This window comes from Ensifer sp. Root954, from assembly GCF_001429005.1.
GTDB classification, from domain to species: domain Bacteria; phylum Pseudomonadota; class Alphaproteobacteria; order Rhizobiales; family Rhizobiaceae; genus Ensifer; species Ensifer adhaerens.
In genome coordinates, this window is record NZ_LMJM01000001.1 from 138,709 (window position 1) to 254,051 (window position 115,343).

Below are 115,343 nucleotides of genomic sequence, written 5' to 3' on the forward strand. Positions count from 1 at the left end.
GTTCACCTGCAGGCCGTCGACGGCGAAGACGCCGCCGGTTGTCAAACCGTTTGGCTGCCTGATCTCGAACAGCGCTGCGCCGAGCATTACTTCGCCGAGGTCGTATTTGAAGCCGATTTCCTTCTGCTTGCTGACAACAGGGGGGAATATCTGGTTGCTGTTCAGAGCGTTGGACGGCGGCGTCGGTCCCTCGGTTAGGGCTTCCACGTAGTTGCCGTAGACAGAGAAGCTGTCGGTGACGTTTACGAGTGCCGCGACGGCAGGGCTGAACCGGCCTTCCTCGTAATAGTAGGTCTGTTGACCGAGCGGCACGGCGCCGGGACGCGTATTGTACCCTCGTACTCGCATTTCCTGATAGCGCCCGCCGACCGTCAGCTGGAAACGGTCTTCGGCAAAGGAAAGCGTATCGGAGATCGCGACGCTGGTCGCGAGCAGGTCCGAAAACGCATGCAGGTCGTTCGAGCGCGGAAGCCCGCCCGTATTGACCCAATCGCTCGGCACATAGATCGGATTGTAGATGTTGGTCATGTAGCTTCTGAAGCCGAGCCTGCCCGGATGGAAGTAGCCGCGGTTGTTCTCGTTGAGCGCTCGGCTCACAGAAACGCTGAGCTGATGACCGACGGGTCCGGTATCGAACTCCGAGCGGAGACCAACCTCACCCGAGACCCCCTGGATCTCCTGCGGATTGTAGCCGAACTCGGCCAGCGCATCGCCATTGGGATTTTGAATGGTGTAGGACGTGCTCAGGAAGTCCTCGCGGTAGCGGCTGATGCCGCCGGCGGCGTAAACAGTGGTGTTCTCCAGCACGTCGAACTCGACGCGGCCAGCGACCATGTTGTGTTCGCTGTCATGGTATTCGAACGGGTTGGACGTGTTGATCCGGCCGTCCGGCGCTTCCGGGATCTTGATGCCTGGCGCTGCAGCATTGAACAGCGAGGCCGGAGCATTGATGTTCTGCTTGGAGTGGTTGAGATCGAGCGAGGCGCGCACCCGATCGCCGCGATAGTCAAGGCCGAGCGACAGCACGCCGATCTCGTTTTCGTTGTGGTCAAGCGCCGTGTCGCCGCCACGATAGGAACCGTTGAAACGGACGCCCCATTCGCCCTCGGGCCCGAAACGGCGACCGACATCGAGGTGCGACCACAGTTGCGAGTCCGACATATAGGTGGTCGTCAGTCGCGTCAGCGGCTCGTCGGTGGCGCGCTTGGGTACCAGATTGATGGTCCCGCCGACGCGGCCGACGCCGCCGTTGACCAGCGCGCTCGGGCCTTTCAGGACCTCGACGCGCTCGATACCCTCAAGGGGGCTGCGGCGCGGGTTGGTGATGTAGAAGAGGCCGTCATAGGCCGTATCCAGATTGGTGACCGAGAAGCCGCGAATGAAGAACGAATCACGCTCGCTGAACGCCGGCGCATCCATGCGTACCGAGGGATCGTTGAGGGTGACATCGGCGACCGTTCGCGCCTGCTGATCGCGGATCAGCTTATCCGTGTAGCTGGTGACGCTGAACGGGGTTTCCTTGACAGGACGGTTGCCGAGCGCGCCAAGCCGCGCACCGGTCGCCATCTGACCGCCCGCATAGGGAGCTGACGGCTGGCCGATGGTGCCGGTCTCAGGCGGCTGACCGCCCGCTTGCCCGACGGCCACGATGGGGGCCAGCTGCGTCGCGCCGCCCGAACTGCGTTCAGCCTGGGCCGGGCTTTCGACCCGGTTGGTCTTGCGTGCCTCCTGGGCCGACGCCGCCACGGCGGACATTGCCAGCAGCGACACGCCCGCCAGCACGACTTTGGCTCGCCGACGCGAAACCGAATTGAACCTGCCCCTTGCCATTCTCTTACCCCTGTAACTTCGATTAAGGTGAATTCCGTATCCGCCACGGTCGCCGGCCGAACCCAGCCGCCGCTCAGAACGCGACGCACGCGCCTTGCCCGTTGAACAACGGTGCAGGGCGAGCCCCGGACATTGCGTTCAGTTGCGGCTATTTCGACCGACAGACGGGTCTCGTGCGCAGCAGCTCGCTTCGGCAAAGCGGGTGCGTAACGGGCCCTTCGGTCACGGCGCGTTCGGTTGCGCCCATGCAGACTGGCTGCCAGACAAAGTGTCGGCGATCGCGGGTCATCCCACGCTTGGGAGCACTCTCAAAACTGGACGACATTGCGAACATCGACATTGAAACATCAACTATAACAACAGCATAAAACTTGAATTTCTAAGTCAAGTCTGCGCACGTATAGTCGGATTCGGTCGGGCGTCCACGCTTTTTGTGCGTGAATTCAGCGGTTAACGGTAAACCGGGCGTTGTTTGCCAGATGTGGAAAGACAGGCAAATCGGGGCGTAGCGGGCCGTCAGCCCGCGTCCGGCGCAGGACAGCCTCAGCCTCGCGCCTGCGCTACGATAGGTTTGCCGCGTCATGCAAAGATCGGCGGGAAAAGGATGTCTCAATCGAGCGACACCCACGTCACCCAAGGGCTTGCCCTGTCGGCCGCAGCGGCTCGTTCGCGTGTCAGGCCCGGAAGCGGTCGAAAGCGGTCAAGCGCTTGATCGGCGGATCGGCTTCCTTCCAGCGATAGATCTCCGAGCGGAGGTAGCCGAGTTCGTCTTCAAGTGCGGTTTCGGCGACTTCGACCCACCAGGATTTCGGACGGCCGTCGCTTCCGTCAGACCAGCGGTAGCCGCGAGCTTTCAGATGATCCTTCATGTCGAAGGGGCTGTTTTCCGCAAAAATGCGGACGCGCGATCGCTGGCTCGCCTCGTAGAGTTCGGCAAAGGGCGTGCTGCCGGAGCCGCTATCCTTGGCAAGGACTTCGAGCAGAGCGAAACAGTCGTCGACCGCCCGGTGGCCGTCGTGGAAGTAACCGGCCTGCCCGATCAGATAGCCGAGCTTGGTGCCTTCGAAGCCGCGGGAAGACCAATCGATCTCGGAGACGGAACAGGCCCATGCCTTTCCTGCAAAAACGGGCGAGAAGGCCTCGCAGAAGGGACGGTCGAAGCCGGCATTGTGGGCGATGACAAGGTCCGCCTTTTCCATCAGCGTCCGCACTTCGTCGAGGTCGATCGTCTTTCCCGCGACCATCTCGTTGGTGATGCCGGTAAGACGAGTGATTTCCGCAGGGATCGGATTGGACGGCTGGCGCAAGCCGCCGAAAACGCCAGTCACGTCTCCCAGGTTTCCCTTCTCATCGAAGGTAAAGGCGATCAGGCCGATCTCGATGATCTCATCCTTGCGATGGTTGAGCCCTGTGGTTTCGGTATCGAGAATGACGCCATGCAGGGGGAAGCCGGGACGCGCAACAGGCACCACAGCGCGCGGCACAAGCCGCTGCAACAGGCGATAGCGACCCGTGGCCTGAAGGTGGCGGACCATATCGTCCTCGGTCAGCGATGCCCGCTTGACCGCCGGTCCACCGCCCGCCTTTTTGGAAGTTGCCTCGTCCGAAACAAAGAGGTCGAACTGCTGCGTCATTCGGTTGTCCCGCAAATTAACGACTCACACGTCTGTGTTCCAGAATAGCGGCTAACAGGCATGCTTCCCAGCAAATGGGGAAGAATGATGGGGACGACCGCTTGCGCAAAGCCCGAGGGCCGGCAGGGCTAATCACGAAAACCGTGCCTGCCCGAGCCGACACGGCGCGCCAGATGGGGAGAATCGCCCCTTGAAAAGCCTTCGGCGGCATCTGCCGCCCTGTCCTCGCAAAAGCAGAACAGGAACGGCAGTGCCGCAGCGGACATCGCTGAAGGATGAATATCCCAGGCAAAATCACTAAATCTGCACGTGTGTGGCAAGAAGGTTACAGCCACACATATGCGAACCAGCAATAGATAATATTTATCACTTGCTGAGCTCTGTTGGTGGCAACGGAGCGACGGCAATCGGGGGACAATCCAGACGAAGGAAGCGTGTGACGAAGGCCTTGCCTTCTCGCCACGCACGCTTGCGTTTGGCATTCGTGGTGGGGCACTTTTTCGATGACGTATTCCTGTCGTGACTCTGGGCGAGAAATCGTTGCAACACGAAATTCTTCTCCCGTCGCGCTCCCGGTGGCCCGCCGCATGCGCCCGGCAGGTCTGCCCCGTTGGAGCAAGGCGATCGCCACGTGGTTTGCGACGTTCCTCCTTGCGCTACTGGTGGCCGGCAACGCCTACGCCCTCTCAAATGCTTGCAACGAAATCAACGCCAATTGGTCGAATGTTTCGCGCGGCGTGCCAAGCGCATGGTTCGATGGCTTCTATGGCTCGTTCGAGCAGGGGGAAGAACTCTCCTATACGGCCACCACGACGAACAGCAGCGCTTTGGAAAAGAGTGGCGGCTACGCCGGAGCATCGTTTGGGGTTTCGAAAGGCGGCGGCTACGACATAACGGTCGTTGAGCACACGATCGGCACGACCGAGCCGAACGATTTCACGCGATCGGGCACCATCGCGCTTGACCCGGGGCAGACATATTGGATCTACGTCATGGGTGGCGCCGAAGGTGGCGTCGCAACGGCTACGGTCACGTGCCGCTCGACGCTGTTGCCGCCCACCGTCACGTCGATCTCGCCTGCATCCGGCCTGACATTGGACACGACCGCCGTCACAATCAGCGGCACCGATTTTACCGGGACGACAGGTGTCACCTTCGGCGGGACCGCTGCCACGTCCGTCGTCGTCGTCAGCGCCACGCAGATAACCGCCGTCGCGCCGACGCATGCGGCTGGTGCAGTCGATGTCGTCATCACCAACCCGGCCGGGACAGGGACGCTTCCGGGAGGTTTCACCTATAACGCGCCATCGATTGACGCGACGCTCAGCCTCCTCTCCCCGAGCGCGGGGACGCTTTCGCCTTCGTTCTCTTCAACGACGACCAACTATTCCATCAATGTTCCAAACAGCGTCTCGTCGCTGTCCCTGACCCCAACGACCATCGACAGCGGAGCGACTGTCTCCGTCAACGGCGCTCCGGTCGCAAGCGGCTCGCCTTCGGGCGCAATCAGCCTGGCCGTGGGAATGAACTCCATCTCCGTGACCGTTACCGCGCAGGATCGATCCACTCAGAAGACCTATTCGGTTGCCGTCACGCGCGGTGCACCGCTGTCGCTTGCCCCGCCAGCCGGCACTTTGGCCCAGGGCACCGTCGGGGCATCCTACGACCTGGATTTCGTCGCCTCCGGAGGACTGTCGCCCCGGACCTATTCCCTTGCGGCGGGCGCACTTCCAGCCGGGTTGACCCTCTCATCGGCCGGTGCGCTCTCGGGTACACCGACGGCGGCCAATACCTTCAACTTTTCGATCGCGGCCACGGATGGCCATAACGATACCATCACTGCGGCGTACACCCTTGAAATAGTGGCGCCGACGATTGCGCTTTTGCCTGCGACCTTGCCTGCAGCAACGGTCGCCACCGCCTATAGCCAGACGATCACCGCAACGGGCGGATCCGGCCCCTACAGCTACACGGTGCAATCTGGCTCACTTCCGGCGGGACTGACCTTGGCGAGCAACGGGACACTCTCCGGCACGCCGACGGCTGGAGGAAGTTTCGCGTTCACGGTCGTGGCGACCGACGCGTTCGGCAGCACCGGCGCGCTGGCCTACACCCTCACCGTCAACGCTCCGACGATCGCCATATCTCCGGCAAGCCTTCCAGGCGGCAATATCGGCGCGGCCTACAGCCAGACCATTCTGGCCAGCGGTGGAACAGCGCCGTATAGCTTTAACGTCAAGGTTGGCGCATTGCCGGCGGGGGTGACGCTTGCCACAGACGGCACCTTGTCCGGCACGCCAACGGCGATCGGCACTTCCAACGTCACCATTGAGGTCACCGACAGTTCCACCGGCGCCGGCCCCTATACCAGCACCCGGACCTACACACTGTTGATCGGGGCACCGGCGATCACGCTCTCGCCTGCGACCTTGCCAGCCATATCGATCGGTGCTGCCTACAATCAGGCGATCGTGGCGACCGGCGGAACCGGACCGTACAGCTATACGATGTCTTCAGGCACAGCCCCGCCGGGGATCGCATTGTCGGGCGACGGAACATTATCCGGGACGGCAACAGGCAGCGGAAGCTACTCGTTCACCGTCAAGGCGACCGACGCTCTCGGCAGCATCGGCACTCAGGCCTACACGGTCACGGTTGGCGCACCGACGATCACCTTTTCACCGGCAAGCCTTGCCGCCGGTGAAATAGGTGTCGCCTACAATCAGCCGGTGACGGCAACCGGCGGAACAGCACCGTACACCTTGTCCATCGTGTCAGGCACGTTGCCGGCCGGCATCACCCTGGCCGCAGACAGTACCCTTTCCGGCACGCCGACAGCGAGCGGAACCTTCAACGTTACAATTCGCGCCACCGACAGCTCCAGCGGAACCGGCGCGCCCTTTTTCGCCGATAAAGCCTATACGCTGGTGGTTGGCACGCCCACGATCACACTCTCGCCTGCGACGCTGCCCTCCGCGTCGACAGGCACCGCCTATAGCCAGACGTTGATCGCCAGCGGCGGCGTCAGCCCTTACGGATTTTCCGTCAGCTCAGGCGCGTTGCCCGCAGGCCTCAACCTTGCCGCCGACGGGACGCTCTCCGGCACGCCGGCTGCGAGCGGGAACGCCACGTTCGACATCCAGGCAACCGACGCCCTCGGCAGAACCGGGGCGCAGAGCTACACATTGGCCGTCAACGCCCCGACGATCACGGTAGCGCCTTCGGGCCTCGCCGCAGGAACGGTCGGCACCGCCTACAGCCAAACGATCTCTGCCAGCGGCGGTGCAGCACCCTACTCCTATTCGGTGACTGCAGGCACACTTCCGGCGGGCCTCAGCATCGCGGCCGACGGCACCTTGTCCGGAACCCCGACTGCGGCCGGCAGCTCCAACTTCACCGTCACCGCCACGGATGCATATGGCACAAGCGGCTCATCGACATATGCCCTGACAATCAAGGTTGCACCACTGGCTTTGTCGTTCGTGCCAGCGGCCGGTGCCTTGCCGGCAGCCATGGCCGGCGAGAACTACAGCGTCGGCATAGCGGCAAACGGCGGTATCGGCGCGCTGCTCTACGACATCAGCGGCGGCAGCCTGCCCAAGGGAATGATCCTGAACGTCTCTACCGGCGCGCTGACGGGGCCGCTCGACGCAGACGCGACAATCGGCGAACACCGGTTCACGATCAGGGCGACGGACACGGCCGGCAACAGCGGCACGGCGTCCTATTCCATCACGGTCGAGGCGCGCGAGGTGACAGCGCCCGACAGGACAGTCACCGTTCCCCCCGGCTCTTCGCCGCCGAATGTCTATCTGAACGCTGGCGCGACCGGCGGCCCCTTCACCTCGGCCGCCGTCGCGTTCGTCCAGCCGCCGAACGCGGGAAGGGCTGAGATCATCGAAGGTGAACTTGCGGCCGCCGGCAGCTTCACACCGGTCGGATACTATCTGAAATTCACCCCGAACCCTGCCTTCTCAGGAACCGCCATTGTCGGCTACAGACTGTCGAGCGCCAGCGGCGCGTCGAACGTCGCCAGCGTTTCCTATCGCATCGGTTTTGATCCTCTTCATGTCGCCGATGAAGTCGACCGTCTTGTCCGTGGTTTCGTCGAAACCCGACAGAACCTCATCTCCTCGACCCTGAAGGTGCCGGGTCTGCTCGATCGGCGGAGAAACGCGACGAGCAGCGATCCCGTCACGACCCGCGTGTCGCCGTCGGCCGACGGCATTACGCTTGGTTTTGCCACCAGCCTTTCGCAGATCGAAGCGGCCCGCAAAACCGCCGAAGGCGCCGAAACGCAGGCCAATCCGATGCTCTCGCCTTTCGACGTCTGGATCGACGGCACGTTCCTGATGCACAAGCGCGATCAGAACGACGGCCGATGGGGCAATTTCGGAATGTTCTCGGCGGGGGCCGACTACCTCATCAACGAAAAGGCACTCGTCGGTCTATCCTTCCATTTCGACCGCATGAGCGACCCGACTGAGGAGGATGCCGAGCTGACCGGCAACGGTTGGCTCGCCGGCCCCTACGCCTCGTTCGAGATCGGCAAGGGCGTGTTCCTCGACACGAGCCTGCTCTATGGCGGTTCTTGGAACGACATCGACACGGCGTTCTTCGACGGCTCGTTCGACACAACGCGCTGGCTGTGGGACACCAAGCTGCAGGGACAATGGCTGATCGATGAGGACACGATCCTCACACCGAAACTCAGGGCGGTCTTCTTCAATGAAAAGGTCGATGACTATAGCGTCTCGAACGGCGCCGGCGGGACCGTATCCCTCGACGGCTTTACCGAGCAGCAATGGCGCTTCAGCGCCGGTGCGGAAATCGAGCGCAGCTACGAGCTAGAAAATGGCTTGACGCTAACGCCACGAATGGGCGCCAGTGTCGGCTTTGCCGCACTCGACAACAGCGGTGCTTTCGGCACGTTGTCGGCGGGCATCGATCTCTCCAACGACATCAATTGGAATCTGGACGCGGCTCTGCTTTTCAACATCGAGGAAGATGGCGAACGGGACGCTGGCGGCAGAGTGGGGATCAGCGTGCGCTTCTAACGGTGCCTTCGAATGAAGCGGCCGGCGCCGACCGTCCGCCGCATTTTCAGAGCATGCACGGCTTCCTGGGAAAAACAAAAACGATCGGGGCGGTTTGCCGCCGCCCCGATCTTAGATTTGTTTGGTGCTTGCGCTACGGCTGGGTCTAAGCCGCGCGGCTCCAGCCTTCGCGGGCTGCAGCACCTTCCAGCTTGAACTTCGCCAGCATCGTGCGCAACTGACGGCTCTCTTCGGCGAGCGTGCCGCTGGCGGCTGTCGTCTCTTCCACCATCGCCGCGTTCTGCTGGGTCATCTGGTCCATGTGGTTGACGGAGGTGTTGATCTCCTGCAGCGCGGTCGCCTGCTCGCGCGCGGCCGTCGCGATCGTGTTGACGTGGCCGCTGACATTGTTGACCAGCGTCTCGATCTCCAGCAGCGCCTCGCCGGTCGAGCGCACCAGCGCCACGCCGTTTTCGACTTCCGACGCCGAGCTGTGGATCAGCGTCTTGATTTCCTTGGCGGCGTTGGCCGAGCGTTGCGCCAACTCGCGCACTTCCTGGGCGACGACGGCAAAACCGCGGCCGGCTTCGCCCGCGCGTGCCGCTTCGACGCCGGCATTGAGCGCCAGCAGGTTCGTCTGGAAGGCGATTTCGTCGATGACCGAGATGATCTGGTTGATGCGGTTGGACGAACCCTCGATGCGGCCCATGGCATCGACGGCGCTGCGCACGATCGCGCCGGAACGACCGGCACTCTCCTTGGTGGCGCGCACCATCTCATGCGCCTCATTCGCCCGCTCCGAGGCGGTGCGCACGGTCGAGGTGATTTCGTCGAGCGCCGCTGCGGTTTCCTCAAGCGCTGCCGCCTGCTGTTCCGTGCGCTTCGACAGATCATTGGCAGCCGAGCTCAGTTCGGCGGAGTTGTCGTTGATGGTGCTGGCCGCGGTGCGCACGTTCTGCATGGTCGAGCGCAGCGTCACCATCGTCTGGTTGACGTTCGTCTGCAGCTCGGCGAAGGCACCGTGGAATTCGCCGCGCATGTTCTGCGTCAGGTCGGCGTCGGCAAGCGCCGCAATCACGCGGCGGACTTCGGTGACGGTCTGGTCGACGCTGGAGACGAGCTCGTTGACGCTCGATGCGAAGCGGTTGAGGTCGTCGTTTTCATAGTCCTTGTTGATGCGGCCGGTGAAATCGCCGGCAACGGCAGAGGCGACGACGACGCTGATGTTGGACTGCAGGTCGCTGCTGCGCGCATGCAGTGCCGCTTCCTGCGCCTTCATCGCGCGCATGGCGATGCCGTTCTTGCGGAAGACTTCCACGGCGCGGGCCATCTCGCCGATCTCGTCCTGGCGGGAAACGTCCGTCGCATCTCCATCCAGTTTTCCGTCGGCAAGTTCGCTCATGGTCGAGGTCAGGTCACGGACCGGCATGACGATGCCGCGGCGGGCAACGACGAGGCTGACGCCGACGCCGAAGAGCACGCAGGCCGCGGCGGCCGCGGCGAGGATTGTCATGGCGACGGACGAGGAATTCAGCGCCTCTTCACGAGCGGCGGAAAGCGCTTCGCCGGAATAAGTGCTGTAGGTCTTGACTGTTGCCGTCACGGTCTTTTGCGCTTCGAGCGCCTTGTCGAGTGCGGCCTTGACGGCACCGGCATCTCCGCCCTTCTCGGCGGCGACGGCGACCATGGCACGGATCTCGTCGAAGTAGCTGTTGAGCGTGAGGCGAATGTCATTCAGCAGCTTGTCTTCGGCATCGTCGGCGACCGCCTCGATCTTGGTCAGGCGGCCGAGCATTTCGGTCGCACGTTTTTCGGTTTCCGCGCCGAAGGCGGCGGCGTTCTCCGGGGCGGCGGCGAGCTGATAGGTCATGCGGCTGATGGCGATGATGTCGACGCGCAGGTCCATTGCCTCGCGCGCTGCTTCCTCACGCGCGCCGACATCGACGATCGTCGCACCGAGCGAGGAAAGACCACGCGCACCGGCAAGCGCGATCAGAATGGAGGATATGCCCATGACCACGACCACAAGGCCGACCTTGGTCAAAATCGAAAGGTTCTTGAACGTCACTGCCGTGACTCCTGTGATGTCGCGATCGCGCTGATGGGAGGGGACATGGTCAGCCAAACCGGCGGGAGGAGGACCGGATGTTTGCGGCCCCGCAAGGGGAGGAACTGGGGCGCGCACTGACCAATAAGTACTTAGTAATTTCGAATTTAAATTCGGGTTAAAAAAGCGATCGCGTCTTTTCGCATATGCAGCAATAGTTGTTGTGCATATGCCGGAACGAAAAACGGGCGGACGATCGCTCGCCCGCCCGCAGACCACCGCAGCAGTCTTGGGAGATTTCAGTCTTTCCGGCCTATGACCGGCCGTATCCACCGCCGGTCGGCGTCACGACGGTAAAGGCTTCGCCAGCTTCGAGAACCGTATGGGCGCAGCCCGACAGTTCCTCCGTCCGGCCGTCATTGCGGCGCACGAGGTTGCGGCCGAGTTCACCCGGGCTGCCGCCCTTGATGCCGAAGGGTGCGACGCGGCGATGGCCGGAGAGGATCGCGAAGTCGAGCGTTTCCCGCGCCCGGATCGTGCGCTTCGTGCCGTTTCCGGCGTGCCACTGGCCGCGACCACCGGAACCGACGCGAATGTGGAAGTCTTCGAGCACCACCGGGAAGCGGGTTTCGAGGATTTCCGGATCGGTGAGCCGCGAGTTGGTCATGTGCGTATGAACCGCATCGGCACCGTTGTAGCCGGGACCCGCCGGCGCACCGGAGCAGATCGTCTCGTAATACTGATAATTGTCGTTGCCGAAGGTCAGGTTGTTCATCGTCCCTTGCGCGCCGGCCTGGCTCTGGACCGCGCCGAACAGGCAGTTCGTCACGGCCTGGCTGACCTCGACGTTGCCGGCAACGACGGCCGCCGGATAGCGCGGCGTCAGCATCGTACCCTCGGGGATGACGATGTGGATCGGCCGCAGGCAGCCGGCATTCATCGGAATGTCGGCCTCGACCAGCACGCGGAAGACATAGAGCACTGCGGCGCGGGTGACCGGGGCCGGCGCATTGAAGTTGTCGCCGCGCTGCTCCGACGTGCCGGTGAAATCGACCGTCGCCTCGCGCTTGTCGCGGTCGACCGTGATCTTGACGACGATGCTGCAGCCCTGGTCCATCTCGTAGGAGAACTCACCGTCCGGCAACTGGTCAAGCACACGGCGCACGCTCTCAGCAGCATTGTCCTGGACGTGGCCCATATAGGCCTCGACCACGTCTTCGCCGAACTGGGCGATCATCTTCTTGAGTTCGGCGACACCCTTTTCGTTGGCAGCCACCTGCGCCTTCAGGTCGTTGACGTTCTGCAGGATGTTGCGCACCGGATAGCGCGCGCCATTCAAGAGCGCCTCGAGTTCGGCCTCGCAGAAGCGGCCGGCATCGATGAGCTTGAAGTTGTCGATATAGACGCCTTCCTCCTCGATGTTGGTGGCAAGCGGCGACATCGAGCCCGGCGAAATGCCGCCGATATCCGCATGGTGGCCGCGGCTGGCGACCCAGAAGCGGATCTCTTGTCCGGCATCGTCGAAGACGGGCGTACAGACGGTGAGGTCAGGCAAGTGCGTGCCGCCGTTATAGGGCGCGTTGATCAGGAACACGTCACCGGGCTTGATCACCGGGTTCTCGCGGATCGCGGTTGCGACCGAGGCGTCCATGGAACCCAGATGCACCGGCATGTGCGGCGCATTGGCGACGAGGTTGCCGCGGTTGTCGAAGACGGCGCAGGAGAAGTCGAGCCGCTCCTTGATGTTGACCGAATAGGCGGTGTTCTGCAGCGTCACGCCCATCTGCTCGGCGATCGACATGAACAGGTTGTTGAAGATCTCCAGCATGACCGGATCGGCATGGGTACCGATCGCGCTCTGCTGCTGCAGCGCCTTCACGCGGCGCAGCACGATATGGTCTTTCGCCGTCAGTTCCGCCTGCCAGCCGTCCTCGACGACGACGGTCTGGTTCGGCTCGATGATGATCGCCGGACCGTCGAGCCGCTGGCCGGGGCTGAGTTCGGCGCGCAGCAGGACCGGCGCATCGTGGAACTGGCCTTGCGAATAGAACTGAGTGCGGCGCGAGATGTCTGGTGTGCCTGAGGTGACGGACGCGCCTTCGCGTTCCATCTGGGCAGCACCACCGCCGACCGTCTCGACTTCGACGGCGTCGATCACCAACGCCTTGTTGTCAGCGACGAAGCCGAAGCGGCGCTTGTGCAGCTCTTCGAACTCGGCGCGCAGGCGGGCGATGTCGTCATGCGCGGGGAAGGTCGCGTCGACCGCAAGCACCGTGTCGGTGCCGGCATAGCGGATATGGGCGCGCAGATGGGTGCGAATCTCGTCGCGGGCAATTCCTTGTGCTTCCAGTTCGCCGAGGCAATCGACTTCCAGCTCGGCGCCCAGCGTGCTGAGGGCTGCCGGCGCCTTGTCGTCGAGCGCGACGCCGAGCGCCTTCTGGCGAGTCGAGCGGATATCGGCAAGTCCCATGCCATAGGCCGAAAGCAGGCCGGACATCGGATGCACGAGAATGCTCTTCATGCCGAGCTGGTCGGCAACGAGGCACGCGTGCTGGCCGCCGGCGCCGCCGAAGCAGCTCAGCGCATAGCGCGTCACGTCGTAACCGCGCTGCACGGAAATCTTCTTGATCGCCTCGACCATGTTGGCAACGGCGATGCGGATGAAGCCGTCGGCCACATCCTCGGGGCTGCGGCCATCGCCGATCTCGGTCGCCATGGCAGCAAAACGGCCGCGCACGGTCTCGACGTCGAGGCGTTCGTCCTGGTTCGGGCCGAACAGCGCCGGGAAGAAATCCGGCATCAGCTTGCCGAGCATGACATTGGCATCGGTGACAGCAAGCGGGCCGCCATTGCGGTAGCAGGCGGGGCCCGGGTTGGCGCCGGCCGAATCCGGGCCGACGCGGAAACGTTCACCGTCAAAGTGCAGGATCGAGCCGCCGCCGGCGGCAACCGTGTGGATCAGCATCATCGGTGCGCGCACGCGCACGCCGGCAACTTCGGTCTCGAACGCCCGCTCATATTCACCATCGAAATGGGCGACGTCGGTCGAGGTACCGCCCATGTCGAAGCCGATGACACGATCGAAGCCCGCGGCTTCGCCGGTCTTGGCAAGGCCGACGACGCCGCCGGCCGGACCGGAGAGGATCGCATCCTTGCCCTGGAACATTTCAGCCGCGGTCAGGCCGCCGGAGGACATCATGAACATGACGCGCGCGCCGGTTCGGGCAATGTCGAGTTCGCCGGAGACCTGGGCCACGTAGCGGCGCAGCACGGGGGAGAGATAGGCGTCGATGACAGTCGTGTCGCCGCGGCCGACATATTTGATCAGCGGCGAGACTTCGTGGCTGACGGAGACCTGCTCGAAGCCGAGTTCGCGGGCGATGCAGGCAACCGTCGCCTCGTGCTCCGGATATTTGTAGGCATGCATGAAGACAATGGCGACGGCCTTGTAGCCCTTGCCCTTCAGGTCTTCGAGGGCCGCGCGCGCCTTCGCCTCGTCGAGCGGCTGCTCGACAATACCGTCGGCCAGCACGCGCTCGTCGAGTTCGACGATATCCTGGTAGAGCGCTTCCGGCTTGATGATTTCGGTCGCGAAGATCTTCTTGCGTTCCTGGTAGCCGATCTTCAGCGCATCGCGAAAGCCCTTGGTCGTCACGAGAGCCAGGGGCTCGCCCTTGCGCTCGAGCAGCGCGTTGGTGGCGACCGTCGTGCCCATGCGCACTTCGCCGATCAGACCGGTCGGGATCGGCGCACCGGTCGCAAGGCCGAGATGCAGGCGGATGCCCTGGACGGCGGCGTCGCGGTAAGCTTCCGGATTTTCGGACAGCACCTTGCGGGCATGCAGGTTCCCGTGCGGGTCGCGACCGATGACATCGGTGAAGGTGCCGCCACGGTCGATCCAGAAGTCCCAGCTGCCGGTTTCGCGTGCGCTCATTGTCCATCCCTCTCATTCGCGAGCCGCTTCATTGTGCAAGCCCGGAAATTCATCAAAGCAGTTCGTTGACAAAATGTCGATAAAATGATGACATAAAATCGTCAAGATGAGGAAGAGCTGAATGACGAAGAAGTCGGAGGATAGCTTCGAAGGACGGGAATGGGCCGAAAATGCCCTGCCCGAACATCTAAAGCCGGTCGCGGCCATCGGCCCGATCGTTTCCTCCGCGCACCTTGCTGAAGGCGGCTCTCCCGGCCTCTCCGAGGTCGAATACGGGTTGATCCTCGCGTCGCATGCCTTTCATCGCTGGATGATGCGCTGCATGGCGGCCGCCGGCGTACCCGGTCTTTCCCCGATCGAGATCCTGATCCTGCACACGATCCGCCACCGCGATCGCGGCAAGAAGCTCGCCGACATCTGTCTCGTGCTCGACATCGAGGACACCCATGTCGCGACCTATGCCATCCGCAAGCTCGAAGCCGCGGGCCTCGTGACGACGGGCAAGGAAGGCAAGGAAAAGACCATCCTCATCACCGACAAGGGGTCGGACGCCTGCACGCGCTACGCAAAAATTCGCGAGCGGCTGCTGGTCTCCTCCACCGCCAAAGCGCGTCCTTCCGAGGAGACGCTTTCCGAGATCGCCGCCGTCCTGCGTTTCATGTCGGGCGCCTATGAACAGTCCGCGCGCGCCGCGACCACATTGTAACAAGGAAGACCGCGTGACCGTCGATACGCCTGCGCCCCTGCTCGCCGTTGAGAAGCTTTCCGTCGCCTTCAACGGCAATCCTGTCGTCGAAGACCTGAGCTTCACGGTGACGCCCGGCCGGACGCTCGCAATCGTCGGCGAATCCGGCTCCGGCAAATCGGTGACGTCGCTGTCGATCATGCGGCTCTCGGACATGATGGGCGGCCAGTTTCCGACCGGCCGCATCCTGTTTCGCGGCAAGGACGGCGAAATCGATCTGACGAGCGCCCCGCAGAAGACCATGCGCGCGATCCGCGGCAAGGAGATCGCCATGATCTTCCAGGAGCCGATGACGTCGCTGAACCCGGTCTTTACCATCGGCGACCAGGTCGCCGAAGTGTTGATGCTGCACGAGAAGATGACCAAGGCCGAAGCGCTCGTCGAGACGCGCCGCCTGCTCGACATGGTCCGCCTTCCCGACAGCGCGGAACTGATCGGCCGCTATCCGCACCAGCTTTCCGGCGGCATGCGCCAGCGCGTCATGATCGCCATGGCGCTTGCCTGCCGGCCGAAACTGCTGATCGCCGACGAGCCGACGACGGCGCTCGACGTCACCATCCAGGCGCAGATCCTGACGATCATCCGCGACCTCCAGAAAGAACTCGGCATGGCGGTGATCTTCATCACCCATGACATGGGTGTCGTCGCCGAAATGGCCGACGACGTCGTCGTCATGTGGAAGGGCCGCAAGGTCGAGGAAGGTCCGGTCGGCGAGATCTTCGCAAGCCCCAAGCACCCCTATACCCAGACGCTGCTTTCCGCCGTGCCGAAACTCGGCAGCATGACCGGCGAGGAATTCCCGAAGCGCCTGCCTCTGACCATGATGATCGACGGCGAACCGAAGCGCGTCGGCGAAACCCATATCCAGCGCACCGCCCGCTACGACGCGGCACCGATCCTTTCGGTGCGTGATCTCGTCACCCGCTTCGACGTGCGCAAGAACCTTTTCGGCAAGGCGACGCACCGCGTGCACGCCATCGAAAACGTCAGCTTCGACATTTTCCCGGGTGAAACGCTGGCGCTGGTCGGCGAGAGCGGCTCGGGCAAGTCGACGATCGGTCGCACGATCCAGCAACTGCAGAACGCAACCTCGGGCGAGATCCTCTTTGGCGGTCGCCCGGTCTCGGCCATGAGCTATGCCGAGCGGCAGCGGCTGAAGCAGGAAATCCAGTACATCTTCCAGGATCCCTTCGCCTCGCTCGACCCGCGCAAGACCGTGGGCTTCTCGATCGCCGAACCTATCCGCACCCACGGCCTGATCCTCGGTGAAAAGGACATCGAAAAGCGCGTGCATGAATTGCTGGAGCGCGTCGGACTGACGCCCGCGCACGCCAAGCGTTACCCGCACGAATTCTCCGGCGGCCAGCGCCAGCGCGTCTGCATTGCGCGTGCGCTTGCCTCCCGTCCCAAGCTGATCATCGCCGACGAGGCGCTCTCGGCTCTCGACGTCTCGATCCAGGCGCAAATCATCAACCTGTTCATGGAGCTGCAGGAACAGGAGGGTCTCGCCTATCTCTTCATCAGCCATGACATGGCGGTGGTCGAACGCATGAGCCACCGCGTCGCCGTGCTCTATCTCGGCCAGGTCATGGAGTTCGGCAGCCGCCAGCAGGTCTTCGAGACGCCGTCCCATCCCTATACTCGCCGGCTGCTTTCCGCGGTGCCCGTCGCCGAGCCCGGCAAGGGTCGCGAGCGCGCCATGCTGGAGGGCGAGATCCCGAGCCCGATCCGCCGCGTCGGCGACGAACCCGCGGTGCTGCCGCGCAAAGAAATTGCCCCTGGCCATTACGTGGCCAAGGGTGCGTGAGCCGCTTTCTCTTCTCAGGAAGGCTGTCGAAACAGGAGTGAGTAAATGATCAACAAAAAGGGGATCCACGCCGCTTTCATCGCCCTTGCGATGGCGGGTAGTTTCATGACCGCAGCCCCGGCCTTTGCCGCCGGCACGCTGACGGTATCTTCGCCGCAGGATCCGGGAAGCTGGGACCCGGTCGACACCTTCCTCGTCAACTGGGCGTCGGTTGCCACCAACATCTATGACGGCCTGACCTATCGCGGTCCGGATCTGAAGCTCGTGCCCGGCCTTGCTACTGCTTGGGAAGAGCTCGACGGCGGCAAACGCCTGCGCTTCACGCTACGCGAGGGCGTCAAGTTCCACAACGGTGAGCCCTTCAATGCAGAAGCGGTGAAGTTCACCTTCGACCGCCTGCTCGGCGAAGAAGGCTCCAAGGGTCCGCAGAAGTCCAACTATGCCGTGATCGAAAAGGTCGAGATCGTCGACGAAAAGACGGTCGACCTCGTCCTGAAGACGCCGGATCCGGTGCTTCTCACGAAGCTCGCCGGCTATGGCGCGATGATCGTGCCGCCGAAGTACATCCAGGAAAAAGGTGAGGACTACTTCAACGCCCATCCTGTTGGCACCGGCCCGTTCAAGTTCGTCTCCTACGAGCCGAAGGTCGGCATCAAGCTCGAAGCCTTCGCAGATCATTGGGGCGGCGCGCCGAAGCTTTCCAACCTCAACTACCGCTTCATTTCGGAGCCGGCGACCGCCGTTGCCGAGCTGCAGGCCGGCCGCGTCGATCTCGTCATCCCGCCGACCATTCCGATCGGCATGATCCCGACGATCCAGGGCGATAGCAATCTGGAGATCGTCTCCAGCGCCGGCCCGACGGTCTACGCGCTGCGATTCAACACGCGCGACGGCATCACCAAGGATCCGAAGGTCCGCAAGGCGCTGATCCTCGGCGTCGACCGCGACACCATCATCCAGTCGATCCTCGCCGGCCAAGCGGATCCGATCGCCAGCTTCCAGGGCAAGCTCTCCTTCGGCTTCGACCCGGCGATGAAGCCGCTGCCGTACGATCCGGAACAGGCAAAAGCGCTTCTGAAGGAAGCCGGCGTTGCGCCGGGCGCTTCCGTGCAGATCGACGTTCGCGGTAACGACGCGACCTTCAACGAGGTCGTGCAGGCTATCGCAAGCTACCTGCAGCTGATCGGCATCAACGCGACGATCAAGCCCTATGAAACCAACGTTCTCTTGAACGACATCATCCCGGCCGGCAAGACCGGCGCGCTGTTCCAGCAGTCCTGGGGCGGCTGGACGCTCGACTACGACAACACCGCCTACTCGATGTACCACTCGGGCGAAAAGTGGAACCCGTACGACAAGGACGCGGAACTCGACAAGCTGCTCGAGTCGCAGCGTTCGATCACCGACCAGGCAAAGCGCGAGGAGATCCTCAAGCAGATCGCCAACTACGCCGCAGACCGTTCGCTCGAAATGCCGCTCTATAACCTCAACGCCATCTTCGGCGTGAGCAAGCGCGTCAAGAACTTCACGCCGGTGCCGGATAGCCGCCTGCGGCTGACGGACGTGACGGTCGAGTAATACAGGCCGGTCCGCCGCCTCACGCTTGAGGCGGCGGACCATTTTTCCAAAAGGGCGGGTCACTTGGCCGGATTTCTGATCAAACGTTTTCTGCAGGCGGTCTTCGTCGTGTTCGTCGTGACACTGACCGTCTCCTATGCCATCCGGTTCACCGGTGACCCCGCGCTAATGCTGGCGCAGGGCGCTGGCAGCGTCACCGAGGCGGACCTCGTGCGCATCCGTGAGGGGCTCGGCCTCAACCAGCCGTTCCTGGCGCAATATGCCGATTTCATCACGGGCATGTTCAGGCTCGATTTCGGCCGCTCCTTCATGGGCGGTACGCCTGTTTCGCAGCTGATCGCCTCTGCGCTGCCGGCGACCATGCTGCTCGCCTTCGCCTCGCTGATCGTCTCGATCGCGATTTCCATTCCGCTCGGTATCCGCGCCGCCGTCGCCCGCGGCAAGTGGGCCGACCAGACAATCCGCATTCTGTCGCTCGTTGGGCTTTCCTTCCCGAACTTCTGGCTTGCGATCATGCTGGTCCTGTTGTTCTCGATCGTCCTCAAATGGCTGCCGCCAAGCGGCATGGACGGTTTTGCAAGCTTCATCATGCCGGCGCTGACCATGGGCATCATCCTGACGGCGACCAATGTGCGCCTGGTGCGCACCGCGATGCTGGAAACCTTGCAGTCGCAATACATCATGGTCGCGCGCGCCAAGGGCCTCAGCGAAAGCAAGGTGCTCTACAAGCACGCACTTCGTAACTGCGCGATCCCGCTGATCACCTATTTCGGCCTGCAGTTCGGCGGCCTGCTCGGCGGCATCGTCGTCGTCGAGCTGGTGTTCAACTGGCCGGGCATGGGCACGCTCGCCTTCGACGCGGTCGCCTCGCGCGATTACCCCGTGCTTCAGGCGGTCATAACCGTGCTTTCGCTGATGATCGTGTTCGTCAATCTTCTGGTCGACATCGCCTATGGCCTCGTCGATCCGCGCATCCGGACGGAGTGAGCCGATGTCGTCAAAGGCTTCCAGCACCCGCTTCGCCCGCTTCCGCAACCTCGAATTCATCCTCGGAGCGCTGCTCACCGGCGGCATCTGCCTCGCCGTTCTCTTCTCTGGCGTGCTCTTTCCCGGCGGCGTCGACAAGATCGACCTGATGGCGCGGCTGACGCCGCCCTTCGTCAATTGGGCCCATCCGCTCGGCACCGACCCGCTTGGCCGCGACGTGCTGGCTCGCGTGGTTGCCGGCGGCAAGATCTCGCTGCTCGTCGGCCTGACGTCGGTTGCCGGCGCCGTCGTCATCGGCGTGGTCATGGGGCTTGTCTCCGGCTACTATCGCGGCTTCTGGGACATGATCGTCATGCGCTTTGCCGATGTGCAGCTGGCGCTCCCCTTCATCCTGCTGGCGATCACCTTCATCGCCATCGTCGGCGGCGGGCTCGGCAACACCATCATCCTGCTGATCGTCTCGCAGTGGGTGCAATATGCGCGCCTCGTGCGCGGCTCGGTCCTGTCGCTGCGCGAGCGCGAGTTCATCCAGTCGGCCCGCGCCATCGGCGTGCGCGACTACAAGATCCTGTTCCAGCACCTGTTGCCGAACCTGATCGGCCCGGTGATCGTGCTGATGACGCTCAACGTCGCCAACAACATCCTGCTCGAAAGCAGCCTCACCTTCCTCGGCCTCGGCGTCGATCCGCTGATCCCGAGCTGGGGCGGCATGCTGGCCGACGGCCGCACCTACCTGCAGAACGCCTGGTGGGTCAGCGTCTTCCCGGGCCTTGCGATCCTGCTCACCGTTCTCGGCCTCAATCTTCTCGGCGACTGGCTGCGTGACAGCCTCGACCCAACCGGTAGAACTTCACGATGACGACGATTTTCGAAGGCGCCTTCGAGCGCACCCTCGACACGCTTCTGACCACCTACGGCAAGGAAGCCGCCCGCGGCACCAAGCTCGAAGCCTGGCTGTTCGACGATGCCGCCAGCCGCAAGGCTGCCGAACAGAAGCTTGCAAGCTTCGGCGTCAAGGCGGCGCTCAGGAGCGCCTACAAGCCGCTGTTGCATTTCTTCCTGGAAGAAGTGGATCGCGCAGCTCTCGCAAGCGTCGTCGTCCGCTATCCCCAGCATGAGGGCGCCCCTCAGAACCGCTTCCTGCTCGAAGCCTATCCGCTCGCAGCCCTCGTCAGCGATGCCGAGATCCGCTTCGAAGCAGGCAGTGCCAAGGCCTTCATCTATGACGTCACGCTGACCTTCCGTGACGGGCGCCAGGAAAACCACGCCGTATTCGCACCGAACCGCATCCACACCGACTTCATCGGCGAGACGCTTTTGTCGCCGACCGGCTGGATCCGCCTCGACGAGGGCTGCGACAAGCATCGCGAGTGCCACCTCGATACCGACTATGAGCGGCTTTTTGCCGGCACGATGCAGGCGATCTCCGATCATGCCTGGGGTGACAGCGAGCCCTATTTCGAAGAGCTCAACATCCGCGTGACCCTGCCGATCACCGACTTCCGCCTGCCTGTCGGCGAGGAAGTCATCAGCCTTCGCGAAGCGCTGCACGAGGACTTCTATTTCTCGCTGCTCGAAGTCTTCCAGAAGAAGTCCGGTCGCCCGCTCGGCGACCGCGGCCTGAAGCCCGGCCAGATCGTGCCGGAGATCGTCTTCGGCGTCGGCAAGCCCACCGTCGTCGTCAAGGCGCGGCCGCTGCAGGCGACGGATGTCGAAGGCGAAACCCTGCCGCTCGACACCGCCGAGGCACCGCTGGCGGTGGCGCAGATCCATGCCGAACTCGCCGCGATCGACGGCCAGCCCTTCGAGGCCAGGTCGCGTGCCGGCCGGCCGGTGAAGGCCCGCTATCACAAGGGAAGCGATGCGCCGGTCATGATCAGCGGCGGACAGCATCCGAACGAGACGACCGGCATCGTCGGCGTGCTTCGCGCCGCCCAAGCGCTCGCCGCCCGCACCGGTAGCCACTTCACCATCTCGCCGCTCGAAAACCCCGACGGCTATGCCGTGCACCAGCGGCTGCGCGTCGACAACCCGCTGCACATGCACCATGCCGCCCGCTACACCGCCCTTGGCGACGATCTCGAATACCGCACCGGAGCAGCACTCAACGAGCGCGAGATCCGTAAGGAGGCGGAGCGGCTGACCGGCGCGCAGCTGCACGTCAACCTGCACGGCTATCCCTCGCATGAGTGGACGCGGCCGCTTTCGGGCTACGTGCCACGCGGTTTTGCCATGTGGACCCTGCCTAAGGGCTTCTTCCTGATCATGCGCCACCACGCCGAATGGGAAGCGCGCGCCGAACAGCTGATCGCGGAAGTCACCGAGCGACTTGCGGCCGTTCCGGGCCTGCTCGCCTACAACGACGCCCAGATCGCGCTTTACGAGACGCATGCCGGCGAGACCGGTTTCCGCATTATCAACGGCTTCCCCTGCATGATCTCCGTCGACGACCGCCACACGGCACCGCTGACGCTGATCACCGAGTACCCGGATGAGACAATCTACGGCGATGCCTTCATTGCCGGCCATGAGGCTCAGAAGGAAACGGTGCTTGCGGCCTATGATGCGTTCCAGCGGATCATGGCCGTCGCCTGACCTCCGTCATTTGGCCGGTCCGTGCCGCTGCGTACCCTTGCGCAGCGACACATCGTTTGACGGTCTGCGCCTTGCGCGGCAGCGCCCGCCCGGCGCTGCCGCGCAAGGCGATTTTTGAGGGCTCTTTTCCGATCGCTCGCCCCGCAAATGCGCGGCTATTCTCTCCGTCCCATCCGAATACGGTAAGCCCCGGCCGCTCTGCATTGCCGGGCTCCCGTTCTCGCCGCTAGAAAGGCAGCGAAAGGCCGCAACGTTGTTGCAATCCTCGTCCACCAGACGTGAACGAGACACGCCTATCGGATTCGGAGATATTCAATGCGCCTGCTCCTTGTCGAGGATGAGCTGGAAATGGCGGCAGCACTCAGTGCCGCACTCAGCCGCTATGACATGATCCTCGACCATGCACCGTCGATCGACCATGCGATGGCGGCGCTGGCCAACCAGGTTCACGACGGCATCATCCTCGACCGGCAACTGCCCGACGGCGATGGCCTGTCGCTGATCCCGCGGGTGCGTGCGTTACGATCGGGTATCCCGGTAATCGTGCTGACGGCGCGCAGCGCCATCGACGAACGGGTCAGGGGGCTCGACATGGGCGCCGACGACTATCTCGCCAAGCCGTTCGCCGTGGAGGAGTTGCTGGCGCGCATCCGTGCCCTGATGCGACGTTCACCTGATATTGCGCCGATCACCGCCCGCATCGGCCAGCTGATCTTCGATTTCGAAGGCAGACAGGCCCGCGTCGACGGCCGGGTGCTGGACCTGCCGCGGCGGGAACTCCTGGTGCTGGAGGCACTGGCACGACGGCAGGGGCGCACGGTGCAGCGCTCGACGCTGGAGGAATCCGTCTACGGCTATGACGACGAGATCCAGTCCAATTCCCTCGACGCGCACGTCTCGCGGCTGCGCCGCAAGCTCTCGGAAACCGGTGCCGGCGTTGAAATTCACAGCATCCGCGGCGTTGGCTACCTTCTGAGACCCTCTCCATGACGAACGCTTCCACCAACTCGCTGAAGAAGCGTCTGATCTGGCAGATCCTGACCTTTCAGGTGCTGCTGTTGATGGCGGTCATCGCCGGCTTCATGGCCTTGCTGACGCGCGCCGATCTCGGCGGCAAGTTCCTCGACGCCGACGCCGCGTCGATCGCGGCCGGGGCAATCCGGCCGGATCCCGCCGGTGGACTGACGCTGGTTGAGACGCCGCAACTGCTTGCCATGCGGGCCGAGTCCGCCGATTTCTGGTTCGTCGCACGCAACGAACGCGGTGACATGATCCGCAGCGGACCGGTGCCGGACGCCTATCGCAGCATTGGCGAGCACCTCGACCGCATCGCCTTTGGCGATATGCGTGACAGCATCGAGCCCTATACTCTCTCGTCGATCGTGCGCTCGGTAACCACGGACAACGGCACCTATACGGTGCTTGCCGGCGGAGGGCGGCTCTGGAGCGCGTCCTTCGCGGTGTTCATCCTGGCAAACCTTCTGCTTTTGCCGATCGTCTTGATCGTGGTGCTGATCCCGGCCTTCGCGATCCCGATCATCGTAAGGCGCGCCTTTGCCGGTCTTGCCGAAGTTGTCGACCAGGCAAAGACGATCGATGTCGAGCGCCGCGGTGCCCGGCTGCCCGATCATCGCATCCCCGGCGAAGTGCGACCGCTCGTTGAGGCGTTCAACGGCGCACTGCAGCGCCTCGATGAGGGGTACGAGCGCCGCCAGCGCTTTATCCTCGACGCGGCACACGAGCTTCGAACCCCGGTTGCGATCCTGCACACGCGCCTGGAAAGCATGGAGGCCGGCCCGCTCAGGAACCGCCTGCTGATCGATTCCAATCGCATTGCCGGGCTTGCCGAACAGTTGCTCGACCTCGAACGCATCGATCGCGACGGCACGGATTTCGGGCAGCTCGACCTGGTTTCGCTCTGCCGCGACGTGACGGCCGACCTCGCCCCGCTTGCGCTTTCGGCCGGCTGCGACCTTTCCTTCGCTCCGGGCACGGAGCGCGTCGTCGTGCGCGGCGATACCGGCGCCATCGAGCGGGCGGTCACCAACCTCGTGCGCAACGCCATCGAACACGCCGGCGGCCTGATCACGATCCGGGTGGAGCGCGGCGGCGTGATCGAGGTTACCGACGAAGGTCCCGGCATACCGGAGCGGGAACGGGCCCGGATCTTCGAGCCCTTCCATCGCCTGCAGCCGCGGGACCATGGCGCCGGCCTCGGCTTGCATCTGGTCAGCGAGATCATCGGCCGCCACAAGGGTCACATCTCGGTGGTCGATGATCCCAAGGGCGGCGCCTGCTTCCGCATCACCTTGCCTGCCGGCTAGGATTTTCCTCAGTCGGCGTATGGTTAACAGATAACTAACAACAAAATCAGTAACTTAGATAAGTTGCGCAATGTTGATGCAATCCGTGGGGCTGACAAAGGCCGTGTACCGTCCAAACATCGCCATCCCACCCCAAAGGTGAAGCGCGCATGGGAGGACGCAAGCGCCATCAAGGCGAGTTTCCTATGCACGGAGCAAGAAAATGCGGCAGTCCAGCAAGTTTTCCATCTGGTCGGGTCTTACCCTTCTCGCCCTCTGCGGCGCACAGCCATCCCAGTCGGCTGATTTCTCCGCCCCCACCTATCAGGACCCGCCGGCCTTCAGCTGGAGCGGCGCCTATGTCGGTGCCCATGGCGGCCTTGGCTTTACCGGCAGCCCCAACCCGTTCGCCGACCGCAATGGCGTCGCGCTCGGCGTTCAGGCCGGCTACAACATGCAGGCCGGCCCCGGCATCGTCGGGGCGGAAATCGAAGGCTCCTATCTCGGCGACACCGAGCACAAGGTCAACGGCGGCAAGCTCAAGGAGAAATGGCGCGGCGCCATCAAGGCGAAGGCGGGTCTCACCTTCGACCAGACGCTCGTCTACGGCACGGCCGGTTACGCCATGACCAGCTACAAGAAGGGCGGCGACGTGCGTAACGACGTCGGCTTCAAGGGCGGCTACCTGCTCGGCGCCGGCGTGGAACAGGCCTTTGCCGGCGGCCTCTCCGCCAAGCTCGAATACAACTACATCACGACGCCAGATGTCCGCACCCACACGAGCTCAGGCTCCAGCGAGAAAGACATCAACAGCCACGTCATCAAGGCCGGCATCAACATGCGTTTCTGACGGGTCAGACGGTTTGCGGCGGCGCTGCAACGTTCCTCCCAGCAGCGCCCCGACAGACCGATGCCCCTGCCCTGATCACTCCGCCGCTTCCCGCGCCGATCGCTCGGGCGTTGCAAGCCGGCGCCAGATCGGCGCCATGGCAGCGGCGATCTCGCCGTAAAGCGCAAAGCGCCTGTCATAATGCGCGGCAAGTGCAGGGTTTGGACGGTAGTGGCGCTCGGTCTTGACCATCGCCGCAGCACCAGCGGAGATATCGGCGAAAAGGCCGATGCCGGCGCCAGCCGTAATCGCGGCGCCGAGTGCGCCGGTCTCGCGTGAACGGGCGACCGTCACCGGCACGTCAAGCACGTCGGCGAAGATCTGCGGCCAGATCAGGCTGCGCGATCCGCCACCCGAAAGCACCGCCTCCTCGAAGCGAGCCCCAGCCGCGCGCAACGCCGCGATATGCTGGCGATGGCCGAAGGCGACGCCTTCAAGCACGGCGCGGACCAGATGACCCTTGCCGTGCCAGCCGGCGACGCCGTAGAAGCCAGCGCGCGCGTTGCCGTCCTGCTGAGCGCCATAGAGAAACGGATGGTAGAGCGGGTCATCAGAGGCCGGCGTGACCTCGGCTGCCAGCTGGCAGCAGAGATCGAAGGGCGACCGGCCATCCTTGCCGTCGTGCGGGAAGAGCTCGCGCACCAGCCATTCCAGATTGGCCGCCGACGTGGCACTCGCCTCGATCGCCATGTAGCGCTTGCGATCGAAGGTCGAGGACATGAAGAGCGGACGTGAGAGATCAGGCTGGTCGATGATCACCTGGTTGATGCTCCAGGTGCCGGCGATGATCGAGGCAGCACCGGTGCGGGTGACGCCCGAGCCGATTGCCGAAGCGACCACGTCGAAGAGCCCACCGACAACGGGTGTGCCGGCAGCCAGACCCGTCTGCGCCGCCGCTTCCTCGGTAACGCGTCCGACGATATCGGCGCTTTCGGCGAGATCGGGCAGCAGGTCCATGTCTTCGCCGAGGCCATAGGCCTTCATTAATGCCGCATCGTAACGCCTACCGGCGACATCGAGCAGGCCCGCGCCGCTCATGTCCGAGACGTCGCTGACGCGCGCGCCGGTCAGGCGATTGATGACGAAGTCCTTGCAGAGAAACACCGTGCCGATTTTTTCAAACTGGTCAGGCCGATGGCGCTTCAGCCAGGCAAGCAGGGTCGGCGTTTGTGATGGCCAGGGCTTCTGCCCGGCGATCGGATAGGTTCGCTCGCCGACGCCTGCGGCCTGCCATTCCTCGACGAGGCCGGCGGCGCGAGTGTCGAGCGACTGTATGCCGACAAGCGGTTCTCCGTCTCGATCGAGCGCGTAGAGACCGTTGCCGTGCCCGGCGCAACCGATCGCCGCGATCTCGCTGGCATCGATGCCGGCGCGCTCGATGCAGGCGCGGATCACCACCTTGGCATGGCTCCACAGTTCGCCAAGCCCACGCTCGACATGGCCGGGCATCGGCACATGGCTGTGCCCTTCTTCCGCGGCCATCGCGATCTCGTTGCCGTCACGATCGAAAAGTACCGTCTTGATCATGGTGTTCCCGGCGTCGATCCCGAGCAGATACTTACCCATTGCCGAACCCCTCCCCAAGGTCCTTAATCCATTTGCCGGAACGCCGCCGGTGTCCTCACAGCGGCAGCGTTCCTCTTGCGCCGGAGCATCGCTGGTGAAGCGGTTCCGGCTGAGCGATTTCAACCGCGCTGGTAGAGCGCGTAGGCTTCTTCGCCGCTTACATCCTCATGGATGATCGCCATCAGGCCGCGCACAACGGCGCTCGGATTGGCGTGCTGGTAGATGTTGCGCCCATAGACCATGCCCATTGCGCCCTGACGCATCAAGGCCGCCGACTTGTCGAAGACGTTGCGCAAGTCCTCCTTGCCGCCGCCACGCACGAGAACCGGGCAGCGCGCAGCCTCGACGACCCGGTGGAAATCCTCGGCATTGGTGGTCGGGTCCGCCTTGACGATGTCAGCGCCCATCTCGCGCGCAAGCCGGGTCAGCGTCACGATCTTCTCGGCATCGCCATCGACCATGTAGCCGCCATGCTCGGTCACCGGCTGCATCACCAAGGGCTCGATCATCAACGGCATGCCGTACTTGTCGCAATCGGCCCGCACGCGCGAGATGTTGGCGACGCATTGGCGGAAGAGATCGGGCTCGTCCGGCAGCATGAAGAGGTTGACGACGACGCAGGCCGCGTCCATCGCCAGCGCGCCGATCAACGGTTCGGCCTCGTTCTGCAACACGGCCCACATGTGCCGGTGGCGGATGCGGTTATAAGGGTTGCCCATGTCGAGACGCATGACCAGCGCCGGCTTGTCCTTGCCCGGCACCTCCTGCAACAGATCCGCCTGGCCAAAATTCATCTGGATCGCATCCGGTGCGGCCGCGACCAGCGCCTTGACCACGGCTGACATGTCTTCAAGACCATTGAGGAAGGAGGGTTCGTTGCAGACGCCATGATCGATCGCGACGTCGAGGCAACGTCCACCGCCGAACAGACGGTTCATCCGGACCTTGCTGTTGTTTCGCATAATGCACTCCTTTGTTCGTTCCGTACGGATAGGGTTTCCTCGTCGACGCCATGGCGCTCGACGAGAAGGGTAAGAAATCGCTTACGCTCGACCGCGACACGCGGCGGCAACCATTGCTTTTCGATGGCAAGCAAGGCGAGCACCGCATCCACTATGTCGAGCGAGAGCTCGCCGGTGATTGCGAGCGTCGTGCGGCGCAGCAGCAGGTCCTCGAGATGTTCGACGGCTTCGCTGCGGATCAGGTATTGCAGCTCGCGCGCGGAGTAATCCCGATGCGGCAAGGCATGGTCAGCGCCGGCGGCGATGAGATCGGCAACGTCTCGCGCGCCCGTTCCATAGCGGACGAAAAGCACTTGCATGCGCTCCCGCGAAAGCCCGGTGGCTGCCGCAACATCATCGACCCATCGGTCGCGATCGGAGGGATAGTCTTGCCCGCCACCGATGGCACGTTCTCCGGTGCTGACATGGCGCTGTTTTCCGAGCCGTTCCAGGGTGAGGTCGGCCGCCATTTCGCCGAAGGAGCGGAACGTCGTCCATTTGCCGCCGATCATGCAGAGCACCGGCGGACCGCCCTCAACACCCTCCACGAAGGTGCAGAAATGGTCGCGCGGGATGCGACCGGTGAAGCTGTCCTGGCTCGCCGGCAGCGGCCGTACGCCCGAGAACTGGAACACCACCTCTTCCGGCCTGATCCGGATGTCTGGCAGGACGAAGGCGAGCGACTGCAGGATGTAGTCGCGCTCGTCGGCTTCGCAGCGCACGGTTTCGGGATCATCGACACGAATGTCCGTCGAGCCCACCAGCACCTTGCCGAGATATGGAAAGAGGATGCAGATGCGGCCATCCTCGTTCTCGTAATAGATCATGTGGCCGTTAAGCGCTTCCATGAGTTGGGCATTGTCGATGATCAGATGCGAGCCCTTGGTGCCGCCCATCAACGGGGCCGGCTTCGACGTTGCGGGAAACAGTGCGCCGTTGGCGATATCGATCCAGCCGCCGGTGGCGTTGATGATGAGGCCGGGCTCGATCGCAGCGACCGCGCCGGTGACATCGTCCTTCAGTTCGTAGCGTCCGGGTGCGGCTAGCGTCAGTTCGGCGTAGTTCAGCGCCTGCGCGTGAGAACCGGCGGCAAGCCCATCCTTCAACAGCTCGATTCCGAGGCGTTCCGGCTGGCTGACCCAGGCGTCGTAATAGGTCGCGGAACTCTTGATGTCGGGATTGAGCGCCGGCCAGCGTGCAAGCGTCGTGCGCCGCCCGCGGAAGGCATGCTTCGGCATCAGCGCCCGCTTGCGCGTCAGGAAATCATAGATGCCAAGGCCCATCTTTACGGCGACGGCGCCACGGCGGCTTGGCCGCCGCGTCAATCCCAGGAAGCGAACCGCGCCATTGGCAAGGCCCGAGAAGATGTCGAAGATCGGCACGGTCGTGGGCAGCGGCGCCACGTAATGCGGCGCGTTCTTCAGCAGCCGATCGCGTTCGACCAGCGATTCCCTGACCAGGCTGAACTCGCCATTTTCGAGATAGCGAAGACCGCCATGCACCATGCGTGACAGCGCCGCACTCGCGCCCGAACAGTAGTCGTGCTTCTCGACGAGCAGCACGTTCACCCCCTGCAGCGCCAGTTCACGAAAGACGCTGAGGCCGTTGATGCCGCCTCCGAGGACGCACACGTCCACCTTCGGGCTCTTGGTGAGCCCGTTGAAAATCTCTTCCCGGTTCATGATGGCAGTCCGTTAGCTGTCCATGTTGACGAGCGTCGCCGCGATGGCCGCGTCGATCCCCGCGAGATCATCGTGATCGAGCCGGATCGTCCCGGCCCTTGCATTGTCGAGCGCTTGCGCCGGATTGCGTGCGCCGCAGAGCGCGAAAGTCACGCCCTCCTGGCAGAGCGTCCAGGCAATGACGATCTGGGCGATTGTCGCGCCATGCTTTTCTGCGACCGGCTGGATGGCCTTGGCAAAGGCCGCGACCTTTTCGCGGTTGCCGACCGAGAAGCGCGGATTGTCGCGCCGCTGGTCGTCGCCTGAAAACACCCGCTCCGGTCCGATGCCGCCGGAGAGAAGGCCGAGCGCCAACGAAGAGTAGCTGAGCGTGGCGACGCCGTTGCGCCGCGTCAGCGGCAGAAGCTCCGCCTCGATCTCGCGATCGATCATGCTGAAGCGTTCCTGGATCGCGTCGAGCCCGCCGATCGCGATGTACTGTTCCAGTTCGCTACGGCCGACATTGCTGGCGCCGATCGCCCGGATCTTGCCCGCCTGGCGCAGCTCTTCGAGCGCGGCCATGGTCTCCTCGATCGGCGTCGTCGGGTCCTGCCAATGGGTGATGTAGAGGTCGATGTAATCGGTGTCGAGCCGCTTCAGGCTCTGCTCGACCTCGTGATGGATCGCATCTCGGCCGAGGTAGCGGTGCACCGGCTTGCCGTCCTGGTCGAAGAAGTGCTTGCCCTTGTCCGTATGCCACACGAGCCCGCACTTGGTGGCGATGACCGCCTTGTCGCGGCGTCCGGCCAATGCCTTGCCGACGATCTCTTCCGAGCGGCCGAGGCCATAGGCCGGCGCCGTATCGATCAGCGTCACACCGGCGTCGAGCGAAGCCTGGATCGCCGCGATCGACTCCCGCTCGTCCGTGCCGCCCCACATCCAGCCGCCGATCGCCCAGGTGCCGAGCCCGACGGCCGAAGCCTTCACGCCCGATCGGCCGATCTCCCGCATCAATTGATCCCCGCTCATGCCAGAAGTCCCTTTTCGCTTGCCATGGCGAGCACGCGCTCGCCGGTCGCCTCGTCCGTCACCAGCGTGTCGAGGTGGTGTCCCCGCATGACGCTGAGGATCGGTCCGGCCTTGTTCGGTCCACTTGCCACGCCGATCTTCATCGGGATCGAGGCGAACTCCTCGAGCGTCAATGACACCAGCGAACGGTTGAGGCTGTAGTCACAGACACGTCCCTCATCATCGAGCAGATGGGCGAGAAGTTCGCAGCTTGCGCCAGAGCGCTCGATTGCCGCTCGGTCGGTGCTCGAAGACGGATGCAGGTCGTAGTAGCTCGAATCGTCCGAAAGGATCGAACCGATGCCGACCACCGCCACCTTCGCTTCGCGCGCCCTCCCGAAGACATCCGCCACCGAGCGCATGTTGATCAGCATCGCTCGCTCGGCGGCACTGTCGGCAAAGAGCGGCGCGTGGATCTGGAAAGACCGCCCGCCGAGCCTGTCGGCCATCATCGTCGAGACGTGGTTCACATCCGTATAGTGCTTGCCCTGGACGCAGCCGGTGCCGGGGATAACCTCGACATCGAAGCGGCGCGGCGCCTGCAGCCCCGCGACGACGGCACTGACACCCTTGCCGCCGGTGATGCAGATCGTGTCGCCATCGCCGATCTCTTCCAGCAGCAGCCGGGCTGCCGCCTCGCCGACCGCCTGGAGTGCGGTCTGCTGATTGTCGGAAACGGTCGGCACGACGATCGCCCGGCGGATGCCGCCGATCGCAAGCAACTGCTCTTCCATGTCGACCAAGGGCTCGATCGGCGACTTGATCTTGATCTCGACCAGGCCAAGCTGACGGCCGCGCTTGATCAGCCGGTTAACGGTCGGCTGCGAGATGCCGAGCCGATCGGCGATCTGCGACTGGGTCAGTCCTTCGAGGAAATGCAGGACGAGCGCCTGATGCATCTGCCGCGCCACGACGAGTTCTTCTCGCGCACTTGAGGCCTGGGACAAAATGGGTTTGGCAATCGGCATGGTCAGGCTGCCTTCCGCTTGTGCAGCAGGTGGTCGATGGAAACGGCAGCCAAGAGAATGCACCCCTTGATCATGTCCTGCCAATAGACGGAGACGTCGAGCAGGATCAACGAACTGGTGACGACCGAGAGAAGAGCGATACCGAGGATGGCGCCGAGGATGGTGCCCGAGCCGCCGTTGAGCGAGGCGCCGCCGATGACCGCCGCAGCGATGATGTTGAGCTCCATACCGACCCCGAAGGTGGGCGTCGCGGCGCCGAAGCGCGACATGTAGATGACGCCGGCGACACCTGCGAGCGTCGAGCAAAGCACCGTAACCCAGAACTTCACCTGCTTGGTCTTGATGCCCGAATAGAGCGCCGCCTTCTCGTTGCTGCCGGTATAGAAGACCTTGCGGAAGGCGGTCGCCCGGCGCAGCAGGAAGTCGAAGAGCACGACGACGGCGACGAAGATCAGGATGACATAGGGGACGCCGTGGAAGGTGCCCTGCCCGACCGCCTTGAACGACGCCGGCAGCGTGAAGAGCGACAGCGGCGTGCCCTTGGTGATGACGAGGCAGAGGCCGCGCACGATCACCATCGCCGCCAGCGACGTGATGAAATGATTGAGCCCGACGACGGTGACGAAGAAGCCCATGATCATGCCGATCATGCTGCTGGCGAGGATGCCGACCAGCGAGGCCGTCCAGGGATCGACACCGGCGAGAAACAGCGAACCGGCCAGCACCATGGCGAAGCAGACGACCGAGCCGACAGCGAGGTCAATGCCGCCGACAATGAGCAGGATCGTCATGCCGACGACGACGATGCCTTCGACCGAAAAGCTCATCAGCATGGCGCGCATGTTGCCGAAGGTGAGAAAATGCGGCGAGGCAAAGCTCATGATGATACCGAGCGCCAGGATGATCGCGATCAGCCCCGCCTCACGCATCGTGCCGATGCGTTTCCAGGCGGGCGCCTGCGCATGCGTTGCAACCATCGTATCAACAGCCATTTCCGCCTCCCCGGCTCTATCAGTTCTTTCAGGCGACATGATCCACCATCCGGCCAGCCTCGGCCGTTTGCGTCACCCCTGAGGCCAGGCGGATCACCGCCTCCTCGCTCATTTCTCTGTCATCAAGCTCGCCGGCGATCGCGCCTTCGCGCACGACCAGAACCCGGTCGCAAAGCCCGAGCAGCTCCGGCAGTTCCGACGAGATCACGACAATGCCGATGCCGGTTTCTGCAAGCTCGCGCAGCAGCCGGTGGATTTCGGATTTGGCGCCGACATCGATGCCGCGCGTCGGCTCGTCCATCAGGATCACTTGCGGGCGAACGGCGAGCTGCTTGGCAATCGCCACCTTCTGCTGGTTGCCGCCCGAGAGCGACGAGACCGGCATATCGATGCCGCCCATGCGCACGCCGAGCCGGCGGACGAAATCGCGGGCGAGATCGGCCTCGGCCCTGGAATTCAGCAATCCGAGCGGCCCGGTCAGCGTCTTCAGATCAAGCACCGAAATATTCTGCGCGATCGACAGGTCGACGAAGACGCCGGAGCCCTTGCGATCCTCCGAGAGATAGACGATGCCGGCATCGACCGCGTCGCGGTAGTTGCCGATGCGCTGCGGCTTTCGGCGCAGCGTAATGTCGCCCTTCGACTTGGCCCTCAGACCGCAGATCGCTTCGGCGATCTCGGTACGACCGGAGCCGATCAGACCGCCGATGCCAAGAATTTCGCCCCGCTTCAGATCGAAGGAAACGGTGTCGATGCGGTCGCCATCGCTCAAGCCACGCACAGAGAGAATGGTCTCGTCCGTCCGCGCCTCCGGCGCCTGCTTTTGCGGATAGAGCTGGCTGATCTCGCGGCCGACCATGCGGCGCACGACATCGTCAGCAGTCACGTCGGCGATCTTCTCGGTGACCACATGGCGGCCATCACGAAACACGGTGACGCGGTCGCAGAGCGAAAAGATCTCGGCCATGCGGTGGCTGATATAGATGATCGATATGCCCGCGGCCTTCAGGTCGCGGATGATGGCGAACAGCGCCTGCGCTTCGGCTTCCGTCAGCGCCGCGGTTGGCTCATCGAGGATCAGTACGCGGCAGTCGAGCGTCAGCGCCTTGGCGATCTCGACCAGCTGCTGGCTGGAAATGGCGAGGTCGGCGACCTTGCGCCGGACGTCGATCGGCGCCAGCCGGTTCATCACTACCTGGGCTTCGCGTTCGAGCGCGCCGTAATTCATCAGCGGCGAGCGCCGGCGGTTGGTGGCCGCCATGAACATGTTTTCCGCCACCGTCGCATCCGGGCAGAGCGCGATTTCCTGGTGGACGAGGCCGATGCCGAGCGTCTGGGCGGTCGCCGGCGAGGCGATTTTCACGGGCGCTCCATCCACCAGCACCTCGCCGTCATTCGGCTGCAGCACACCGGCAATGATGTTCATCAGCGTGGATTTGCCTGCGCCGTTTTCGCCGCAGAGTGCGTGGATCTCTCCCCGCTCGAGGCGAAAATCCACCTCCGTCAGCGCCTTCACCGCACCGAAATGCTTGGTGACGCGCCGGACCTCCAGAACCGGTTGTGCTGTCATGCTGTCCTCCACCCTCAGTCCTGGCTGCCCGGAAACGACCGGGCAGCCAATTCACGATCTTACTCGTCGATGCCCTTGGTGCCACGACGCTTCAGGTACTTGTCCCAGTAGAAGTCATCGGCATTTTCGGCGGTAACGATCGAAAGGCCGTTGTCGACGAAGGGGATGCTCATCGGGTTGAAGCCGGAGCGCTTGGCGTCGTTCATCGGGTCGATCAGTTCCGGATGCTTGGCCATCCACAGGAGCATGAAGCCCATATAGCCCTGCATGCCCTGGTTCGGGTTGATCGAACCGAAGACTTCGCCGGCCTTGATCATGTCGAGGATGTTGGCGTTGACGTCGGCGCACATGACGAGGACCTTGCCGCCGCTTTCCTTGCTGGCCTGGGCCGCACCGATCGCGGAGTTGGCTTCCGGCATGAACACGGCGCCCAGGTTCGGATTGGCCTGGATGAGGCTCATCAGACCCTGATAGGCCTTGTTCGGATCCTGGTTCGAGGCGGCGCGACCGACGAGTTTCATGTCGGGCCACTTCTCGGCCATGCGATTGACGAAGGCGGTAATGCGCTTGTCGTGGTTGTCCTGGCCGGGGTTTTCAAGAACGGCATATTCGCCCTTGCCGCCCATCTTCTCGGCGATCGCGTCGGCGGCATAGATGCCTTCGCGGGTGTTGTCCGAGGTGATGAAGGAGACGCGCTTCGACAGCGGCGAGTCCGCAGCGAAGGTGACGACTGCCGTGCCCTGATCGATCGCCCGGTTGATCGGCTCGATGAACGGATCGGAGTTCATCGGGTGCACCAGGATGCCGGCCGGGTTCTGGGCAAGCGCCTGGTCGAAAGTGGCGATCTGCTTGTTGACGTCATATTCCGGCGTGCCGGTATATTCGGTCTCGCAGCCGAACTGCTGGCCGGCCTGTTTGAACATTTCATAGACCGGGAACCAGTATTCGACGCCGGATACCATGACGTTCATGACGTATTTTTCGCCGGGCTGGCAGCGAAACGGGTTCGCCGTTTCGGCGCTTGCCGAACCTGCCCAAAACGAAGCTGCAATGACCGCCAGAGCGGTCGTGCTGAGAAATTTGCGCACGCGTCCTCCTCGAGGCCGAAGCCCCTCCCAAAAACCGATAGGGCCGTTTGTTTGCGGCCGCTGAATGTATGAGTTCGCCGGAACTCCTCCTCGACTTCCGACGATTGCGATTTAAGCCGCGGACTCAGCTTCTGTCAATATAATTCATAGCATGAATAATAATTCACGCGCGACGTGGAAAACCTCGGGTCCGGTCCTTCAATCAGCTGTCACGCAGACCCGTTAGAGCGCGATCATGGTTACCCTGCAACAGATCGCCTTTCATGCCGGCTGCTCGCTGGCAACCGTATCGCGGGCGCTCAAGGGCGAAGGTCCCGTCAGCGACGAGATGGTGCGTCGCGTGCGTCGGGCAGCGGCCGAACTCGGCTACCGGCCGTCGCCGGCCACGGGACGCGCCACCAACCGCAGCCAGCCCGTCGTCGGCGTGCTGGTGCCAAGCGTCACCAACCCGGTCTTTGCCGCCTCGCTCGGCGGCATCCAGCACCGTTTACAGGCGGCGAACCATGGAGTGCTGATCGCCCAATCCAATTATGATCCCGCACTCGAGGCGCGCGCCGTGCGCTCGCTGCTCGAACAGCGGCCGACCGGTCTGATCCTGACGCTCTGCGACGCCAAGACCAGCGAGGCGCTTTCGGCGGCGCTGCCGCCGACGGTGCTTCTCAACAACCGGCCGGTCGCACGCTTCGCTGCCGCCGTCACCGTCGACAATTACCGGGCCGGTTTCGATCTCACTCGCCACATCCTCGACCACGGTCACCGCCGCATCCTCGTCGTCTCCGGCCACTTCCGTTCATCCGACCGGGCGCGCCTGCGCTATGACGGCTATTTGGCCGCTATGCAGGAAGCCGGCGCCCGGCCGATGGAGGCGGTCGAGATCCCCTTCGTCGACGGCTATGAAAACCTCGACCTCGCGACGGTTCTTGCGCAGCACCGCCCGACCGCAATCATCGCTTCCAACGATCTGCTGGCGCTCGGCGTGATAGCAGCGCTGCGGCGTGAAGGCCTTTCCGTGCCTGACGATGTCTCCGTCGCCGGCTTCGACGGCATCGCGCTTGGCCGGCTGATGACGCCAACACTCACCACCATCTCGATGCCCGACGGTGACATGGGGCTCGCAGCGGCGGCGCTGTTGCTCGATATGGCCGAGAATGCGTCGGGCTGCCGCCATCTCAATCTCGACTGCCGGCTCTACGCAGGCGGGACTGTTCGCCACCTCGCGTGAGCAAACACGAAAACACCGCCTCGAAGTTTCCTTCGGGGCGGCGTCGATCGATTTGGTTACAGGATCAGCTGCGCGGCAGCAGGCTTTCGACTTCGGCCGCGGCCTCGTCCAGCGCTTCCTTCGGCGAGGCCTGCTGCTCGACGATGCGCGACAGGTTCTCGACGATCGTCTGCGTCACCTTCACCCCGTTGCTACCGGGGAAGGCATACCAGGGGCGCATCAGCGCCATCTGCTCAAGACCAGCGCGGAACAGCGGGTTTTCCTTGTAGAAGTTGGCGAGATACTCAGGCGACTTGGCGGCCAGCTCGTTGTTCGGCACATAGCCGGTGCCGGGAACGACAACCGAGGCGCCATAGGGGCCGGCTGCGAACTTCGCGAACTTCCAGGCGGCCTCCTGCTTTTCGGCGTCGCGCGTCAGGATAACGACGGCGTTGCCGCCGGTCGGCAGCTTGCCCTTTGCCGGGTCGATGAGCGGGATATGGGCAGTGCGCAGGTCGAACTTGTCGCCGACATTCTTGATAGTGTTGCGCAGCGCACCCGTCGTCTGGAAGGCGAAACCGACCTTGCCGGCAACGAAGGCCTGCTCGCCGGCCTGCTTGGTCAAAACCGGCAGACCGCCTTCCTTGACCATGCGGTCGAGCACTTCGACGGCCTTCTCACCTTCGAGACCGTTGAAGGCAACCTTGCTTTCGTCTTCGCTCAGCATCTCGCCGCCGGCGCCGAAGAGCAGCGCGGAGAACATCCAGTCATCGCCCTGCCAGCGGAAATCGATGCCCTCGTTGCCGTCCCCAAGCGCCTTGATCTTGCCCCCAAGCGCAATGACCTCGTCCCAGGTCTTCGGCGGGTTTTCCGGGTCGCCGCCGGCTTTGCGCACGAGATCGGCGTTGTAATACATGATCGGGTTGGAGGTGGCGAAGGCAAGGCCCACCTGCTTGCCGCCCACCTGGGCGAGCTTCAGGATGCTTTCGGAAAAGCCCTGCTCGGCCATGTTGCCGTCCTTGGCGATGAACGGGCCGAGATCAACGGGGACGTCGCGCTCGTTGACCATGCGCAGGCGGTTGAGGCCGATGAAGGTGAGATCGGGCATCTCGGCCGTTCCGGCCTGACGCATGATCGTCTGGATGCCTTCCTCATAAGTCGCCGACGGATTGGCGAAGGTGATCTTGATATCCGGGTTTTCTTCCATGAACTTCTTCGAGATCGTATCCATCACGTCCTTGAAGAAGCCGGGCATCGGATAATGCACCGTCAGCTGGGTCTCGGCGTCGGCGGGGGCTGCGAGCATCAGCGATGCGGCAGCCGCGGTGAAAAGCTGTCTCAGATGTGTCATGGGTTGCGCTCCAGGTTGGACCGTTCAGCCTTTGAGACCGGTCATGGTAATGCCCTCGACAAAACGCTTCTGCGCCAGCAGAAACGCGGTCACGAGGGGAAGGGTGATGATGAGGGTCGCGGCCATCAGCGCGCCGTAGTCGTCGCCGGCTTCTGCGGCGCGGAAGTAGAGAAGGCCGAGTGGCGGGGTCGCATAGTCCTGGTTGGTGACGACGATCAGCGGCCAGAAGAGATCGTTCCAGTGGGCGACGACCGAGAAGATTGCGAAGGCGGTGATCGCCGGCCAGGCGTTTGGCACGATGACGCGCGCGACGATGCCGGCTTCAGACATACCATCGAGGCGTGCCGCATGGATCAGATCGTCGGGCATGGCGCGGAAAAACTGCAGGAACAGGAAGATCGCGAACACCGAGATCGAGAACGGCGCCACTAGCGCTGCGTAGCTGTTCAGCACCGACAACCTGTCGAAGGCCACGTAAATGGGCAGCGCGGTTGCGTGGATCGGCACCAGGAGGCCGAGCATGACCAGCACCATCATGGTGCGGGCCGCCCGAAACTTCAGCTTCGCCATGGCATAGGCGCAAGGGATGGCGACGACGATCTGGATGACGAAGATCAGCGCGCAGACGACAACGCCGTTGAAGAGCAGGGTCGTCATCGAGACGCGCGACAGCGCCTTGGAAAAGTTCTCGATATAGGACCACTGCTCAGGGATCAGCGACAGCGACGAGGAGAAGATCTCGCTCTGAGCCTTGCCGGCGGTCGAGACCATGAAGATGTAGGGCGCGAGGAAGATGAGCGCGCCAAACGAGAGAACGGCGAGGCGAATGAGGCGGGTGACGGAGATGGTGTTGGTCATGCGTAGTGAACCTTCCGGTCGAGCACGCGGTACTGCAGGAACATCAGGACGACGAGGATGGCGAGGAAGACGACGGTCATGGCCGAGGCATAGCCGACGCGCAGATAGACGAAGCCCTCCTGGTAGATGGTGAAGAGCAGCACCTCCGACGCCTTGTTCGGACCGCCCTCGGTCAGCGTCTTCACCGTCTCGAACACCTTCACTGAGTTGATGATGCTGATGGTGGTGACGAACAGCGTCGTCGGCCCGAGCATCGGCCAGGTCACCAGCCGGAAACGATCGAACCAGGTCTTGGCGCCGTCGACTTCCGCTGCGGCATAGAGCTCGCGCGGGATGGCGGTGAGACCGGCAAGGAACAGCACCATGTTGAAGCCGACCGACTGCCAGATGCCGATGATCGACAGACCATAGAGCACCGTGCCGGAGGCCCCGAGCCAGTTGGGGCCGGCAATGCCGAAAACGGCCAAGAAGGTGTTGATCGGGCCGATGGTCGGGTGAAACAGGAACTGCCAGACCGTCGCCATGGCGACGAGCAGCGAGGCCACCGGCAGGAAATAGACCGTGCGGAAGAACGCCCGGCCCTTGGTTTCCGCCTCGATCAGCATGGCGATTGCCAGCGCCAGCACGATCGAAACCGGTGTGACGATCGCGGTGTAGATGGTGGTGTTCCAGAGCGAGCGGCGGAAGGTGCGGTCGCTGAAGAGTTCGGCATAGTTCTCGAAGCCGACAAAGCGGAAGCTGCCGTAGCCGAGCTCGAAATCGGTGAAACCGAGAACGATCACCGCCGCGGTCGGTAAAAGGATGAAGAGGACGAGCAGCGTGATGGCCGGCAGCGCTAACAGCCAGGCAATGCGGGCCTCGCGGCGATCGGGATCGGTGGTCGCGGCACCGATCGCCGTCTGGGTCCGCAGCCGCTGCGCCGGCTGGGCGCCGTCTCGCAGAGATGAATGCTGAGGCATTGCCTCCAGCCGATCTCCCCCCTTGTGGGGGAGATGCCCGGCAGGGCAGAGGGCGGTATCCACGAAATCCGCCGCCCCTGCCGCCGTATCCCGATTGGAACCCGCCTTAGCCATGGATCTTCTCCAGCGTCGCGGCGATAGCGACCCGCTCGGCTGGCAGCCGGGTGCCCTCGCCGTCGAACAGCATCGCCCGTTCCGGCATGAACTCGACGTCAACGGGCTGACCGATCGCGAGCACCGCGGCCTCGGCAGGTGCTGACTTGGCAGTGACCAGCTCGCCGATCGCATCGAGGCGGGCGTAAACGATTACCTCAGAGCCGAGGAACTCCATACGCTCGACCCGCGCGCTCAACCGGCCGGCGCTTGCCGCATGGAAGCGCACGAATTCCGGGCGGATTGCGAGCTTCACTGAAGCATCCGGCGCCTGTCCGCGGCTTGCCAGAAGCACCAGATCGCCGAAACGCACGATGCTCGCCGTATCCGTGCGGGTCTCCAGCACGTTGATCTTCGGCTGGCCGAGGAAGCGTGCGACCTCGATATGGGAGGGGTTGTCGTAGATCTCCTTCGGGGTCGCCAGTTGCAAGAGATTGCCGCCGATCATCACTGCCACTCGATCCGCCATCGACAGCGCTTCCGACTGGTCGTGGGTGACATAGAGCGTCGGCACGCCGGCGCGGCGGTGGAGATCGACGATCTCGCCGCGGGCATGGACGCGCAGGTTGGCATCGAGATTGGAGAGCGGCTCGTCCATCAGGAAGACGGCCGGGCGGCGCACCATGGCGCGGGCGAGCGCCACGCGCTGGCGCTGGCCGCCGGACATCTGCCCGGGCTTGCGGTCGAGCAGGTGATCGATCTTCAGCGCCAGCGCCATTTCCTTGACCTGGCGCTGGATATCGCTGCGGATCTGCTTCTGCCCCGGCATCAGATTGCCGATCACAGGCAGGCGCTGCGCCGCTGTCAGCCGCCGCATCGCAAGCGGCACGGCGATGTTCTCGCCCGTCGTCAGGTGCGGATAGAGGGCATAGGACTGGAAGACCATCGCGACATTGCGATCGGCCGCCGCCATGCGCGCGACGCTGCGGCCGCCGATGACGATCTCGCCGCCGTCGCCATGATCGAGACCGGCGACGATGCGCAACAGCGTGCTCTTGCCGCAGCCGGAAGGACCAACGAGCGCGATGAACTCACCCGCCTCCGCCTGCAGGCTAACCCCCTTCAGGATCGCGTTGCCGCCATAGGACTTGGTGATACCCTCTAGCGAAAGCACGCTCATTGCGCGGCCTCCACACGGACCGTCTTCTTGGCCGCCAGCGGGTAGACCTCTTCGACGATCGGATCGAGCAGGTGGCTGGTCAGTCCCGGCACCGCGATGATCTCGCTTTCGACGTTGACGTCGCTAAACTCGTGTACGACGGCGCCGACCAGCCGCTCGCCCGGCATCGGCCGTTCCAGCGTATCAATGATGAAGGAGGTCGGCGGTGCCCAGACGAGCGACGTCCCGGCGTGCTTGCCCGTCCAGGCCCAGTGCAGGTGGCCGCTTGCATGCAGCGCCACCTCGGCTTCGGCGAAAAGATCAAACAGGCGTTGGCGCTGGCGCGGACGGATGCCCCAGTAGCCGGTGTCGCCTTCGCCCGGATCGTCGACGAAGAGCGGCTTGTGGGCAAAGACGGCCACCCGGCGGCCGTCGCGGCTGAGCAACTGTTCCTCCAGCCAGGTAAACTGCCTGTCTTCTTCGTCCTCGAAGCCGATCAGCAGGCTGTTGAGGCCGAGCAGCCGCCAGTCGCCATGGTCGCGGCCCCAGTAGTCCGGACCGGCGAGCCGGCGCCAGCGGGCAAGCCGAACTGGATCCACCGGCTGGTGCGAACCCGGCAGATGGCCGACATCGTGATTGCCGGGAACGATCAGCACCGGCATCGAGAGCTGGCCGATCAGATCGAGCGAGAAGGTGATGTCGTCCTCGTGGTCGGCGCCATCGATGGTGACGTCGCCGGTGTGGATGACGAGATCGGGTGCCACCGCCTCGATCCAGGCGCGAACCGGTTCCCAATTGCCGTTGAAGTGGCTTTTGGCGGGGCTGAGATGGGTGTCGCTGATCTGGACAATTTTCATGGAAACGGGCCTCCGACGATGGCTTGCGGTATCCGCGTCGGAGGGCTGATACTTCCCTTCTCTGCGGTTGGCCGCAGTCTTTAGGGAGCCGCCATGTCAGTTTGGTAACAGCCGTTCTCAGCTGATTTTCAGTTTCTCCATGAAAGCGTCATCTTCAGAAGACCGACGGGCCGAGTAGGCCCCGTTGTGTCTCTACATTGCGCCGCGGTAGGTCCGACGCGACGCCGGACAGGATTGCTCCATCACGGTCGAAAGCATGGCGTTCGACGCATCGGCCTCGGCGACGACCCAGTCGCGAAAGGCCTGGATCTTCTTCTGCCGCCTGGTGCTTTGCGGATAGACGAGCCAATAGGCGCGGCCGTCGCGCACCACATGCTCGAACGGCCGGATGAGCCTGCCGCTCTTCAGTTCATCCATCAGGAAGGTCGAGACGGCAATCGCAATGCCGTGATCCGCAAGGATTGTGGCGACATCCATCGCCTGCACGTCGAAGATCAATTCGGTGCCATTGCTTGCCGGCGGCTCGACGCCGGTTTCGATCATCCACCGCCGCCACCAGCTGGCGTTGCCGAAACGCCGGACTCTCAGAACGTCCGCGGGCTCCTTGAGCTGGTGCTTTTCCAGGAAGGATGGCGTGCAGACAGGCACGTAATCGAGCGGAAACAAGGGAAAGACATCGTTGCCCGGCCAGTCGCCGGCGCCGCTGCGCACCGCGAGATCGATGGCGTCACGTTTGAAATCGACCAACTCGGTCGACATGTGCACCCTGATGCTGATGTTGGGATGCGCGGTCTGAAACGACGCGAGGCGCTGACCGAGCCAGCTCGACACGACGGTTGGCAGCACCGAGATGTGCAGGTGATGCTCGGTCTTGTCGGCGATCTCCGAGAAGGCCGCCCCCAAGAGATCGATCGCTTCGGTCACCTTCGGCGCTAGCTGCCGCCCGGCGCCGGTCAATCGCACCTCGCGCGGAAGCCGAACGAACAGCGGCGCGCCGATGCGATCTTCCAACAGCCGGATCTGATAGCTGACGGCCGCCTGCGTCATGCCGAGCTCTTCGGCGGCGCGGGTGAAACTCAGGTGCCTGGCGGCGGCCTCAAAGGCGCGCACCGCACTCATGGGAGGAATCTTGCTCATGGAACTGAGATAAGCATTCTTTATGCCAGCATGCGAGAAATCGCTTTGCGCGAAACGGCAAAAACCCTCACTTTTTTCGCGAACACACGCCCTTGAAAGAAGTGAGGATAGCAATGCTTAGCGCAGTGCGATCAACGATTTACCATGTCCTGAACTGGGCCGATAAGACCCTCAACCCTCCGGTTGCCATCGACACGTTCAACGAGTTCCAACTCCGGGATATCGGCCTGACGCGAGATCAAGAGCATATCCGCGCGCGCGTTGGCGACGCGGCGGATCCGTGGCAGTGGCCGGAGGAGGACGCTTCGACCAAACCGCAACCGTCCCGTGAGCGGAAAGCAATGGAAAGACCTCGTCCTGCCATTGTCTCGCCGCGGGCGGCGGCGGGAGAGAATAAAGACATAAGCATTTCTTTATGCGATTGACGAAAAACTCGGAACAGGGCATTGTCGCCCCATCGTGGTTCTTCGCCCGCCTTTGGAGGGACGGAGCTAAGAGGGAATTCGGTGCGGCGCCAGACAAGCGCCCATGCCGGAGCTGCCCCCGCAACTGTAAGCGGAGAGCGGCCGTTCGAAGATGTCACTGAGGGAGACGCCTCGGGAAGACGGAACGGTCCGCGACGACCCGCAAGCCAGGAGACCTGCCGCGATGAACAACGTCCACGGGCGGGGTGTCCGATGAGGCGCGTTGAGGACGCGGGATCGCTCTCGCGCCGCGGCTGCGTCGCATTCAAGCCTTGCCCATAACCTTCGGGGTAAGGAAATGACCATCAAGACTGCCAATCTCGGTTTCCCGCGCATCGGCCGCCGTCGCGAATTGAAATTCGCGCTCGAACGCTATTGGGCCGGAAAGGCCAGCCGCGGCGAACTTCTCGATACCGGAGCCAAGCTCCGCGCTGAAAACTGGGCCGCGCAGAAAACGCGCGGCATCGACATCATCCCCTCCAACGACTTCTCCTTCTACGACCACGTGCTCGATGCCGCCGTGCTTGTCGGCGCAATCCCGCCGGCCTATGGCTGGACGGGCGGCCCGGTCGATCTCGACACCTATTTTGCCATGGCGCGCGGCTCGGCCGGAACGCCCTGCGCCGCCGGCTGCACCCATTCGGGAAGCAGCAGCGGCACTCCCGCGCTCGAAATGACAAAGTGGTTCGACACCAACTATCACTACATGGTGCCCGAGTTCGACAGGGATCAGCGCTTCGAGCTCACCCACAATCGGCCGCTGGAAGCCTTCCAGGAAGCTCAAGCCCTCGGCTATCGCACACGCCCGGTGCTCATCGGCCCGGTGACACTGCTGAAGCTCGGCAAATCGAAGGGCGGCGACTTCGATCCGGTCGATCTGATCGAACGGCTCCTGCCCGTTTACGTGAGGGTCCTGGCGGAGCTTGCTGACGCCGGCGCCGATTGGGTCCAGATCGACGAGCCTTGCCTGGCGCTCGATCTCGCGGACAAGGATCGTCGCGCCCTCGACCTCGCCTATCGCACGTTCGACACCGACGTGCCCGGACTCAAGATCATGCTGGCGACCTATTTCGGCTCGATCGGCGACAACACGGCAACGGCGTTGGCGCTGCCGGTCGATGGACTGCATGTCGATCTCGTGCGCGCGCCGCAGCAGATCGACACGCTCATCCAATCGGCTCCGGCGGACCGGGTCCTATCGCTCGGGGTCATCGACGGCCGCAACATCTGGCGGACCGATCTGGCCAACCTGTTCCGCCGGCTGCAGCCTCTGACTTCGACCCACGGCCGCGACCGCATCGAGCTCGCACCTTCATGCTCACTCCTGCACGTGCCGATCGATCTCGAGCTGGAGCGTGCGCTTGATCCGGAACTTTCCTCCTGGCTCGCCTTCGGTACGCAGAAACTCGACGAACTCAGCCTGCTTGCCAGCGCCTTCGAGCCGGGGCTTGCCATTTCCGAGCACGTTTTCGCCGCCTCGATCGCGTCCGCCCAGGCGAGGCTCACCTCACTCAGGATCCATGATCCTTTGGTCGCCGGGCGCTTGAAAGCGCTGACGGATGCGGACAGCAAGCGGCAGTCCCCGTTCGCGGGTCGCCGGGCACTGCAGGCGAAGAAGCTGTCATTGCCGCTCTTCCCGACAACGACGATCGGATCCTTCCCACAGACATCGGAGGTTCGGCAGGCCCGTTCACTGCATGCGAAGGGCGAACTCAGCTATGTCGACTACACCGCCTATCTTCGCCGAGAGACCGAACTGGCGGTGCGCTGGCAGGAAGAGGTCGGCATCGACGTACTCGTTCACGGCGAGTTCGAGCGCAACGACATGGTGCAATATTTTGGCGAGCAGCTCTCGGGCTACGCCTTCACCCAGAGCGGCTGGGTGCAGAGCTACGGATCGCGCTGCGTGCGTCCGCCTGTTATCTTCGGCGACGTTTCGCGACCAAACCCGATGACGGTCGAGTGGGCGACCTTCGCGCAGTCGCTGACCGATCGCCCGGTCAAGGGCATGCTGACAGGTCCGGTCACCATGCTGCTATGGTCCTTCGTTCGTGACGACCTGCCACGTTCCGTGGTGTGCCGGCAGATCGCACTAGCACTGCGCGATGAAGTCTCGGATCTCGAGGCCGCCGGCATCGCCATCATCCAGATCGACGAACCAGCACTGCGCGAAGGCCTGCCGCTGCGAAATGCCGATCGCAAGGCCTATCTCGACTGGGCGGTGGAGTGCTTCCGTCTCAGTGCAGCCGGGGTGGGCGATGCGACCCAGATCCACACCCATATGTGCTACTCCGAGTTCAACGACATCATGGCCGCAATCGCGGCGATGGACGCCGACGTCATGTCGATCGAGACGTCGCGATCGAAGATGGAACTGCTCGGCGCCTTCACCGACGAGGCCTATCCGAACGAGATCGGCCCGGGCGTCTACGACATCCATTCACCACGCGTGCCCGGCGTCGAGGAAATGGTGCATCTCATCGAAAAAGCGACCGAGGGCCTCACGCCGGACCAGATCTGGGTCAATCCCGATTGCGGACTGAAGACCAGGCGCTGGGAAGAGACGCGGCCGGCGCTCGTTAACATGGTCGCCGCCGCCCGCTCGCTTCGAGCGGCTTTTGCCGCCGATACGCGCGAAGCCGTCAAAGCATGACGGGGCAGCACGAAGTCACGACGGCGCCGGGGGAAACCCCGGCGCCACAAACCCTGATCGACATCGTTTTTCCAGGCGATACCAATCACCATGGCACGCTCTTTGGTGGCGCCGCCCTCGCGTCGATGGACCGGATCGCTTTCATCGTCGCCACCCGTCACGGGCGCGTTCCCTTCGTCACCGCATCCTGCGACCGCATCGATTTTCGTGCGCCTGCGCGCATCGGTCAGATCGTCTGCTTCAGCGGCCGTCCGGTTCGTGTCGGGCGCCGCTCGATGGTGGTCGAGGTCGAGATGATCGCGGAAGATATCGCCACCGGCAGCCGCGCCCTTTGCAGCAGGGGCACCTTCACCATGGTCGCGATGCCCCGTGCCGATGAAACGGATTGGACGCTGCCGCAGCTCGATGTGGCAACGGACACGCCCGAAGAGGCGGGCACCCTACGCATGGTCGACATCGTCTTTCCCGGCCAGGCCAACAGCTTTGGCGCCATATTCGGTGGCAACGCCCTCGTGCATATGACGAAGGCCGCATTCGTCGTCGCGACGCGCCGGAGCCGCCGGGCGACCGTCCTTGCCTCCTGCACCGGTATGGACTTCAAGCACCGGATCATGATCGGTTCGATCATCGAACCCATCGCCCGCATTGTGCGGACGGGTCGCAGTTCAGCCACCGTCGAGGTCGAACTCTGGTCGGAAGAGCTCCTCACCGGTCTGCGACAGCGGACTGTTACCGGAACTTTCGCTATGGTCGCCGTCGACGGGGACAACCGGCCCGTGGCCGCTTTCGCTGCTTGATGGAATGGGGCGTCCGCACCAGGGGCGCCCTATCCACAACCTTGGTGCCAACCGGCTGTTTACTCCCCGTTATCCACACTGCAAAAGAAACCACCCTCCTACCCCCGCCGTCCACATACGGAACCTATTGACGCAGATTTGCGATGAACTACCATATCTAGTGTTCGAGGTTCTTCCGATTCGCAAGGATTGGGAGCTAAGACGGGAATACGGTGCGCCGGCGGGTTTCCGCTGAGGCTATGCCGTAGCTGCCCCCGCAACTGTAGACGGCGAGCGACTGTCCGGATTTGGACCACTGAGGCATGAGGCCTCGGGAAGGTCGGGATGGAAGCTTTGACCCGTAAGCCAGGAGACCTGCCTCGATCACCAAACGTCCACGGGCGGGGTGTCCGGAGGGGTTGAGTGCGTGGCAGGATGAGCCTGCCCGATCGTCTCGACGTCTCCCCGGCAGCCTGTCGAAAGCTTCGGGGTGAAGTCATGCCAGTTTCTTCCAGTTCAGATCCACCTTCTGCGGACGGGTGCGCGTTGTTGCGCGCCTGATTGAAAGGCCGCGCCTTGAAAACCCGCATCCGCGGAATTCCTGAGCGCCCGACCAAAACGAGCCGGCCCGGTTGCGTAACCGACCTTGGGCCAGCTTGACGACGTCAACTCCGGTCGAGTCGACCGGGGAGCGATGTTTCGTGTCCAATCGCCAACACCACGGTTCGCGTTCGCGCGATCCGACGACTTTTTGCGCCCATTTGCCAGACCCTCACGAGGAACCCATGTCGATCACCGTCTACAGCAAACCAGCCTGCGTCCAATGCACCGCCACAACCCGTGCGCTCGACCGCCAAGGCATCGATTATCGCATCGTCGATATCTCCGAGGATTCCGATGCATTCGCGCTGGTGCAGGGTCTTGGCTATCGGCAGGTCCCGGTCGTCGTCGCCGGCGAGCGGCATTGGGCGGGTTTCCGCCCGGACATGATCAGCGCGCTTTCCTGAAGGACGCGGGCGATGGGCCTGATCGTCTATTTTTCCAGTCGCTCGGAAAACACCCATCGCTTCGTCGAAAAGCTCGGCCTTCGCGCCGCCCGCATACCGCTCAGGGAAGGTATGGACGCACTTACGGTCGCAGAGCCCTATGTGCTGATCGTGCCGACCTATTGCGGCGACGATGGCCGCGGGGCGGTGCCGAAGCAGGTCATCCGCTTCTTGAACGACGCGGGCAACCGCTCTCACATCCGCGGCGTGATCGCAGCGGGCAACAGCAATTTCGGCGCGACCTACGGGATCGCCGGCGACGTGATCTCGGCCAAGTGCCGGGTACCCTATCTCTACCGGTTCGAGCTGCTCGGGACCGACGAGGACGTCGCCAATGTCAAAAACGGGATGGAACGATTTTGGACGTCACGACACTCGAACGCCCCTTGAAGGCGACGGAAGCAGCGCTCGACTATCATGCGCTGAACGCAATGCTGAACCTCTATGACGAAGAGGGACGGATCCAGCTCGACAAGGACCGGCAGGCGGCGAAACAGTACTTCCTCCAGCACGTCAACCAGAACACGGTGTTCTTCCATAACCTCCGGGAAAAACTCGATTATCTGGTGACCGAGGGCTATTACGAGCAGGAAGTGCTGGACCAGTATTCCTTCAACTTCGTGCGCGATCTCTACGATCATGCCTATTCAAAGAAGTTCCGCTTTCCGACCTTCCTCGGGGCGTTCAAATACTACACGTCCTATACGCTGAAGACCTTCGACGGAAAGCGCTACCTGGAACGCTACGAAGACCGTGTCTGCATGGTGGCGATGGCCTTGGCGCGCGGCAACGAGGGGCTTGCCCGCGATCTCGTCGACGAGATCATCTCCGGCCGCTTCCAGCCGGCAACGCCGACTTTCCTCAACGCCGGCAAGAAGAGCCGCGGCGAGCTCGTCTCCTGCTTTCTGCTCCGGATCGAGGACAACATGGAGAGTATCGGCCGCGCCATCAATTCGGCGCTGCAGCTTTCCAAGCGCGGTGGCGGCGTGGCGCTGTCGCTCACCAACATCCGCGAGATGGGCGCGCCGATCAAGCAGATCGAGAACCAGTCATCCGGCGTTATCCCGGTCATGAAGCTGCTCGAAGACAGTTTCTCTTACGCCAACCAACTCGGCGCGCGCCAGGGAGCCGGTGCTGTCTACCTGCACGCCCACCACCCCGACATCATGCGCTTCCTCGATACCAAGCGCGAAAACGCCGACGAGAAGATCCGCATCAAGACGCTGTCGCTCGGCGTCGTCATCCCCGACATCACCTTCGAGCTCGCCCGCAACAACGAGGACATGTATCTGTTCTCACCCTATGACGTGGAGCAGGTTTATGGCGTGCCCCTCACCGAGATTTCGGTGACCGAGAAGTACCGCGAGATGGTCGAGGATGCCCGCATCCGCAAGCGCAAGATCAAGGCGCGCGACTTCTTCCAGATCATCGCCGAGATCCAGTTCGAAAGCGGTTATCCCTACATCATGTTCGAGGACACGGTGAACCGGGCAAACCCGATCGCCGGGCGCATCACCATGAGCAATCTCTGCTCGGAAATCCTGCAGGTGAGCGAGGCGAGCGAGTTCAACGACGACCTCTCCTACAAGCACATGGGCAAGGACATCTCCTGCAATCTCGGTTCGCTGAACATTGCGGCTGCCATGGACAGCCCGGATTTCGGCCAGACGATCGAGACCTCGATCCGCGCCCTCACCGCCGTCTCCGAAATGAGCCACATCTCGTCCGTGCCCTCGATCGAAAAGGGCAACGACGACAGCCACGCGATCGGCCTCGGGCAGATGAACCTGCACGGCTATCTCGCCCGCGAGCGCATCTACTACGGCTCGGAGGAAGGCATCGATTTCACCAACATCTATTTCTACACGGTAACCTTTCATGCCATCCGGGCATCCAATCGGCTAGCGGTCGAGAGGGGCGTGAGCTTCAAGGGCTTCGAAAACTCGAAGTATGCGTCGGGCGAGTACTTCGACAAATACACCGAAGCCGAATGGCTGCCGGCGACCGAAAAGGTGAAGGGCCTGTTCGAGGAAGCCGGCATCTCGATCCCGACTCAGGAGGACTGGCTGGAGCTGAAACGGGCAGTGATGGAAGGCGGCCTTTACAACCAGAACCTCCAGGCCGTGCCGCCGACCGGTTCGATCTCCTACATCAATCACTCGACCTCCTCGATCCACCCGATCGTCTCGAAGATCGAGATCCGCAAGGAAGGCAAGATCGGCCGCGTCTACTATCCGGCCGCCTTCATGACCAACGACAATCTCGAATATTACCAGGACGCCTACGAGATCGGGCCGGAGAAGATCATCGACACCTATGCGGCCGCCACCCAGCACGTCGACCAGGGCCTGTCGCTGACCCTGTTCTTTCGCGACACGGCAACGACCCGCGACATCAACCGTGCTCAGATCCATGCCTGGAAGAAGGGCATCAAGACCATCTACTACATCCGCCTTCGGCAGATGGCGCTCGAGGGTACGCAGGTCCAGGGCTGCGTTTCCTGCGCGCTGTAACCTCGCATTCCAGTAACGGCCCCTCACCCTAGCCCTCTCCCCGCAAGCGGAGAGAAGGTGCCGGCAGGCGGATGAGGGGCACCCCCTCACCGCGCGATGAGGCATACACGATCACAAAGGTTCAACGACATGAACATGCACACCAAACCCGCAAGCCGCATCCGCGCCATCAACTGGAACCGCATCGAAGACGACAAGGATCTGGAGGTCTGGAACCGTCTGACCGGCAATTTCTGGCTGCCGGAGAAGGTGCCGCTTTCCAACGACATTCCCTCCTGGGCAACGCTGAAGCCGGAGGAGCGGACACTCACCATCCGCGTCTTCACCGGCCTCACCTTGCTCGACACGATCCAGAACGGCGTCGGCGCCGTCCGACTGATGGAAGATGCGGCCACCCCACATGAGGAGGCGGTGCTTTCCAACATCTCCTTCATGGAGGCGGTGCATGCCCGCTCCTATTCCTCGATCTTCTCGACGCTCTGCCTGACACCCGATGTCGATGATGCGTATCGCTGGTCGGAAGAGAACGAGTTCCTGCAGAAGAAGTCGGCGCTGATCATGGCGGAGTATGCCTCCGGCGATCCCCTGAAGAAGAAGGTCGCGAGCGTCTTTCTCGAAAGCTTTCTGTTCTATTCCGGCTTCTATCTGCCGATGTACTGGTCGAGCCGCGCCAAGCTCACCAACACAGCCGACATGATCCGGCTGATCATTCGCGACGAGGCGGTGCACGGCTATTACATCGGCTACAAGTTCCAGCGCGCGCTGGAGCGTTTGAGCGAGGAACGCCGCCAGGAGATCAAGGATTTCGCCTTCGATTTGCTGCTCGAACTCTACGACAACGAAGCGAAATACACCGAGGCGCTCTATGACGGCGTCGGCCTGACCGAAGACGTGAAGAAGTTCCTGCACTACAACGCCAACAAGGCGCTGATGAACCTCGGCTACGAGGCGCTGTTTCCGGCGGAAGCCTGCAAGGTCAACCCGGCCATTCTCTCGGCGCTTTCGCCGAATGCCGACGAGAACCACGACTTCTTTTCCGGTTCCGGTTCGTCCTACGTTATCGGCAAGGCTGTGGCGACCGAGGACGAGGACTGGAATTTTTAAGGACGGTCCATTCGGTCATACCTGACAACAAAAGGCCGGCGAGGACATCCTCGCCGGCCTTTTGGTTCAGCAATAGCAGCGCCTACTCTGCCGCGACCACCCGACTGCGGCCGATCGTTGCTTGCGTCAGCAGGAAGGCGGCAAGGGCGCAAGCGGCGATCGCGCCGGCCATCGGCAGGGCCGTTCCGTCGAAGAAGATAGTCGCAACCACCATGGCGACGGCGGCGGTGACAAAGTGCAGCGTACCCATCAGTGCCGAGGCCGTGCCGGCGATCTCGCCGTGGTCTTCAAGCGCCAGCACCGCCGAGGTCGGGATAACCAGGCCGAGCACGCCATAGCCGACGAAGAGGAACGCGGCCATGACAGGCAACTGGTTGAAGCCGAGGCTCATGACGATGAACATCGTGACCATGGTCAGCGCGAAGGCGCCGACGGCAAGATGCATGACCCGCACCAGGCCGAAGCGCTCGCCGAGCCAGCCGGTCGCCTGCGACACAGCGAAGAACGACACGGCATTGATCGAAAAGGCGATGCTGTACTCAGTCGGCGTCAGCCCATAATGGTCGATCAGCACGAAGGGCGAATTGGCGAGATAGACCAGGAACCCGGAAATGCCGAGGCCGCCGATGAAGGTGAGCGTCAGGAAATTGCGGTCGGAGAGAAGCAGGCGATAGGCGGCAAGCGCACTTGCGATACTGCTGTCGGCGCGATCCTTCTTCGGCCGGGTTTCCTGCAATTGCGTCGAGAGCAGGATCAGACCGATGAAGGCGGCGATCGTCACCGCATAGAACACGCCGCGCCAACCGTAGAAGCCGATGACGGCGCTGCCGGCAAGCGGCGCCAGGATCGGCGAAATGCTGAAGACCAGCATCAGCATCGACATCAGCCGCGCAGCCTGGACGCCCGTGTGCATGTCGCGCACCACGGCGCGCGGAATGACCATGCCAGCGGCACCGCCGATCCCTTGCAGGAAGCGGAAAGCGATCAGGGTTTCGATGTCGGTCGAAAGCGCGCAGCCGATGCTGGCGACGGTGAAGAGGCCGATGCCGAGATAGAGCGGCGCCTTGCGGCCCCAGATATCGGAGAGGGGCCCATAGACAAGCTGCGAGATGGCAAAGGAGATGAAGAACGCCAGCAGGCTGAACTGCACCACGCCGTTTTCGGCCGTCAGATCCTTGCCGATCGACGGCAGGGCCGGCAGATACATGTCGATTGCAAACGGGCCGATCGCCGAGATCAGGCCAAGCACGATCGCCGTGCGGAGGAAGGACGTTGTCATGGCAATGAACTTTCAGAAATCGCGGCGCCGAAATCGCTGCCGCCCGGATTGAAACTCAAAGACATCGTCGTGCCAGGATCGAACGTTGGGGATACGCATCCTGCGCTGACTATTCCGTCCATTAATTTGGACACACATGTCAAATTAGACAGCATTGTCTAAATCGTCAATGGCGCCTATCTTCGGTCCATGAAGAAATTTGATTTGGCCTCGGCTGACGCTCGCCCCCAGAAAGGGCAATTCGCGAAACGCCTCTCGATCCTGGAGGCCGCGGCCGATGTTTTCTGTCGGGAAGGCTTTTCCGGCGCCAGCATCGACGAAATCGCCATTGAGGCGGGTGTCTCGCGTCAGACCATCTACAATCACTACCGCGAGAAAGAGACGCTGTTCATGGCGGTGATCCAGGACATCATGGATCGCGTGAACGGCGTGCTTTTCTCCATCCTCGCGACCTTTCCTGAAAACGGCGATAACCTCGAGGAAGACCTGGCCGAATTTGCCGTGCGCCTCAACAAGAACTGCAATTGCAACCAGGACGCCAAGTTCATCCAGAAGCTGATCTCGACCGAGGGCAACCGCTATCCGCATCTCTTCCAGTTCTGGCGGGAGCAAGGACCCGGCAAGACCGATCGGGCGCTGGCGGCGCTGTTTGCGCGCCTTGCCCACATCGCACCGCTCGAAATCGACGATTTCGACCTCGCGGCGCGCCAGTTCATCGCACTGATCAAGGCCGACCTGCAGATGGGTGGGCTCTTCGGTGAAACGCCGAGCGAAGCAGAGCTGGAAATCAGCGCCCGCAGGGCGGTAAAGACGTTCCTGCGCGCCTATGGCCGCCCGTCAGCGGTTTCGGCAGGCTAACGCCACCCGGCGCCAAAAACCAATCCCGGCCTATTCGGTGATGCGAAAGTCACCGACGTGCTCAGGCGGCTCGACAAATTCGGCAACCACCTTTGAAACCCATGCCGCCGGCGGCCCGTCATGCAGGCGCTCGAGCATGAGGGTGACCGCGTCCTCCGGGCCGCTGATCAAGGCGGCTACCGACCCGTCCGCCTCGTTTCGAACCCATCCCACCAGACCGAGCTTGCGCGCCTCGTCACGCGTCCAGACCCTGAAGCTGACGCCTTGCACCCGCCCGAGAATGTGGACCAACGCCGTCTTGCCGGTCTCAGCCATGGCTCGTCTCCTTTGCCGTTTGTCATGAAATCTGGCGCAAGGCTGCGGAAAGACAAGCCACCCGCAAAAGGACTGAAAGGACGACCGCCGCAACCTAAAAATTTCCACACTGCGCTCCAAATATTTTGTTCGTGTATTTTTAAAAGTTGACGCGCGAAAACTTTTATGATTTTTACGGCCTCACCAAGACGGCGGTGGGAGGGCCTCGCCAGCTTGGCTGAGACACAAGAAGGCCCGCGCCGTTTCCAGGGAGGAAACCATGAACTTGTCCCGCATTCTGAAATCTCTCGTCGCCGGCACGGCGCTGTCGCTCCTTGCCTCCTCGGCTTTTGCCGACGGCATCGGCGCGTCGCTTCTGACCCAGCAGCACCCGTTCTACATCGAGCTCGCCGACGCGATGAAAGCCGAGGCTGAAGCCAAGAACGTCAAGCTCGAGGTCTCGATCGCCAACCAGGATCTGAACAAGCAGCTCGCCGATGTCGAAGACTTCATCGTCAAGGGCGTCGACGTCATCGTCATCTCGCCGGTCGACAGCCAGGGCGTGCGCGCTGCGATCGAAAAAGCCGAGAAGGCCGGCATCAAGGTGATCACCGTCGACGTTCCGGCAAATGGCGCGACCGTCACCACGCATATCGGCACCGACAACTTCACCGGCGGCGTCAAGGCCGGCGAGCTGATGGCCAATGTTCTCGACAACAAGGGCAAGGTCGCCGTCATCGACTATCCGACGGTCCAGTCGGTGGTAAACCGTGTCAACGGCTTCAAGGAAGCGATCGCCAAGCATCCGGACATGGAAATCGTCGCGATCCAGACCGGCATCACCCGCGCCGAAGCATTGGCCGCCGCCCAGAACATGCTGCAGGCCAATCCTGATATCACCGGCATCTTCGGCTTCGGCGACGATGCCGCCCTTGCCGCTGCCGTTGCGGTCAAGGCTGCGGGTCTCGAATCCCAGGTCAAGGTCATCGGCTTCGACGGCATGAAGGAAGCCCGCGACGCCGTCGACACGAACCCTGTCATGGTCGGCGTCATCCAACAGTTCCCGGACCAGATGGGCAAGCAGGCGGTCGACACCGCCGTCAAGGTTGCCGCCGGCGAGACCGTGCCGGCCGAACAGCCGATCGTCCCCGGCGTCTACACCGCGAAGTAAGTCCTCCCAGGACAGCCGCCGCCCCACCTCAGGGGCGGCGGCAACCCATCAGGGTCCGTTTCCGTCCTCTGGCCGGAGGCGCTGCTCTCGGCTGACCTGAAGGAGGCCGCCATGTTTGGTTCGACCAGCGATACCATTCTCGAAATCGACAACGTCACCAAATCCTTCGGCCAGGTCGCGGCGCTGAAGGGCATGCGCCTCAAGGTTCGGCGCGGCCGGGTGCACACGCTGCTCGGCGAAAACGGCGCCGGCAAATCGACGCTGATGAAGATCCTCGCAGGGGTTCACGAAGCGACCTCGGGGGAAATCGCCCTCGACGGGCGCCCCTACCAGCCACGTAATCCGCAGGATGCCGCCGCCCTCGGGCTTGCCATCGTCTTCCAGGAACTCAGCCTCTGCAGCAACCTGACGGTGGCCGAAAACATTCTCGCCACCCGCGAGCCACGCCGCTTCGGCTTCATCAACGACAAGGAACTGGTCGTCAGGGCCCGCGCGATCGTCGCCGATCTCGGCCTGCCGATCGATGTCAGCGAGAAGGTCGGCAATCTCTCGATCGCCCAGCGCCAGCTGGTCGAGATCGCCAAGGGCTTAGGCCACGAGGCCAAAGTCGTCATTCTCGACGAGCCGACGTCGTCGCTCAGCGACAGCGAAGCCGAGATCCTCTTCGACATCATCGCGCGGCTGAAGAGCCGTGGCGTCGCGGTCATCTACATCTCGCACCGCATGGAAGAGATCATGCGGCTCAGCGACGACATCACGGTCATCCGCGACGGTGAATATGTCTCCACCCATGATCGCGACGACGTCACCATCGAGGCGCTGATCGCGCTGATGGTCGGCCGCCGCATGGACGAAATTTATCCGCCAGCGGCACACGAGCAGAAGCCGGATGCCACGCCGGTTCTCTCCGTCGACGACCTCACCCGCGACGGCGAGTTCGAGAACATCTCCTTCGACATCCGGCCCGGTGAAATCCTCGGCTTCTTCGGCCTCGTCGGCTCCGGCCGCTCCGAGGTGATGAACGCGCTCTTCGGCATGAGGGCCGCGACCGGAACTGTGCGCTTCGAGGGGCAACCGGTCCGCTTCCGCTCGCCGGCAGAGGCAATCGCCCGCGGCATCGGCTTCGTCACCGAAAACCGCAAGGAAGAGGGCCTGGTCCTCAGCCACAGCGTCGGCTGGAACATCTCGATGGCGGCGCTCTCCGATTTCACCGGCCCGCTCGGCTTCACCCGCAGCCGCGCCGAACGCACGGCGGCAGCCCAGGAAGTCGGCCGGCTGGCGATCAAGACCCATTCGCTCGACACGCCCTCGGGTTCGCTCAGCGGCGGCAACCAGCAGAAGATCGTGCTCGCCAAGTGGCTGCTGACCCGACCCAAGGTGCTGATCCTCGACGAGCCCACTCGCGGCGTCGATGTCGGCGCCAAGTTCGAAATCTACAAGATCATCCGCCAGCTGGCGGCCGAGGGAACGGCGATCCTGCTGATCTCCTCCGAGCTGCCGGAAGTGCTGGGAATGAGCGACCGCGTCGTCGTCATGCACGAGGGCGTCATCGGCGCAACGCTTTCCGGCGCCGAACTCAACCCGGAAACGATCATGGCGCACGCAACGGGATTTAAATCATGACGCAGCAATCCGAACTCCAGGCCACCTTCCTGCGCGCCCTGAAACAGTATGGCGGCATCCTTTTGTCGTTGGTGATGCTCTGCGTCATCTTCTCCTTCCTCAACCCGCGCTTCATGTCGGTCGTCAACTTCATGAACATCCTGCAGCAGGTGGCCGTGGTGGCGATCGCCGCCTTCGGCATGACCTGGGTGATCCTGCTTGGTGAGATCGACCTTTCGGTCGGCTCGATCATTGCGGTTGCGGGCATGGTCGGCGCGCAATGTTTCGCCTTCGGCCTCGGCTTCGCGCCGGCGCTCGCCATCACGCTTCTTGCCGGCGCCCTGATGGGCATGCTGAACGGCGTACTGACGGCAAAGCTGCTGCTGCCATCCTTCATCGTCACCGTCGCGACCATGGGCATCTACCGCGGCATGGTCAGCCTGCCGACCAACGGCGCGCCGGCGATGATCGAGAACTCGACCTGGACCGCCATCGGTACCGAAAGCTTCCTCGGCCTGCCGATCATCATCTGGGTCGTCGCCGTGCTCTTCCTCGTCAACCACATCCTTTTGAGCAAGACGAGCTTCGGCCGCCGCGCCTACCTCACCGGCGGCAATCGCGAGGCAGCGGTCTACTCCGGCATCAAGGTCGACCGGCTGAAGATCACCATCTTCATGATCTCGGGCGTGATGGCGGCGATCAGCGGCGTGCTTCTCTCCTCCCGCCTGTTCTCCGCCCAGACCAATGCCGGCATGAGCTACGAGCTCGACGCGATCGCGGCGGCAGTCCTCGGCGGCACCTCGCTTGCCGGCGGCGTCGGCACCATGGTCGGCACGCTGATCGGCGCGCTCATCATCGGCGTCATGAACAACGGCATGAACATGCTGTCGGTCCCCTACTTCTACCAGCTCATAGTCAAGGGCCTGGTGATCCTGATCGCCGTCTGGCTCGACGTACGCGCCAAGCAGGCAAAGCGCTGATCTTTCCGAAGAGAACATATCCATGCACAAGATACTGACGATCGGCGAAATTCTCGTGGAGATCATCGCCACCGAAAAGGGCGACGGCTTTCGCCAGGCGACCTCTTTGATCGGCCCCTACCCCTCGGGTGCGCCGGCGATCTTCATCGACCAGGTCGGCAAGCTCGGCCAGCCAGCGGCAATGATCTCGCGCGTCGGCAACGACGATTTCGGCCACGTCAACCTTGATCGGCTCAAGGCCGATGGCGTCGACATCTCGGGTATCGCGGTCGATCCGCTCGGCACCACCGGCAGCGCCTTCGTCCGCTACCGCGCCGACGGCAGCCGCGCCTTCGTCTTCAACATCCGCCACAGTGCCTGCGGCACGATCCGGCTCGACGAGGCGACCCGGGCGCTGGTCGGAACTTGCAGCCACCTGCACGTGATGGGCTCGTCGCTCTACGCTCCAAGCGTGGTCGAGAGCATCATCGCCGCGATCGAGATCATCAAATCAGCCGGCGGCACCGTCTCCTTCGACCCGAACCTGCGGCCGGAAATCCTCGACAGCCCCGGCATGCGCGAGGCGCTGCAGGCGGTGCTCGCCAAGACCGACGTCTTCCTGCCGAGCGGACAGGAACTCTTCCTGTTCACGCAGGCAAAGACCGAAGCGGAAGCCGTTGCCGAGCTGCTCGCCACCGGCATCAAGGTGGTCGTCGTCAAGCGCGGCGCCGAAGGCGCCAGCTATTTCGATCGTGAAACGACGCTCTCGCATCCGGGTTTTGCGGTCGAGGAGATCGACCCGACCGGCGCCGGCGACTGCTTCGGCGCGACCTTCGTCACCTTCTGGTTGAACGGAGCCAAGCCCGCTGAAGCACTGGAATTCGCCAATGCCTCGGGCGCGCGCGCCGTCATGATTTCCGGCCCTATGGAAGGCGCATCGACGCGCGCCGATCTCGAAACCTTCATCACCGCGAAAAAGGGCTGACCGCCATGCAACAGAACCTTCTGATCGACATCGCCCGCTGGTCCGAACGCCCCGGCCCGCGCGGCATACCCTCCGTCTGCTCGGCCCACCCGCTGGTAATCGAAGCCGCCATGCTGCGGGCGCTGAAGGAAGATGCCGCGCTTTTGATCGAGGCGACCTGCAACCAGGTCAACCAGGACGGCGGCTATACCGGCATGACGCCCGCCGATTTCACCCGCTTCGTCGCCGGGATCGCCGATCGCGTCGCCTTCCCGAAGGAAAAGATCATTCTTGGCGGCGACCATCTCGGCCCCAACCCGTGGAAACACCTTGCGGCCGAAGAGGCCATGGCCAAGGCCGAGACGATGATCGAAGCCTATGCCAAGGCTGGGTTCACCAAGCTGCATCTCGATACCAGCATGGGCTGCGCCGGCGAGCCGGTGGCTCTGCCCGATGCGGTGACGGCGGAGCGCGCCGCACGGCTGGCGGCTGCCGCCGAAGCCGCTATTTGCGGCGAAAACCACACCGCTCCCGTCTACATCATCGGCACCGAAGTGCCGGTTCCTGGCGGGGCACTGGAAGAACTCGACACGCTGGAAGTCACCGCACCCGAGGCGGCGGTCGAGACTGTCTCCATTCATCGCCAGGCGTTTGAAAAGGCCGGCGCTGCCGACGCCTTCGGACGTGTCGTGGGCGCGGTGGTCCAGCCGGGCGTCGAGTTCGGCAACGAGAACGTGATCGCCTATGACCGGGCGAAAGCGGCGAAGCTCAGCGCCAGCCTGAAACAGCTCGACGGCGTCGTCTTCGAAGCGCATTCGACCGACTACCAGACACCAGAGGCGCTGCGCGATCTCGTTTCCGACGGCTTTGCCATTCTCAAGGTCGGCCCGGGCCTGACCTTCGCTTTGCGCGAGGCACTCTACGGCCTCGACCAGATCGCCGCCTTCCTTTTCCCCGAGGCGCGCAAGCAGACGCTGGCGGCCGTCACCGAGGAAGTGATGCGCGAGGAGCCGGCCAACTGGGGCAAGTATTACCACGGCTCGGCGGAGGCCCAGCGGCTGCAGCGGCACTTCTCCTATAGCGACCGCATCCGCTATTACTGGCCGCATCCGAAGGTCGCGGCAGCCGTCGAAGAACTTCTGGCACTGCTTGACGGCGTCGTCATCGCGGAAACGCTGATCAGCCAGTATCTCCCCGGCAACTACGAGCGCGTGCGCGACGGTGAAGTCGCGGCTCAAGCAAAACCGCTGGCACTTGCTGCCGTCGATCGGGTTCTCGAGGATTACTTCAGGGCCTGCCGCGCTTAGCGTCAGGCCGGATGTTCGGTGAATATTTGCGAGCCGGTACTGCCTATCCCCTCGAAATGAACCTATAAACGAAATCAAAACAATATGGGGCACAGCGACCGTGGACAGACAGATCAAGACCATGGAGGATTTTTCGGAGTTCGTCGGCTTGTCGCGCCCGACGGTCTCGAAATACTTCAATGATCCAGGCTCGGTCCGCAAGAAGACCCGCGATGCCATCGAGGCTGCGATCAAGCAGTCGGGTTTTCGCCCGAACATCTTCGCCGTCAACCTGAACCGCCGCCGCACCAATATCCTCGGCGTCATCGTCCCGAACTCGACCGATCCCTTTTACATGGCGCTGACGCGCCGGATCGAACACATCGCCAACCAGGCCGGTTTTCTCGCCTTCGTGCTTTCCTCCGACGGGCGGCCGGAGATGGAAGAGCGGGCGATCGAAACCTTCAAGTCGATGAACGTCGCCGGCGCCATCATCGCGCCGCTCGGCGTGCAGTCGCATCACCGGACGCTGACGGCGCTCGGCGCCAGCATTCCGCTGATCTATGTGGACTCGCCACTCGACGACAGCTCGTCCTTCGTCGGCACCGACAACCGCCAGAGCTTCCGTCTGATGGTCGACTATCTTTGCCGCTCCGGCAGCCCGCCCTGCTACTTCGGCATGCCGCCGGTCAACAACAACGCGATGGCCCGGCGCGACGCCTATCTGGAAGCGATGCAGCAGCTGAAGATGGAGCCGGCACTGGTCGAAACCACGCCGAATGCCGCCTGGGATTTCGAAAAATTCGGCTTCGACGAGACGCTGCGCATCCTCGGCTCCGGCGGCTTTCCAACCAGGACGGTGCTTTGCGCCAACGACCGCGTCGCCTTCGGCGTCATTGCCGCCGCCTTCCAGTCGGGTCTCAAAGTAGGGCGCGACGCCGATGCGGATCTGCGCGTCGCCGGCCACGACGACCATCCGCTGTCGCGCTACACCTGCCCGCCGCTGACGACGGTGGCGCAGAACTATAACGAGATTGGCCGGCTGGCGATTGAACTGCTCCTTTTCAAGCTCGGGGAAACCACCAACGACGGCGGCGCCTTCCCCGAGGACGAGCGCATTCTCTTGAGCGCCGAGATCATGCTGCGCGGTTCCGCCTAGCAAGGTCGGGCGACCCGTTCTGTCCGAATGCGACCTCTCAGAAGAGCGCGCTCCAGACAGGCCCGGTTGCGCCGATCAATCAGGACCGGCGCGCCAGCGCCAGCACCTGATCGGTCGTCAGGATATCGCCGAAGGTGTCATCGATCGTCGCCAGCGATGCGCGATGCAGCAGCGCATGCGGAACAACGTCACCTTCCCCCGTATCGAGATCGCGTGTGGCGCAGGCATCCGAAGCGACGATGACGTTGAAGCCGAGCGGCACGGCATCACGCGCTGCACCGGCAACGCAGGCATGGGTCATCAGCCCTGACATGACGAGCGTATCGACGCCAGCCTGCCTCAACTGGGTGCCGAGATCCGTGCTGGCAAAAACGCTGACGGAGGATTTGCGCACCACCGAATGGTTGGCGGCGGGCTGAATGTCCCGGTGAAATGCCGAAGTCTCGCTGTCCTCGGCAAACACCGGGCTGCCAGCCGGCGTGACATGCTTGACGTGATAGACCTTCATCCCATCGGAATCGGCGCGCTGTATCAACCGCTTGGCATTGGCAAGCGCCTTTTCGCCATCGGGGATCGGCATGCGGCCGGCAAAATATTCGTTCTGGAAGTCGATCGCCAGCAGCGCCGTCTTCCTGGGATCGAGGCTGGCGGGGGCGGCGGCACCGGCAATCGTACGGATGGTCGGGTGTTGTGTCATGGGAGGTTCCTTTCGCGTTTCGACGCCCGCGAAGATCGTCAAAGCGGCCTCATCACGAAAGTGGCCTGAATGACAATATGTGATAGGTTCCGGCCAACTTCATTGCTTGAGTATCGGCCAGCACATGCACACCGTCGCCATCGTCGCCTTCGAGGGCATCAGCCCCTTTCACCTCTCGGTGCCCTGCATCGTGTTCGGCGACGACCTGTTGAAGCTCGGCGCGCCACGTTACCGGCTTGTGATTGCCGGAGAAAAGACCGGTACCGTTCGCACCATGTCCGGTTTCAGCATCGAGGTGGAGCACGATCTCGCAAGCCTGACGGAAGCGGACACGATCATCGTGCCGGCCTGGAACGATGCGGGCAACCGTCCGTCGGAAAGCCTGCTTGAGGCGCTGCGCGACGCCCACGCCCGTGGCGCCCGGCTCGTCGGCCTCTGCCTCGGCACCTTCGTGCTCGCCGAAGCCGGGCTGCTCGACGGCCGGGCGGCCTCGACGCACTGGGCCTGGGCGGACGAATTCGAGCGCGCCTACCCGCAGGTTGCGCTGAACCGGAACGCGCTCTATCTCGACGAGGGCGATATCCTGACGTCCGCCGGAACGGCCGCGGCGATCGACTGCTGCCTGCACATCGTGCGCAGCGACCACGGCGCCGAGATCGCCAACCGCATCGCCCGCCGGCTGGTCGTCGCACCTCATCGTCACGGCGACCAGGCGCAATATATCGAAGCGCCGCTCCCTGCCCCCGGCAGCGGCGACCCGCTCTCAGCGACGATTACCTGGGCGATCGAACATCTCGACGAGCCACTGTCGCTCGAACGGCTGGCCGATCACGCCGGCATGAGTCTCCGCAGCTTCACCCGGCACTTCCGCAAGAAGACGGGAACGACGTTCACGCAATGGCTTCTGGCGCAGCGGTTGGCGGTGGCGCAGCGCCTGCTGGAGACCGGCTCCTGTTCGGTTGATCACGTAGCGCAGATGGCGGGTTTTGGCTCCACCGTCTCCTTCCGCCAGCATTTCACCCGCGCCCTCTCCATCTCGCCAGCCAGCTATCGCCGACAGTTCCGCAACCGGCCAGCACGTGCATCCGCGCCCTGACCAGTCCCTTGCCCGTGTACATCAGGGAGCGCCGGCGTCAGGGCAAGGCGCGCTGCGCGTCGGCCCGCATCGGCGGCCGCGCGAGGAACGCCAGCAACGGCACCGCAACCGCTGAAACCCCTGCCGCGCAAATAAAGAAGGCGGAATAGCCGAACCGTTCAGCGATCCAGCCGGCGCCCAAGCCCCCGGCCATGCTGACGAGACTGTCCATGCATTGGAACAGGGTGAAATCTACGCCCGCCTGGCGCGGATCGGCCCAGCCCATGAACTGTGCATAGAGCGCGACGAAGCCGATAGCCATGACGCCGGAGGAACTGGAAACCGCAAGCGTCATCACCAGCGGTCGCGAGACATCGCCGGAGGCGCCGACATAGGCGAACGCGACCAGCATCGTCACCTGCAGGAGCAGCGCGCCGATCAGCACGGCACCGGCACCGCACAGGCGCACGAGCAGACCGCCGAACAAGGCCCCACCGAAGCCGACGAGCATGCTGCCGACACCATTGAGCATACCGACAGAGGCGAGATCGAACCCGTAGTCGATCAGGAAAGGGCCGAGCATGGCAAGGCCCCATTTCTGCGCGGACACATAGATCGCTGCGAGCAGAAGGCCTTTGCGCACCTCCGGCCGGGCGAGCGCAGCCTTGAGCGACGGAGTGTGGCTGCGCGCCTCGTTCGTCGGGCGCGAACCGGGCCCGAGCAGGAAAGGCAGACCGAGCCCCAGCACGACGGCGGCCATGATCCACACCGCCGGGGCCCAGCCGAGCCGATCGACGAGCACGAGGAACAGGCCGGCACCGATTGCCGAGCCGACATAGGAGCCGCCGACCTGCGCGGCATTGCCCCAACCGTGATGCTCTTCGGCGAGCGTCTCGACCGCAAAACCGTCGCAGGCGATGTCGACGGTCGAGGTGAAGAGCGCGATGAACACGAGGCAGGCGAGAACGGGGAAGAGCCGCTCCGGGCCGATGAACCCGAGAACCGCCAGCATCAGCGCCGACAGCGTGCCGCCGACGACAATGATGACCGCCGAGCGGTTGCGGCCGACCACCGGCAGGCGGAAACGCTCCACCTGCGGCGACCAGAGGAACTTCAGCGCCCAGGGCAGCACCGTCAGATAGACGAGGCCGATCTGGTCGAGCGGGAGGCCTTGCGTCCGCAAGACCGCCGGCAGGCCGAGCATCGTCAGCCCGCCGATCACGCTCTGCGCGACATAGAGCCCACCGACCGCGAAGAAGATCGCGGCGGGCGACGGCCTTGGCTGGACTGCCTTTTCCGACGCCATCAGAAGCGGTAGCGCAGGCTGGCGACCACCTTGCGGCCTTCGTCGAAGTAGCAGAAGCCCGTTGTGCAAAGCTGCTCGACTTCGTCGAAGAGGTTGGTCGCATTGAGCTGAAGCCGCACGCCCTCGAAGTTCGGATTGGCAGCGCCAAGATCGTAGCGCACCGAAGCATCGACAAAGGTGCGCGCCTGGTTGTTGAGAACCGGCGTGTGGACGTTGTCGCCGAAGCTCGAGCCGACATAGCGCACGCCTGCGCCGACGCCGAGCCCTTCGAGCGGTCCGGACTGTACCTCGTAGTCCGCCCACAGCGAGAACATGTGGTAGGGCGAGGAGTTCAGCTGGTTGCCGAGCGTTTCCGACGTCAGCTTGGTGATTTCGACGTCGTTGTAGGAATAGGACGCGATGAAGTTCCAGCCGTTGTCGAGCGAGGCCGTGCCCTCGAGCTCGAATCCGCGTGACTTCAGATCGAGCTGGCGCAGGAGGTTGAGACCCGATGACGTCTCGTAGACGGTGGCGTTTTCCTGGTCGATGTTGAAGACCGCGGCCGTAATCGTCGCGTTCTGGCCGGGGATCTCGTACTTGACGCCCGCCTCCCATTGCTTGCCGAGCGTCGGCATCGCCGGCGTATCGGTGCCGCCTAGATTGAGGATCACGCCCGGGTTGGAAACGAAGGCCGTCCCGTAGCTGACATAGGGCATCATGCCATTCGGCAGCACGTAGCCAAGGGCGGCGCGCGCTGTCGTCTCGCTGTCGTCGCGGTTGAAGCGCCTTCCGTCGACGGAATATTTGTTGTCCACCCAGTCGTGGCGCAGGCCCGCCGTCAGGCGCCAGGCCTCATACTCGATCTGGTCCTGGATGTAGATGCCGATGCCGCTTTGCGACTGCTTCTGGGTCGAAGTCAGCTTCGGCACATAGGTGAAGTCGTCGGTGAAGAGATCCGGCCCGCTGCCCTGCTGCGATGTATACTTCATGTAGCTGTAGTCGATACCGGCGATCAGCTGGTGCGCGGCGGCACCCGTGTCGAAGTCGAACTTCAGATAGGTGTCGCTGGCAAGGCCGCTGTTGTCCTCGACGGTCAGGCCCGGATACTTGGCGAACACCCATTCCTGCCGCGTCGAAATGTCGGAGTAGCGCAGCTTGTGGAAGAGCGTGACGCTGTCTGTGAGCTCATGCTCCAGTTCGTAGCCGATGCGCGCCTGTTTCTGGGTGAAATCGTTGAAGCGGGCGTCGCCGCCATAGGTCGGGATCGCGCCGATCGACTTGCCGTCCGGCCCGTAGCGGTTGAGGTAGCCCCAGGTGCCGCCGGTGGTCGAATCCATGTACTCGCCAAGCAGCGTGAACTTGGTGCCCTCGTCCGGCTGCCAGGTGACGGCGGGCGCGATGAACAGGCGGTCGTCCTTCACCGCTTCGATCTCGGTGCGGCCGTCGCGCGCAAGACCGGTCATGCGGTAGAGCATGGTGCCTTCGTCGTCGAGCGGTCCGGAAACGTCAAAGGCGCCCTGCACGCGACCGAAGGAACCGTATTGCACCTCGACCTCGCGCAGCGGGTCGCTGGTCGGGCGTTTCGAGACGATATCGACGATACCGCCAGACGAGCTGGCGCCGTAGATGGAGGCGGCCGGGCCGCGCAACGTGGCGATTGCCTCGACGCCATAGGGCTCCAGCCGGAACAGGCCGTTGGGGCTTGCGATCTGGCGCAAGCCGTCTCGGAAGATTCCGGTCAGCGTCAGGTCGATGCCGCGCACCTTGAAGGCGTCGAAGCGCGGCTCGGCGCCGTACTGGCCGACGCGGGCGCCGGGTGTATAATTCAGCGCTTCCATCAGGTTCTGGGGCTTCAGGTCCTGCAACTGTTTCTGGCTGATCACCGACATCGACTGCGGCGTCTGCATGACCGGCGTATCGGTCTTGGTGGCGATCCTTGCGGATTTCGCCACGTAGCCGTCAGTCTCGACGATGCCTTCGGCGCCGGTCCGCTCGCCGGTCGCGGTGATCTTTTCCAGTTGCGTTGCGCCATCCCTGACGACGGCGCCGGTGGTGATCGTCGCGTCCGCCGGATCGAAGATCTGCACGGTCGTTGCGCTGACGATGCGGAAGCGAAGCCCGGTCCCGTCGAGCAGTTGCGCAACCGCCGCCTCGGTCGCGAGCCTGCCTTCAACGCCCTTGGTCACCTTGCCGCTGGTGAGCGCGCTCGGATAGAGCAGGCGCAGGTCGGCCTGCCGGCCGAGCTTGAGAATGCCCGTTTCAAGGGAGCCCGCGGGAACGGAGATCGCTTTGGACGCCGTGATCGCGGACGGTGCCGCCGTCGCCTGCGCCTGCACTGCGCTCGCGCAGGCGATGAAAGAAACACTGGCGAGCGCCAAGCATGCAAAAGACCGGCGTCGCGATCCACGACCCTGCAAAATTCTCATCCGAGATCCCCTACTCCAACTCCGGGCGGGCCACCTCGAACCAGGTGCAGCGCCGCCACTGCTGACTAAGAGTGTGGGGAGCGCGTTCTCCTGACGTCACCGGACGATTTTTGTCAGAAATGATTCTTGTAAGGCGTGAAACCGCCTTGCCGTCGGCGTCAACCTAACGCGACTGGACGAGGACCATGAAGCCCGAGAGCCGCAAGACACGGAGCGGCAGACTGGCTTCGAGAACGCTCAGTGCGTCGTCGGTATCGTGCAGATCGAAGATGCCCGACACTTCGAGCGCGCCGGCCTTTTCGTCGATGAGCAGGATCCGGCCGCGGCGGTAGCGCTCGAGCGTCGAAAGGACCTCACGGAGCGGCCGACGGGAGAAGACAAGCTTTCCGTCGCGCCAGGCCGTCCCGGCGGCAACATCCGTCTTCGTCAGGAACAGGCGACCCTGCCGGTCGATCGTTGCCGCTTCGCCGGCGCCGAGGATGGCTTTCTGCCCGGCCGCCTCGACTTCGACACGGCCCTCCTCCACCTTAACGTCGGCCGCTCGGTCCGCCCCCGTCGCGCCAACCGAGTAGCGGGTTCCGAGCGCCGTCGCGCTGATCGAGCCGTCTTCGACCACGAAGGGCCTCTGCGGATTTTTTGCGACGGCAAAGAACGCCTCGCCGCGCAGCAGCCGCACCTTTCTTTGCCCCTGATCATATCGGACGACGAGCGCCGTGTCGGTGTTGAGGTCCACCTGCGTCCCGTCCTCCAGCGCGATGCGCCTGACCTCGCCGACACCGGTGTAGTAGTCGGCGCGCCAACGGTCGCCATAGGGCGTCGCCAGCGACAGGATCGCGACGCCTGCGGCAAGACAGAGCCCGACAAAGCCACCGACGCGGCGGCGGCGCTGTGCGCGCAACTGCCCGAGCCGCCCTTCGGGGATCGGTACCTCGCCGAGATCGCTCCACAATGCCCGCAGTTCTTCGTAGGCCGCCCGATGATCCGCATGCTCGTCGAGCCAGCGCTCGAATGCCTGGCGGTCGATAATGGTCGCATCCTCGGACTGCATTCGCGCAACCCAGCCGGCAGCCGCTTGCAGAACGCTGTCATCGATTGTCTGGCGATCGCCACTCATTCCTGTCTTCCGGTCGAACTGAAAATGCCTTCGGGCGGTCCCAAAGAATCGCTCCCATCATCTTAGAGTTGTATGGATGGTTTTGCCTGATGTCGGCTCAGAAAATAATCTCGGCGCGCATTTTCCGGCATTCGAGCAGCGCCCGGATGATGTGCTTTTCGACCATGTTTCTCGATATGCCGAGCTGATCGGCAATCGCGCCGTTGCTGAGGCCGTGCAGGCGGCTGAGGATGAAGACCTGCTGGCAACGGTTCGGAAGCCCCTCGATGGTGCGCGCCATGATCAAAAGGCACTGGCGGGCGTTGACGATGCGATCCTGGATCGGCCTGTCTTCGGCATGCTCCATGCCGTCCTCGTCGGCAACGAACAGCGCCTGCTCGCGCGCGGTGCGCTCGGCAGCGACCCGCGCGACGGAGCGCGCGACCTGGAACAGATAGGCTTGCGGGTTCTCGATCAGCGTCGAGCGCGATGCCTCCAGCATGCGCATGAACGTTTCCTGCGTGGCGTCGACGGCATCCTCGCGACTTCTGAGGCGGCGGCTGAAGAAACGGCGTATCCTGCCCTGTTCCCGTTCGTGGAGCCCCTGCACCATCGCATCGGTCATCAATCTGCCTCTCCATCGCGGGAGCCGCGCGGCCGCCGCCGGAACCAGCGGTGGCGCCGTGCGCCACCGCTTATGTTGAATGTGTTACTCATGTTTTATAAGTGAAGCCACGCGCGACCGCAATGCGCTGGCATGCCGCATTGGAAAACGGGGGGCGATACTGTTGCACGACGGCCACGTCGGCAGCGGCCACGGGCGGACGTGTCCCTATGCGTCTCCAATGCGCGTCAGGACAGTCTCGATCGAACCGAGTTCCGAAGCGATCCGCTCGATCAACAGCCGCACCCGGCGTGGCTGGACGCTCGCCGGCGGATAGACGATCTGCAACCCGGTTTCGCCGACCGCAAAATCCTTGAGAAGCTCGACCAGCGCGCCGGAGGCCAGGTCCTCGGCGATGTCCCACACCGACTTCAGGGCGATGCCGTGCCCCGCCCGGCACCACGCCCCCACCAGTCCGCCGTCATTGGCGACGCGACGCCCGCGCACCATGACCTTGTGCGGCTTGCCATCCACCTGAAAGGCCCATTCGCGGTCGAGATTGGCGCCGAAGCGCATGACGATGCAGTCGTGGCGGGAGAGATCGTCGGGATGCTCCGGCCGGCCCATAGCTTCGAGATAGGACGGCGCCGCACATACGACGCGCCGGTTCTCCCCGAGCGACCGAGACCTCAGCGTGCTGTCGGCAAGCACGCCGTGCCGGATCGCGAAATCCATGCCCTGGCCGACCAGGTCGAGGTAACCGTCGGTGAGATTGAGATCGACCGTCACATCGCGGTGCTCCGCGAGAAAGCGATCGAGGATCGGTACGATGTAGCGCCGCCCCATATCCTCAGGCGCGCTCAGCCGGATGGGCCCCGAGATCGTGCGCGTGCCCGACCGGATGCCGCTCTCCAGTTCGTCGGCCTCCGCCAGCAGCCGGCGGGCGCCGTCCACCAGCAGGCGGCCCTCCTCCGTCAGGCTGATCGCCCGCGTCGTGCGTTTCAGAAGTGCGGCGCCATAGTGGGCCTCGAGAGCTGCCAGCCGCTCGGAGACGGAGGCTGGCGACAACCCCTTCTCGCGGCCGGCGGCGGAAAGCCCGCCCTTTTCGACGATCAGAAGGAACAGGGCCAGATTGTCGAGCAGCATCTTTCGCTTTCTCCGAAATATAATTTTGGAAATAAGCCAATTATCCGGATGCGCCGCAAGCGCTAAATTTGCTGGCGAAAGGAGACGCGTGATGCACATCGACCACGTCACCATCCGCACCACCGATATCGACGCCACACGCGCGTTCTTCGAGACGGTCTTCGACCTGACCGTCGGCGAGCGTCCGGCAGCTATCCGCCGAATCCCCGGCTGCTGGCTCTATGCCGGAGGCAAGCCGATCGTCCACCTCATCGGCAGCCGTGGCGTGGGCTTCGAGTGTGCGGCCGAAGCGATCGATCATGTCGGCTTCCGGTTCGAAGGCTACGCCGCCTTCCGCGCCAAGCTCGACCGGCTCGCCATTCCCTATTCGACCATGGACCTTGCCGACATCGGCGAGCGGCGGCTGTTCCTGCGCGCGCCCGGCGGACCGCTGCTCGAAGCCGTCTTTTGTGAACCCGTCCCCACCCTTCCTCCGGAGAATAACCATGACTTTCACTGACACCACCGTCTCCGTCGTCATCGGCGGCACCAGCGGTATCGGCGCCGCCGTCGCCAAGGCGCTTGCCGAGCGCCCGGGCCGGGTAGAGATCGCCAGCCGCGCCACCGGTCTCGATCTTGCCGATGCCGCGGCAGTGGCCGCCTATTTCCAACAGCTCGGTCCGTTCGATCACCTGATCGTCACGGCTGGCTCCTCGGCGCCGGGCGGCACCGTCGTCGATATCGACCTCGAAGCAGCCAAGGCCGCCTTCGACGTCAAGTACTGGGGCTCGATCCTGCTTGCCCGCGAGGCGGCCAAGAGCATTCGGCCCGGCGGTACGATCACCTTCACCTCGGGCTTTCTCGCCCGCCGAACGGTGCCGGGCACCTTCGTCAAGACGGCGATGAACGCGGCACTCGAAGCAACCGCCAAGGTGCTGGCCAAGGAATTGGCACCGCTGCGGGTGAATGTCGTCAGCCCCGGCCTGACGCGAACGGAAGCCTATGCCGGCATGGCCGGCGAGGCGCGCGACGCGATGTTCGATCGCGCCGCTGCAACACTGCCTGCCGGCCGCGCCGGGCAACCGGAAGATATCGCCAACGGCTATCTCTTCGCCATCGACAATCCCTTCGTCACCGGCTCGGTCATCGACATCGAAGGCGGCGCACTGATCAACTGACGTGCTTCCCCGCGCTTGGCCCTGCCGCTATGCGACTGCCCCTCCCAAAGGATCTCACCATGCCATCGCTCTTTTCTCCGATCCCGCTCGGGTCCTTGACCCTACCCAACCGCATCGCGCTTGCGCCGATGACGCGGGCGCGAAGCAGCCAGCCGGGCAATGTGCCCAACGCCCTGATGGCCGAGTACTATGCCCAGCGCGCCTCGGCCGGCCTCATCGTCACCGAGGCCACCCAGATCTCGGCGCAGGGCCAGGGCTACTCGTTTACACCCGGCATCCACTCTCCCGCGCAGATCGCCGGCTGGCGGCTCGTCACCGACGCCGTACACCAGGCCGGAGGCCGCATCATGCTGCAACTCTGGCATGTCGGCCGCATGAGCCATGAGAGTTTCCGCGACGGCGGACGCCCGGTCGCACCGTCTGCGATTTCGCCGGACGCAAAGGTCTGGGTGGCCGATCCAGAAACCGGCATCGGCGCGATGGTCGACAGCCCCTTGCCGCGCGCCTTGGAGCTGAGCGAGATCGCCGGCATCGTCGAAGATTTCCGCCAGGCGGCGGCCAACGCCATCGAAGCCGGCTTTGACGGCGTCGAGATCCATGGCGCCAACGGCTACCTGATCGACCAGTTCCTGCGCCGCTCGTCCAACCGGCGCGACGACCGCTATGGCGGCCCGGCCGAAAACCGCATCCGCTTCCTGGTCGAGGTCGCCGAGGCGGTCGCCGGCGAGATCGGCGCCTCCCGGGTCGGCATCCGGCTGTCGCCCTATATCACCCAGCGCAACATGAAGGACGACGAGATCATCCTAACGATCCTGAAGGCCTCGGGCGAAATCGACCGCATCGGCCTTGCCTATATCCATCTGGTGGAAGCCGACTGGGACGATGCGCCCGTCATCCCCGACGACTTCCGCCGCGAGCTGCGCGCCACCTATTCCGGCCGCATCATCGTTGCCGGCCGCTATGATCGTAAGAAGGCCGAGGCGATCCTTGCCGCCGGTCTTGCCGACATCGTCGCCTTCGGCCGTCCGTTCATCGCCAATCCGGACCTGCCGCGCCGACTGAAAGACGGGCTGCCGCTCGCAAGCTTCGACGGGGCCACGCTTTTCGGCGGCAGCGCCGAAGGCTACTCTAGCTATCCGGCACTCGAGCGCGTGGCATGACCGCGGCAATCACACCTCTTCACCCCACAAAGGAGCAATTCATGAAAGCTGTCGCCCTCACCCGCTATCTCCCGGTTTCCGACCCGGAGAGTTTCCTCGATGTCGAGCTCCCGAAGCCGGAGCCCAAAGGGCATGATATCCTGGTCGCGGTCCGCGCCGTCGCGGTCAATCCCGTCGACGTGAAAATGCGCGCGCCGAAGGACAAGGTCGAGGAAACGCCGCGCGTGCTCGGCTGGGACGCAAGCGGCGTGGTCGAGGCCGTCGGTGCTGATGTGACGCTGTTCCAGCCGGGCGACGCCGTCTACTACGCCGGCGACCTGACTCGATCGGGATCCAACCAGCAGTATCAACTGGTCGATGAGCGCATCGTCGGGCGCAAGCCGAAGAACCTGTCCTTTGCGGAAGCGGCCGCCCTGCCGCTGACGACGATCACCGCCTATGAGGCCTTCTTCGACCGGCTCGGCATCGACCGGGACGGCGCCGACCGCGGCCAGTCGATCCTCATCGTCGGCGGCGCCGGCGGCGTCGGCTCGATCGGCATTCAGCTGGCAAAGCGCGCCGGCCTCACCGTCATCGCCACCGCCTCGCGGCCGGAAACCATCGCCTGGGTCAAGGAACTTGGCGCAGACCATGTGGTCAGCCACCGTGAACCGCTGGTCGCGCAGGTCCGCGCGCTCGGCTTTTCCCATGTCGACCACATCGCCATCTTCAACGACATGCGCCACTGGGACGACGCTGTCGAGCTGATCCGGCCGCAAGGCGGCATCGTTTCGATCGACAACACCGACGTGCCGATGCCCATGGCCGGCATGAAGACCAAGGCGGCGAGCCTGCATTGGGAGTTCATGTTCGCCCGCCCGATGCACCAGACGGCCGACATGATCGAACAGCATCGTCTGCTGAGCTTCGTCGCCGACGAGATCGATGCCGGACGGCTGAAGACGACGCTTGCCGAGGTGCTGTCGCCGATCAACGCGGCGAACCTGCGCGAAGCGCATCGCCGCATCGAAACCGGCGCTGCCAAGGGCAAGATCGTCATTGAAGGCTTTGGCGGCTAAGTGCACCGGCTGCCGATTTAAACGAAATCGCTTGCCGCGACATAGATTGCGGCAAGCACCTGTCACCTCTGAAATTTCTGCGGCACCCGCGCCGCGCCAAACGGCCGAGCGACATTGGCGATCGCGGCGACCCGCGTCGCCCTGTGCACGGCAATCGCATCAACGCTCGCCCCGATGAAATTGCGATCGCGGCGCGATATCGATATATCCACGTAGATATATCGAATCTTCGAGGCTTCCCTTTCAAACCAATCCCACAGATCCCCTCGAAAACGCTGAAACAGGCGGGCTTTGCAGGTGCGCCCAATACCGGCGTTAACGCCCACCGAAAATGCAAGGAGAATGCCCGTGCCCTATGAACTCGTCGTCTCCCAGGGACGCATCGCCGACAGAACGTCCGGCGCTATCCCCGGGGCGGCCCTGACGGCCGAAGCGCTGAGCAAGCGCACCGGGCTGCAGCCGACCGTTATCGGCAGCCCGTCACCGGCAAAGGAAGACGACTGGTCGGCAAGCCTGCCTGAGGCCGGGGAGACCCTGGCCGCTTTGCAGGCGGCGATTGCCGCAACACTTGCGCGGGGCAACAAACCACTTTTCATCGCCAATACCTGCTCCGCCAGCCTTGCGACACTGCCGGAAGTCGCGCGGGAACGCGCCGACGCGGTCTTGCTCTGGTTCGATGCCCATGGCGATTTCAACACGCCGCAGACCACCGAAAGCGGCTATCTCGGCGGCATGGTGCTGGCTGCCGCCTGCGGGCTCTGGGAGAGCGGCCACGGCAGCGGGCTGAACCCGGCAAAGGTCGTCATCGTCGGCGCGCGCGACATCGACCCCGCGGAGATGGATTTGCTGCGGCAGGCAGGCGTGCGCATCCTTTCGCCGACAGAAGCGACGCCGGAGGTCATTCTTTCGTTGATCGGCGATGCGCCGGTCTGGATCCATGTCGATTGGGACGTGCTCGAGCCGAAGCATGTGCCGGCCGCCTATGCGATCGGCGGTGGCCTCTATCCGCAGACCTTGCGCGCCATCTTCGCGGCAATCTTGAAAGAGCAGATCGCTGGCATCGAGCTCGCGGAATTCGAAGCGTCTGAGGCGGCGCTGAAGAATGAAGCTGCGATCGAATGCCTGCTCGGCGTCGTGGAACCGTTGCTTGCTTGACGCGGAGCGGCGTCGAGCCGAAGCCGCGTCACCCGTCCGTTTCCGGATCGGCCTTTACATTCGTGATGATCTCGCCGAGCACCAGATGCAGCGCATCGCGGTAGCCGTTGCGGGCCGACGGCCCGCTTTCGGCCGATGTCATCACCACCGTCAGATCCAGGTTCGGCACGATGTAGAGCATCTGGCCGCCATAACCCCAGGCGAAATGCACTTCTTCACCGGCGATCTGGCGCTCGAACCAGCCATAACCGTACTCGTCGCCGGAGAAGCGCGAATTGGTTCGATGCTGCCAGGAGGCCGCGATCCATTCCGCCGACACCAGTTGCTGGCCTGACGCCGTGCGGCCGCCATTGCGATAGAGTTCGCCGAAGGCAAGCAGGGAGCGCGGGCTCATCGCCATCTGGTTGCCGCCAAGGTAGATGCCTTGCGGATCGCGATCCCAGGCCCCGATGCGGAAGCCCTCGAGCGGCCCCAGCCACTCGCGCGCGAGCGCCAGGGTCGACTTGCCGCTGACCTTCGTCAGGATCGCCGAAAGCAGATGGGTCGAGGCGGTGGAATAGAGCATCTCTCCACCCGGATCGTCGTCGAAGGGCTGGGCAAGCGCCGTGCGCACCCAGTTCCGGCTGGCGACCCATCGCCCATAGTTCGGCCCCGAGAGACGGCCGAGTCCGGCCTGCATCGAAAGCAAATGACCGATGGTGATGTCGTTGATGCGCGGATCAGGCGAGGCCGGCAGGTCCTCTTTCAGGATCGGCGCGATCTTCTGCTCCGGACCTTCGAGCAGCCGCTTGTCGATGGCGATGCCGACCAGCGCCGAGATGATCGTTTTCGACGCCGACTTGATGTTGGTCGAGTCCGTCACGCGGTTGCGGCCGTAACCACGCTCAGCGACGATCTTGCCGTCGCGGGCGACGATCACGGTCTTCAGGGGATCAAGCTCTGACCGTGAGGCCAGTTCGTCCAGCAAGGCCGAAATCGGCGATGGCGTCTGAGCCGCGACCGGCAAGGCGACAAGCGTCGAGACGACGAGTGCCAAAGTGGCGATGCGGGCAACGAGGACTGCGACAAATCTGATCATGGACCAGCATCTAAGACCAGCTTGCGCCGCCGTCATCCACCGCACGGCCATCTCACGGCGATTTGACAGACCGGTGAGCACGCCACTGCCACAGTTGTCAGCCTGCCGGCCGTCTCGCAAAAGCTTCGACGAAGCGCGTCAGGCTCTGCTCGACAAAGGCCGTGACCGGCACCTGCGGGTCGAAGCTCCACCAGAGCAAGGATCCCTGCCATTGCGACGCCATCAGCAGACCGAGCCCCGGGCTCGCAGCGGGAAGGCCGGCGAGGCATTCGTCGAGCACGCCTGCGAGCACGTCGCGCCACTTTGCGCCGCGGGCACGGAGCAACGGATCGCGCAGGTCTTCCCGCAGAATCCTGAGGTCGTCGGCATAGCTGTCGATACCGCCATAATCGCCCGAGAGGCCGACGAGCAGTGCGATGGCGCCCTCCGGCGTCCGCGGTACGCTCGCCATCAGCTCCGCCGTCTGCCCGTCCAACCCGTCCCAGGCCTGGCTGAGCGCCCGCTGGATCAGCTTCGCCTTGTTCTCGAAGCGCTGCACGAGCGTGGCGCCGGAAAGGCCCGTACGTGCAGCCAGCGCCGCGAAGGTCAGGCCATCTGGACCATCGGCCCGCATCAATGCGAAGGCGGCGGCCAGCAGCTCTTCGTCAGGCATGGTTTTTGGGCGAGGCATCTTGACTCTCATTTATAACCGAACAATCATTTATATATCACCCGAGCAGGAAAACGCCAGTCGGCAAGCGGCCGCGAAGGAGAAGAATCATGACACTCGAAGGAAAAGTCGCCCTCGTCGCTGGCGCGACGCGCGGCGGCGGACGCGGCATCGCGACCGAACTTGGCGCCGCCGGCGCCACCGTTTACGTAACCGGCCGCACCACGCGGCAACAGCAATCCGATTACGGGCGTCCCGAAACGATCGAGGAAACCGCCGAGATCGTCACCAGCCTCGGCGGCAAGGGCATTCCCGCCCAGGTCGACCATCTGCAGCCGGCGCAGGTACAGGCGCTTGTCGAGCGCATCCGCAGCGAACAGGGACGGCTCGACATCCTCGTCAACGACGTCTGGGGCGGCGAGTTGCTGTTCGAGTGGAACAAGCCGGTCTGGGAGCACAATCTCGAAAACGGGTTGAAGCTCCTGCATCTGGGCGTCGATACGCACCTGATCACCGCCCACTATGCCCTGCCGCTGATGATCGAGAAGCCTGGCGGCCTCTTGGTCGAGGTGACCGACGGCACCGCCGAATACAATGCCGAGAACTACCGGCTGTCGCCGTTCTACGACCTTGCCAAGGTTTCAGCGAACCGCATGGCCTGGGCCCACGCCAAGGACCTTTCGCCGCACGGCGCAACCGCGGTTTCGATCACGCCCGGCTGGATGCGGTCGGAGATGATGCTCGAACATTTCGAGGTCGGTGAAGACAACTGGCAGGACGCCACAAAGAACCAGCCGCATTTCGTCATTTCGGAAACACCACGTTTCGTCGGCCGCGCCATCGCGGCGCTCGCGGCCGATCCGGACAAGGCCCGCTGGAACGGCCAGTCGCTGTCGAGCGGCGGGCTGGCGCAGGTCTACGGGTTTTCCGATCTCGACGGCTCGCGGCCCGATTGCTGGCGCTACATGCGCGAGGTGATGGAGGCGAACAAGCCGGCCGACGCAACCGGCTATCGTTAGGCGTTGCCGCCAAAACCCGTCACCGGCAAACTTGAAACGACGGGCGGCCTCCTATAGTTCGGTGTTTCGGGCAACCAAGCGCCGCCGCCCGGATGTGGCAGCGCTATCGAGTGTGATTGAACATGGCATCGCGGGATCGGTATTCGAGAAAGCTGGAATGCGCCAAATGCGGAGCCGCCGGCTTCGCCGAAGCGTCGGAAAACGACAAAGGCAAGGGCAGCAATCGCGGCTTTACCATCGACGTGATGCCCAAGGGCTTCTCGACTGAACGCACCTCTCCCGACCCCGCCAAGCACATGGTGCGCTGCCGCTGCGGCAACGTCTTTGCCTTCAAGCAGAAGACCGTCTATGCGCCCGGCAGTGAGCCGCGGGACTGACGCAGCGGGACTTTTCCGGCGCCCGCGTTGAGAAAAAATTCACCATCTTGTCTCAACATCGACCCAATCGGCGGTCAGCTATGGCAGCGCGCGTTCAAGAATTTTTGATCGCGAGCACCAGGGACAAAGGCTTGCAGCCAGGGCTGTCACCGCTTAATCGCTGAACTTGAGGCTGAACCGAACTGCGTCGAACGCAACCGGCCGGCACACACGCCACACGAAGGACGCTTGGTGGCGGAAGCATTTCCAGGAGCCCGCATGCGGCGCGAGACGATCAAGAGCCCTTCTTCCGAGACACCTCAGGCCGGCAGGATATTCGCGCAGGTACGACGGATGCGGCATGCCTTGGCGATCGGCGCGATCGCCCTGGCGCTGTCCGGCTGCATGGCGCTCGACGCCGACGACGTGCGCGAGCCACCGCCGATCCCGGCCAAGCTGATCGCCGCCATGGCGAAGAACGGCAGCAAGCCGGAAAGCCCGGTGTTGATCCGCATCTTCAAGCAGGAAAGCGAACTCGAGGTCTGGAAGCAAAACAAACAGGGCCAGTACGCCCTGTTGAAGAGCTATCCCATGTGCCGCTGGTCCGGAAAGCTCGGCCCGAAGACGAAGGCCGGCGATCGCCAGGCGCCGGAAGGTTTCTACCACGTCTCCGCCGGCATGCTGAACCCGAAATCGCAATATTTCCTGTCGTTTAACCTCGGATACCCGAACCGGCTGGAATCGGCGCTCGGCTACACCGGTGAAGCGCTGATGGTGCACGGCGCCTGCTCGTCGTCCGGCTGCTACGCCATGACCGACCAGGGTGTCGGCGAAATCTATTCCGTGGTGCAACGCGCGCTCGCCGGCGGCCAGGGCACGTTCCAGGTTCAGGCCTATCCCTTCCGCATGACGGCGGAGAACATGGCCAAGCACCGCGGCGACCCGAATTTCGACTTCTGGAAGAACATCAAGCAGGGCTACGACATCTTCGAGGCGACGAAGCGTCAGCCGAAGGTCTCGGCCTGCGGCCGCCGCTACGTCTTCAACACCGATTTCGCCGATGGCGAACCGTCCGACCCGCTTGCCGCCTGCCCGGCGGCGATCTCCACGCCCGATGCCGGGCTGGTGGCGCGACTGCAATCGGAGGACGCGAAGCTCGCCGGCATGATGACCAACCAGACGTCGGCGCCGCTGAACGCCTATGTCGATGGCGGCATGCATCCGAGCTTCCGGGCGCTTCTTGAGAAAAACGGTGCTGAAAAGCTGGCCGCGAAGATCTCGGGAACTAAGTATCCTATCAGCCGACCCGAAGCGGCGCTGGCGGACCCCTACGCCGGCCTGTGATCGTTCCGTCGGCTGGCGACGCACAATTGACTTAAAAGGTCGGTTGCATCGCCGGTAGCGAATAGAGGACGATCGAGGATTACATGCCCGAAAGAGAGTTCCGCCGCCGCGCCTTCCTGCAGCTTTCCGCCGGGTTGGCGGCCGTTGGTCTCGCCGGCTGCGCCTCGCCGCGGCCTACTGTGACGCGCTCCTATGCGCCGGAACCGGTTCCCGAGACCAACACGTTCCTGGCCGACATGTACGGCGAGAAGCCGAACGAGCCCTACCCGCTGCCGGCCATTCCCTACGAGAAGATCGATCCGCGCTTCTACCGCCAGATGGTCGCCGATCCGACCGGCGAAAAGCCGGGAACGCTGGTCGTCGACGTCGGCAGCCACTTTCTCTATAGGGTCTATGAAGGCGGCCAGGCGATGCGCTACGGCGTCGGCCTCGGGCGTGCCGGTTTCGCCTGGGCCGGGCGCGGCGTCATCCAGTACAAGCGCGAATGGCCCCGCTGGAAGCCGCCGAACGAGATGGTGGCGCGCCAGCCCGAACTGCAGCAATTCAGCATCGAGGCGGGCGGCATGGATCCCGGTCTCAAGAACCCGCTCGGCGCCCGCGCCATGTACATCTTCCAGAACGGCGAAGACACGCTCTACCGCATTCACGGCTCGCCGGAATGGTGGACGATCGGCAAGTCGGTGTCGTCGGGCTGCGTGCGCATGATCAACCAGGACGTCGTCGATCTCTACAACCGCGTACCGAACGGCACGCCGATCGTCGTCACCGATCTCTCGGGCGGCGGCATGGTGCAATCGCAGCCGATGCAGGACGCGCAGCCCCTGCCGGATGGGCAACCATTGCCGGACTCCCAGCCGGTGCAGCGGTCGCCCGACTATATGCTGATGGGGCCGGACGGGCTGCCGCTTCCGCAGCCACTTTGAGGCATCCGTCCGGCAAGGGCGCAGAAATTACGCCAGATTGTCGCCCATCACAGGACGAGCAGCGGCGTCTTGCCTCCGACGCGATCATAGAGATCGATCGCGTCCTGCTGCAGCATCCGCACGCAGCCCGCCGACGCGTTCTTGCCGATCGAGCGCCACTGCGGCGAGCCGTGGATGCGGTAAAGCGTATCCTGGCCGTCCTGGAAGATATACATGGCGCGGGCGCCGAGCGGATTGTCGAGGCCCGGATCCATGCCGCCGGCATCGATGCCGTATTTCTTGAGGTGCGGCTGGCGTGCGACCATGTCGTCGGGCACCGTCCAGCGCGGCCACTTGCGCTTCCAATGCACGACGGCACGCCCCTTCCAGGCGCGGCCGGCCGCACCAAGACCGACGCCGTAACGGATGGCGCGGCCGCCGGGCAGGACGTAGTAGAGGAACATCGTCTGGGTATCGACGACGATCGAATGGGGCGGCTCGTTGGTGGCATAGGCCACTTCCTGGCGCAGGAACTGCGGCTTGATCTCGGTGTGCTGGATGCCCGGGACGTCGTAGCCTTCGTCCTTCACCGGCGCGTAGATCCTGGCATAGTCGAAGGTCTTCGTCGGCACGCCCGCCGCATCCGCCGCCTTTTCCGGCGAGCCGCCATCACCGCCGATCGGCTCGATCAGCTTCGGTTTCGGTTCGGGTTTCGGGATCTGCGTGCAGGCGCTCAAAACAGAGCTGGCGATCACCGCGAGCAGCGACCGGCGGGACAAATTCATCGACACTGTATTCAATTCCAGGGTTGGAGATTTCGGTTGGGAGGTCCGAGGGGAGGCCCAAGGCTGTTGGGCCGAACCGTGACCGAAATGTGGTGAAAATCTTTCTTTGGCGTGGATCGCTTGCGCGAGGCGGTACTCGTTTTCGAAGTGTTGCAGAATTCCCGCGCTCGCTGCCTGCCCTCACCTAACCGATCGCCATGTCGCCCTTGGTCGGATCCGGAATGACGACGATGGTGCTGCCGTCGCGGACCTGATCATGGAGGTAGACGACATCCTGATTGAGCAGGCGAATGCAGCCGGAAGAGACCGCCTTGCCGATCGAAAATGCCTCGGGACTGCCATGGATGCGGTAGAGCGTGTCCTTGCCGTCCTTATGGATATAGAGCGCGCGGGCGCCGAGCGGGTTCTTGATGCCCGGGGGCATGCCGCCATTGGCGATGCTGTAGGGCTGGAGTTTCGGCTGACGCGCGACCATCTCGTCGGGCGGCGTCCAGCGCGGCCATTTGCGCTTGTAGGCGACGATCGCCCGGCCCGACCAGGCAAAGCCCTCGCGCCCGACGCCGATGCCGTAGCGCATCGCCCGCCCGCCCGGCAGCACGTGATAGAGGTATTTCGCGGGCGTATCGACGATCAGCGTGCCGGGCCGCTCACTGGTCGGATAATCCACCTCCTGCCGCCAGAACTTCGGATCGACCTCGGCGATCTTCACCTCAGGGATCGGAAACTGCTCGTCGGGCATCGCATAGTACATCGGCGGCACCGTCCGGCCGGCTGAGGGGCGGACGGGCGTGACGGCTGCCGGCACCACCGCCGGTGTCGGGCGGGCGGTCGCGCAGCCGGTGACGATCAGCGAGGCCGCGCCGATGACAAGGCTGCGGCGGGTCAGCGTGATGCCGGTCTTGTGATCGGCCGTGGAGGAAGAAGGCTCGTGTGCTTCGGTCATATCGGGCATTCAACGATTCAATTGTTGCAATGCCGCCTCAGAGGGAAGTCCTACCTTAAGGCTGCCTTAAGGGAGCGATTAAAGGATCGCGCTCTCAGAAATGTTAGGAGTAGCGATGCGAGTCCTGATCGTCGAAGACGACGATATCCTTAGAGACGGCCTGAAGGTCGGCCTGGCGCTGGCGGGCTTCACCACCGATGCCGTCGGCACCTGCGATGCGGCCGCGACGGCGCTTGCCGCCAACGGCTTCGACGCGGTCGTGCTCGACCTGATGCTGCCCGACGGCTCCGGTCTCGACATTCTGCGGGACTTGCGCGCCAGGCAGAGCGACATTCCGGTGCTGCTGTTGACCGCACGCGACACCGTGCGCGATCGCGTCGCCGGCCTCGACAGTGGCGCCGACGACTATCTCGGCAAACCCTTCGACCTCGACGAGGTTGCCGCCAGGCTTCGGGCGCTGGCGCGACGCTCCAGCGGCCGGGCGAGCGCCGCGCTGGAATGGTCGACGCTCAGGCTCGATCCGGCCAGGCAATCGGTGGAACAGGCGGGCAAACCGGTGCAACTCTCGCGGCGCGAATATTCCATCCTGCATACGCTGATGTCGCACCCGGGGGTGATCTTCTCCAAGACCAAGCTGGAAGACAAACTCTACGGCTGGCAGGAGGAAATCGAGAGCAACGCCGTGGAGGTGCACATCCACCATCTGCGCAACAAGCTCGGCCCGGGACTGATCGAAACCATCCGGGGCATCGGCTACCGGCTGGGCGGAGCCGGCTGATGCAATCGCTGCGCGCCCGGCTTTTCGCCATCCTCCTGATCACGACGGGGCTCCTGTGGCTATCGGCCACCGTCTGGATCTTCCTCAGCACCCGCGCCGAAGTCGAGCGCGTGCTCGACGCGCGGCTGATGGAGGCGGCGCGCATGGTGAATTCGCTGATCGTCAGCCCAGACATGATGAAGGAAGAAGGCGACACCCATGCCAACCGCCCGGCACAGAGCGCGATCAGGATCCCGCTGCTGGAGCACCCGCATTACGACCGGCAGCTCTCCTGCCAGATCTGGTCGCTGGATGGAACCCTGATCGGCAAGTCGGACAGCGCGCCCGACACAACGCTTGCGCCCCACGCCATGGGCTTTTCCGAAACCGTCATCAACGGCGAGACCTGGCGTGTCTTTGCGGTGGAGAATGCGAGCCTCGGCGTGCGCGTTCTCGTCGGTGACAACCTGCGCATCCGCGACCGGCTGGTCAACGACCTGGTCAAGGGGCTGTTGCTGCCGGCGCTGCTGATCATTCCGCTTCTGGCCGTGCTGATCTGGCTCTGCGTCGGGCGGGGCCTCGCGCCGCTGCGCAAGCTTGCCGGCGACCTTGCCGCGCGTGAAGCCTCCGACCTGCACGCGATCGAGGACACCGGCACGACGCGCGAGATCAGCCCGGTCTTGAAGTCGCTGAACGGCCTTTTTGCCCGTGTCGCCGGCGCCCGCGAGCGCGAGCAGAATTTCATCGCGTTTGCCGCCCACGAGCTGCGTACGCCGCTGGCGGGCCTCAAGACGCAGGCGCAGGTGGCGCTCGCCAGCGACGACGGCGAAATCCGCGAGAAGGCGCTCGGCCAGATCGTCGCCGGTGTCGACCGGACCGGAAAGCTGGTGCGGCAACTGCTCGATATTGCCTCGGTCGAGGCCACCGAGAGCGGCAGGCCGGCGGTCGGTTTTGATGTCGGCGAGATGCTGACAAGTCTTCGCACCGAACTCGCCGGCCAGGCGCGTCGCGTCGATGTTGTCGTCGACGGGGCGATGTCCGGTCTCAGGATCAATATGGATCCGGACCTCTTCCGGCTCGCGGCGCGCAACCTGCTCGAAAACGCCATCAACCATTCGCCACCGGGCGCAATGGTCTCTTGCCACGCCGAGATACGAGGCCAGCATCTGGTCATCGCGATCGACGACGAAGGGCCTGGCATCCCCGAGGAGGAAATGCCGCGCGTGACCGAGCGCTTCTTCCGCGGCCGGTTCAAGGCGGCGGCCGGCAGCGGGCTCGGCCTCAGCATCGTCGAGCGTGCGCTTGACCGAACCGGCGCCGAACTCGAACTGCGCAACCGACCGACCGGCGGCCTCTCGGCTCGCATCGTATTGTCGCAAGCCCTCGCGCCGTGAGCGATCGGGATTGTTTCAAACAGAGGGGGATGCGGGCGGAGACCGCACCCGTTTTGTCATCTCGCTCTAAGCGCTTTTCCGCATCGGCGGGTCCGGCAGCGGCACCGCGGCCATCAGCGCCCGGGTGTAGGCGTCCTGCGGATCCTCGAACACGGCGCGGCGCGTTCCCATCTCGACGATGCGGCCGCCGCGCATGACGGCGACATGGTGCGACATCCGCTCGATCACAGCCATGTCGTGCGAGACGAAGAGATAGGCAAGACCCATCATCTCCTGCAGTTCGAGCATCAGATCAAGCACGCGTGCCCGCACTGACACGTCGAGCGCGGCCACGCTTTCATCCGCGACAATCAGCTTCGGATTGACCGCCAGCGCGCGGGCAATGCAGATGCGCTGTCGCTGTCCTCCGGAGAACTCGTGCGGATAGCGGCTGGCAGCATCGGGCCCAAGGCCGACACGGCGCAACAGATCGGCGACGCGATCCGTGCGTTCGCTGCGATTGCCGATGCCATGGATGAGCAGCGGCTCGGCGATCGCCGCCCCGACCGCCATGCGCGGGTCGAGCGAGGCATAGGGATCCTGAAAGATCATCTGCGCGGAGCGGCGCACGGGCCGCATCTGGCGTTGCGACAGCGCGCCGATCTGCTGGCCGTCGATCGCCACATCGCCATCGAATGGAATGAGGCCGAGCACCGCCTTGCCGGTGGTCGACTTGCCCGATCCGCTTTCGCCGACGAGCCCCAGCGTCTCACCGGGGAAGATGTCGAAGGAAACGTCGCTGACGGCGGCGGCCAGCTTCTTTCCGCCCAACAGTCCGCTGGGCTTTTTTCCGTAGTGGACGGCGAGGTCACGCACGGACAGGACCGGGCTCGCCGCCCGCGGGACCGGTGCCGCAGCCGTTGCGGCGATGCGCGGCGGGCCGTCGGTGCCGGCATGCGCCCCCAGCCTCGGCACGGCCGCCAATAACTCCTGCGTGTAGCGCTCGCGCGGCGAGCGGAAGATCGGCAGTACGTCGCCCTGCTCGACGATGCGGCCCTGCTGCATGATGACCACGCGGTCCGCCATCTGCGCGACCACGCCCATGTCATGGGTGATCAGCACAATCGAAGCGCCGAATTCCCGCTTCAGTTCCTTCATCAGCGTCAGGATCTGCGCCTGCACGGTAACGTCGAGTGCCGTCGTCGGCTCGTCGGCGATCAGCACCTTGGGTCGGCACGAGAGTGCCATCGCGATCATCACGCGCTGCCGCATGCCGCCGGAAAGCTCGTGCGGATATTGCGTCATGCGCCGCGCCGGCTCGGTGATGTGCACCGCATCCAGCATGCGCAGGGCGACGGCACTCGCCGTTCCCCCCTCGGAACCCTGATGTTCGCGAATGGCCTCGGTCAGTTGCTCGCCGATCGACATCACGGGATTGAGCGATGTCATTGGCTCCTGAAAGACCATCGCGACATCGCCGCCGCGCACGCTGCGCATCGCACTGTTGGAGAGCTTCGAGAGTTCGCGCCCTTCGAGCTTGATGCTGCCGGAGGCGATCCGCAGCGAGGCTTTCGGCAGGAGCCCCATGACAGCAAGCGAAGTCACGGATTTGCCCGAGCCGCTCTCGCCGGCAATGCACAGCGTTTCGCCGCTCATGAGGTTGAAGCTGACGGCATCAAGGACCCTTCGCGGCCCTTGCGGCGTCAGCGCATCGACGCAGAGGCCATCGATGCCGAGCACGGGTGCTGCCGTTGTCACGAAAAGACGATCCTCGGGAAGTAGAAGGAAACGACCCAGTTCGGAGCGTCGACGATCTCGCTGATGCGGAGGTCGCCGCAGACCGAGCAGAGCAGATAGGCATCGACCGGACTCAAGCCGTGTTCGGCGCCAAGCAGGTCGATCATGCGCATCAGGCTTTCGCGCGCGCCGGTCATCAGATCCGGGCCGATGCCGGTCGTCACCTCGTAACCGGCAGCATCCAGATGACGGGTCACCGGACCCGGCGTAGTGAACCGCGGGCTGGCGAGACGGGCACCCTTGACGAGCTCGATCGTGGCTTCGACCTCCATCTGGCTCTCGATCGCGGTGCCACAGACCTCGCCGTCGCCCTGGGCTGCGTGGGTGTCGCCGATGGAAAACAGCGCGCCCTCCACCTCGACCGGCAGATAGAGGGTGACGCCCGATGTGAGATCGCGAATGTCGAGATTGCCGCCGACCCGGCGCGGCGGCACCACCGAATGCAGGCCCGGTTCGGCCGGCGCGACGCCGATCGTGCCGGCGAAGGGCTTCAGCGGCACGCGGCCGCCCGGTCCATAGAGCGCCGGTGCCATGGTATTCGCATCATAGGACCACATGTGCAGCGCCGGATCGGTGAACTGATCGGCGAGCAGGCCGAAGCCCGGAATGTTGGCCGTCCAGCCAACGCCCGAGGGCACGAAGCGGCGGATCGTCACCTTCAGCGCGTCGCCGGGCGCAGCACCTTCGACATAGACAGGCCCCGTCACCGGATTGATCTTCTCGAAATCGAGCGAGGCCAATGTGTCGAGCGTCGAGCCAGCGCCGAGCTGCCCGCCGGAAGAATCCAGGCATTCGAAATGGATGGTCTCACCGGGCTTGGCGATCAGCGTCGGCTCGAAGTCGCGGTTCCAGCCGAAATGATGCTTGGCGCGATGGATGGTGTGTGTGCAGGCAACGCACATGAAATCTCTCCCAAACTCATGAAGAGGCTCCCCGAAGACGACCTCCGGAGAGCCCGACGCTTATTGCTTCACGAAGATCGCGTCGTAGTTGATGACCCGGGTCGGATCGACGTAGATCTCGCCCTCGCCACCCATTCGCGGCGACTTGGCGACGACGCGGCGCTCGTTGGTGACGGGCACCCACGGCGCATCGGCCATAATGTCGGTGAAGATCTTGCCCCATTCCGCCTGCCGCTCGGCCGCCTTTGCCGGATCGGACATGGAATCGGCGGCAACGGCGCGCTTGTCGAGTGCCTCGTTGCAGTACCACGACCAGTTCCAGCCGCCCTGGACCGCACCGGAGCAGCCGAGGATCGGGCCGTAGAAGTTCGACGGGTCCGGGAAGTCGGCGATCCAGGCCATACCACCCGACCAGATCATCGGCGCTTCGCCTTCGGTGCCGCCGGCGGCAATGACGTTGGCCTGGGCCAGCGCCCGCACCTCCGCCTTGATGCCGATGGCGGCCAGATCCTGCTGGATCGCCTGGGCGATGCGCGGCTGCGGGTCGGTGTTGGTCGAATAGAGCACCGTCTCGAAGCCATCGCCATGTCCGGCCTCGGCGAGCAGGGCCTTCGCCTTCTCGACGTCATAGTCATAACCGGTGAACGCCTTGTCGTAACCCGGCATCAGCGGCGGCAGCGGCTGGTTGGCGGGCGTCGCGCGACCATTGAGGATGCGGGTGATACGCTCCTTGTTGATCGCCATATTGACGGCCTGACGAACCTTTACGTCGTCGAAGGGCTTCACCTTGGTGTTGAGCGTGACATAGCCGGTATGGAGCTGCTGTCCATCCACGATAATCTCGGCGCCTTCAGGCGAATTCTTGATTTCGAGGAATTTTGCCGGCGGAATACCGTCCCCGGCAATATCGACCTCCCCCTTCTGCAGTCGCAGCAGCGCCACCAGCGGTTCCTGGCCGACCTCGACCGTGAACTTGTCGATATGCGGCATGTCCTTGACGAAATAGTCGGGGTTGCGCTCGAAGGTCAGGCTCTGACCGACGGTCCAGTCCCTAAGGACGAAGGTGCCGGAGCCGACCGGCTTCTTGCCGAAGTCGCCGGCGGCAGCCTCGACCGCTTCCTTCGGCACGACCGAGGCGAAGTTGACGGCGAGCACGTGCAGGAAGGTTGCGTCCGGGCGCGACAGGTGGAAGACGACAGTCGCATCATCCGGCGCCTCAATGCCTTCAAGCGTCGCCGCCTTGCCGCCCGAGAGATCGTCGAAGCCCTTGATCGCGCCGAAGAAACCGGCGCCCGGCCCCTGCGTCTTCGGGTCGACCGCCCGTTCGATCGAATACTTCACGTCCGAGGCGACGATCTCGCGGCCGTTGGTGAATTTCACGCCCTTGCGCAGCTTGAACGTATAGGTGAGGCCATCCGGCGCGACCTCGAAGGTTTCGGCGAGCGACGGCACCAGCTCGGTGGTACCCGGCTTGTAGTCCATCAGGCGCGAGAACAGGCTCTTGATCATCGACCAGTTGACCCAGTCGTAGCCGATGGCGGGATCGAGCGTGGCGATATCGTCCTTGTAGGTGATGACGATATCTCCGCCCTGTTTCGGCGCATCCTGTGCAAGGGCCGAGAGCGGTGCTGCGAGCAGTGCCGCAGCGACGGTTGAAGTTCGAAGCCAGCTTTTGAACATTGTTGTTCCCCTTTTTGGTTGGTTTCGGATTAGCGGGCGCGGATGCGCGGATCGATGAGCGGCGCGACGAGGTCGGCAAGGAGGTTGCCAAGCACGATCGCGAGCGCCGAGACGAGCGTCACCCCCATGATGATCGGAATGTCGACCTGCTGGATCGCCTGCCAGGCGAGCTGGCCGATGCCTGGCCAGCCATAGACGGCCTCGACGACAACGACCCCGCTCATGAATTGGCCGATATCGATGCCGATCATGGCGATGACGGGTAGAAGCGCGTTCGGCAGCGCATGGCGGAAGATGATGCGGAACGAGGACAGGCCCTTGGCACGTGCGGTGCGCACATAATCCTGGTTCAAGACGTCGATCATCGCCGAGCGCACCATGCGCGCATACCAGCCGGCACCGAGGATGCCGAGCGTCAGCGCCGGCAGGACCACATGGGCGAAGCTGCCGAAGCCGCTCATCGGGAACCAGGCGAGCGTGACCGCGAAGACATAGAGCAGCAAAAGGGCCGCAACGAATTGCGGTGCCGAGACGCCGACGAAGGATGCCATCATCACGAGCCGATCGACGAAACCGCCGCGCCGGATGGCCGCGACGACACCGAGAAACACGCCGAGCAGGACTTCGACGAAAATTCCGGCCGCCATCAGGATCAGCGTTGCCGGCAGGCGCGCCGCGATCAAGGTACCGACATCGGTCTTCTGCGCGTAGGAGCGACCGAGATCGCCCTGCACCAGCCCCTGGAGATAGCTCCAGAACTGAACGAGCAGCGGCTGGTCGAGCCCGAGTTCCCGACGAATGTTGGCGACCGTCTGCGCCGTTGCGCTGCGCCCGGCGATCATGCGCGCCGGGTCGGCGGGAAGCGCATAGAGCAACAGGAAGGTGATGGCGGCAACGCCGAGCAGGATGAGCGCGGTCTGCACGAGACGGCGCAGCAGAAGGAATGCCATCTCAGCCCCTCCCGCGTTGCGTCGGGTCGAGGATATCGCGGAGCGCATCGCCGACCAGATTGAAGGAGAGCGCGGTCAAAAGGATGACGGCGCCGGGGATGAACACCAGCCAGGGCGCGGCCTGGAAATAGCTCTGGCTCTCGAAGATGATGTTACCCCAGGAGGGTGTCGGCGGCTGGACGCCGATGCCGAGGAAGGAGAGCGTCGCTTCGAGCAGCACCGTGGTTGCGATGCCGAGCGTGCCCCAGACGATCGCCGTCGGCACCAGATGCGGCAGGATGTGGTGAAACAGGATGCGCCCGTGGCCGGCGCCGAGTGAGCGCTCGGCGAGGATGAAGTCGCGTTCGACCAAGCCACGGGTCTCGGTATAGACGATGCGGGCGACCTGGACCCAGTTGACGAGCGCGATCACCATGGCGACGATCCAGAGACTTGGGCGCAGCAGTGCGGCAAGGACGATCGCCAGCAGCAGCGCCGGAAAGGCCATCATCAGGTCGGTGAAGCGCATCAGTGCGCTGCCGATAAGGCCCCGCATGTAGCCCGAGAGAATGCCGATCATGAGCCCGATCGAGACGGCAACGCCATTGGCGACGAGGCCGATGACAAGCGAAGTTCGGGCGCCATAGAGCAGGCGCGAAAAGAGGTCGCGGCCGAGCGTATCGGTACCGAGCAGGAACTGAGCACTCGGCGGCAACGGCGCGCCTTCGAGCGTCAGCCCGTCGAACATCTGTTCGTCCGGGCTATAGGGGGCAACCAGCGGAGCGGCCAAAGCGAGCATGACGACCAGTGCAACGACGACGAGACCGAACAGCGCCGCCGGCTGCCTGAACATGAATTTCAAAACCTGCATCAACCGGCCTCCGGCAGGGGCTCGGCACCGCCGAGGATGGAACCGGCGATCTGCTCCATCGACAGGCGCTTTTTCATCGCGCAATTGCGCAGGATTCCATAGGCTTGTTCTTCGTTGACATGGCAGGCCTGACCGATCTTCTGCACGGCGGCATGAACGAGCGGGCGCATGCGCACCCGTTCTTCGAGATGGGCGATCTTGTCGGCGACGGCGCGGCGCTCCTCGTGGATCCCAACCGCCAACACCAGGGCCGGGTAGACCGCCGAGGACGCGACCGGCTTGGCGATGATGGCCGCAACCCCCTGCCCCATCGCCCAGGCGACCCGGCCCGGTGCTTCCGAGCCGAGCAAGGCGATCAGCGGCCGTGGCGCCTGTTCGTCCTTCCAGGGCAAGAGCCCGCTCCAGCCCTGGTCAGCGTCGACGAGGATGATATCGGGCAGGTCGCGCGCATCGAGCGGCTGCCATTGTACGGTGACGTCGAAGCCGAACAGCGTGAGCTGTCGCACCAGCCGCTCCGTCGTCTGGTCTTCGCGGTGCAGGATTGCCGCACGCCAGCCGGTGAAGTTCGGTGTTTCCCTCATGAGACGATCCGCAATTGGGGCGCCTTGCGCTTGCGCTGGCCGGTCAGATAGGGGTCGGCGGCAATTGACGGCAGCGATGTGACGATGTCGAAGCCTCCGTCGTCGCTGATGCGGCCGAGATGGAACGGCAACGCCGCATGGTGGGTCTGCGGATCGATCCTGAGCGGGCCGAGCACACTCTGATGCGCCGCTGCCGAAACAAGCTGCGTGATCGTCGCGGGATCGTCGACGCCCGCCTCGATGATCGCCTCGGCGCAAAGCTTGACGGAGGCATAGGCGCTGGCAAACAGGCTGGAAATGCGTCGCCCGGGGCCGAAGCGACTGGCAACGCGCAGCTTGAAGGCCGCATTGTCGGGCGAAACCACCGTGTCGAAATAGGAAGCGGCGCAGAGCTGGCCGGTCGCGACCCCGAGGCCGATATCCGTCAGCTCGCACTCTTGCAGGTCGCAGCTGACGACCGGGCAGTTTTCCGGCCGGAACCCCGGATCGCGCACGGCGAGCGCACGGATCGCCGCGTGGAAGGCGTAGCTGGAAGGACCGACGAGATTGTTGAGGATGAAGCTCGGCCGGCGCTGCTCGATTTCGGCGACGATCCGCTCGACCGCGGTTTCCTCGAGCGGCAGGTAACGCTCGCCGAGGATTGCGCCGCCGGCTTCCTCCACCAGCTCACGCGCCAGGCGGTTCATTTCCCAGCCCCAGACATAGTTTGCGCCGATCAGATAGGGCCGGTTGCCGAAACGCGGCAGCAGATAGTCGAGCAAGGGCAGCAAATGCTGGTTCGGGCAGCCGCCCGTATAGATCACGTTGTCGTTGGCCTCGAAGCCCTCATAGGGGCACATGTACCAGAGCAGGCCGTCGTGCTTTTCGACAAGCGGAATGACCTCCTTGCGAGCGAGCGAGGTGATGGTGCCGATGATGTGGCGGCATCCGTGGTCGCGCAGCAGCGATCTGGCGCCTTCGAGATAGCGGTCGATATTGGCTTCCGGATCGATGAAAACCGGCTCGATCCGGCCTGGATGGCTTGCCGCAATCTCCTCGATCGCCAGTTCCGCGCCATCGCGACAGTCGCGGCCCATCGTCCCGTAGGGCCCGGTCGTCGAATAGAGGATGCCGATCTTTACCGCGCCGCTCATGTACCCGCCAAAAACCAAAAACCCCACGACGCCGGGCCCATCGAAGATGGGGGCATCATGGGGCGAAACTGCCCGTCGACCATCGAGGTCATGTGAATGGATTGATCATGCTCAATCTGAGAGCATGATTAAGATACGGGCAATCGACGGCTGTCAAGCAAGGATTGGCAAGCTCGCAACCTATTATACGCAACTTTACAGACAGAGGCGGGTGGAGCACCGCAATCAAGCGCCACTGCTGCGCGGAGGCGCGTAGGAGGACATTCGGCCGGCCCGCATGCCGGCCGGCCGGGTCCATGTTCCGGTCAGAACTTGCGGCTGATCGCGATCTTGAAGTTGCGGCCGGGCATCGCCGAGATCCCGTCGCTGAGATAGGGCTCGTAGTATTTGTCGAAGATATTGTCGACCGCGAGATGCACTTCGCCACCCTCCATGAAGCCCGATGTCGGCGTCCAGTCGAGGAAGAGGCCGTGCACCGCATAGCCGGCACTCGGCGGGCGCGCGTAGGTCTGTCCGCCCTGATTGTAGGGCGTGCGGTTCTGGTCGTCGACGAAGGTGCCTGTCCAGCCGAAGGCGAGGTCCTGATCCGGTACCTTGATCCCGGCCGTCGCGATCACGGTCAGGGGCGCCAGATCGTTGATATAGGTGTCCGGTCCCCAGACGTTGTTGACGGCGCCGGTCCGCTCGCCGGTCATCCAGGACACGCCGAGATCGGCGAACATACGCTCGGTCTCGTAGTGCGCCTGCCACTCGATGCCGCGGATATCGTAGGACGGCGTGTTCCAGTAAAATGGCACGTTGCCGGTAACGTCGGCGAGGTTGGCCGTGCCGAACCGGCGCGTTACCGGATTGGAGACGTGGTTGTTGTAGACCGAAATACGCGTCGACAGCATGTCGTCGGTCGTCAGCACGTCGTTGAAGCTCAAGTCGACACCAATGTTGAAGGTGCTGTTACGCTCGACCTCCAGATCACGGCTGGTGCCGGAAGCCTTGGTAAGCACGCTCTGGGTCGAATAGATTTCGTCAATGTTGGGCACCCGCATCGCATAGGCCCAGTCGGCAAAGAACCGCACCGACGGCGTGGCTTCCCATGACAGGCTGATCGCCGGCGTCACACCCTGGTGCGACACGGCTGAATAGTCGTGCCCGGCCAGCGGATTGTTGAACCGCGGCGCCTCGTTCGGCACGCCCTTCGAGCGCACATGGTCGTAGCGCAGGCCCGGCGTCACGGCAAACGTGTCCGTCAGTTCGATCCGATCGCGAACGAAAGCGGCAAAGGTCTTCTGCGAGCCCTCGGGCATGAACCAGGGGGCGTAGGAGCCGTAGTTGTACTGCGCCTGGGTGCGGTTGGCGATGTCATACATCCAGATGTCCCGGTCATGATCCAGGTACTGAATGCCATAGTTCAGGCTGTGCGACAGTCCGCCGAGCGTGAAGTTGGAGGTATTCTCCGCTTCGAACTTGATGTCGGTGTAGGTGGCATCGTTTTCGTAGCCGCCGACGGATGCGCTGGGGTTGAGCCCCGGAATGTCGGGCCGCTTCGCATGCTGGCCGGTCGACGAGAAGCTCCCCATCATGCGGTAATTCACCAGGTCGCTGTCGCCCGTATAGCTATAGGTAAGCGTCGAGGTGAAATCCTCGATTTCACGCCAGGTGAGAAGCCGGCGCATCGCTTCCTTGTAGCCGTAGCGGGTGATGTTGTAGTCCGACGGCGCCGACTGGCCGCGGATGGCGGCCACGGGTCCCCAATTGTCGTTTTGGCCGTAGGCGACCGTCCCCCTGATCTCGTGGCCGTCATATGCGGCACCGACATTGGCAAGCAGGGTGGTCAGCTTCGAGTTGGAATAGTTGTAGACCTCGCCGCCGCCGACGCGCATGTCGTCGCTTTTGCGCCATGTGCCGGCCAGAAGGCCATCATAGGTGATGGGGCCGCCGAAATCCGACTTTCCGTAGAGCGCGCCGGTTTCGAGAAACTGCTTGTTGGCACTCTGGAAACCGGACTTGGCCCAGACGCCCCATTCTTCGCCGGGCCTGAGCATGTCAGCCGCGTTCTTGGTCTCCATCAGCACCGTGCCGCCGAAGCCGCCATTGCCGTAGCGCACCGATGTCGCGCCCTTTTCGATCTCGACGCGCTTGAGCAGTTCCGGCTCGATGAAGACTGTGCCCTGGTCGTACTTCTCGAAATTCTTCGGCGCGCCGTCGAGGATGATCCGCACGTCAGACTGCCGGGCAAAGCCGCGGATGGCGAGCGTTTGTCCTTCGATGCGCACGCCACCGCCCATCGACACGCCGGGCGTCTTCTGCAGCAATTCCGGAAGGCTCGATGCCTGGGCCTTTTCGATGTCCTCAGCATCAAGGACCGCGATGTTCGGCGCGCGGTCACCGTCCTTGGCGTCGCCGCGGGCGACAATGGGCGCGAGCTTCGTGCCTTCGCCGTCTGCCGGCGTCGCGGCTTCCACCGCACCCATCAGTTTCACCGTCGAGCTGCCGACGAAACGATAGCGGACGCCCGTTCCGCTCAGCAACCGCGCCAGCGCCTCTTCGGCCGTCATCTCGCCGGAAAGGCCTGGCGTGGTGACGCCAGAGGCGACCGAGCTGTCGAACACCACCTGCAGCTTGAGCTGTGAGGCCAGGCGATTGACGGCCGTCGTCAGCTTGCCCGCAGGTACGTCGACGTGATGCCGCACCGCATCTTGCGCAAGAGCGATGGTGGTGGTGAGGGCAAACACGGTGCCTGCCATCAGCAGGTTGAGAATTCCGGATTGGCGGCGGCGGCCGGTCGTATTCGAATATGACATGATGGTTCCAGACAGAGAGATGGCCGAAACGGCCGGGGTCTGGTTTCTGGACGAACGAGGTGCCGGTTCAGGGACACCTCGTCCTCGATTTTTTTAGCGCAGGATCGTGACGTAGCGTCCGATCCGGGTGACCTTGACGTCGAAGGCTTCGGCAAGACCTTGCAATGCGCCGACGGGATCGGAGAGATCGAAGCTGCCGGACACCCGCCTGGCGCCGACGCCGGCATCGGCGATCAGGATCTTGCCGGGAACGTAGCGCCCGATTTCCTCGACGACGGACGCGATCGTGCGTTCCTCGAAAACCAGGCGCCCCTGCCGCCATGCTGCTGCCACGAATGGATCGACCGGCGTGACATCGCCGAGCCGGCCGTCATGGTCGTAGCTGACCTGCTCGTTGACCGCGACGCGGCGCGGCGGCATTGCCGCGTCCGTCGCGACCGATACGGCGTGTTCGAGAACGGTGACGCTGGTGCCGTCGTCGGTGAGGTTGACGTCGAATGCCGTCCCGAGTGCCGTCGTCGTGCCGCCTCCGGCCTTAACGACAAAGGGCCGTTGGCTGTCGGCCGCGACCTGGACGAAGGCCTCGCCACGCAGCAGCACGATCCGCCGCTCGGCGGAAGTGAACTGATAGGCGACGGCCGACTGGGCGTTGAGCTGCAGTGTCGAGCCATCCTCAAGGGTAAGAATCGGCCTTTCACCCTTGCCGGCGATGACGTCCGCCTGCATCCACAGGGCGCCGTCGAGCGCAACAAAAATGCCGGCGCCGACGCTGACGATGGCCGCCAGCGCTGTTGCGGTTTTTCGCCGCGTCCCTGTCAGCTTCACCGCCCTTTGGGCAAATTCCGGTTCGCGCCGGATCAAGAGCGATGCGTCACCGATCGCCCTTTGAGCGCGCGCAAAAATTTCGGCATGGGCAGGATCCTCCGCGCGCCAGCGTTCGAAGGCGAGCCGCAACGCTTCATCGTCGGGATCACCCGTCAGGCGGACGAGCCAATCCACAGCCTGCTCGCGCATCCTCCTGTCGCGCGCCGTCACAACACCTCCTCCAACCGGTCGAGGCAATGCAGATAGGCCTTGCGCAGATGCCGGTCGACCATGTTGCGGCTGATCCCTGTGCGCATGGCGATTTCGTCCGAGGTGAGGTTGCCGATGCGGCTTGCGAGAAAGACGCGCCGCCGCTGCAGCGACATGTCCATGATCGCCCTCTTCAGGATCGCCAGCCGCCGGGGAAGATCGATGTTGGCATCAGGCGCAGCGATATCGCTGGCGACAGCCAGGGCGTCTTCTTCGCTACCGGAGAAAAGCTTGAGCTCGAAGCGGTCGCGCCGCAGCCGGTCGATACCGAGATTGGCACAGGCGCGGCGCAGAAACGCCCTGAGCGACGACTTGCCCTCAAGCGGCGTGCGCCGATCGACCAACCGAACATAAAGCTCGTGAACGACCTCGTTCGCGATTGCCGCCTGGTGACCACGCCGCCGCGTCATCGCGCAAAGCTCGTCGTAGTAGGCCACGATCGCGTCGTCGAGCATCAAATGCGAAGCTGATTTCTCTGGCATGATAGGTTTCAGGGCCGATCCGGAGCCGTCGGCAGAGCGAAGATGAGAGACAGGGCGCGGTGCAGACGAGGCAGCGCCGGCGTTCATTAGCGCGTCCGTGCGGTGCGCACAACAAATATGAGTATTGTACTCATCTTTAATTTCCGAGGCCGTCAGCAGTGCAACTAGCTCGAAAGGAGGCGTTGACCTCAGGGCTCAGAGTGAGACCCTCAGGCAGGGTTCACGCCGGTTATCAGCAAGAGCCAGATTTCCGGGCGACAAGAACCGAAAGGAGAAAGTCATGGCAGCGAACGGCAGCCTCAACGGAAAGTGCTTCTGCGGCGCAGTCGAGATCGAAGTGAGCGGCGATCCGGCCGCCATGGGTTATTGCCATTGCAGTTCCTGCCGAAGCTGGTCGGCAGGCCCGGTCAACGCCTTCACGCTCTGGCCACCGGAGAAGGTCAAGATCGTCAAGGGTGCGGACAATCTGGTTGGCTACCAGAAGACGGCAACGAGCGTGCGCAAATGGTGCAAGGCCTGCGGCGGGCATCTCATGACCGAACATCCGCTCTGGGGTGTCACCGACGTCTTTGCAGCGGCAATCCCGTCGCTTGCCTTCAAGCCGATGCTTCACGTCAACTATCAGGAGACGGTGCTGCCGATGAAGGACGGCCTGCCGAAGTATCGGGACTTCCCGCCGGCCTTCGGCGGAACGGGCGAGATGATGGCGGAATAGCTCATTTTCTGAGCACAATTCCGGACGGAAAACCGCTGTGCCCTTTTCCTGGAATTGCTTTACGCCTGCGCGGCGCCGGCCAGATAGTGCTGGAGCGCCGTGCGGGTATTGACGAACAGGCGGTCAGGGCCGAGCTGATCGGCAAAGCCGGATGCGCGCACATAGGCAAGCACGTCCGGGTTCAGCTCGGCCAGCCAGACGGTGACGCCGTGTTCGCTGATGCGGCGCTCGCCCTCCATCATCATCTGCAGCGCCGAATATTCGATGTCGAAAACCCGGCTCATGTCGAGCACGACAACTCTGGGCTTCTGCTTTGCGACCAGCATCTGCGCCTGGTCGGCCACCTGCTGGGCATTGCCAAAAAAGAGCCGACCCTCCGGGCGTAGGATCAAAAGTCCCTCGAAGGTCTCGTCATCGGGGTGTGCGGACGAGAGCGGCCGCAGCCGATCGGTGCCGCGCTTGCGGCCGACGACATAGACCTTCGCCGAGGCCGCCTGGCGCGCGAGCCCGATGAAGGACAGCACGATTGCAACGATGATGCCCTGCAGCGTGCCGAAAAACAGCACGCCGAGAAAGGCGGCCAACGCCCAGTGAAACTCCATCAGCCGGACTTTGCGGACGGAGAGGAAGTCCGCGGGCTTGATGAGCCCGACCGAGTAGACGATGACGATCGCCGCAAGCACGGCCTGCGGCAGCAGGCCGAGCAGCGGCGCGAGGACCAGCATGGTCGCAGCCGCAGCCGCCGCGGTGACCAGAGACGCCATCTGGCTGTGGCCGCCGACCGCTCGCACCACGGCGGTTTGCGACGTGCCGCCGCCGGCACTCATGGCACCGAAAAAGGCGCCCCCGAAATTCGCGGCACCCGTCGCCAGCAACTCGCGGTTCGCCCGGATCGGCGGGTCGGACGGAGCGGCAAAGGCCCGGCCGGCGGCAATGGTCTCGGTGAAGCTCATCAACGCGATGCCGAGCGCGCCCGGCAAGAGTTCCTGAACAAGACCCAGGCTCGGAAGTGTCAGCGAAGGCAGCGATTGCGGGATGAAGCCGACGGTGGAAACGCCGAGCGCTGCGAGACCCGCGAACCAGGAAAGCGCGATGCCCGCGGCCACCGCCAGAAGCGGCGCCGGCGAATGCGGCCAGAGGCGCTCCATCGCAAGCAAAGCCACCAGAGCCGCGGCCGCAATCGCGAGCGTGAGCATCGAGGTCTCGGACAGGTGCCCGGCGATGCTGAGGATATCGCGGAAGAAGCCTTCCTTGGTGATGTGAATGCCGAGCAGCTTCGGCACCTGGTCGAGCACGATGACAAGGCCGATGCCGGCCTTGAAGCCGATCAGCACCGGCGACGATATGAAATTGGCGACAAAGCCGAAACGCAGCAGCGATGCCAGGAACAGTAGCGCGCCGGTGAGCGCCGTCAGCGTCGCGGTCGCCGTCAGCAGCTTGGCCGGATCGCCATCCGGGACGGCAAGGCCGAGCTGCGTGCCGGCGAGGATCGCAAGCGTGGTGGTCGACGAGACGCTGAGAACGCGCGACGTGCCGAGAAGCGCGTAGATGATCATCGGCACGAAGGCGGTGTAGAGGCCGACACTGACGGGCAGGCCGGCGACCGTGGCATAGGCCATCGCCTTGGGCAGGACCACGGCGGCGGCCGTAAGACCTGCGATCACGTCGAGCCGCAGGCCCGCGGAGAGAGAGCGGCCGTCGCCGGCAAGTGAATGCTCATGCGATGCCATCCGGGTTGTCCTTTGGCAGGAGCTTTCATGAGATTATTCTAAAGCGATAGCACTCGGCCAAAGCGGTTGCAAGAAATGCAACTGACGGCATCGCATCCCGTTTGCCGGCCGGAAAACAGGCGCTGGAAGCCGACCCGACTCAGGGCTATCTTCAGAGCGGCGGCGGTGCGTTTGCGAAGGGATTTCGGCGGCGGCAAGCGAGCCTTGGGCCGATCGTCTTGGGGGCGCGGCTGGTTCGCCTTCCAGGCCTATCCGCGAGAGGGAGGATTGCGTGGCGGAATCTCAACGCCGGCGGCAGACGAAGAGAATGCGACGCCGGTTCTTCTCCAATCTCTACCAGCAGCTTCAGCTGCTCTGGCCGATCTTCTCAGCGATCCTGATCGTAATGGCAGGAACCGGCGTCGTCATCGGCCGCATCGAAGACTGGCGGCTCGACGAAGCGTTCTATTTCACCTTCGTCACGGGCCTGACCATCGGCTACGGCGACATCACGCCGAAGCATCTGAGCGCTCGGGTGCTGGCGCTGGTGATCGGTTTTTCCGGCATCGTACTGACCGGCCTCGTCGCTGCGGTCACCGTGCAGGCGCTGAATGAGACTAGCCGGGATGAGACCGACGACCACTGAGGGGGCAAGCCGGCAAGCCTTGCCCGCCCCCTCGTTTGACGGGTCAGCCGGCCACGAACCGGCCTTCGGATACGATCTCCGACAGCGCCTTGCGCGGGCTTGGCTGCTCGCGCTGCTGCAGCGCGTGCGGAAGCAGCGCCTTGTCGCCGAGACGCCCGATCGCGACGGCCGCTTCGATCCGATAGTTCTCGGGCACGCCGAGCTCCGTTCGCGCGCGCTCATAGTCGAGACCGGCCATACCATGCGCCTGCCAGCCGGAATGCGCTGCCTGCAGCGCAAGCGCACCCCAGGCGGCACCGGCATCGAAGGAATGGGTGTAGGACGCCACCTCTTCGCTACCGCCGGGCGGCAACAGTGAAGTCTTCGACAGCACGAAGATCAGCGCCGACGCCTCCGCCGCCCAACTCCGGTTGAACTCGTTCAGGAGGCCGAGCAGCCTCTCCCAGCCTTCACTGCCGCGGCGCGCATAGACGAAATGCCAAGGCTGGGCATTGTAGGCGGACGGCGCCCAGCGAGCAGCCTCAAGAATCTCGAACAGCTCGGGCTCGGAAATCTCGGCACCCGAATAGGCGCGCGGAGACCAGCGCTCGAGAAAAAGCGGGTTGATCGCATAATCTGCGACGCGGGAATTTACATGCAATGTCATGGGGATTTCCATTCATCGACGGCGTGCCGTCGTCACTTCAGGTAATTGTTGGCGGATGTGGTCACTGACGGCCGAAGCTTTGATAGCGTCCGCAGCGGCTTTTCAAGGTCGAGATCTCATCGGAGAGTTCGGCAATGCGATCCTTAAGCTCATGGACCGTGCCATCCTCGATATCGTCGAAACCAAAACAATCGCGTGCCTCGTGCAGTTCCAGCCGGCCCTGCAGGACCTCGCGGATTGCACTCAAACGCTCGTATTGCCGCAACATGCTCATCATGGACCTCATCTCAGGCGGCCGCCGCAAACTCGCGCCGGCCGACACCACCGAGATTATCCACTTAAACAGTAGATTAAAGGAATTCTGACCCAAAGAGCGGGCGGGACGTGGAAAACTGCTCCGCCCGGGCGACGACGCTGCGTCGCGGGCAAGAAAAGACCCAGGCGGTGGGAGGTCCGCCCGGGTCTTTTGAAATCATACGGTTGGGCGAAATCATGCGGTCGGGAGGTCGTGCCCGTCGGGGCGGTTGCCGTCGAGAAAGCCCATATCCCGCTTCAGGTGATCCGACAGATCCCTGACGTCGACGACATCGGTCGTCCGGCTCTTCCTCGCGAACAGGAGCGCCAGCCAGGAACCGACGGAAAAATCGTTTGTCGACGAAAAACTACGTACTTGAATGGTTGTCATAGCCGTCATCCTCTTCATCAATCCGTCTAATGGACGGACCTTGAAAATGGTTGTGGACGGCATCAACTTCCAATCGAATATCGGTCACCATGCATAAGGCCATTTGATGCATAAGACACTTCCGCTTCCCCCATTGACAGCGATACGGGTCTTCGAGGCGGTCGCGCGCCATGGAAGTTTCACCAATGCCGCAAGCGAACTCGGCATGACGCAAGCTGCGGTGAGCTATCAGATCAAGGTGCTGGAAGATCGGATCGGCGCACCCCTGTTCCTCCGCCGCCCACGCCAGATCGCGCTCACCGAGGTCGGCCAGCGGCTTGCACCGGTGGTGACGCAGGTCTTCGAGCAGCTCAGCGAAGCCTATGTGAGCGCGCGCGGCGGCGCCCAGGGAACACTGGTCATCAGTACGATCGCGACCTTTGCCTCCAACTGGCTGGCGCGGCGCCTCGGCTCGTTTCAGATCACTCACCCCTCGCTTGCCGTGCGACTTCAAACCGAGCCGCATCTCGTCGACTTCAGTCGCGAGGAGGTCGATATCGGCATTCGCTCAGGCCGCGGCGAGTGGCCGGGACTTGCCGCCCACCGTCTGATCAACGCCGATTTTTCGCCGATGTTGAGCCCAGGCCTTGCGGCCAGCATCGGTGGCGTGAAGGAACCGGCCGACCTCCTGCGCCTGCCGCTTCTCGACCCCGGTGATCCCTGGTGGGCGCAGTGGTTTGCCGCCGCCAACGTGCCGGTGGAAGGGCTTGCGAGCCGGCCCGGCTCCAGCATGGGCGCCCAAGTCTATGAGGGAAATGCGGCCGCGGCCGGACAGGGCGTGGCGATCCTGACGCCGGCCTTCTTTGCCGCGGAACTCGCAGACGGGCGTCTGATCCAGCCCTTCGATCTGCTCTGCGACGAGAGCCAGGCCTTTTGGATGGTCTATCCGGAAAGCCGGCGAAACGCCCCGAAAATCAGCGCCTTCCGCCAGTGGATTCTCGGCGAGATCGGCCAGCAAAAACGTTGAGGGCGGCTGTCGGAGCGGGGTGGCCTTGCGTCCCGACCGCCCCGGAAATTTCTCCCGTTCTGGAACCCTTCGGGCCACCGGGGAGTTGCACCCCCGTAGCGACCAGAGCGAGGGAGTGCGGGAGCGAAGATGCAAAGCGAGCCGGCGGAACAGTTCCGCTCAGCCAGCGAAACCACCTGGTGGACCGCACACCGCGGCGATGGGCCGATCGTCGGCACGGCGATCCACAACGGGCACGCGATGCGCAGCGACGCCCGCGCGCTCACCGCCCTGACGGACGAGGAACGGCTGCGCGAGGAGGATCCGTTCACCGAGTTCGTCATCCGCGATCTTGCCAACCGCATCGTCGTCCACAGGTCCCGCTTCGAGGTCGACCTCAACCGTGCCCGCACGGGCGCGGTCTATCTTCAGCCGGCGCAAGCCTGGGGCCTTTCCGTCTGGCGGGAACATCCGCCCGTCGAGATGATCGAGGCGTCCCTCGCCGTCCATGACGAGTATTATGCCATGCTGCATTCGATGCTGACGGCGATCGAGCGCCGCCACGGTCGCTTCATCGTGCTCGACATGCACAGCTACAACCACCGGCGACAGGGACCGGACGCCGCGCCTGCGGCTCCCGACGAAGCCCCGGAAATCAACATCGGGACCTCCTCGATGGATCGGCCCAGATGGGCCGGCGTCATCGATACGCTGATGTCGGCGCTCGGCACCGCCTCTATCGACGGCCGGCCGGTGGATGTACGCGAGAACGTCGCCTTCCAGGGACGCGGAGAGCAGACGCGCTTCATCCACGAGCATTTTCCCGAGACCGGCTGCGCGATCGCTATCGAGTTCAAGAAGACCTTCATGGACGAATGGACCGGCAAGCCGGATATCCGGGCGCTTCGTTCTCTGCGGGCACTGGTCTCTTCCCTCGTCCCGATCCTGACAGAAACGTTGGCGAGGCAGCGATGACGGAGGAGAAAGCGACGCCCGTAAGTCCGGCCCCGGCCTGGCTCGACGAAGCCATCGGCCGGCTGACGGATGGCCGCGCCGTGCGGCGCGATTTCGGCGAGGGCGGACGGCTGCACATCGACCGCCTCGTTCCCTTCCTCTGTGTGCACATCGCCGCCGAGCACCAACAGCCGGTGGCGCGCGACATCGCCCAGGCGAACGCCGCCTATCTACTGGCGCCCGACATCGATACCGCCGCCGCAATCATCGAACGTGTCGGGCGCGTAATCGAACAGCGACTCGGCCTTTTCATCGTGCTCGAATTCGGCGAGCTCGAAAGCGATGAACCGCCGGCCAAGGACGCGCCCTTCCTGCCGCCCTTTTTGATCGAGGTGGTCGCCGGCACGCGTGCCGCCGAGCAGGTCGCCGCCAAGGCCCTGATCGAGACGGCGGCAACGATCGAAGGAAAATTCCGCACGCCGCATGTGACGCTCGTCGAGCGCCCAGCGGCGACAGCGACAGGCCGAAAGGCGCTTGCGCTCGACACCCCGCACCTGACGGTGCGCTTCGCGCCGATCTACTGCGAGCCGGGAACGCGCCGCATCTATCCGCAACTGCGCGAGCGGCTGGTCGCGAGCATCTTCGACGCGGGGCTAAGAGCCGTTGCTGCTTTCGCCCGCGCAAAATCGGACAGTTTTCGGCTGCCGACGCACCGCGCCTTCGGCCGAAAGGCCTTCGTCGATGCCGTCGTGCGCGCCGACCGCGGCATCGACGAGATTGCCTCCAGCTTCGACTTCCTTCTGGCCGTGACGCCGATCAACGCCGAAGCCGCTTGGGCGGAATTCGCTTCGGGCGGCTTCTCCAAGAGTCCGCGCCTCTACTACCGTCCGCTGACGCTGCAGATCGAGACGGCCAAGCGGAAGCTCTTTTCCCTCAACTTCGAACATCTCGAAGATCCGCTGCTCTACGCCCTCTACCGGGAAAAGCAGCAGGAGGTCGATCTGCAGCTGTCGATGATCTCAGCGCGGGAGACGCGCACCTTCGTCGAGTTCGGTCGCGCCCTCTATGGCCCGGTGGAAGCCACGCTTCATGACGCCGCCTCCGAAATCCTGGCGCGGACTGCACCCGACCGCGATGCACGGTCTTCGGCCGCAGACAGGCGCGATTGCGAGTACATAAGGGAGCGCGCCCAGGCGATGATATCGGCCTATCGGCGCCAGTCGGCCGATTTTTCCGCCTCCGTCGACATTCGCGACGACCTGCCGGCTGGCTTGCTCGTTTCGCGCGGCCAGCTTTTGATCGCCAGGAGTTCCGCGCTCGACGCCGATCGCGTCGAGGCGCTGCTCAACCACGAGATTGGTGTGCATCTGCTGACCTATTTCAACGGTTCGGCCCAGGGGCTGCGTATCCTTCGCTCCGGACTGGCCGGTTACGAAGGCATGCAGGAGGGGCTCGCGGTCTTTGCCGAATATCTGAGCGCCGGCATGACGATAGACCGGCTGCGCGTGCTGGCGGCACGGGTCGTCGGCTGCGCCGCCATGCTGGACGGCGCACCCTTTCCGCAGACCTACAGGCTGCTCGTCGACGGTCACGGCTTTGCGGCCACCGAGGCCTTCAACATCACGCTGCGCATCTATCGCGGCGGCGGGCTGGTCAAGGACGCGATCTACCTGCGCGGCCTCTTGCAGCTTCTCGATCACCTCGCCGGCGGCGGCACTCTCGAACCGTTCTGGATGGGCAAGATCGCCGCCTCGCATTTCGGCGCGATCCAGGAACTCAGCCTGCGCGGCCTCCTTGGTACCGCGGCGCTCCGCCCTATCTTTCTCGATGAGGTCAAAGCGCGCGACCGACTACAGCGAGCCCAAAGGGGACTGTCCCCGCTCGACTTGATCTCAGAGTAGGAAACCGAATGCGCATTGCCTTTCTCGTCAACTCCATCGAGGGCGAAGAGACGTTCTATGCGACGACGTCGCTGGCACTCGCCGCCCTCGCCCGCGGCCATGAGATCGTCTACCTCACGCCAGGCGATTTCGTTCTAACACCCGACGGCCGCCTGATCGTCCATGCGCTTTCTCTCGGAACCGCAAAGCCGCGCAAGGCTGAAACCTTCATTGCGGCACTGCGGGGTGATGCGACGCGGCGCGAGGTCCTGGACATTATGGATATCCAGATCCTCTTTCTGCGCAACGACCCCTCGGAGGATGCCGCAACGCGTCCCTGGGCGACCCAGGCCGGCATCATCTTCGGGCGGCTCGCCGCCGAGCGCGGCGCGATCGTCGTCAACGACCCGGACGGATTGGCGGCAGCACAGAACAAGCTCTATCTGCAGGGTTTTCCCGAGGTCGTCCGTCCAACCACGCTGATCACGAAACACATGGAGGAGGTCCGGTCCTTCCTCGACGCCCATCCCGAAGGCGTCATCCTGAAGCCCCTGCAGGGCTCCGGCGGCAAGAACGTCTTCAAGGTCGGCTCCAGCCATGAGACGAACCTCAACCAGATCTTCGAGGCCGTCAGCGAGATGGGCTATGTGATCGCGCAGGAGTACCTGCCGGCGGCGACGGAGGGCGATGTCCGCCTGTTCCTGATGAACGGCCGGCCGCTCAAGCGTGGCGACACCTATGCCGCCGTGCGGCGCGTTCCGGCGGAAGGCGAGCTGCGCTCCAACATGCATGTCAACGGCCGGCCCGCCGCGGCCGTCATCACCCCGGCGATGCTTGCCGTCGCCGAGGAGATGCGCCCAAAGCTTGTGCGCGACGGCATGTTCCTGGTCGGCCTCGACGTCGTCGGCGACAAGCTGGTGGAGGTCAATGTCTTCACGCCCGGCGCCCTGCCCGAAATCGCCGAGCTGACCTCGATCGATTTCAGCGAAGACATCGTCGCCGAGCTCGAACGGAAGGTCGAGATAAGGCGGGCCAATGATGGCGTGCTTTCCAATCGAGAGCTTGCGACCCTTTGATCAGCGGCCCTTGCTGCCGCCGTTTTACCCCCAAGGTGGCTCTCATCCGGCGACGGCCTCGTGCCAGTGGCTGGCTGGCGGCACCACGCCCTTGGTGAAGAGGAAGCTGCCGAAGCGGCGCGCCTCGCCCGTCACGATGACACAATAGGCGCGCTTTGCTTCCTCGTGGAAGGCGAAACGCTCGATCGCATACATCTTCGAAAGAATACCATCCGCACGCACGAGCTCGGCCTGCACCTCGCGCTGGACCTCCGGCAGTTCGCCCGCCTCCCCGTCCGGCGTCAGCCGCGCCGCCGAGGGCTGCAGCGGCGTGTCGAGCGGCATGACGGAAAGAATGGCGCGCACCGCACGCGCGGCCGAGACATTCGCAATGTGCAGCGGCAGGCCGAGCCGGGTGTGGCGGGCGATCGTGTCGGCGGGAAAATTCGCGTCAACGATCGCGATCCGGTCTCCATGTCCCATTGAGCGCAGTGCATGCAGCACGTCGGCGTTTAGCGCCGGATCGATGTTCTTGAGCATCGGCCTAACCTTCCCCATTGCTTCTGCGTGAAAACCAGGCCGCAGAGATCCCCCGGGGCGGGTCTATCGACCCGACCACCTTGTCCTTCACCGCGTTTCGTCGGTTGCGGCGAGCTGCGATCCGTCCGCACGTGGCTCCCGGTCTTAGATGCCGGTCAGCCGCTCGCGATACTTGTCGATGATCACCGCGAGGATGATGACGACACCGGTGATCATCTGCCGCATGAAATCGCTGAGCCCGAACAGGATGAGGCCGTTGGCAAGCACCCCGGTGATGCAGGCACCGAGCAGGGTGCCGATCACCGTGCCGCGGCCGCCGTTGAGGCTGGTGCCACCGATGATGACGGCGGCGATCGCGTTCAGCTCGAAGCCGATGCCGATGATCGGGCTCGCGATGTTGAGGCGGGCCATGTAGACCATGGCGGCGATGCCGACGAGCGCACCGGCAATCGTGAAGGCCGCCACTTTGTAGAACATCAGCGAATGGCCGGCGAGACGCACGGCCTCCTCGTTGTTGCCGATGCCATAGAGCAGCCGGCCGAACACCGTCTTTGACAGTACGAACCAGGCGATCGCGACGAGCAGCAGCGCGATCAGGAAGACGACGGGGATGCCGAAGATCATCTGCGAGCCGAAGGCGTTGAAGCTCGGCGGAAACGAATAGATCGTGCGTGCGTCCGTCACCTGCAGCGCGGCACCGCGGGCGATGTTCAGCATGCCAAGCGTGACGATGAAGGAGGGCAGCCCCCAGAAGGCGCTGATCCAGCCATTCAGGAAGCCACAGACGACGCCGGTGCCGACAGCGGCGAGCGTTGCCAGCGCCACGGCCTGGAACACCGAGAGATCGGGAATCGTCAACACCGTGCCGCCGACGACGGCGCAGAAGGCCAGCATCGAGCCGACGGAAAGATCAATGCCGCCGATCAGGATGACGAAGGTCATGCCGACGGCGAGGATCAGGTTGATGGTGATCTGCGTCAGGATGTTGGAGATGTTGTTGGCCGTCAGGAAGTGCTCGGTCGAGACCGAGAAGAAGAGGATCAAAAGCAGGAGCGCCAGGCCGATGCCGGCATCGCGCAGGAGCACCTTTGGCGACCAGCCCGGCAGCTGGCGGGCATGGACGGTTTCGCCGGCTTGTGTCTTTTCGAGTGCTTGCATCTTACTGCCTCGCCTGTTGCTGCTCGCCCTGGTAGGCAAATTGCAGAATACGTTCTTCGGAGAATTCCGGCCGCGACAGCTCGCCGACGACACGGTGCTGCGACATCACGAGGATACGGTCCGACAGGGTCATCAGTTCCGGCAGCTCCGACGAGACGATCAACAGCGCCAAGCCACGTTCGGCGAACTGGCGGATCAGGGCATAAATCTCGGCCTTGGCGCCGACGTCGACGCCGCGTGTCGGCTCGTCGAGCAGCAGTACCTTCGGATTGCGCGCCAGCCATTTGGCGAGCACCACCTTCTGCTGGTTGCCGCCCGAGAGCGTCGCGGCATTCTTGCCGGGTCCGCCATATTTCAGCTTGAGCTCGGCGCCGAGCCGTTCCGTCACTTCGATTTCCGCCTTCCTGTCAAGGATGCCGGCACGCGAGACGTCCGAGAGGGACGCGAGCGTGACATTGGCCGAAATCGGCATGTTGAGGATCAGGCCTTCCTCTTTCCGGTCCTCGGTCACGAAGCCGATACCGGCATTGATCGCCTCGCGCGGCGAGCGGAAGGAGGCGCGCTTCCCCTCAAGGAAGAGTTCACCGGAGAGGGGCCGTTGAGCGGCCGCGATCGCCCGCAGAAGCTCGGTGCGGCCGGAGCCGACAAGCCCGGCGATCCCCAGGATTTCGCCCTTGTGCAGGTGCAGTGAAATGCCCTCGGCATGCGGCGATTGCGGCGGGCGAAACCGGGCAAGCGACAACGCCTGTGCCGGCCGAGCAAACGAGACCACTTCGCTCGCCATCTGCTGCTGCAGCTTGCGGCCCACCATGGCGCGCACAAGTTCGTCCTGATTGGTCTCGACGATCGGCCGCGAGAACACCGTCTCGCCGTTGCGCAGCACCGTCACCCGATCGCAGATGCGGAAGACCTCGTCGAGATGATGCGACACGAAAACGATCGAGACGCCGCGACGGCGAAGGTCGCTGACGATCTTGAACAGCCGCTCGGTTTCGCGCGACGTCAGCGTCGCCGTCGGCTCGTCGAGGATGAGAATACGGCTTTCCGTCATCAGCGCGCGCGCCACCTCGACCAACTGTCGGTGGGCGATGCCGAGGCGCGCGACCGGCCAGCGCACGTCGACGTCGCTGAGGCCGATGGCGTCGAGTGCGGCCCGTGCGCCGGCATGCATCTGCTGCCGTCTGACGACGCCGAACGCATTGCGCGGCAGATGCTCGATGAAGATGTTTTCCGCCACCGACAGATGGGGCAGAAGGTTGAATTCCTGGTGCACTACCTGGAGACCGTTGGCCTTGGCCTCCCGGGGCGTGGCCGGCGCATAGGCCCGGCCTGCAAGATTGATTGCGCCCTCGTCCGGACGGACGATACCGCAGAGAACCTTGATCAAAGTCGATTTGCCGGCCCCGTTCTCGCCGATGAGGCCGTGCACTTCGCCCGGCTGAATGGAGAGGCTGACGCCGTTCAGTGCCTTGGTACCCCCGAAGGCTTTCTTAACATCGTGCAGTTCCAGAACCGGCGGCATCGAGACGCCAGCCGCTTCCGCCTGCACGGTTTGCGTGTTCATCATGACCTGGCCCTTTTGAAACGCAGCAACTGCCCACGCAAACCATTGGCCTGCGGCGGATGCTGTCCTTGCCGACGCGCACCGGGCAGCGCCCGGTGCGCACGCGCGGTCTCAGAGCTATTTCACGTTGTCCTTGGTCACGAGCTCGATGTTGGTCTTCACCCAACCTTCGAGCTTGGGCCCGCCGGCCACGACTTCGAGCGCCTTGTCGATTGCGTTCGCCGCCATCTGCGAACCGAACTGGTCGACCGTCGCCAAAAGCTTGCCGTCCTTCAGCATGGGGGCTACCGCCGGCACATTGTCGAAGCCGACGACCTTGATGTCGTTTCGGCCAGCCGCGTCGAGCGCCTTGACGACACCGATCGCCATGGAATCGTTGGCGGCGAGCACACCCTGGATATCGGGATGCGCCGTCAGCATGGTCGAGAAGACGGAATTGGCCTCTTCCGTTTCCCAATGCGCCGTCCGAGAATCGAGAAGATCGAGCTTGCCTGCCGCGATCGCATCCTCGAAGCCGAGCTTGCGCTGCGCTGCATTGTCGGCGCCCGGATTGCCCTCGAGGATCACGACCTTACCGCCGGCGCCGAGATCCTTGGCGAGCGCATCACCGACCATCTTGGCGCCGCCTCGATTGTCAGGGCCGACGAAGGCCAGATCGACGCCGGCATCCTTCTTTGCCTGCTCGTCGAGCGAAACGTCGAAATTGATGACGACAATACCCGCATCCATCGCCTTCTTCAGCGGCGCGACCATGGCGCGGGAGTCGGCCGGCGCAATCACGATCGCATCGACGCCCTGGGTAATGAAGTTCTCGACGCCATTCAGCTGGCTCTCGAAATCGGTCTCGTTCTGCATGCCGATGGCTTTAAGCTCGTAGTCGCCACGCTTCTGCGCATGTGCTTCGGCGCCTTCCAGCATGTTCTTGAAGAAGTCGTTTGCAAGCGACTTCATGACGAGGCCGACGACGGGTTTATCGGCAGCCATGGCAAGTGTCGGCAATGCGGTGGCAACGGTAAGTGCGACGATAGACGCATACAGGGAAAATTTCATGGGTTCTCCTCCGGTGAAAAGATGGTCCTCCAACCATCAATGAAACGTTTCATCACATGGACATGCGTGGCCCGCTTCGACCTTTAGAAGACAGAAAGGCGGTATCGCTGTCAATATGAAACGTTTCATCGCTGAGAAATTTGTGCTGGAAGCCGCTACCGGTTCGCGGCATTCTCTGATCTAAGAGGAAGGCCAGCTGCCGTCGGGCGGATCCGCGGTCGCTGGCGTAAGACTTTGATCCGTTGCATGATTTTTCCCTCCTGATCGATGCAGCGAACGTGATAGGGAGCCGACCGTTTGAACCCGACGATCAAGGATGTTGCCCAGCGCGCCGGGGTGTCCGTCGGCACGGTTTCGCGTGTGCTTGCCAAGAACAAGACGGTGAGCGAGGACATCAGGGCGAAGGTCGAAGCAACGATCGACGCGATCGGCTACCGACCGAACATTCTCGGTCGCAGCCTCCGGCTCGCCAAGACCGACATTATCGGCCTCGTCGTGCCTGACATCACCAACCCCTTCTTTGCCGAGCTTGCCAAACAGGTGGAGATGTTGGCTTCCGCCGAGGGCTACTCGGTGCTGCTTGCCAACACCCATGACGACCCGGACGCCGAGAAGCAGCAGATTGAAACCCTGCTCGGACGGTTGCCGGCCGGGCTGATCCTCGTTCCCGTCAGCAACAGCCTCGCCGATGGATTGGCGTCGCGCACGCGCACGGTGACCGTCGACCGGCCCTTGAGCGGCCATGCGCTCGTCTCCGTCGACAACCGTCAGGGCGGTTATCTCGCCGCGGACCACCTGCTTTCGCTCGGCCATCGTCGGCTTGGCTATATCAGCGGTCCGGGCACGACCGAAGTCTCCGGCGAGCGCCGCGGCGGTTTCGTTCAACGGCTCGAGGAATTCCGAAAAAGCCACCCAGGCGACTACGTTCCGCCGCAGATCGTCGAGGGGCACTTCGACTACCGCTCAGGTGAAGAACTTGGTAAGCAGCTGCTGACGCAACCCGTAGCAAGTCGCCCGACGGCGATCGCCACTGCCAGCGACCAGCAGGCAATCGGCTTGCTGCGCGCCGCCGACGACATGGGGCTTCGGGTCCCGAACGACCTTTCGATCGTCGGCTTCGACGACATTCCTCTGGCTTCGCTGGTGCTGCCGCGGCTCACCACCATTCGCCAGCCGATCGACGAGATCGCCCGGCTGGCACTCGAAGGCGTGCTCGGCAGCCATGCGCTGCAGGAGGAATACAAGCTGCAGCCAATGCTGATGAAACGCGGCTCTTGCGCCGCGCCCTCAACACCCTGACATCACGGCGCGCGCGCCAGGTTACGCGGCGTGGCTGCCGTCGACGCGTCATCAGATCGCGAGCACTGCCGCCCCTCCCGCAAGCCCCGCGCCGGCCGCCGTCAGCAACAGCTTTTCGCCGGAGATAAAGGGTTCTTCTCGGTGCGCCAGCGATAGCGACAGCGGGATGGTCGCGGCCGACGAATTGCCGTAGTCCGAGATCGTGCGCACCGTTTTCGACGGCGCGATGCCGAGACGATCGCAGACGGCGTCGAAAATGCGGGCATTGGCCTGATGCGGCACGAAGCGGCTGATGTCCGGGGCCACGCAGCCGGCGGCGTCCATGGCGTTCACGGCACAGGCCGTCATCATCTCCACCGCCTGCGCGAACATCTCGCGCCCGTCGCGCATTGTCATCAACAGGTCCTCGGACCTGGTATCGGGAGAAAACGGCCTGTTGCTGCCGCCGGCGGCAATCGAGATCAGATCGTAGCGACTGCCGTCGGCGGCGAGGTCGGTGCCGACGAGGCCGGTTTGCGGGTCATCGGACGGCGCGACGACGACGGCGCCGGCCGCATCGGCAAAGAGCACGGCGCTCGCCCGCTCGGCCGGATTGATCCTGCGGCTCAAGATGTTGGCCGCCACCACCAGCACCGGCTTTCCCTGAGCCCGCGCGAAACCGTCGGCAAGCGTCAGGGCGTAGAGGAAGCCCGAGCAGGCGCCGGCAAGGTCGATCGCACCAGCGTTGGAAAGGCCGAGACGATGAGCGAGCAGGGGTGCTGAAGGCGGCAGCAGGTGATCGGGCGTCGAGGTCGCAAGCAGGACCAGCGCGATATTGCCGGGCGGGGTGCGGGCATCTTCGAGCGCCATTGCGCCCGCCTTTGCCGCAAGCCCCGACAGCGTGTCTTCAGGCGCGGCCCAGCGCCGCTCGCGAATGCCGGTGCGGCGCTCGATCCAGCCGGGCTCAAGCCCGAGCGTCGTCTCGATTTCGCCGTTGGCGACACGCCGCTCCGGCACCGCATGACCGAAACCGACGATCCGGGATGAGCGAACGAGCCTCATAGCTGCCCTGTCCCGAAGAGCGACGCCGCCTCGTCGATCGCGTCATAGGCCCGCCCGAGATCGGCATCGGTGACGCAATAGGGCGGCATCAGGTAGATGACGTTGCCGAGCGGACGGATCAGCAAACCACGCTTGCGGAAAAACGCCCTGAGCTGCGGGCCGACCTCGGCGAGATAGCCGCCGGACGGCACCGTGAGGTCGAGGGCTGTAATGGTGCCGATTTGGCGAACGTCGACGAAGCGAGGATCATCGGCGAAGCGCGCCAGATGTCGACGCTGGCGCGCGACCAAGGTTTCGATACGCGCGCCCACCGGCTCCTGTCTCCAGACGGCGAGATTGGCAAGTGCCGCGGCACAGGCGATCGGGTTGGCCGTGTAGGAACTCGAATGGAAGAAGGTCTTGCGTCGGTCGACCGAAAGATGCGCCTCGAAGATCTCCGAGGTGCAAAGCGTCGCGGCCAGAGGAAGCGCGCCTCCAGTCAGCCCCTTCGAGGTGCAGAGAATATCGGGCGCGATCCCGGCCTGCTCGCAGGCAAACAGGCAGCCCGTCCGCCCCCAACCGGTCATCACCTCGTCGGCGATCAGCAGGCTGCCATGCCGTTCGGCAATGCGTTTCAGCTCGGACAGCACGGAAGCCGGATAGGTCTTCATGCCACCGGCGCCAAGCAGCAGGGGCTCGATCAACAGGGCGGCAACCTCGCCGGAAGCGCAAGCCTGTTCGAAGGCGTCGAGCGTTGCCTGCTCCCGGCCCGGCTCCGGAAAGGGCAGGCGATCGACGGCGAAGAGCAGCGGCGCGTAAGCGGCATTGAAGACGCCTCTTTCGCCGGCCGACATCGTGCCGATCGTGTCGCCGTGATAGCCATGCTCCAGCACACAGATCCGGCTCCGCGGCTGGCCGCTGTTGTGGAAGAACCCGAGCGCCATCTTCAGCGCGACCTCGACCGCAGTCGAACCGCTATCGGAATAAAACACATGGGAGAGCCCGGGCGGTGCGATCTCGATCAGCCCGCGCGCCAGGTCTTCCGCCGGTGCGTGAGTATATTCGGCGAAGATGATCTGGTCGTAGGTCTCCGTAGCCCTGCGGATCGCCTCCATGATCGTGGGGTGACGGTGGCCGTGGGTGATAACCCACCAGGACGAAATCGCATCGAGGATCGACGCGCCATCTTCGTCGACGAGATACGCTCCTTCGGTGCCGACGATGCGGCGCATCGCCGGTTCGAGGGCATGCTGGGTGAAGGGATACCAGACGGCGGAGCTCTTCATGCCGGCATCCCTCGAAAATCGGCGATGTTGAAATTCTCGGCGAAGGCGTGGCGCAGGCGGTCGGGCGTCAGCGGGTCGAGCCGCGGCAGCCGCCCGAGCCGGCGCACCCCGCCAAGGCGCGCGATGATCGCTTCGCTATCCTCCTGCGCGTCGCCGATGAAGGCGACGCCGAGAACGGGAATGGCGCGACGGCGCAGCGCTTCGAGCGACAAGAGGGTGTGGTTGATCGTGCCGAGCCCGGTGCGAGCGCAGACAACCACCGGGATCTGCCAGCGCGCGAAGACATCGGCAAAGACCGTGTGCTCCGTCAGCGGCACCACAAGACCGCCTGCGCCTTCGATCACCAGCGGTCGTTCCACCGCCTGCGGGGAAAGATGCTCCGGCTCGATGGTGACGCCGTCGATCCGTGCTGACAGATGCGGCGATGCCGGTGTTGCGAGCCTGTAGGCTTCGGGCAGGACGCGGTCACACGACAACCGGCCGAGCCGGGCGACGGTCTCGCTGTCGGTTTCTTCGTCGAGCCCTGACTGCACAGGCTTCCAGTAGCAACCGTCGAGCGCATCGGTAAGCGCCGCGGAAAAGATGGTCTTGCCGATGCCGGTATCGGTACCGGTGACCACGATACGGGTTTTCATGGCCGCTCCTTCGCGATCGCGATCTTCAACTGCTGCAGCATCTGCACGATTGCGGCCCGGTCGGCGTTGAGGGTGATGGCGATCCGAAGACGCGCGGTGCCTTCCGGCACCGTCGGCGGGCGGATTGCCCTGACATCGTAACCCTCGGCCCGCATGCGGGCGGCGATGCAGACCGCTCGACCGTTATCACCGATCGGGATGGGCAGGATCTGCGAGCCGCTGCCTTCGATGCCGAGCACCTCGGTGAGCGCCCGGTTGGCGAAGGACCTGAGGCCGTCGAATGCGGCGCGGCGTTCCGGCTCGTCGACGAGGGCGGCGAGCGCTTCACGCACCGCGGCCGCGATGAGTGGCGAGGGCGCGGTCGAATAGATGAAATTGCGGGCGCGGTTGACGATATAATCGCAAAGCACGGCGCTTGCTCCGACCAGTGCGCCGGAAACACCGAGCGCCTTGCCGCAAGTATGCAGCATGACGACGTTCTCCCGGTCCTCCAGCTCAGCGGCGAGACCGCGACCTTCCGGCCCGAAGACGCCGGTCGCGTGCGCCTCGTCGATGACGAGAAAGCCGTCATGCTGCGCGGCAAGCGCTAAGAGGTCAGCGAGCGGCGCCCGATCGCCATCCATCGAATAGAGGCTTTCGACGGCAATCCACGGGCGCCCTGTGCCGCCGGCGCGGCGCCATTGGCCGATCGCATCGGCAAAGGCGTCGATATCGTTGTGCGCTGCCGCAACCGAATCGGCCTTGCTCGCAGCGATGCCTTCATGGGCGCTCGCATGGATCAGGGCATCGTGGACGATGAGGTCGTCGCGCTGCGGCAGCGTCGAAAACAGGGCAGCATTGGCGGCATAGCCGCTGCCGAAGAAGAGCATTCGTTCCGCGCCGAAGAAGGTGGCCGCTTCCGCCTCAAGCGCCTCGTGTTCTTCGTGATTGCCGCGCAACAGCCGTGAGCCGCCGGAGCCGACCGGCACGCCGCGCGCGATGGCACCCGTTATCGCCGCCTTCAGCCGCGTCGAAGCGGCGAGCGCCAGGTAGTCGTTCGAGGTAAAATCCAGGCCGCCAGCGGTGGCAAGTGCGCGCCGGCGGCCCTTGCGATCAAGGCCCTCCAGCGTCTTCTCATAGCGCGCAAACAGACCCAGGGTCATTCGGCCGCATCCTGCCTTGCCGCCGGAGCCATCGGCTTCAACCCCAGGCGTCGGAAGAGCGCCGCATCATGGTCCTCGCCGGGATTGTCGGCGGTCAGCAGGGTTTCGCCGACAAAGATCGAATTGGCGCCGGCGAAGAAACAGAGCGCCTGCGTCTCGTCGCTCATGTCGGTCCGGCCGGCCGAAAGCCGGACATGCGATAGCGGCATCAGGATGCGGGCAAGTGCGATGGTGCGGACGAAATCGATCGGATCGACGGGCGCTGCATCGGCCAGCTTCGAGCCCGGGATCGGGATCAGCATGTTGATCGGCACGCTTTCGGGCGGCACCGGCAGATTGGCGAGCGTCACCAGCATGGAGATCCGATCGTCGGCGGTTTCGCCCATGCCGAGAATGCCACCGGCGCAGACCTTGATGCCGGCGTCGCGGACATTCGCGAGCGTCTCCAGCCGGTCGGCAAAGCTGCGGGTGGTGATAATCTCTCCGTAGAAGCGTTCGGAGGTATCGACATTGTGGTTGTAGTAGTCGAGCCCGGCCTCGGCGAGCCGTGCGGACTGGTCCGGCGTCAGCATCCCGAGCGTCATGCAGGTTTCCATGCCAAGCGCCCGCACACCGCCGATCATGGCGACGATCGCGTCCATGTCGCGGTCCTTCGGGCTGCGCCAGGCGGCCCCCATGCAATAGCGCGTCGCACCGCCGTCGCGCGCCTGTCGCGCCTCGGCAAGCACACGCTCGACCTCCATCAGCTTCGATGCCTTGAGCCCGGTCGGATAGTGGGCGGACTGGCTGCAATAGCCGCAATCCTCGGCGCAGCCTCCGGTCTTGATCGAGAGCAGCCGGCTCATCTGGATGGCGTTGGGATCGAACTGCGCACGATGGACCGTGTGTGCGCGGTAGAGCAAATCGTTGAACGGCAAATTATAGATTTTTTCAGCTTCCGCTTGGGTCCAGCGGGATTCGCCCGCGTCGCCCGGGGTAAAATTAGCGCCAGTTGATAGGGTTCCGTCCAGCATTTCGGCTCGT

At 63.8% G+C, this 115,343-nt stretch carries 97 protein-coding genes and 2 riboswitches (1 of these 99 running past the window's edge); of the genes, 44 read left to right on the forward strand and 53 right to left on the reverse strand.

From position 1 onward, the window contains the following. Together ASE71_RS00575 and ASE71_RS00580 are read right to left on the reverse strand one after the other, a co-directional pair. Positions 1 to 1,830, reverse strand: the 5' portion of a protein-coding gene (locus ASE71_RS00575) for a TonB-dependent receptor (RefSeq protein ID WP_413814623.1). It extends 453 nt beyond the left edge of the window; the window shows 1,830 of its 2,283 coding nt (coding positions 1-1,830); the start codon lies at positions 1,828 to 1,830; the stop codon falls past the left edge of the window. Positions 1,831 to 2,504: 674 nt separating this feature from the next. Next, on the reverse strand, positions 2,505 to 3,464 hold the full coding sequence (locus ASE71_RS00580) for a 3'-5' exonuclease (protein WP_060521975.1): 960 nt from the start codon (positions 3,462 to 3,464) through the stop codon (positions 2,505 to 2,507). A 587-nt stretch (positions 3,465 to 4,051) separates the two neighbouring features. Here ASE71_RS00580 and ASE71_RS00585 point away from each other — a divergent pair. Then, the gene (locus ASE71_RS00585) at positions 4,052 to 8,521 is read left to right on the forward strand and encodes a putative Ig domain-containing protein (RefSeq protein WP_060521974.1); all 4,470 of its coding nucleotides are present in this window, start codon (positions 4,052 to 4,054) and stop codon (positions 8,519 to 8,521) included. Between the two features lie 145 nt (positions 8,522 to 8,666). On the opposite strand, the gene ASE71_RS00590 is transcribed toward ASE71_RS00585, so the two are convergent. After that, positions 8,667 to 10,568, reverse strand: a complete 1,902-nt coding sequence (locus ASE71_RS00590) for a methyl-accepting chemotaxis protein (RefSeq protein WP_060521973.1) — start codon at positions 10,566 to 10,568, stop codon at positions 8,667 to 8,669. 292 nt (positions 10,569 to 10,860) lie between these two features. Next, positions 10,861 to 14,481, reverse strand: coding sequence for a hydantoinase B/oxoprolinase family protein (locus ASE71_RS00595; RefSeq protein WP_060521972.1), 3,621 nt, complete (start codon positions 14,479 to 14,481; stop codon positions 10,861 to 10,863). Between the two features lie 121 nt (positions 14,482 to 14,602). On the opposite strand from ASE71_RS00595, the gene ASE71_RS00600 reads away from it, so the two are divergent. The 9 genes from ASE71_RS00600 to ASE71_RS00640 all read left to right on the forward strand — a co-directional run bounded on the left by ASE71_RS00600 (position 14,603) and on the right by ASE71_RS00640 (position 25,346). After that, positions 14,603 to 15,187 (forward strand): winged helix DNA-binding protein, encoded by a 585-nt coding sequence (locus tag ASE71_RS00600; protein WP_043622645.1) that lies wholly within the window; start codon positions 14,603 to 14,605, stop codon positions 15,185 to 15,187. Positions 15,188 to 15,200: 13 nt separating this feature from the next. Further along, positions 15,201 to 17,033, forward strand: a complete 1,833-nt coding sequence (locus tag ASE71_RS00605; protein ID WP_034805626.1) for a dipeptide ABC transporter ATP-binding protein — start codon at positions 15,201 to 15,203, stop codon at positions 17,031 to 17,033. Positions 17,034 to 17,123: 90 nt separating this feature from the next. After that, positions 17,124 to 18,611 (forward strand): ABC transporter substrate-binding protein, encoded by a 1,488-nt coding sequence (locus ASE71_RS00610; RefSeq protein ID WP_370689612.1) that lies wholly within the window; start codon positions 17,124 to 17,126, stop codon positions 18,609 to 18,611. Between the two features lie 63 nt (positions 18,612 to 18,674). After that, a complete protein-coding gene (locus ASE71_RS00615; protein ID WP_034805623.1) occupies positions 18,675 to 19,598 on the forward strand; it encodes an ABC transporter permease in 924 nt (307 codons plus the stop codon). Positions 19,599 to 19,602: 4 nt separating this feature from the next. Beyond that, positions 19,603 to 20,457, forward strand: a complete 855-nt coding sequence (locus ASE71_RS00620) for an ABC transporter permease (protein WP_060521970.1) — start codon at positions 19,603 to 19,605, stop codon at positions 20,455 to 20,457. Further along, positions 20,454 to 22,193, forward strand: a complete 1,740-nt coding sequence (locus ASE71_RS00625; RefSeq protein WP_060521969.1) for a hypothetical protein — start codon at positions 20,454 to 20,456, stop codon at positions 22,191 to 22,193. Before ASE71_RS00620 ends, ASE71_RS00625 begins: the two co-directional genes overlap by 4 nt. 315 nt (positions 22,194 to 22,508) lie before the next feature. Next, positions 22,509 to 23,183: a response regulator transcription factor gene (locus ASE71_RS00630; protein WP_060521968.1), complete on the forward strand. Its 675-nt coding sequence runs from the start codon at positions 22,509 to 22,511 to the stop codon at positions 23,181 to 23,183. Then, positions 23,180 to 24,517, forward strand: a complete 1,338-nt coding sequence (locus ASE71_RS00635; protein ID WP_060521967.1) for a sensor histidine kinase — start codon at positions 23,180 to 23,182, stop codon at positions 24,515 to 24,517. The genes ASE71_RS00630 and ASE71_RS00635 overlap by 4 nt, the downstream gene beginning before the upstream one ends. Positions 24,518 to 24,719: 202 nt before the next feature. Beyond that, positions 24,720 to 25,346, forward strand: a complete 627-nt coding sequence (locus ASE71_RS00640) for an outer membrane protein (RefSeq protein ID WP_060521966.1) — start codon at positions 24,720 to 24,722, stop codon at positions 25,344 to 25,346. A 75-nt stretch (positions 25,347 to 25,421) separates the two neighbouring features. On the opposite strand, the gene ASE71_RS00645 is transcribed toward ASE71_RS00640, so the two are convergent. The 8 genes from ASE71_RS00645 to ASE71_RS00680 all read right to left on the reverse strand — a co-directional run bounded on the left by ASE71_RS00645 (position 25,422) and on the right by ASE71_RS00680 (position 35,299). After that, the gene (locus tag ASE71_RS00645) at positions 25,422 to 26,951 is read right to left on the reverse strand and encodes an FGGY-family carbohydrate kinase (RefSeq protein ID WP_060521965.1); all 1,530 of its coding nucleotides are present in this window, start codon (positions 26,949 to 26,951) and stop codon (positions 25,422 to 25,424) included. A 119-nt stretch (positions 26,952 to 27,070) separates the two neighbouring features. Then, positions 27,071 to 27,889: a class I fructose-bisphosphate aldolase gene (locus tag ASE71_RS00650; protein ID WP_180316482.1), complete on the reverse strand. Its 819-nt coding sequence runs from the start codon at positions 27,887 to 27,889 to the stop codon at positions 27,071 to 27,073. Further along, on the reverse strand, positions 27,886 to 29,634 hold the full coding sequence (locus tag ASE71_RS00655) for a glycerol-3-phosphate dehydrogenase/oxidase (RefSeq protein WP_060521964.1): 1,749 nt from the start codon (positions 29,632 to 29,634) through the stop codon (positions 27,886 to 27,888). The genes ASE71_RS00650 and ASE71_RS00655 overlap by 4 nt, the downstream gene beginning before the upstream one ends. 12 nt (positions 29,635 to 29,646) lie before the next feature. Continuing rightward, the gene (locus ASE71_RS00660; RefSeq protein WP_060521963.1) at positions 29,647 to 30,642 is read right to left on the reverse strand and encodes an aldo/keto reductase; all 996 of its coding nucleotides are present in this window, start codon (positions 30,640 to 30,642) and stop codon (positions 29,647 to 29,649) included. Continuing rightward, entirely contained in the window at positions 30,639 to 31,649 is a 1,011-nt protein-coding gene (locus ASE71_RS00665) for a sugar-binding transcriptional regulator (protein WP_060521962.1), read from the reverse strand. The genes ASE71_RS00660 and ASE71_RS00665 overlap by 4 nt, the downstream gene beginning before the upstream one ends. A 2-nt stretch (positions 31,650 to 31,651) precedes the next feature. Then, positions 31,652 to 32,641, reverse strand: a complete 990-nt coding sequence (locus tag ASE71_RS00670; protein WP_060521961.1) for an ABC transporter permease — start codon at positions 32,639 to 32,641, stop codon at positions 31,652 to 31,654. 28 nt (positions 32,642 to 32,669) lie between these two features. Further along, positions 32,670 to 34,211, reverse strand: coding sequence for a sugar ABC transporter ATP-binding protein (locus ASE71_RS00675; protein ID WP_060521960.1), 1,542 nt, complete (start codon positions 34,209 to 34,211; stop codon positions 32,670 to 32,672). Positions 34,212 to 34,270: 59 nt separating this feature from the next. Further along, positions 34,271 to 35,299 carry a substrate-binding domain-containing protein gene (locus ASE71_RS00680; RefSeq protein WP_034805587.1) on the reverse strand — a complete coding sequence of 343 codons (1,029 nt, stop codon included), beginning with the start codon at positions 35,297 to 35,299 and terminating at the stop codon, positions 34,271 to 34,273. A gap of 235 nt (positions 35,300 to 35,534) precedes the next feature. Here ASE71_RS00680 and ASE71_RS00685 point away from each other — a divergent pair, with 235 nt between their 5' ends. Continuing rightward, on the forward strand, positions 35,535 to 36,521 hold the full coding sequence (locus tag ASE71_RS00685) for a LacI family DNA-binding transcriptional regulator (RefSeq protein ID WP_060521959.1): 987 nt from the start codon (positions 35,535 to 35,537) through the stop codon (positions 36,519 to 36,521). Positions 36,522 to 36,585: 64 nt separating this feature from the next. Here the strand turns inward: ASE71_RS00685 and ASE71_RS00690 are convergent, their stop codons facing one another. The 6 genes from ASE71_RS00690 to ASE71_RS00715 form a co-directional block, all read right to left on the reverse strand. Then, a complete protein-coding gene (locus ASE71_RS00690; protein ID WP_060521958.1) occupies positions 36,586 to 37,851 on the reverse strand; it encodes an ABC transporter substrate-binding protein in 1,266 nt (421 codons plus the stop codon). 24 nt (positions 37,852 to 37,875) lie between these two features. Further along, positions 37,876 to 38,709 carry a carbohydrate ABC transporter permease gene (locus ASE71_RS00695; RefSeq protein WP_060521957.1) on the reverse strand — a complete coding sequence of 278 codons (834 nt, stop codon included), beginning with the start codon at positions 38,707 to 38,709 and terminating at the stop codon, positions 37,876 to 37,878. Then, the gene (locus tag ASE71_RS00700) at positions 38,706 to 39,782 is read right to left on the reverse strand and encodes a carbohydrate ABC transporter permease (protein ID WP_244497343.1); all 1,077 of its coding nucleotides are present in this window, start codon (positions 39,780 to 39,782) and stop codon (positions 38,706 to 38,708) included. Before ASE71_RS00700 ends, ASE71_RS00695 begins: the two co-directional genes overlap by 4 nt. Then, positions 39,775 to 40,941, reverse strand: a complete 1,167-nt coding sequence (locus tag ASE71_RS00705) for an ABC transporter ATP-binding protein (protein WP_060521956.1) — start codon at positions 40,939 to 40,941, stop codon at positions 39,775 to 39,777. Before ASE71_RS00705 ends, ASE71_RS00700 begins: the two co-directional genes overlap by 8 nt. Further along, a complete protein-coding gene (locus tag ASE71_RS00710; RefSeq protein WP_060521955.1) occupies positions 40,938 to 41,777 on the reverse strand; it encodes a metallophosphoesterase family protein in 840 nt (279 codons plus the stop codon). Before ASE71_RS00710 ends, ASE71_RS00705 begins: the two co-directional genes overlap by 4 nt. A gap of 192 nt (positions 41,778 to 41,969) precedes the next feature. Further along, positions 41,970 to 42,896 (reverse strand): LysR substrate-binding domain-containing protein, encoded by a 927-nt coding sequence (locus ASE71_RS00715; RefSeq protein WP_060521954.1) that lies wholly within the window; start codon positions 42,894 to 42,896, stop codon positions 41,970 to 41,972. Between the two features lie 131 nt (positions 42,897 to 43,027). Here ASE71_RS00715 and ASE71_RS00720 point away from each other — a divergent pair, with 131 nt between their 5' ends. The 7 genes from ASE71_RS00720 to nrdF all read left to right on the forward strand — a co-directional run bounded on the left by ASE71_RS00720 (position 43,028) and on the right by nrdF (position 51,470). Further along, positions 43,028 to 43,339: a hypothetical protein gene (locus ASE71_RS00720; protein WP_060521953.1), complete on the forward strand. Its 312-nt coding sequence runs from the start codon at positions 43,028 to 43,030 to the stop codon at positions 43,337 to 43,339. Positions 43,340 to 43,357: 18 nt separating this feature from the next. Further along, positions 43,358 to 43,577: riboswitch (cobalamin riboswitch) on the forward strand. A 99-nt stretch (positions 43,578 to 43,676) separates the two neighbouring features. Then, entirely contained in the window at positions 43,677 to 46,031 is a 2,355-nt protein-coding gene (metE, locus tag ASE71_RS00725; protein WP_060521952.1) for a 5-methyltetrahydropteroyltriglutamate--homocysteine S-methyltransferase, read from the forward strand. Then, on the forward strand, positions 46,028 to 46,828 hold the full coding sequence (locus ASE71_RS00730; protein ID WP_060521951.1) for an acyl-CoA thioesterase: 801 nt from the start codon (positions 46,028 to 46,030) through the stop codon (positions 46,826 to 46,828). The genes metE and ASE71_RS00730 overlap by 4 nt, the downstream gene beginning before the upstream one ends. Before the next feature lie 150 nt (positions 46,829 to 46,978). Further along, positions 46,979 to 47,205, forward strand: a riboswitch (cobalamin riboswitch). A 387-nt stretch (positions 47,206 to 47,592) separates the two neighbouring features. Next, a complete protein-coding gene (gene nrdH, locus ASE71_RS00735; protein ID WP_034805557.1) occupies positions 47,593 to 47,814 on the forward strand; it encodes a glutaredoxin-like protein NrdH in 222 nt (73 codons plus the stop codon). Between the two features lie 12 nt (positions 47,815 to 47,826). After that, the gene (gene nrdI / locus ASE71_RS00740) at positions 47,827 to 48,243 is read left to right on the forward strand and encodes a class Ib ribonucleoside-diphosphate reductase assembly flavoprotein NrdI (RefSeq protein ID WP_060521950.1); all 417 of its coding nucleotides are present in this window, start codon (positions 47,827 to 47,829) and stop codon (positions 48,241 to 48,243) included. Further along, complete coding sequence (nrdE, locus tag ASE71_RS00745; protein ID WP_060521949.1) at positions 48,213 to 50,366, forward strand: class 1b ribonucleoside-diphosphate reductase subunit alpha; 2,154 nt, start codon at positions 48,213 to 48,215, stop codon at positions 50,364 to 50,366. Before nrdI ends, nrdE begins: the two co-directional genes overlap by 31 nt. A 129-nt stretch (positions 50,367 to 50,495) precedes the next feature. Further along, entirely contained in the window at positions 50,496 to 51,470 is a 975-nt protein-coding gene (gene nrdF, locus ASE71_RS00750) for a class 1b ribonucleoside-diphosphate reductase subunit beta (protein WP_060521948.1), read from the forward strand. An 82-nt stretch (positions 51,471 to 51,552) separates the two neighbouring features. On the opposite strand, the gene ASE71_RS00755 is transcribed toward nrdF, so the two are convergent. Beyond that, entirely contained in the window at positions 51,553 to 52,749 is a 1,197-nt protein-coding gene (locus ASE71_RS00755; RefSeq protein ID WP_060521947.1) for a multidrug effflux MFS transporter, read from the reverse strand. A 189-nt stretch (positions 52,750 to 52,938) separates the two neighbouring features. Here ASE71_RS00755 and ASE71_RS00760 point away from each other — a divergent pair, with 189 nt between their 5' ends. Continuing rightward, positions 52,939 to 53,607 carry a TetR/AcrR family transcriptional regulator gene (locus ASE71_RS00760; RefSeq protein WP_060521946.1) on the forward strand — a complete coding sequence of 223 codons (669 nt, stop codon included), beginning with the start codon at positions 52,939 to 52,941 and terminating at the stop codon, positions 53,605 to 53,607. A 30-nt stretch (positions 53,608 to 53,637) separates the two neighbouring features. On the opposite strand, the gene ASE71_RS00765 is transcribed toward ASE71_RS00760, so the two are convergent. Further along, positions 53,638 to 53,922 (reverse strand): acylphosphatase, encoded by a 285-nt coding sequence (locus ASE71_RS00765; RefSeq protein WP_060521945.1) that lies wholly within the window; start codon positions 53,920 to 53,922, stop codon positions 53,638 to 53,640. Between the two features lie 259 nt (positions 53,923 to 54,181). Here ASE71_RS00765 and ASE71_RS00770 point away from each other — a divergent pair, with 259 nt between their 5' ends. The 6 genes from ASE71_RS00770 to ASE71_RS00795 all read left to right on the forward strand — a co-directional run bounded on the left by ASE71_RS00770 (position 54,182) and on the right by ASE71_RS00795 (position 61,042). Next, positions 54,182 to 55,072: a substrate-binding domain-containing protein gene (locus tag ASE71_RS00770; protein ID WP_060521944.1), complete on the forward strand. Its 891-nt coding sequence runs from the start codon at positions 54,182 to 54,184 to the stop codon at positions 55,070 to 55,072. Positions 55,073 to 55,183: 111 nt separating this feature from the next. After that, entirely contained in the window at positions 55,184 to 56,695 is a 1,512-nt protein-coding gene (locus tag ASE71_RS00775; protein ID WP_060521943.1) for a sugar ABC transporter ATP-binding protein, read from the forward strand. Next, a complete protein-coding gene (locus tag ASE71_RS00780) occupies positions 56,692 to 57,654 on the forward strand; it encodes an ABC transporter permease (protein WP_060521942.1) in 963 nt (320 codons plus the stop codon). The genes ASE71_RS00775 and ASE71_RS00780 overlap by 4 nt, the downstream gene beginning before the upstream one ends. Positions 57,655 to 57,676: 22 nt before the next feature. Beyond that, complete coding sequence (locus ASE71_RS00785) at positions 57,677 to 58,618, forward strand: sugar kinase (protein WP_060521941.1); 942 nt, start codon at positions 57,677 to 57,679, stop codon at positions 58,616 to 58,618. Between the two features lie 5 nt (positions 58,619 to 58,623). Then, on the forward strand, positions 58,624 to 59,904 hold the full coding sequence (locus ASE71_RS00790) for a D-tagatose-bisphosphate aldolase, class II, non-catalytic subunit (protein WP_060521940.1): 1,281 nt from the start codon (positions 58,624 to 58,626) through the stop codon (positions 59,902 to 59,904). 121 nt (positions 59,905 to 60,025) lie between these two features. After that, complete coding sequence (locus ASE71_RS00795) at positions 60,026 to 61,042, forward strand: LacI family DNA-binding transcriptional regulator (protein WP_060521939.1); 1,017 nt, start codon at positions 60,026 to 60,028, stop codon at positions 61,040 to 61,042. A 79-nt stretch (positions 61,043 to 61,121) separates the two neighbouring features. On the opposite strand, the gene ASE71_RS00800 is transcribed toward ASE71_RS00795, so the two are convergent. Next, entirely contained in the window at positions 61,122 to 61,739 is a 618-nt protein-coding gene (locus ASE71_RS00800) for an isochorismatase family protein (protein ID WP_060521938.1), read from the reverse strand. Between the two features lie 124 nt (positions 61,740 to 61,863). Here ASE71_RS00800 and ASE71_RS00805 point away from each other — a divergent pair, with 124 nt between their 5' ends. Then, on the forward strand, positions 61,864 to 62,835 hold the full coding sequence (locus ASE71_RS00805) for a GlxA family transcriptional regulator (RefSeq protein ID WP_060522071.1): 972 nt from the start codon (positions 61,864 to 61,866) through the stop codon (positions 62,833 to 62,835). A 37-nt stretch (positions 62,836 to 62,872) separates the two neighbouring features. Here the strand turns inward: ASE71_RS00805 and ASE71_RS00810 are convergent, their stop codons facing one another. The 5 genes from ASE71_RS00810 to ASE71_RS00830 form a co-directional block, all read right to left on the reverse strand. Further along, the gene (locus ASE71_RS00810) at positions 62,873 to 64,120 is read right to left on the reverse strand and encodes an MFS transporter (RefSeq protein ID WP_060521937.1); all 1,248 of its coding nucleotides are present in this window, start codon (positions 64,118 to 64,120) and stop codon (positions 62,873 to 62,875) included. Next, complete coding sequence (locus tag ASE71_RS00815; RefSeq protein WP_244496967.1) at positions 64,120 to 66,477, reverse strand: TonB-dependent siderophore receptor; 2,358 nt, start codon at positions 66,475 to 66,477, stop codon at positions 64,120 to 64,122. The genes ASE71_RS00810 and ASE71_RS00815 overlap by 1 nt, the downstream gene beginning before the upstream one ends. Positions 66,478 to 66,688: 211 nt before the next feature. Next, positions 66,689 to 67,639, reverse strand: a complete 951-nt coding sequence (locus ASE71_RS00820) for a FecR family protein (RefSeq protein WP_060521936.1) — start codon at positions 67,637 to 67,639, stop codon at positions 66,689 to 66,691. A 97-nt stretch (positions 67,640 to 67,736) separates the two neighbouring features. Further along, positions 67,737 to 68,243 carry a sigma-70 family RNA polymerase sigma factor gene (locus ASE71_RS00825; protein ID WP_060521935.1) on the reverse strand — a complete coding sequence of 169 codons (507 nt, stop codon included), beginning with the start codon at positions 68,241 to 68,243 and terminating at the stop codon, positions 67,737 to 67,739. A gap of 207 nt (positions 68,244 to 68,450) precedes the next feature. Continuing rightward, positions 68,451 to 69,368, reverse strand: a complete 918-nt coding sequence (locus tag ASE71_RS00830) for a LysR family transcriptional regulator (RefSeq protein ID WP_060521934.1) — start codon at positions 69,366 to 69,368, stop codon at positions 68,451 to 68,453. Positions 69,369 to 69,459: 91 nt separating this feature from the next. Here ASE71_RS00830 and ASE71_RS00835 point away from each other — a divergent pair, with 91 nt between their 5' ends. The 5 genes from ASE71_RS00835 to ASE71_RS00855 all read left to right on the forward strand — a co-directional run bounded on the left by ASE71_RS00835 (position 69,460) and on the right by ASE71_RS00855 (position 73,898). Next, entirely contained in the window at positions 69,460 to 69,867 is a 408-nt protein-coding gene (locus ASE71_RS00835) for a hypothetical protein (RefSeq protein WP_060521933.1), read from the forward strand. Then, on the forward strand, positions 69,854 to 70,525 hold the full coding sequence (locus tag ASE71_RS00840; protein ID WP_060521932.1) for an SDR family oxidoreductase: 672 nt from the start codon (positions 69,854 to 69,856) through the stop codon (positions 70,523 to 70,525). The genes ASE71_RS00835 and ASE71_RS00840 overlap by 14 nt, the downstream gene beginning before the upstream one ends. 59 nt (positions 70,526 to 70,584) lie before the next feature. Then, entirely contained in the window at positions 70,585 to 71,685 is a 1,101-nt protein-coding gene (locus ASE71_RS00845; RefSeq protein ID WP_060521931.1) for an alkene reductase, read from the forward strand. 41 nt (positions 71,686 to 71,726) lie between these two features. Continuing rightward, positions 71,727 to 72,743 carry a zinc-binding alcohol dehydrogenase family protein gene (locus ASE71_RS00850; protein WP_060521930.1) on the forward strand — a complete coding sequence of 339 codons (1,017 nt, stop codon included), beginning with the start codon at positions 71,727 to 71,729 and terminating at the stop codon, positions 72,741 to 72,743. A gap of 348 nt (positions 72,744 to 73,091) precedes the next feature. Continuing rightward, positions 73,092 to 73,898 (forward strand): arginase family protein, encoded by an 807-nt coding sequence (locus ASE71_RS00855; protein ID WP_200949985.1) that lies wholly within the window; start codon positions 73,092 to 73,094, stop codon positions 73,896 to 73,898. Between the two features lie 28 nt (positions 73,899 to 73,926). Here the strand turns inward: ASE71_RS00855 and ASE71_RS00860 are convergent, their stop codons facing one another. Together ASE71_RS00860 and ASE71_RS00865 are read right to left on the reverse strand one after the other, a co-directional pair. Then, positions 73,927 to 74,976: a serine hydrolase domain-containing protein gene (locus tag ASE71_RS00860; protein ID WP_060521928.1), complete on the reverse strand. Its 1,050-nt coding sequence runs from the start codon at positions 74,974 to 74,976 to the stop codon at positions 73,927 to 73,929. Positions 74,977 to 75,073: 97 nt separating this feature from the next. Then, complete coding sequence (locus ASE71_RS00865; RefSeq protein WP_060521927.1) at positions 75,074 to 75,646, reverse strand: TetR/AcrR family transcriptional regulator; 573 nt, start codon at positions 75,644 to 75,646, stop codon at positions 75,074 to 75,076. An 89-nt stretch (positions 75,647 to 75,735) separates the two neighbouring features. Here ASE71_RS00865 and ASE71_RS00870 point away from each other — a divergent pair, with 89 nt between their 5' ends. The 4 genes from ASE71_RS00870 (at position 75,736) to ASE71_RS00885 (ending at position 79,267) form a co-directional block, all read left to right on the forward strand. Further along, positions 75,736 to 76,644, forward strand: a complete 909-nt coding sequence (locus ASE71_RS00870; RefSeq protein ID WP_060521926.1) for an SDR family oxidoreductase — start codon at positions 75,736 to 75,738, stop codon at positions 76,642 to 76,644. 122 nt (positions 76,645 to 76,766) lie between these two features. Then, a complete protein-coding gene (locus ASE71_RS00875) occupies positions 76,767 to 77,021 on the forward strand; it encodes a hypothetical protein (RefSeq protein ID WP_034805462.1) in 255 nt (84 codons plus the stop codon). Between the two features lie 333 nt (positions 77,022 to 77,354). Further along, positions 77,355 to 78,344, forward strand: a complete 990-nt coding sequence (locus tag ASE71_RS00880) for a L,D-transpeptidase family protein (RefSeq protein ID WP_060521925.1) — start codon at positions 77,355 to 77,357, stop codon at positions 78,342 to 78,344. A gap of 83 nt (positions 78,345 to 78,427) precedes the next feature. Next, entirely contained in the window at positions 78,428 to 79,267 is an 840-nt protein-coding gene (locus ASE71_RS00885) for a L,D-transpeptidase (RefSeq protein WP_082566580.1), read from the forward strand. A gap of 47 nt (positions 79,268 to 79,314) precedes the next feature. Here the strand turns inward: ASE71_RS00885 and ASE71_RS00890 are convergent, their stop codons facing one another. Both ASE71_RS00890 and ASE71_RS00895 read right to left on the reverse strand, forming a co-directional pair. After that, a complete protein-coding gene (locus ASE71_RS00890) occupies positions 79,315 to 80,031 on the reverse strand; it encodes a L,D-transpeptidase (RefSeq protein ID WP_060521924.1) in 717 nt (238 codons plus the stop codon). 184 nt (positions 80,032 to 80,215) lie between these two features. Continuing rightward, on the reverse strand, positions 80,216 to 80,974 hold the full coding sequence (locus ASE71_RS00895) for a L,D-transpeptidase (RefSeq protein WP_060522069.1): 759 nt from the start codon (positions 80,972 to 80,974) through the stop codon (positions 80,216 to 80,218). 115 nt (positions 80,975 to 81,089) lie between these two features. Between ASE71_RS00895 and ASE71_RS00900 the strand changes: the two genes are divergently transcribed. Beyond that, positions 81,090 to 81,752, forward strand: a complete 663-nt coding sequence (locus tag ASE71_RS00900; protein WP_060521923.1) for a response regulator transcription factor — start codon at positions 81,090 to 81,092, stop codon at positions 81,750 to 81,752. Beyond that, on the forward strand, positions 81,752 to 83,125 hold the full coding sequence (locus ASE71_RS00905) for an ATP-binding protein (RefSeq protein WP_060521922.1): 1,374 nt from the start codon (positions 81,752 to 81,754) through the stop codon (positions 83,123 to 83,125). Before ASE71_RS00900 ends, ASE71_RS00905 begins: the two co-directional genes overlap by 1 nt. A 66-nt stretch (positions 83,126 to 83,191) precedes the next feature. On the opposite strand, the gene ASE71_RS00910 is transcribed toward ASE71_RS00905, so the two are convergent. The 10 genes from ASE71_RS00910 to ASE71_RS00955 form a co-directional block, all read right to left on the reverse strand. After that, complete coding sequence (locus ASE71_RS00910) at positions 83,192 to 84,862, reverse strand: ABC transporter ATP-binding protein (RefSeq protein ID WP_060521921.1); 1,671 nt, start codon at positions 84,860 to 84,862, stop codon at positions 83,192 to 83,194. Next, positions 84,859 to 85,803: an acetamidase/formamidase family protein gene (locus tag ASE71_RS00915; protein WP_060521920.1), complete on the reverse strand. Its 945-nt coding sequence runs from the start codon at positions 85,801 to 85,803 to the stop codon at positions 84,859 to 84,861. The genes ASE71_RS00910 and ASE71_RS00915 overlap by 4 nt, the downstream gene beginning before the upstream one ends. A 60-nt stretch (positions 85,804 to 85,863) precedes the next feature. Further along, positions 85,864 to 87,483 (reverse strand): ABC transporter substrate-binding protein, encoded by a 1,620-nt coding sequence (locus ASE71_RS00920; RefSeq protein ID WP_060521919.1) that lies wholly within the window; start codon positions 87,481 to 87,483, stop codon positions 85,864 to 85,866. A 29-nt stretch (positions 87,484 to 87,512) separates the two neighbouring features. Then, on the reverse strand, positions 87,513 to 88,433 hold the full coding sequence (locus tag ASE71_RS00925; protein ID WP_034805440.1) for an ABC transporter permease: 921 nt from the start codon (positions 88,431 to 88,433) through the stop codon (positions 87,513 to 87,515). A 1-nt stretch (position 88,434) separates the two neighbouring features. Continuing rightward, positions 88,435 to 89,283 carry an ABC transporter permease gene (locus ASE71_RS00930; protein WP_060521918.1) on the reverse strand — a complete coding sequence of 283 codons (849 nt, stop codon included), beginning with the start codon at positions 89,281 to 89,283 and terminating at the stop codon, positions 88,435 to 88,437. Beyond that, on the reverse strand, positions 89,283 to 89,864 hold the full coding sequence (locus ASE71_RS00935; protein ID WP_060521917.1) for an ANTAR domain-containing response regulator: 582 nt from the start codon (positions 89,862 to 89,864) through the stop codon (positions 89,283 to 89,285). Before ASE71_RS00935 ends, ASE71_RS00930 begins: the two co-directional genes overlap by 1 nt. Next, positions 89,861 to 90,997 carry a transporter substrate-binding protein gene (locus ASE71_RS00940; RefSeq protein ID WP_060521916.1) on the reverse strand — a complete coding sequence of 379 codons (1,137 nt, stop codon included), beginning with the start codon at positions 90,995 to 90,997 and terminating at the stop codon, positions 89,861 to 89,863. The genes ASE71_RS00935 and ASE71_RS00940 overlap by 4 nt, the downstream gene beginning before the upstream one ends. Before the next feature lie 305 nt (positions 90,998 to 91,302). After that, positions 91,303 to 93,795, reverse strand: a complete 2,493-nt coding sequence (locus ASE71_RS00945; protein ID WP_164475064.1) for a TonB-dependent receptor — start codon at positions 93,793 to 93,795, stop codon at positions 91,303 to 91,305. A 93-nt stretch (positions 93,796 to 93,888) separates the two neighbouring features. After that, positions 93,889 to 94,809 carry a FecR family protein gene (locus tag ASE71_RS00950; protein ID WP_060521915.1) on the reverse strand — a complete coding sequence of 307 codons (921 nt, stop codon included), beginning with the start codon at positions 94,807 to 94,809 and terminating at the stop codon, positions 93,889 to 93,891. Between the two features lie 17 nt (positions 94,810 to 94,826). Beyond that, a complete protein-coding gene (locus ASE71_RS00955; RefSeq protein ID WP_060522067.1) occupies positions 94,827 to 95,351 on the reverse strand; it encodes an RNA polymerase sigma factor in 525 nt (174 codons plus the stop codon). 280 nt (positions 95,352 to 95,631) lie between these two features. Between ASE71_RS00955 and ASE71_RS00960 the strand changes: the two genes are divergently transcribed. Beyond that, positions 95,632 to 96,066 carry a GFA family protein gene (locus ASE71_RS00960; RefSeq protein WP_034798487.1) on the forward strand — a complete coding sequence of 145 codons (435 nt, stop codon included), beginning with the start codon at positions 95,632 to 95,634 and terminating at the stop codon, positions 96,064 to 96,066. Positions 96,067 to 96,125: 59 nt separating this feature from the next. Here ASE71_RS00960 and ASE71_RS00965 read toward each other — a convergent pair whose 3' ends face one another. Continuing rightward, complete coding sequence (locus ASE71_RS00965; protein WP_034798485.1) at positions 96,126 to 97,796, reverse strand: SulP family inorganic anion transporter; 1,671 nt, start codon at positions 97,794 to 97,796, stop codon at positions 96,126 to 96,128. A 307-nt stretch (positions 97,797 to 98,103) separates the two neighbouring features. Between ASE71_RS00965 and ASE71_RS00970 the strand changes: the two genes are divergently transcribed. Beyond that, positions 98,104 to 98,421 carry a potassium channel family protein gene (locus ASE71_RS00970; RefSeq protein WP_034798484.1) on the forward strand — a complete coding sequence of 106 codons (318 nt, stop codon included), beginning with the start codon at positions 98,104 to 98,106 and terminating at the stop codon, positions 98,419 to 98,421. Positions 98,422 to 98,464: 43 nt separating this feature from the next. Here the strand turns inward: ASE71_RS00970 and ASE71_RS00975 are convergent, their stop codons facing one another. The 3 genes from ASE71_RS00975 to ASE71_RS00985 all read right to left on the reverse strand — a co-directional run bounded on the left by ASE71_RS00975 (position 98,465) and on the right by ASE71_RS00985 (position 99,752). Further along, positions 98,465 to 99,067 carry a nitroreductase family protein gene (locus ASE71_RS00975; RefSeq protein ID WP_060521914.1) on the reverse strand — a complete coding sequence of 201 codons (603 nt, stop codon included), beginning with the start codon at positions 99,065 to 99,067 and terminating at the stop codon, positions 98,465 to 98,467. A gap of 61 nt (positions 99,068 to 99,128) precedes the next feature. Continuing rightward, entirely contained in the window at positions 99,129 to 99,341 is a 213-nt protein-coding gene (locus ASE71_RS00980; RefSeq protein WP_370689606.1) for a hypothetical protein, read from the reverse strand. A 216-nt stretch (positions 99,342 to 99,557) separates the two neighbouring features. Continuing rightward, positions 99,558 to 99,752, reverse strand: coding sequence for a hypothetical protein (locus ASE71_RS00985; RefSeq protein WP_034798505.1), 195 nt, complete (start codon positions 99,750 to 99,752; stop codon positions 99,558 to 99,560). Positions 99,753 to 99,858: 106 nt separating this feature from the next. Between ASE71_RS00985 and ASE71_RS00990 the strand changes: the two genes are divergently transcribed. The 4 genes from ASE71_RS00990 (at position 99,859) to ASE71_RS01005 (ending at position 104,647) form a co-directional block, all read left to right on the forward strand. Beyond that, positions 99,859 to 100,758, forward strand: a complete 900-nt coding sequence (locus ASE71_RS00990) for a LysR substrate-binding domain-containing protein (protein ID WP_060521913.1) — start codon at positions 99,859 to 99,861, stop codon at positions 100,756 to 100,758. Between the two features lie 129 nt (positions 100,759 to 100,887). Further along, the gene (locus ASE71_RS00995; RefSeq protein ID WP_060521912.1) at positions 100,888 to 101,712 is read left to right on the forward strand and encodes an N-formylglutamate amidohydrolase; all 825 of its coding nucleotides are present in this window, start codon (positions 100,888 to 100,890) and stop codon (positions 101,710 to 101,712) included. After that, complete coding sequence (locus ASE71_RS01000; RefSeq protein WP_060521911.1) at positions 101,709 to 103,592, forward strand: flavohemoglobin expression-modulating QEGLA motif protein; 1,884 nt, start codon at positions 101,709 to 101,711, stop codon at positions 103,590 to 103,592. Before ASE71_RS00995 ends, ASE71_RS01000 begins: the two co-directional genes overlap by 4 nt. 8 nt (positions 103,593 to 103,600) lie before the next feature. Further along, positions 103,601 to 104,647: a glutathione synthetase gene (locus ASE71_RS01005; protein WP_060521910.1), complete on the forward strand. Its 1,047-nt coding sequence runs from the start codon at positions 103,601 to 103,603 to the stop codon at positions 104,645 to 104,647. Positions 104,648 to 104,689: 42 nt separating this feature from the next. On the opposite strand, the gene ASE71_RS01010 is transcribed toward ASE71_RS01005, so the two are convergent. From ASE71_RS01010 to ASE71_RS01025, 4 genes are all read right to left on the reverse strand, one after another. Then, positions 104,690 to 105,166, reverse strand: a complete 477-nt coding sequence (locus ASE71_RS01010) for an RbsD/FucU family protein (RefSeq protein WP_060521909.1) — start codon at positions 105,164 to 105,166, stop codon at positions 104,690 to 104,692. 144 nt (positions 105,167 to 105,310) lie between these two features. After that, a complete protein-coding gene (locus ASE71_RS01015; protein ID WP_060521908.1) occupies positions 105,311 to 106,324 on the reverse strand; it encodes an ABC transporter permease in 1,014 nt (337 codons plus the stop codon). A 1-nt stretch (position 106,325) separates the two neighbouring features. Continuing rightward, on the reverse strand, positions 106,326 to 107,888 hold the full coding sequence (locus ASE71_RS01020; protein WP_060522066.1) for a sugar ABC transporter ATP-binding protein: 1,563 nt from the start codon (positions 107,886 to 107,888) through the stop codon (positions 106,326 to 106,328). Between the two features lie 117 nt (positions 107,889 to 108,005). Then, positions 108,006 to 108,938: a sugar ABC transporter substrate-binding protein gene (locus tag ASE71_RS01025; protein ID WP_060521907.1), complete on the reverse strand. Its 933-nt coding sequence runs from the start codon at positions 108,936 to 108,938 to the stop codon at positions 108,006 to 108,008. A gap of 297 nt (positions 108,939 to 109,235) precedes the next feature. Here ASE71_RS01025 and ASE71_RS01030 point away from each other — a divergent pair, with 297 nt between their 5' ends. Continuing rightward, a complete protein-coding gene (locus ASE71_RS01030; protein WP_060521906.1) occupies positions 109,236 to 110,237 on the forward strand; it encodes a LacI family DNA-binding transcriptional regulator in 1,002 nt (333 codons plus the stop codon). 51 nt (positions 110,238 to 110,288) lie between these two features. Here ASE71_RS01030 and ASE71_RS01035 read toward each other — a convergent pair whose 3' ends face one another. From ASE71_RS01035 to bioB, 5 genes are read right to left on the reverse strand one after another with little or no spacing between them, the layout of a single operon-like run. After that, positions 110,289 to 111,278 carry a beta-ketoacyl-ACP synthase III gene (locus ASE71_RS01035; RefSeq protein ID WP_060521905.1) on the reverse strand — a complete coding sequence of 330 codons (990 nt, stop codon included), beginning with the start codon at positions 111,276 to 111,278 and terminating at the stop codon, positions 110,289 to 110,291. Beyond that, entirely contained in the window at positions 111,275 to 112,543 is a 1,269-nt protein-coding gene (locus ASE71_RS01040; protein WP_060521904.1) for an adenosylmethionine--8-amino-7-oxononanoate transaminase, read from the reverse strand. The genes ASE71_RS01035 and ASE71_RS01040 overlap by 4 nt, the downstream gene beginning before the upstream one ends. Beyond that, positions 112,540 to 113,178 (reverse strand): dethiobiotin synthase, encoded by a 639-nt coding sequence (bioD, locus tag ASE71_RS01045; RefSeq protein WP_060521903.1) that lies wholly within the window; start codon positions 113,176 to 113,178, stop codon positions 112,540 to 112,542. Before bioD ends, ASE71_RS01040 begins: the two co-directional genes overlap by 4 nt. After that, complete coding sequence (locus ASE71_RS01050; protein ID WP_060521902.1) at positions 113,175 to 114,320, reverse strand: 8-amino-7-oxononanoate synthase; 1,146 nt, start codon at positions 114,318 to 114,320, stop codon at positions 113,175 to 113,177. Before ASE71_RS01050 ends, bioD begins: the two co-directional genes overlap by 4 nt. Next, positions 114,317 to 115,333 carry a biotin synthase BioB gene (gene bioB, locus ASE71_RS01055; RefSeq protein WP_060521901.1) on the reverse strand — a complete coding sequence of 339 codons (1,017 nt, stop codon included), beginning with the start codon at positions 115,331 to 115,333 and terminating at the stop codon, positions 114,317 to 114,319. Before bioB ends, ASE71_RS01050 begins: the two co-directional genes overlap by 4 nt. Between the last annotated feature and the right edge of the window lie 10 nt (positions 115,334 to 115,343).

Coding starts and splice junctions, on each gene's coding strand:
- ASE71_RS00755 (WP_060521947.1), bottom strand. CDS start 52,749: ATGACAACGTCCTTCCTCCGCACGGCGATCGTGCTTGGCCTGATCTCG.
- ASE71_RS00650 (WP_180316482.1), bottom strand. CDS start 27,889: ATGAACCGTCTGTTCGGCGGTGGACGTTGCCTCGACGTCGCGATCGAT.
- ASE71_RS00985 (WP_034798505.1), bottom strand. CDS start 99,752: ATGACAACCATTCAAGTACGTAGTTTTTCGTCGACAAACGATTTTTCC.
- ASE71_RS00965 (WP_034798485.1), bottom strand. CDS start 97,796: ATGGCATCGCATGAGCATTCACTTGCCGGCGACGGCCGCTCTCTCTCC.
- nrdH (WP_034805557.1), top strand. CDS start 47,593: ATGTCGATCACCGTCTACAGCAAACCAGCCTGCGTCCAATGCACCGCC.
- ASE71_RS00795 (WP_060521939.1), top strand. CDS start 60,026: ATGGAGGATTTTTCGGAGTTCGTCGGCTTGTCGCGCCCGACGGTCTCG.
- ASE71_RS00875 (WP_034805462.1), top strand. CDS start 76,767: ATGGCATCGCGGGATCGGTATTCGAGAAAGCTGGAATGCGCCAAATGC.
- ASE71_RS00980 (WP_370689606.1), bottom strand. CDS start 99,341: ATGAGCATGTTGCGGCAATACGAGCGTTTGAGTGCAATCCGCGAGGTC.
- ASE71_RS00620 (WP_060521970.1), top strand. CDS start 19,603: ATGTCGTCAAAGGCTTCCAGCACCCGCTTCGCCCGCTTCCGCAACCTC.
- ASE71_RS00800 (WP_060521938.1), bottom strand. CDS start 61,739: ATGACACAACACCCGACCATCCGTACGATTGCCGGTGCCGCCGCCCCC.
- ASE71_RS01015 (WP_060521908.1), bottom strand. CDS start 106,324: ATGCAAGCACTCGAAAAGACACAAGCCGGCGAAACCGTCCATGCCCGC.
- ASE71_RS00960 (WP_034798487.1), top strand. CDS start 95,632: ATGGCAGCGAACGGCAGCCTCAACGGAAAGTGCTTCTGCGGCGCAGTC.
- ASE71_RS00995 (WP_060521912.1), top strand. CDS start 100,888: ATGCAAAGCGAGCCGGCGGAACAGTTCCGCTCAGCCAGCGAAACCACC.
- ASE71_RS00585 (WP_060521974.1), top strand. CDS start 4,052: ATGCGCCCGGCAGGTCTGCCCCGTTGGAGCAAGGCGATCGCCACGTGG.
- ASE71_RS00690 (WP_060521958.1), bottom strand. CDS start 37,851: ATGACACATCTGAGACAGCTTTTCACCGCGGCTGCCGCATCGCTGATG.
- ASE71_RS00900 (WP_060521923.1), top strand. CDS start 81,090: ATGCGAGTCCTGATCGTCGAAGACGACGATATCCTTAGAGACGGCCTG.
- ASE71_RS00730 (WP_060521951.1), top strand. CDS start 46,028: ATGACGGGGCAGCACGAAGTCACGACGGCGCCGGGGGAAACCCCGGCG.
- ASE71_RS00820 (WP_060521936.1), bottom strand. CDS start 67,639: ATGAGTGGCGATCGCCAGACAATCGATGACAGCGTTCTGCAAGCGGCT.
- ASE71_RS00610 (WP_370689612.1), top strand. CDS start 17,124: ATGGCGGGTAGTTTCATGACCGCAGCCCCGGCCTTTGCCGCCGGCACG.
- ASE71_RS00695 (WP_060521957.1), bottom strand. CDS start 38,709: ATGACCAACACCATCTCCGTCACCCGCCTCATTCGCCTCGCCGTTCTC.
- ASE71_RS00990 (WP_060521913.1), top strand. CDS start 99,859: ATGCATAAGACACTTCCGCTTCCCCCATTGACAGCGATACGGGTCTTC.
- ASE71_RS00935 (WP_060521917.1), bottom strand. CDS start 89,864: ATGAGGGAAACACCGAACTTCACCGGCTGGCGTGCGGCAATCCTGCAC.
- ASE71_RS00845 (WP_060521931.1), top strand. CDS start 70,585: ATGCCATCGCTCTTTTCTCCGATCCCGCTCGGGTCCTTGACCCTACCC.
- ASE71_RS00665 (WP_060521962.1), bottom strand. CDS start 31,649: ATGCCGATTGCCAAACCCATTTTGTCCCAGGCCTCAAGTGCGCGAGAA.
- ASE71_RS00810 (WP_060521937.1), bottom strand. CDS start 64,120: ATGGCGTCGGAAAAGGCAGTCCAGCCAAGGCCGTCGCCCGCCGCGATC.
- bioB (WP_060521901.1), bottom strand. CDS start 115,333: ATGCTGGACGGAACCCTATCAACTGGCGCTAATTTTACCCCGGGCGAC.
- metE (WP_060521952.1), top strand. CDS start 43,677: ATGACCATCAAGACTGCCAATCTCGGTTTCCCGCGCATCGGCCGCCGT.
- ASE71_RS00830 (WP_060521934.1), bottom strand. CDS start 69,368: ATGCTGCTCGACAATCTGGCCCTGTTCCTTCTGATCGTCGAAAAGGGC.
- ASE71_RS00890 (WP_060521924.1), bottom strand. CDS start 80,031: ATGAATTTGTCCCGCCGGTCGCTGCTCGCGGTGATCGCCAGCTCTGTT.
- ASE71_RS00600 (WP_043622645.1), top strand. CDS start 14,603: ATGACGAAGAAGTCGGAGGATAGCTTCGAAGGACGGGAATGGGCCGAA.
- ASE71_RS00920 (WP_060521919.1), bottom strand. CDS start 87,483: ATGTTCAAAAGCTGGCTTCGAACTTCAACCGTCGCTGCGGCACTGCTC.
- ASE71_RS00655 (WP_060521964.1), bottom strand. CDS start 29,634: ATGAACCGGGAAGAGATTTTCAACGGGCTCACCAAGAGCCCGAAGGTG.
- ASE71_RS01010 (WP_060521909.1), bottom strand. CDS start 105,166: ATGCTCAAGAACATCGATCCGGCGCTAAACGCCGACGTGCTGCATGCA.
- ASE71_RS00670 (WP_060521961.1), bottom strand. CDS start 32,641: ATGGCTGTTGATACGATGGTTGCAACGCATGCGCAGGCGCCCGCCTGG.
- ASE71_RS00880 (WP_060521925.1), top strand. CDS start 77,355: ATGCGGCATGCCTTGGCGATCGGCGCGATCGCCCTGGCGCTGTCCGGC.
- ASE71_RS00630 (WP_060521968.1), top strand. CDS start 22,509: ATGCGCCTGCTCCTTGTCGAGGATGAGCTGGAAATGGCGGCAGCACTC.
- ASE71_RS00685 (WP_060521959.1), top strand. CDS start 35,535: ATGGTTACCCTGCAACAGATCGCCTTTCATGCCGGCTGCTCGCTGGCA.
- ASE71_RS00790 (WP_060521940.1), top strand. CDS start 58,624: ATGCAACAGAACCTTCTGATCGACATCGCCCGCTGGTCCGAACGCCCC.
- ASE71_RS00625 (WP_060521969.1), top strand. CDS start 20,454: ATGACGACGATTTTCGAAGGCGCCTTCGAGCGCACCCTCGACACGCTT.
- ASE71_RS00660 (WP_060521963.1), bottom strand. CDS start 30,642: ATGAGCGGGGATCAATTGATGCGGGAGATCGGCCGATCGGGCGTGAAG.
- ASE71_RS00710 (WP_060521955.1), bottom strand. CDS start 41,777: ATGAAAATTGTCCAGATCAGCGACACCCATCTCAGCCCCGCCAAAAGC.
- ASE71_RS00955 (WP_060522067.1), bottom strand. CDS start 95,351: ATGCCAGAGAAATCAGCTTCGCATTTGATGCTCGACGACGCGATCGTG.
- ASE71_RS00785 (WP_060521941.1), top strand. CDS start 57,677: ATGCACAAGATACTGACGATCGGCGAAATTCTCGTGGAGATCATCGCC.
- nrdI (WP_060521950.1), top strand. CDS start 47,827: ATGGGCCTGATCGTCTATTTTTCCAGTCGCTCGGAAAACACCCATCGC.
- ASE71_RS00950 (WP_060521915.1), bottom strand. CDS start 94,809: ATGCGCGAGCAGGCTGTGGATTGGCTCGTCCGCCTGACGGGTGATCCC.
- ASE71_RS00885 (WP_082566580.1), top strand. CDS start 78,428: ATGCCCGAAAGAGAGTTCCGCCGCCGCGCCTTCCTGCAGCTTTCCGCC.
- ASE71_RS00770 (WP_060521944.1), top strand. CDS start 54,182: ATGAACTTGTCCCGCATTCTGAAATCTCTCGTCGCCGGCACGGCGCTG.
- ASE71_RS00775 (WP_060521943.1), top strand. CDS start 55,184: ATGTTTGGTTCGACCAGCGATACCATTCTCGAAATCGACAACGTCACC.
- ASE71_RS00870 (WP_060521926.1), top strand. CDS start 75,736: ATGACACTCGAAGGAAAAGTCGCCCTCGTCGCTGGCGCGACGCGCGGC.
- ASE71_RS00645 (WP_060521965.1), bottom strand. CDS start 26,951: ATGGGTAAGTATCTGCTCGGGATCGACGCCGGGAACACCATGATCAAG.
- ASE71_RS00865 (WP_060521927.1), bottom strand. CDS start 75,646: ATGCCTCGCCCAAAAACCATGCCTGACGAAGAGCTGCTGGCCGCCGCC.
- ASE71_RS00930 (WP_060521918.1), bottom strand. CDS start 89,283: ATGCAGGTTTTGAAATTCATGTTCAGGCAGCCGGCGGCGCTGTTCGGT.
- ASE71_RS01000 (WP_060521911.1), top strand. CDS start 101,709: ATGACGGAGGAGAAAGCGACGCCCGTAAGTCCGGCCCCGGCCTGGCTC.
- ASE71_RS00720 (WP_060521953.1), top strand. CDS start 43,028: ATGCTTAGCGCAGTGCGATCAACGATTTACCATGTCCTGAACTGGGCC.
- ASE71_RS00715 (WP_060521954.1), bottom strand. CDS start 42,896: ATGAGTGCGGTGCGCGCCTTTGAGGCCGCCGCCAGGCACCTGAGTTTC.
- ASE71_RS00760 (WP_060521946.1), top strand. CDS start 52,939: ATGAAGAAATTTGATTTGGCCTCGGCTGACGCTCGCCCCCAGAAAGGG.
- ASE71_RS00640 (WP_060521966.1), top strand. CDS start 24,720: ATGCGGCAGTCCAGCAAGTTTTCCATCTGGTCGGGTCTTACCCTTCTC.
- ASE71_RS01040 (WP_060521904.1), bottom strand. CDS start 112,543: ATGAAGAGCTCCGCCGTCTGGTATCCCTTCACCCAGCATGCCCTCGAA.
- ASE71_RS00595 (WP_060521972.1), bottom strand. CDS start 14,481: ATGAGCGCACGCGAAACCGGCAGCTGGGACTTCTGGATCGACCGTGGC.
- ASE71_RS00780 (WP_060521942.1), top strand. CDS start 56,692: ATGACGCAGCAATCCGAACTCCAGGCCACCTTCCTGCGCGCCCTGAAA.
- ASE71_RS00700 (WP_244497343.1), bottom strand. CDS start 39,782: ATGGCTAAGGCGGGTTCCAATCGGGATACGGCGGCAGGGGCGGCGGAT.
- ASE71_RS01035 (WP_060521905.1), bottom strand. CDS start 111,278: ATGAGGCTCGTTCGCTCATCCCGGATCGTCGGTTTCGGTCATGCGGTG.
- ASE71_RS00635 (WP_060521967.1), top strand. CDS start 23,180: ATGACGAACGCTTCCACCAACTCGCTGAAGAAGCGTCTGATCTGGCAG.
- ASE71_RS00580 (WP_060521975.1), bottom strand. CDS start 3,464: ATGACGCAGCAGTTCGACCTCTTTGTTTCGGACGAGGCAACTTCCAAA.
- ASE71_RS00945 (WP_164475064.1), bottom strand. CDS start 93,795: ATGTCATATTCGAATACGACCGGCCGCCGCCGCCAATCCGGAATTCTC.
- ASE71_RS01020 (WP_060522066.1), bottom strand. CDS start 107,888: ATGAACACGCAAACCGTGCAGGCGGAAGCGGCTGGCGTCTCGATGCCG.
- ASE71_RS00805 (WP_060522071.1), top strand. CDS start 61,864: ATGCACACCGTCGCCATCGTCGCCTTCGAGGGCATCAGCCCCTTTCAC.
- ASE71_RS00860 (WP_060521928.1), bottom strand. CDS start 74,976: ATGATCAGATTTGTCGCAGTCCTCGTTGCCCGCATCGCCACTTTGGCA.
- ASE71_RS00970 (WP_034798484.1), top strand. CDS start 98,104: ATGCGACGCCGGTTCTTCTCCAATCTCTACCAGCAGCTTCAGCTGCTC.
- ASE71_RS00915 (WP_060521920.1), bottom strand. CDS start 85,803: ATGTGCGTTGCCTGCACACACACCATCCATCGCGCCAAGCATCATTTC.
- nrdF (WP_060521948.1), top strand. CDS start 50,496: ATGAACATGCACACCAAACCCGCAAGCCGCATCCGCGCCATCAACTGG.
- bioD (WP_060521903.1), bottom strand. CDS start 113,178: ATGAAAACCCGTATCGTGGTCACCGGTACCGATACCGGCATCGGCAAG.
- ASE71_RS00765 (WP_060521945.1), bottom strand. CDS start 53,922: ATGGCTGAGACCGGCAAGACGGCGTTGGTCCACATTCTCGGGCGGGTG.
- ASE71_RS00825 (WP_060521935.1), bottom strand. CDS start 68,243: ATGACCGATGCGATGGTGCAGGGGCTCCACGAACGGGAACAGGGCAGG.
- ASE71_RS01005 (WP_060521910.1), top strand. CDS start 103,601: ATGCGCATTGCCTTTCTCGTCAACTCCATCGAGGGCGAAGAGACGTTC.
- ASE71_RS01050 (WP_060521902.1), bottom strand. CDS start 114,320: ATGACCCTGGGTCTGTTTGCGCGCTATGAGAAGACGCTGGAGGGCCTT.
- ASE71_RS00835 (WP_060521933.1), top strand. CDS start 69,460: ATGCACATCGACCACGTCACCATCCGCACCACCGATATCGACGCCACA.
- ASE71_RS01025 (WP_060521907.1), bottom strand. CDS start 108,938: ATGAAATTTTCCCTGTATGCGTCTATCGTCGCACTTACCGTTGCCACC.
- ASE71_RS00895 (WP_060522069.1), bottom strand. CDS start 80,974: ATGACCGAAGCACACGAGCCTTCTTCCTCCACGGCCGATCACAAGACC.
- ASE71_RS00940 (WP_060521916.1), bottom strand. CDS start 90,997: ATGAGCGGCGCGGTAAAGATCGGCATCCTCTATTCGACGACCGGGCCC.
- ASE71_RS00905 (WP_060521922.1), top strand. CDS start 81,752: ATGCAATCGCTGCGCGCCCGGCTTTTCGCCATCCTCCTGATCACGACG.
- ASE71_RS00925 (WP_034805440.1), bottom strand. CDS start 88,433: ATGGCATTCCTTCTGCTGCGCCGTCTCGTGCAGACCGCGCTCATCCTG.
- ASE71_RS00850 (WP_060521930.1), top strand. CDS start 71,727: ATGAAAGCTGTCGCCCTCACCCGCTATCTCCCGGTTTCCGACCCGGAG.
- ASE71_RS00705 (WP_060521956.1), bottom strand. CDS start 40,941: ATGAGCGTGCTTTCGCTAGAGGGTATCACCAAGTCCTATGGCGGCAAC.
- ASE71_RS00975 (WP_060521914.1), bottom strand. CDS start 99,067: ATGACATTGCATGTAAATTCCCGCGTCGCAGATTATGCGATCAACCCG.
- ASE71_RS00675 (WP_060521960.1), bottom strand. CDS start 34,211: ATGACAGCACAACCGGTTCTGGAGGTCCGGCGCGTCACCAAGCATTTC.
- ASE71_RS00840 (WP_060521932.1), top strand. CDS start 69,854: ATGACTTTCACTGACACCACCGTCTCCGTCGTCATCGGCGGCACCAGC.